This window comes from Sorangium sp. So ce1335 (assembly GCF_051521615.1).
Lineage (GTDB): Bacteria > Myxococcota_A > Polyangia > Polyangiales > Polyangiaceae > Sorangium.
Genome location: NZ_CP150363.1, coordinates 9,246,373 through 9,361,128, shown reverse-complemented (window position 1 = coordinate 9,361,128; position 114,756 = coordinate 9,246,373). Strand labels below are relative to the sequence as shown.

The 114,756-nt window shown below is 72.6% G+C and carries 91 protein-coding genes and 1 pseudogene (2 of these 92 cut by a window edge); 49 read left to right on the top strand and 43 right to left on the bottom strand.

Annotation, left to right across the window (positions count from 1 at the left end; genetic code table 11):
* Positions 1–788, bottom strand: partial view of an ABC transporter substrate-binding protein gene (locus WMF24_RS34745; RefSeq protein ID WP_437731744.1) — the 5' portion only. Its footprint begins 643 nt before the window's first position; only the first 788 of its 1,431 coding nucleotides appear in the window; it begins with the start codon at positions 786–788; its stop codon lies off the left edge, out of view.
* A complete protein-coding gene (locus WMF24_RS34740; RefSeq protein WP_437731743.1) occupies positions 788–1,120 on the bottom strand; it encodes a hypothetical protein in 333 nt (110 codons plus the stop codon). The genes WMF24_RS34745 and WMF24_RS34740 overlap by 1 nt, the downstream gene beginning before the upstream one ends.
* 115 nt (positions 1,121–1,235) lie before the next feature.
* Here WMF24_RS34740 and WMF24_RS34735 point away from each other — a divergent pair, with 115 nt between their 5' ends.
* From WMF24_RS34735 to WMF24_RS34700, 8 genes are all read left to right on the top strand, one after another.
* Entirely contained in the window at positions 1,236–1,562 is a 327-nt protein-coding gene (locus WMF24_RS34735; RefSeq protein WP_437731742.1) for a hypothetical protein, read from the top strand.
* A 367-nt stretch (positions 1,563–1,929) separates the two neighbouring features.
* Positions 1,930–3,273, top strand: a complete 1,344-nt coding sequence (locus WMF24_RS34730; protein WP_437731741.1) for a cellulose binding domain-containing protein — start codon at positions 1,930–1,932, stop codon at positions 3,271–3,273.
* A 169-nt stretch (positions 3,274–3,442) separates the two neighbouring features.
* Positions 3,443–3,775 carry a hypothetical protein gene (locus tag WMF24_RS34725; protein ID WP_437731740.1) on the top strand — a complete coding sequence of 111 codons (333 nt, stop codon included), beginning with the start codon at positions 3,443–3,445 and terminating at the stop codon, positions 3,773–3,775.
* 117 nt (positions 3,776–3,892) lie between these two features.
* Entirely contained in the window at positions 3,893–5,296 is a 1,404-nt protein-coding gene (locus WMF24_RS34720) for a serpin family protein (protein ID WP_437731739.1), read from the top strand.
* A 773-nt stretch (positions 5,297–6,069) separates the two neighbouring features.
* Positions 6,070–7,968 carry a carbohydrate binding domain-containing protein gene (locus tag WMF24_RS34715; protein ID WP_437731738.1) on the top strand — a complete coding sequence of 633 codons (1,899 nt, stop codon included), beginning with the start codon at positions 6,070–6,072 and terminating at the stop codon, positions 7,966–7,968.
* A 246-nt stretch (positions 7,969–8,214) separates the two neighbouring features.
* Complete coding sequence (locus WMF24_RS34710; RefSeq protein ID WP_437731737.1) at positions 8,215–9,168, top strand: LysR family transcriptional regulator; 954 nt, start codon at positions 8,215–8,217, stop codon at positions 9,166–9,168.
* A 14-nt stretch (positions 9,169–9,182) separates the two neighbouring features.
* Positions 9,183–9,812 (top strand): class I SAM-dependent methyltransferase, encoded by a 630-nt coding sequence (locus WMF24_RS34705; protein ID WP_437731736.1) that lies wholly within the window; start codon positions 9,183–9,185, stop codon positions 9,810–9,812.
* 506 nt (positions 9,813–10,318) lie between these two features.
* A complete protein-coding gene (locus tag WMF24_RS34700; protein WP_437731735.1) occupies positions 10,319–11,008 on the top strand; it encodes a hypothetical protein in 690 nt (229 codons plus the stop codon).
* 53 nt (positions 11,009–11,061) lie between these two features.
* Here WMF24_RS34700 and WMF24_RS34695 read toward each other — a convergent pair.
* Positions 11,062–11,319 (bottom strand): annotated as a pseudogene (locus tag WMF24_RS34695) (helix-turn-helix transcriptional regulator); the annotation flags it as partial.
* 74 nt (positions 11,320–11,393) lie between these two features.
* Here WMF24_RS34695 and WMF24_RS34690 point away from each other — a divergent pair.
* The gene (locus WMF24_RS34690; RefSeq protein ID WP_437731734.1) at positions 11,394–11,849 is read left to right on the top strand and encodes a GFA family protein; all 456 of its coding nucleotides are present in this window, start codon (positions 11,394–11,396) and stop codon (positions 11,847–11,849) included.
* Between the two features lie 34 nt (positions 11,850–11,883).
* Here the strand turns inward: WMF24_RS34690 and WMF24_RS34685 are convergent, their stop codons facing one another.
* Together WMF24_RS34685 and WMF24_RS34680 are read right to left on the bottom strand one after the other, a co-directional pair.
* A complete protein-coding gene (locus tag WMF24_RS34685; protein WP_437731733.1) occupies positions 11,884–13,068 on the bottom strand; it encodes a serine hydrolase domain-containing protein in 1,185 nt (394 codons plus the stop codon).
* A 556-nt stretch (positions 13,069–13,624) separates the two neighbouring features.
* Positions 13,625–14,605, bottom strand: coding sequence for a sugar ABC transporter substrate-binding protein (locus WMF24_RS34680; RefSeq protein ID WP_437731732.1), 981 nt, complete (start codon positions 14,603–14,605; stop codon positions 13,625–13,627).
* Between the two features lie 958 nt (positions 14,606–15,563).
* Here WMF24_RS34680 and WMF24_RS34675 point away from each other — a divergent pair.
* The gene (locus tag WMF24_RS34675) at positions 15,564–16,844 is read left to right on the top strand and encodes an RICIN domain-containing protein (protein ID WP_437731731.1); all 1,281 of its coding nucleotides are present in this window, start codon (positions 15,564–15,566) and stop codon (positions 16,842–16,844) included.
* A 149-nt stretch (positions 16,845–16,993) separates the two neighbouring features.
* Here WMF24_RS34675 and WMF24_RS34670 read toward each other — a convergent pair whose 3' ends face one another.
* On the bottom strand, positions 16,994–17,512 hold the full coding sequence (locus WMF24_RS34670; protein ID WP_437731730.1) for a peptidylprolyl isomerase: 519 nt from the start codon (positions 17,510–17,512) through the stop codon (positions 16,994–16,996).
* 199 nt (positions 17,513–17,711) lie between these two features.
* Here WMF24_RS34670 and trxA point away from each other — a divergent pair, with 199 nt between their 5' ends.
* Positions 17,712–18,029 (top strand): thioredoxin, encoded by a 318-nt coding sequence (trxA, locus tag WMF24_RS34665; RefSeq protein WP_437731729.1) that lies wholly within the window; start codon positions 17,712–17,714, stop codon positions 18,027–18,029.
* Between the two features lie 221 nt (positions 18,030–18,250).
* Here the strand turns inward: trxA and WMF24_RS34660 are convergent, their stop codons facing one another.
* From WMF24_RS34660 to WMF24_RS34650, 3 genes are all read right to left on the bottom strand, one after another.
* Positions 18,251–19,330, bottom strand: a complete 1,080-nt coding sequence (locus tag WMF24_RS34660) for an NAD-dependent epimerase/dehydratase family protein (RefSeq protein WP_437731728.1) — start codon at positions 19,328–19,330, stop codon at positions 18,251–18,253.
* 13 nt (positions 19,331–19,343) lie between these two features.
* Positions 19,344–20,573, bottom strand: a complete 1,230-nt coding sequence (locus WMF24_RS34655) for a methyltransferase domain-containing protein (protein WP_437731727.1) — start codon at positions 20,571–20,573, stop codon at positions 19,344–19,346.
* Between the two features lie 81 nt (positions 20,574–20,654).
* Complete coding sequence (locus WMF24_RS34650; protein ID WP_437731726.1) at positions 20,655–21,362, bottom strand: hypothetical protein; 708 nt, start codon at positions 21,360–21,362, stop codon at positions 20,655–20,657.
* 315 nt (positions 21,363–21,677) lie between these two features.
* Between WMF24_RS34650 and WMF24_RS34645 the strand changes: the two genes are divergently transcribed.
* From WMF24_RS34645 to WMF24_RS34625, 5 genes are all read left to right on the top strand, one after another.
* Positions 21,678–22,565, top strand: a complete 888-nt coding sequence (locus WMF24_RS34645; protein WP_437731725.1) for a PfkB family carbohydrate kinase — start codon at positions 21,678–21,680, stop codon at positions 22,563–22,565.
* Between the two features lie 156 nt (positions 22,566–22,721).
* Complete coding sequence (locus tag WMF24_RS34640; protein ID WP_437731724.1) at positions 22,722–23,612, top strand: putative glycoside hydrolase; 891 nt, start codon at positions 22,722–22,724, stop codon at positions 23,610–23,612.
* A 730-nt stretch (positions 23,613–24,342) separates the two neighbouring features.
* Positions 24,343–25,950 (top strand): cellulose binding domain-containing protein, encoded by a 1,608-nt coding sequence (locus WMF24_RS34635; protein WP_437731723.1) that lies wholly within the window; start codon positions 24,343–24,345, stop codon positions 25,948–25,950.
* A 350-nt stretch (positions 25,951–26,300) separates the two neighbouring features.
* Complete coding sequence (locus tag WMF24_RS34630; protein WP_437738886.1) at positions 26,301–27,221, top strand: transposase; 921 nt, start codon at positions 26,301–26,303, stop codon at positions 27,219–27,221.
* A gap of 649 nt (positions 27,222–27,870) precedes the next feature.
* Entirely contained in the window at positions 27,871–30,699 is a 2,829-nt protein-coding gene (locus tag WMF24_RS34625) for a serine/threonine-protein kinase (RefSeq protein ID WP_437731722.1), read from the top strand.
* 4 nt (positions 30,700–30,703) lie between these two features.
* Here WMF24_RS34625 and WMF24_RS34620 read toward each other — a convergent pair whose 3' ends face one another.
* The gene (locus tag WMF24_RS34620) at positions 30,704–32,377 is read right to left on the bottom strand and encodes a sigma 54-interacting transcriptional regulator (RefSeq protein ID WP_437731721.1); all 1,674 of its coding nucleotides are present in this window, start codon (positions 32,375–32,377) and stop codon (positions 30,704–30,706) included.
* Positions 32,378–32,674: 297 nt separating this feature from the next.
* On the opposite strand from WMF24_RS34620, the gene WMF24_RS34615 reads away from it, so the two are divergent.
* Positions 32,675–33,970, top strand: a complete 1,296-nt coding sequence (locus WMF24_RS34615; RefSeq protein WP_437731720.1) for a serine hydrolase domain-containing protein — start codon at positions 32,675–32,677, stop codon at positions 33,968–33,970.
* Between the two features lie 31 nt (positions 33,971–34,001).
* Here WMF24_RS34615 and WMF24_RS34610 read toward each other — a convergent pair whose 3' ends face one another.
* Positions 34,002–34,949, bottom strand: a complete 948-nt coding sequence (locus tag WMF24_RS34610) for a hypothetical protein (RefSeq protein WP_437731719.1) — start codon at positions 34,947–34,949, stop codon at positions 34,002–34,004.
* A 253-nt stretch (positions 34,950–35,202) separates the two neighbouring features.
* On the opposite strand from WMF24_RS34610, the gene WMF24_RS34605 reads away from it, so the two are divergent.
* The 4 genes from WMF24_RS34605 (at position 35,203) to WMF24_RS34590 (ending at position 39,685) form a co-directional block, all read left to right on the top strand.
* Entirely contained in the window at positions 35,203–36,450 is a 1,248-nt protein-coding gene (locus WMF24_RS34605; RefSeq protein WP_437731718.1) for a hypothetical protein, read from the top strand.
* Between the two features lie 217 nt (positions 36,451–36,667).
* A complete protein-coding gene (locus tag WMF24_RS34600) occupies positions 36,668–37,276 on the top strand; it encodes a hypothetical protein (RefSeq protein ID WP_437731717.1) in 609 nt (202 codons plus the stop codon).
* A 52-nt stretch (positions 37,277–37,328) separates the two neighbouring features.
* On the top strand, positions 37,329–38,336 hold the full coding sequence (locus WMF24_RS34595) for a cupin-like domain-containing protein (protein ID WP_437731716.1): 1,008 nt from the start codon (positions 37,329–37,331) through the stop codon (positions 38,334–38,336).
* 323 nt (positions 38,337–38,659) lie between these two features.
* Positions 38,660–39,685: a hypothetical protein gene (locus tag WMF24_RS34590; protein WP_437731715.1), complete on the top strand. Its 1,026-nt coding sequence runs from the start codon at positions 38,660–38,662 to the stop codon at positions 39,683–39,685.
* Here WMF24_RS34590 and WMF24_RS34585 read toward each other — a convergent pair.
* The gene (locus WMF24_RS34585) at positions 39,682–40,608 is read right to left on the bottom strand and encodes a LysR family transcriptional regulator (protein WP_437731714.1); all 927 of its coding nucleotides are present in this window, start codon (positions 40,606–40,608) and stop codon (positions 39,682–39,684) included. The two genes, WMF24_RS34590 and WMF24_RS34585, sit on opposite strands and share 4 nt — an antisense overlap.
* 62 nt (positions 40,609–40,670) lie before the next feature.
* Between WMF24_RS34585 and WMF24_RS34580 the strand changes: the two genes are divergently transcribed.
* From WMF24_RS34580 to WMF24_RS34570, 3 genes are read left to right on the top strand one after another with little or no spacing between them, the layout of a single operon-like run.
* Positions 40,671–41,375, top strand: a complete 705-nt coding sequence (locus WMF24_RS34580; RefSeq protein ID WP_437731713.1) for a (2Fe-2S)-binding protein — start codon at positions 40,671–40,673, stop codon at positions 41,373–41,375.
* A gap of 3 nt (positions 41,376–41,378) precedes the next feature.
* The gene (locus tag WMF24_RS34575) at positions 41,379–42,383 is read left to right on the top strand and encodes an FAD binding domain-containing protein (RefSeq protein ID WP_437731712.1); all 1,005 of its coding nucleotides are present in this window, start codon (positions 41,379–41,381) and stop codon (positions 42,381–42,383) included.
* Positions 42,380–44,572 carry a xanthine dehydrogenase family protein molybdopterin-binding subunit gene (locus WMF24_RS34570; protein ID WP_437731711.1) on the top strand — a complete coding sequence of 731 codons (2,193 nt, stop codon included), beginning with the start codon at positions 42,380–42,382 and terminating at the stop codon, positions 44,570–44,572. Before WMF24_RS34575 ends, WMF24_RS34570 begins: the two co-directional genes overlap by 4 nt.
* A gap of 253 nt (positions 44,573–44,825) precedes the next feature.
* Here the strand turns inward: WMF24_RS34570 and WMF24_RS34565 are convergent, their stop codons facing one another.
* Both WMF24_RS34565 and WMF24_RS34560 read right to left on the bottom strand, forming a co-directional pair.
* Entirely contained in the window at positions 44,826–46,307 is a 1,482-nt protein-coding gene (locus WMF24_RS34565) for a hypothetical protein (RefSeq protein WP_437731710.1), read from the bottom strand.
* A 346-nt stretch (positions 46,308–46,653) separates the two neighbouring features.
* Entirely contained in the window at positions 46,654–47,388 is a 735-nt protein-coding gene (locus WMF24_RS34560; RefSeq protein ID WP_437731709.1) for an iron-containing redox enzyme family protein, read from the bottom strand.
* A gap of 145 nt (positions 47,389–47,533) precedes the next feature.
* On the opposite strand from WMF24_RS34560, the gene WMF24_RS34555 reads away from it, so the two are divergent.
* Positions 47,534–48,118, top strand: a complete 585-nt coding sequence (locus tag WMF24_RS34555; RefSeq protein WP_437731708.1) for a hypothetical protein — start codon at positions 47,534–47,536, stop codon at positions 48,116–48,118.
* Between the two features lie 166 nt (positions 48,119–48,284).
* On the opposite strand, the gene WMF24_RS34550 is transcribed toward WMF24_RS34555, so the two are convergent.
* A complete protein-coding gene (locus WMF24_RS34550; protein ID WP_437731707.1) occupies positions 48,285–48,584 on the bottom strand; it encodes a DNA-binding protein in 300 nt (99 codons plus the stop codon).
* 537 nt (positions 48,585–49,121) lie between these two features.
* Between WMF24_RS34550 and WMF24_RS34545 the strand changes: the two genes are divergently transcribed.
* The 3 genes from WMF24_RS34545 to WMF24_RS34535 all read left to right on the top strand — a co-directional run bounded on the left by WMF24_RS34545 (position 49,122) and on the right by WMF24_RS34535 (position 53,126).
* Positions 49,122–49,985, top strand: coding sequence for a tyrosine-type recombinase/integrase (locus WMF24_RS34545; RefSeq protein ID WP_437731706.1), 864 nt, complete (start codon positions 49,122–49,124; stop codon positions 49,983–49,985).
* A 6-nt stretch (positions 49,986–49,991) separates the two neighbouring features.
* Positions 49,992–51,266 (top strand): IS91 family transposase, encoded by a 1,275-nt coding sequence (locus WMF24_RS34540; protein ID WP_437729911.1) that lies wholly within the window; start codon positions 49,992–49,994, stop codon positions 51,264–51,266.
* 441 nt (positions 51,267–51,707) lie between these two features.
* Positions 51,708–53,126, top strand: coding sequence for a family 43 glycosylhydrolase (locus tag WMF24_RS34535; protein WP_437731705.1), 1,419 nt, complete (start codon positions 51,708–51,710; stop codon positions 53,124–53,126).
* Between the two features lie 82 nt (positions 53,127–53,208).
* Here WMF24_RS34535 and WMF24_RS34530 read toward each other — a convergent pair whose 3' ends face one another.
* Entirely contained in the window at positions 53,209–54,039 is an 831-nt protein-coding gene (locus tag WMF24_RS34530; RefSeq protein ID WP_437731704.1) for a helix-turn-helix domain-containing protein, read from the bottom strand.
* A 200-nt stretch (positions 54,040–54,239) separates the two neighbouring features.
* Between WMF24_RS34530 and WMF24_RS34525 the strand changes: the two genes are divergently transcribed.
* From WMF24_RS34525 to WMF24_RS34515, 3 genes are all read left to right on the top strand, one after another.
* Complete coding sequence (locus tag WMF24_RS34525) at positions 54,240–55,220, top strand: mechanosensitive ion channel family protein (RefSeq protein ID WP_437731703.1); 981 nt, start codon at positions 54,240–54,242, stop codon at positions 55,218–55,220.
* 142 nt (positions 55,221–55,362) lie between these two features.
* Positions 55,363–55,836 carry an SH3 domain-containing protein gene (locus WMF24_RS34520; protein WP_437738885.1) on the top strand — a complete coding sequence of 158 codons (474 nt, stop codon included), beginning with the start codon at positions 55,363–55,365 and terminating at the stop codon, positions 55,834–55,836.
* Between the two features lie 103 nt (positions 55,837–55,939).
* Positions 55,940–56,575 (top strand): glutathione S-transferase N-terminal domain-containing protein, encoded by a 636-nt coding sequence (locus WMF24_RS34515; protein WP_437731702.1) that lies wholly within the window; start codon positions 55,940–55,942, stop codon positions 56,573–56,575.
* A 109-nt stretch (positions 56,576–56,684) separates the two neighbouring features.
* Here the strand turns inward: WMF24_RS34515 and WMF24_RS34510 are convergent, their stop codons facing one another.
* Positions 56,685–57,386 carry a TetR/AcrR family transcriptional regulator gene (locus WMF24_RS34510; protein ID WP_437731701.1) on the bottom strand — a complete coding sequence of 234 codons (702 nt, stop codon included), beginning with the start codon at positions 57,384–57,386 and terminating at the stop codon, positions 56,685–56,687.
* Positions 57,387–57,463: 77 nt separating this feature from the next.
* Here WMF24_RS34510 and WMF24_RS34505 point away from each other — a divergent pair, with 77 nt between their 5' ends.
* From WMF24_RS34505 to WMF24_RS34495, 3 genes are all read left to right on the top strand, one after another.
* Entirely contained in the window at positions 57,464–58,561 is a 1,098-nt protein-coding gene (locus tag WMF24_RS34505; RefSeq protein WP_437731700.1) for a Gfo/Idh/MocA family protein, read from the top strand.
* A 115-nt stretch (positions 58,562–58,676) separates the two neighbouring features.
* Positions 58,677–59,069, top strand: coding sequence for a GFA family protein (locus tag WMF24_RS34500; protein ID WP_437731699.1), 393 nt, complete (start codon positions 58,677–58,679; stop codon positions 59,067–59,069).
* Positions 59,070–59,145: 76 nt separating this feature from the next.
* Positions 59,146–60,198 carry an MBL fold metallo-hydrolase gene (locus tag WMF24_RS34495; protein ID WP_437731698.1) on the top strand — a complete coding sequence of 351 codons (1,053 nt, stop codon included), beginning with the start codon at positions 59,146–59,148 and terminating at the stop codon, positions 60,196–60,198.
* A 59-nt stretch (positions 60,199–60,257) separates the two neighbouring features.
* On the opposite strand, the gene WMF24_RS34490 is transcribed toward WMF24_RS34495, so the two are convergent.
* From WMF24_RS34490 to WMF24_RS34470, 5 genes are all read right to left on the bottom strand, one after another.
* Positions 60,258–60,830, bottom strand: a complete 573-nt coding sequence (locus WMF24_RS34490) for an AAA family ATPase (RefSeq protein WP_437731697.1) — start codon at positions 60,828–60,830, stop codon at positions 60,258–60,260.
* Between the two features lie 123 nt (positions 60,831–60,953).
* Complete coding sequence (locus WMF24_RS34485) at positions 60,954–61,076, bottom strand: hypothetical protein (protein WP_437731696.1); 123 nt, start codon at positions 61,074–61,076, stop codon at positions 60,954–60,956.
* An 11-nt stretch (positions 61,077–61,087) separates the two neighbouring features.
* Positions 61,088–61,228: a hypothetical protein gene (locus WMF24_RS34480; RefSeq protein ID WP_437731695.1), complete on the bottom strand. Its 141-nt coding sequence runs from the start codon at positions 61,226–61,228 to the stop codon at positions 61,088–61,090.
* 248 nt (positions 61,229–61,476) lie between these two features.
* Positions 61,477–62,031 carry a hypothetical protein gene (locus WMF24_RS34475; RefSeq protein WP_437731694.1) on the bottom strand — a complete coding sequence of 185 codons (555 nt, stop codon included), beginning with the start codon at positions 62,029–62,031 and terminating at the stop codon, positions 61,477–61,479.
* Between the two features lie 587 nt (positions 62,032–62,618).
* Complete coding sequence (locus WMF24_RS34470) at positions 62,619–63,302, bottom strand: hypothetical protein (protein WP_437731693.1); 684 nt, start codon at positions 63,300–63,302, stop codon at positions 62,619–62,621.
* 697 nt (positions 63,303–63,999) lie between these two features.
* Between WMF24_RS34470 and WMF24_RS34465 the strand changes: the two genes are divergently transcribed.
* Together WMF24_RS34465 and WMF24_RS34460 are read left to right on the top strand one after the other, a co-directional pair.
* Positions 64,000–76,143, top strand: a complete 12,144-nt coding sequence (locus WMF24_RS34465) for a tetratricopeptide repeat protein (RefSeq protein WP_437731692.1) — start codon at positions 64,000–64,002, stop codon at positions 76,141–76,143.
* Between the two features lie 352 nt (positions 76,144–76,495).
* On the top strand, positions 76,496–76,840 hold the full coding sequence (locus WMF24_RS34460) for an HU family DNA-binding protein (protein WP_437731691.1): 345 nt from the start codon (positions 76,496–76,498) through the stop codon (positions 76,838–76,840).
* 438 nt (positions 76,841–77,278) lie between these two features.
* On the opposite strand, the gene WMF24_RS34455 is transcribed toward WMF24_RS34460, so the two are convergent.
* Together WMF24_RS34455 and WMF24_RS34450 are read right to left on the bottom strand one after the other, a co-directional pair.
* Complete coding sequence (locus tag WMF24_RS34455) at positions 77,279–77,896, bottom strand: hypothetical protein (protein WP_437731690.1); 618 nt, start codon at positions 77,894–77,896, stop codon at positions 77,279–77,281.
* A gap of 233 nt (positions 77,897–78,129) precedes the next feature.
* Positions 78,130–78,339 carry a hypothetical protein gene (locus WMF24_RS34450; protein WP_437731689.1) on the bottom strand — a complete coding sequence of 70 codons (210 nt, stop codon included), beginning with the start codon at positions 78,337–78,339 and terminating at the stop codon, positions 78,130–78,132.
* A gap of 391 nt (positions 78,340–78,730) precedes the next feature.
* Between WMF24_RS34450 and WMF24_RS34445 the strand changes: the two genes are divergently transcribed.
* Positions 78,731–79,528, top strand: a complete 798-nt coding sequence (locus tag WMF24_RS34445; protein ID WP_437731688.1) for a hypothetical protein — start codon at positions 78,731–78,733, stop codon at positions 79,526–79,528.
* Positions 79,529–79,631: 103 nt separating this feature from the next.
* On the opposite strand, the gene glyA is transcribed toward WMF24_RS34445, so the two are convergent.
* Both glyA and WMF24_RS34435 read right to left on the bottom strand, forming a co-directional pair.
* Positions 79,632–80,903: a serine hydroxymethyltransferase gene (gene glyA / locus WMF24_RS34440; protein ID WP_437731687.1), complete on the bottom strand. Its 1,272-nt coding sequence runs from the start codon at positions 80,901–80,903 to the stop codon at positions 79,632–79,634.
* Positions 80,900–82,222, bottom strand: a complete 1,323-nt coding sequence (locus WMF24_RS34435; protein WP_437731686.1) for a dihydrolipoamide acetyltransferase family protein — start codon at positions 82,220–82,222, stop codon at positions 80,900–80,902. The genes glyA and WMF24_RS34435 overlap by 4 nt, the downstream gene beginning before the upstream one ends.
* 411 nt (positions 82,223–82,633) lie before the next feature.
* Here WMF24_RS34435 and WMF24_RS34430 point away from each other — a divergent pair, with 411 nt between their 5' ends.
* Entirely contained in the window at positions 82,634–84,451 is a 1,818-nt protein-coding gene (locus tag WMF24_RS34430; protein WP_437731685.1) for a glycosyltransferase family 39 protein, read from the top strand.
* A 57-nt stretch (positions 84,452–84,508) separates the two neighbouring features.
* Here WMF24_RS34430 and WMF24_RS34425 read toward each other — a convergent pair whose 3' ends face one another.
* Complete coding sequence (locus WMF24_RS34425; RefSeq protein WP_437731684.1) at positions 84,509–86,173, bottom strand: hypothetical protein; 1,665 nt, start codon at positions 86,171–86,173, stop codon at positions 84,509–84,511.
* Positions 86,174–86,588: 415 nt separating this feature from the next.
* On the opposite strand from WMF24_RS34425, the gene WMF24_RS34420 reads away from it, so the two are divergent.
* Complete coding sequence (locus WMF24_RS34420; RefSeq protein ID WP_437731683.1) at positions 86,589–87,635, top strand: glycosyltransferase family 4 protein; 1,047 nt, start codon at positions 86,589–86,591, stop codon at positions 87,633–87,635.
* 19 nt (positions 87,636–87,654) lie between these two features.
* Here WMF24_RS34420 and WMF24_RS34415 read toward each other — a convergent pair whose 3' ends face one another.
* Positions 87,655–88,137 (bottom strand): ABA4-like family protein, encoded by a 483-nt coding sequence (locus tag WMF24_RS34415; protein WP_437731682.1) that lies wholly within the window; start codon positions 88,135–88,137, stop codon positions 87,655–87,657.
* A gap of 170 nt (positions 88,138–88,307) precedes the next feature.
* Here WMF24_RS34415 and WMF24_RS34410 point away from each other — a divergent pair, with 170 nt between their 5' ends.
* Entirely contained in the window at positions 88,308–89,111 is an 804-nt protein-coding gene (locus WMF24_RS34410; protein WP_437731681.1) for a class I SAM-dependent methyltransferase, read from the top strand.
* An 8-nt stretch (positions 89,112–89,119) separates the two neighbouring features.
* On the opposite strand, the gene WMF24_RS34405 is transcribed toward WMF24_RS34410, so the two are convergent.
* From WMF24_RS34405 to WMF24_RS34395, 3 genes are all read right to left on the bottom strand, one after another.
* Complete coding sequence (locus WMF24_RS34405) at positions 89,120–89,440, bottom strand: hypothetical protein (RefSeq protein WP_437731680.1); 321 nt, start codon at positions 89,438–89,440, stop codon at positions 89,120–89,122.
* 262 nt (positions 89,441–89,702) lie between these two features.
* Positions 89,703–90,323, bottom strand: coding sequence for a TonB family protein (locus WMF24_RS34400; protein ID WP_437731679.1), 621 nt, complete (start codon positions 90,321–90,323; stop codon positions 89,703–89,705).
* Positions 90,324–90,383: 60 nt separating this feature from the next.
* On the bottom strand, positions 90,384–92,816 hold the full coding sequence (locus tag WMF24_RS34395) for a glycosyltransferase family 39 protein (RefSeq protein ID WP_437731678.1): 2,433 nt from the start codon (positions 92,814–92,816) through the stop codon (positions 90,384–90,386).
* 292 nt (positions 92,817–93,108) lie between these two features.
* On the opposite strand from WMF24_RS34395, the gene WMF24_RS34390 reads away from it, so the two are divergent.
* The 5 genes from WMF24_RS34390 to WMF24_RS34370 all read left to right on the top strand — a co-directional run bounded on the left by WMF24_RS34390 (position 93,109) and on the right by WMF24_RS34370 (position 99,420).
* On the top strand, positions 93,109–93,912 hold the full coding sequence (locus WMF24_RS34390; protein WP_437731677.1) for a Uma2 family endonuclease: 804 nt from the start codon (positions 93,109–93,111) through the stop codon (positions 93,910–93,912).
* Positions 93,913–94,481: 569 nt separating this feature from the next.
* Positions 94,482–96,314: a hypothetical protein gene (locus WMF24_RS34385; RefSeq protein ID WP_437731676.1), complete on the top strand. Its 1,833-nt coding sequence runs from the start codon at positions 94,482–94,484 to the stop codon at positions 96,312–96,314.
* Positions 96,315–96,352: 38 nt separating this feature from the next.
* A complete protein-coding gene (locus tag WMF24_RS34380) occupies positions 96,353–97,186 on the top strand; it encodes an HmuY family protein (RefSeq protein WP_437731675.1) in 834 nt (277 codons plus the stop codon).
* Entirely contained in the window at positions 97,183–98,916 is a 1,734-nt protein-coding gene (locus WMF24_RS34375; RefSeq protein WP_437731674.1) for an MXAN_6640 family putative metalloprotease, read from the top strand. The genes WMF24_RS34380 and WMF24_RS34375 overlap by 4 nt, the downstream gene beginning before the upstream one ends.
* Positions 98,917–98,994: 78 nt before the next feature.
* The gene (locus tag WMF24_RS34370; protein WP_437731673.1) at positions 98,995–99,420 is read left to right on the top strand and encodes an STAS/SEC14 domain-containing protein; all 426 of its coding nucleotides are present in this window, start codon (positions 98,995–98,997) and stop codon (positions 99,418–99,420) included.
* Positions 99,421–99,422: 2 nt separating this feature from the next.
* On the opposite strand, the gene WMF24_RS34365 is transcribed toward WMF24_RS34370, so the two are convergent.
* Positions 99,423–101,045, bottom strand: coding sequence for a S8 family peptidase (locus WMF24_RS34365; RefSeq protein WP_437731672.1), 1,623 nt, complete (start codon positions 101,043–101,045; stop codon positions 99,423–99,425).
* 126 nt (positions 101,046–101,171) lie between these two features.
* On the opposite strand from WMF24_RS34365, the gene WMF24_RS34360 reads away from it, so the two are divergent.
* A complete protein-coding gene (locus WMF24_RS34360) occupies positions 101,172–101,477 on the top strand; it encodes a hypothetical protein (protein ID WP_437731671.1) in 306 nt (101 codons plus the stop codon).
* An 81-nt stretch (positions 101,478–101,558) separates the two neighbouring features.
* On the opposite strand, the gene WMF24_RS34355 is transcribed toward WMF24_RS34360, so the two are convergent.
* Together WMF24_RS34355 and WMF24_RS34350 are read right to left on the bottom strand one after the other, a co-directional pair.
* The gene (locus WMF24_RS34355; protein ID WP_437731670.1) at positions 101,559–102,203 is read right to left on the bottom strand and encodes a hypothetical protein; all 645 of its coding nucleotides are present in this window, start codon (positions 102,201–102,203) and stop codon (positions 101,559–101,561) included.
* A gap of 462 nt (positions 102,204–102,665) precedes the next feature.
* Positions 102,666–103,145: a hemerythrin domain-containing protein gene (locus WMF24_RS34350; protein WP_437731669.1), complete on the bottom strand. Its 480-nt coding sequence runs from the start codon at positions 103,143–103,145 to the stop codon at positions 102,666–102,668.
* Between the two features lie 232 nt (positions 103,146–103,377).
* On the opposite strand from WMF24_RS34350, the gene WMF24_RS34345 reads away from it, so the two are divergent.
* Entirely contained in the window at positions 103,378–104,016 is a 639-nt protein-coding gene (locus WMF24_RS34345; RefSeq protein WP_437731668.1) for an FMN-binding negative transcriptional regulator, read from the top strand.
* Between the two features lie 57 nt (positions 104,017–104,073).
* On the opposite strand, the gene WMF24_RS34340 is transcribed toward WMF24_RS34345, so the two are convergent.
* From WMF24_RS34340 to WMF24_RS34315, 6 genes are all read right to left on the bottom strand, one after another.
* Positions 104,074–104,787, bottom strand: coding sequence for a pirin family protein (locus tag WMF24_RS34340; RefSeq protein WP_437731667.1), 714 nt, complete (start codon positions 104,785–104,787; stop codon positions 104,074–104,076).
* A 97-nt stretch (positions 104,788–104,884) separates the two neighbouring features.
* Positions 104,885–105,841 (bottom strand): GNAT family N-acetyltransferase, encoded by a 957-nt coding sequence (locus WMF24_RS34335; RefSeq protein ID WP_437731666.1) that lies wholly within the window; start codon positions 105,839–105,841, stop codon positions 104,885–104,887.
* Positions 105,842–105,925: 84 nt separating this feature from the next.
* Complete coding sequence (locus tag WMF24_RS34330) at positions 105,926–107,101, bottom strand: hypothetical protein (RefSeq protein ID WP_437731665.1); 1,176 nt, start codon at positions 107,099–107,101, stop codon at positions 105,926–105,928.
* On the bottom strand, positions 107,098–107,328 hold the full coding sequence (locus WMF24_RS34325; protein WP_437731664.1) for an acyl carrier protein: 231 nt from the start codon (positions 107,326–107,328) through the stop codon (positions 107,098–107,100). The genes WMF24_RS34330 and WMF24_RS34325 overlap by 4 nt, the downstream gene beginning before the upstream one ends.
* A gap of 14 nt (positions 107,329–107,342) precedes the next feature.
* The gene (locus WMF24_RS34320) at positions 107,343–108,143 is read right to left on the bottom strand and encodes an acyltransferase (protein ID WP_437731663.1); all 801 of its coding nucleotides are present in this window, start codon (positions 108,141–108,143) and stop codon (positions 107,343–107,345) included.
* A gap of 312 nt (positions 108,144–108,455) precedes the next feature.
* Positions 108,456–109,502: a lysylphosphatidylglycerol synthase domain-containing protein gene (locus tag WMF24_RS34315; RefSeq protein WP_437731662.1), complete on the bottom strand. Its 1,047-nt coding sequence runs from the start codon at positions 109,500–109,502 to the stop codon at positions 108,456–108,458.
* An 89-nt stretch (positions 109,503–109,591) separates the two neighbouring features.
* On the opposite strand from WMF24_RS34315, the gene gor reads away from it, so the two are divergent.
* Both gor and WMF24_RS34305 read left to right on the top strand, forming a co-directional pair.
* A complete protein-coding gene (gor, locus tag WMF24_RS34310; RefSeq protein ID WP_437731661.1) occupies positions 109,592–111,016 on the top strand; it encodes a glutathione-disulfide reductase in 1,425 nt (474 codons plus the stop codon).
* Positions 111,017–111,078: 62 nt separating this feature from the next.
* Positions 111,079–111,669, top strand: coding sequence for a DUF420 domain-containing protein (locus tag WMF24_RS34305; RefSeq protein ID WP_437731660.1), 591 nt, complete (start codon positions 111,079–111,081; stop codon positions 111,667–111,669).
* Positions 111,670–111,720: 51 nt separating this feature from the next.
* Here the strand turns inward: WMF24_RS34305 and WMF24_RS34300 are convergent, their stop codons facing one another.
* From WMF24_RS34300 to msrP, 3 genes are all read right to left on the bottom strand, one after another.
* The gene (locus WMF24_RS34300; RefSeq protein WP_437731659.1) at positions 111,721–113,226 is read right to left on the bottom strand and encodes a hypothetical protein; all 1,506 of its coding nucleotides are present in this window, start codon (positions 113,224–113,226) and stop codon (positions 111,721–111,723) included.
* Positions 113,227–113,325: 99 nt separating this feature from the next.
* Positions 113,326–114,027, bottom strand: a complete 702-nt coding sequence (locus WMF24_RS34295; RefSeq protein WP_437731658.1) for a protein-methionine-sulfoxide reductase heme-binding subunit MsrQ — start codon at positions 114,025–114,027, stop codon at positions 113,326–113,328.
* Between the two features lie 49 nt (positions 114,028–114,076).
* A protein-coding gene (gene msrP / locus WMF24_RS34290) for a protein-methionine-sulfoxide reductase catalytic subunit MsrP (protein WP_437731657.1) crosses the window boundary here: on the bottom strand, positions 114,077–114,756 show its 3' portion. The gene runs 370 nt beyond the window's last position; 680 of the gene's 1,050 nt are visible here — the last part of the coding sequence; its start codon lies off the right edge, out of view; it ends in the stop codon at positions 114,077–114,079.

Genomic DNA, 114,756 nt, shown 5'->3' with positions numbered 1-114,756 from the left:
GCGACGATCTTGTCCCTCGTGCCGGGCGCGTCGAGGAGCAGCGCGCCGTCCGGGCTCACGATGCGGGCGCCGTACGCCTCGAGGAACTGCTCGAAGGTGTTGAACGAGTCGACGTCCATGGGCGAGACCGACAGCCCGAGCCCGTAGACGCCCTCTCTCCCCTGCGCCCGGAGGCGGTCCTGGGCCGCCTTCCAGAACTGCCAGTACTCGCTCCAGCCGGTCGGGATGGGCTGGTCGCCGAGCCCGGCGATCGCCAGCTGATCGCGCCAGTAGTGGATGTAGCTCAGCTGCTGGCCGAACGGCACGGCGTAACAGCCGCGCTGCTTCGTCACCTTGTTCTTCAGGTACGACGCCTCGATCGCCGTGGGGATGAACTCGTGCTTCCTCGGCTCGATGAGGTCGGACACGTCCGCGAGCTGGTTTCGCCAGGCCAGGATCGGGATGATCCGCATATCGCCGACGGTGCTGTGGAAGAGATCCGGCGGCTTCCCCTCGTCGAGCGCCCTCAGCAGCTCGGCGTCCATCTCGTTCACGGGCATGAACCGCACGTCGGCCTCGCGGTTCTCCGCGCGCTTCCAGCGATCGAGGATGGTGAGGATGGCCTCGTTCTCCTCGGGGAGGAAGCCTTGCGCCCACCAGACCCGCAATGTGCGGCTGTCGTCGCCGGTCGCCGCCGAGGGGGGCGCGGGCGCGGGCTCGCGCGTGCACGCCGCGCCGTGAGCGGCGAGCCCGAGGCCCAGCGCGCCCGCCGTGGCGAGGAACAGCCGTCTGCGTAGCCCGGCGTGCATCAGCCGCTCACGACCGGGGCGCGGGCCGCGTGGGGGCGAGTCGGCCTGTCGTGGAGCGCGGCGGAGAGCGCACCGCCCCGGCGCGCTCCGACGGCGCGCGACGCGCGCGCCCGCAGAAGGTACGGGCGACCGAGCGCCCCCTCGGCGCCGTGCTTGTCTCCGTTCCGTCCCCGCACTGCGATGTTTGGACCGTACCAGAGGCGAGCGACCCGCAGCAAGGCCAGCGTGCGGTGGGTGTCCATCTTGGCGGTGACGGTCACGGTGCCGAGGAGCCGGCCGTGCTCGCTGCCGCCGCGGGCGAGGAGGACGAGCCCCGTTCTCGGAGCGCGCATCACGCGCCGGGGAGCGCCGCCATTCGTCCGTGAGCCAACGCACCGCTGCGCCCACCCAGAGGAGGCGTGGTCCTTCAGAGCGGCGGCGAGGGGGTCGAGCCGAAAGGCGCCGGGGATGCCGCTCGCTCGATCGCTGGACTTACCGAATCCACCGATTGACGATGTTTTCGTACAGCTCCTGTTGACCGCTCTTGAGCTTGACCTCACCATCAGCGTTGCCGATCTCGGCCAGGTGTGTCGGAACACCCCGTCGGGTGACCCTATGATGGCCATGATGTCAGCGCTGCTTCGCCTGCCGCGCCTCGATCTCGGCCAGCGTGCTCGCCCCCGGCGCGCCCACCTGGCGGTGTGGGCCGCGTTCGTCGTCTTCACGATCGTCTTCGCGGGCGACGACCCGGCGGCGCGGCGGGACGAGAGGGGCCGAGTCGGCGTCCCGGCCTGACCGGAGGCGCCGGGAGGCACGCGGCCCCTCGGGCGCGCCGCCGCGGCACGTTCCGGGTCGCTCATGGCGAGATGAATCGATTGCATGGAGTTTATGATGCCGATTCATTGGAATCACGCCCTCCGGTGAGCCATGAATGCGCAGCCTGCGAGCCGCTCGCGGTCCCACCCTTTCGGCTTGCTGCGCTGCACTTCCTCGCGCTGCGATCCGGCTTGATTTGCCTACGCGTTGCGATCCGGCTTGGTTTGCCTGCGCGCCGAGGCGCTGATGGTGCTGAGAGTCTGAAACGAACAACCCGGGTTCGGTTGACCTGCTCACTGCGCGTGAGCTCACCCAAACGTGTGTGTCGACCGAAGTAGGAGCGACGATGCAACGAGTCACGGATTCGATGATGTCGGCCTTTTCTTCTTCATTGTACCTCGCGGCACCACTGGTTCTCCTCGCGTGCGGCGCGGACGCATCCGGCGAGGCGGGCGTCGTCTCGGAGGCGCATGCGCTCGCAGGCGGCGGGCATTGCGCAGCCGGTTTGCTGCAGAATCCGGAGACGCAGCAGTGCGCGCCGATCGCCGATCGCCGCGCCGAAGCGCAGCGTGCCGCCGCGCGCAGGCCGGAGCGGCTGCCGCCGAATCTCAAGGCGCTGCGCGGCACGGCGGGCGGCGCGCCGAGCGCGGCGCGCTCGCAGGCGAGCGTCCCCGACCACGTGCCGGGCGGGCTCGGCGCGGGCGTGAGTTACAAGAGCGGCGCGCTGCCCGTGACCGAATCATCGACGCTCTACACACACATGATCGTGTATCCGGAGGGTCTCGGCTTCGACGTACCGGCGGACTTGTTCACGACGGCCACGAATCGCACGGAAAAAACCGTCGAGGTCGTCGGCTGGTACCGCGAGGCCAGCGTGCATCACATCGGCATTTTCGACTGGTCGTGCTCGGCGACCGATCCGTGCGCGGGCGGTCAGACCGTGCCCTCCTGGATCTGGACGCGACCATTCAGCGACAACACCTGCCAGCTCACGCAAATGGCGGACGGCGCCGGCGTGGACCACGAGACGCTGTACTACGCCAACTCCACCGTCTCCACCGCGAGCGGCTGGGAGAACCGCGTTTTGTTCTGGAATTATTGCACGAGTCAGTGGGATCTCGAGTACGTGCACGCGTTCACGGGTCCGCAACAAGACTGCAGTGTGACCGGCTGCGGCTGGTGGGGCCCGATCGTCGAAAACTTTTCTCCGCTCGAGGATCAGCCGTTCCCGCAGCTCGGCTTCATCGACACGAGCCTCGTTCATGACGGCGTGACGAGCCTTTTGCCGCCGAGCGAGACGGACTTCAACGGCCCGCCTTCGACCTGGAACCTGTGTTTCATCGAGCCGAACACGTCCTGGTCGACGAGCCAGATCCCGTGCGGCGCGAGCACGACGCCGTGGACCGCGACGCTCACCGTGACCAGCAATTGGAACACGGGCTATTGCGCGGACGTCGCGGTTCACAACGGCGGCGCGACTGCGATCTCCACTTGGTCCGTGTCGCTCGCGATGAATCAATCCGCGCTGACGAGCAGCCACAGCGCGAACTTTCAGGCGGCTTCCGCCGGTCAGTATCAGATCACTCCGCTGAGTTGGAATGCGAACCTCGCGCCCGGAGCCACGACCTCGTTCGGCTTCTGCGCGAACAAGACCGGCACAAACTACACGCCAACCGTCACCACGCCCTGAGCGCCGTGAAGCATCTCCGCTCCGCGCAGCGGAATGCTCGACGATCACTCGTCCCGGCACGGACCGGCGCAGCCTCCTACGGCGAGTTTGCCGGCCCGGAGCCGGGACGCGAGATCCGCACGACCCGTTCTGGAACGAATGGCCGCGCGCCTCCGTGCCCATCCGGGCGATGAACGGCCTGCTCGACCCGCAGACGCCCATCGGCCTGGCGGAGCTCGCGGCCGACAGGCTGACCGCGGCCCACCCGACGTTCGTGGCGGTGCCCTGGAGCCCGCACGTGGTCACGTTCGAGTCCCCCGTGAAGACGGCCGACGCGGCGCCCTGCGGCACGCAGCTGATGGCCAAGTTCATCGCGGATCCCGAGGCTCCTGTGGATACGACGTGCCTCGACAACGAAGAGAAGCGAGCGCCGGCAGGCGATCGCGCGCGCCGGCCTCTTCAGCTCCTCGGAGGGAGTCGGCATCCTCGCCGCTGCGACTCAGTGTGGCACAGCTTGGTCTGATTCATCAGCTTCACATGGCACATCCGGGGTGCGATGACGTGATTTTCGCGCGGAGGCGCTGTGGCACGCAGGTTGCTCAGCCCTGGCCTCATGCGAACGACAACTTGCTTGATGGTCATGCTCATGTCAGCTCTGGTGGGGTGCAGCTCGGGCCCGGGCGGGGGCACAGGCGGAGGCGGATCGGGCCAGGGCGGGGGCACAGGCGGGGGCGGCTCGGACCAGGGCGGGGGCGGCTCGGGCCAGGGCGGGGGCGGCTCGGGCCAGGGCGGGGGCGGCTCGACCGAGGCGCCGGTCGAGTGCTTCGAGGTGAAGCCCGGCTGCGTTCTGCCCTCGGACGCGACGCGAATCGAGGATCCGGACGTCTCGGCGGACGATCAGGCGTCGCTCTCGCGCAACAACGCGAGCTTCGCGCTCGACCTCGGCCGCGCGCTCCATAGCTCGACGGAGAACGTCATCTACTCGCCATTCAGCATCTCGACGGCGCTCGCGATGACCTACGCGGGCGCGCGGACAGCGACGGAGCAGGCGATGGCAGCGACGATGCGCTTCGAGCTCCCCCAGGAGCGGTTGCATCCGGCGTTCAACCACGTGGACCGCCATCTCAACAGGTTCACCGAGGGCCAGAGCCCGTCCGAGGGAGGCGGCTTCCGGCTCCACACGGCCAACTCGATCTGGTCGCAGATCGGCCTCCCGATCGAGAGGTCGTTCTTGAATGTGCTCAGCGAGAACTATGGAGCGCACGTGCGGCTCGCCGATTTCGCCGCCGCCCCGAAGGAGGCTGAGGGACTCATCAACGCGTGGGTGAGCGACAGGACGGAGGGCAAGATCCCGACGCTCCTCGATGGCAACGTGACGGCGGAGACGGTGGCCGTGCTCGTCAACGCCATCTACTTCGACGCCGCGTGGAGCACGCGGTTCTCGAAGGACGCGACGAAGCCGGGGACGTTCCGGCGCGGCGACGGCACGAGCGTCACCGCCCAGATGATGAGCGGCAGGCAGCAGGCGAGCTACGGCGCCGGCGACGGCTGGGAAGCGGTGCAGATGATGTATGGGGGTGCCCCCGTGTCGATGTTCCTCGTGCTGCCCGACGAGGGGACCGCGGACGCGTTCGAGGAGTCGCTCGACGGCGCGGCGCTCGAGGCGATCATCGCTTCGACGGAGGAGCGGCCGGTCGACATCACGATGCCGAAGTTCTCGTTCGGCTCGTCCTTCTCTCTCAAGGAAGCGCTCAGGGGGCTCGGCATGGAGGTCGCGTTCGGCCCAGGCGCCGATTTCTCCGGGCTCCTCGCGGGCGGAGAGATCTGGATTCACGACGTCGTCCACAAGGCGGTCATCGACGTGGACGAGGACGGGACCGAGGCCGCGGGGTCGACCGGGGTCATCGTCAATTCCACGGGCTCGGGTACCTTCCCCGATCCTGCGGCGATCGTCCTGGACCGCCCGTTCTTCTTCTTCGTCCGCGACGTGCCGACGGGGGCGCTCCTCTTCGCGGGACGCGTCAACGACCCGACCGCGCCCTGAGGACCGGCGCGCCCTGGCGGACCCGAGCGCGCCGCACGCCGCCGCGGCGGCCGACTGGGAGGCGCGCGAGCGCTCCTCCGGGGCCGGCAGCGCTCCCGCAGGCTGCTTCGCTCAGGTGGCCCCTTCGATGCATAGATAAATGCCGCCCCGCGGCACCGAGGTGGTCGACGAGGCCGGGCTCGCGGCGCTGCGCGCCTGGCTCCGCCGCCTCCTCCGCCGCCAGAGGTCCGGCGGGGATACCCGAGCCGGACGCTCCGCGGCCGCCGCGAGCGCCGGCCGCGGAGCTCCCAGCGGAAATCCCGTGCGATTTCGATACGTTGTGACCTGTCCTGCCGCGATCGGCGAAGCCGGCGCCATCCGAGCCCGGCCTGCGGCGCCCGCGTCCGTCGTTCACCCGCCGAGCAGCGCAAGCGGCGATCGGCCGACGCGTCGCCGCTCCCACGGCATGCGAGCTCGCCTCGATCGGCGCACGCCTCCGTGCATCGCGCCGCGCCGGCCGTGAACGCGAGTTGACAGATGTCCAATCGAGGCGCTCGCAGCGCCCCCCGAAGAGCGTGTCGCGCGCTCGGCACGAACGGGCCTCTCTTCACAGGTGGACGCCAGATCCAGTCGATCAGTTTTCATTCACCGGAGCTTGACGGTCGCGCTCGCATCGAACACTGTTCCGCCTGCATCGAAGCTGGCGCTGCCCGGATGGCACGCCGCCGGCCGCTTGCAGGATCACGCTTGTTTACTTGCATCCCCGTCGGTGCGACGCGGCGATTGACGATGTCGTGACGGAGAGGATCGACTCAGCCTGGAGTCGCGGTGCACGCTGCTCGTGCGCCCTGAGCCGGCGCTCTCCTCATTTCAAAGAAGAAGGTTGGTTCATGACGTTGGTTTCCAGGAAGATGAAGCTCAGAAGTCTGGCTGGCGCGCTCGCTGGTTGTGTCGGTCTCGTCGCCGCGCAGGCGTCGGCGGGCGTGGTCGTCGGCAAGCCGACCCCGCACGGCAACACGGCGTACCCCGAAGCCGGGACGACGATGGCACGGAAAGGGACCTTCACGCTGGTGGGCGCGCTTCAGGAGCACGTGAAGATCAGCGGGGAGGCAGAGCCCACGTTCCCCAGCACGATGCAGGGCGCCGTCTACTTGATGAACGGGACGAGCACCACGCCCGAGCGCGTTTACCAGTTCCCGGGGGTCGACCAGCACGACCTCCAGGCCGGGAGCCAGCTCGCCATCTCGAACAACGTCCTTGCGTTCGCGACGCGAGGCCCGAACTCCTCCTCTCCGCTGGCGAACTCGGTGTTCATCGCCCGGAAGATCAACGGCTCATGGGCGCAGTGCCCCCTGGTCAACGGTCAGCGGAACTGCCACGACGCGGTGCGCGAGAATGGCCAGAACATCAGCCGCGCGCTCACCCGCATCCCGCTCACCTACCCCGCGAACATCAGCTTCAAAGACATCGCGCTCGCCCTGTCCGACGACTACCTCGTGATCGGCTACAGGCGACACAGCGTGGTCGAGATCTACCGCTACGACACCTCGAACGACGAGTGGATCCCCGAGCATTCGCTCGACGAGCCGGACGAGCGCTTCACCGGCGCTGCGGTCGCGATCGACGGCGACCTGGTCGCGGTCGGATCGCCGTGGTCCGATGGTGGCCAGGCCGGGGTCGAGCTCGGCTCGGTCCGCATCTTCCGCAGGAATGCCAGCACCACCACCTGGAGCTCCGTGGCCGGCGCGTACGGCCACTTCTCGACCGGCGCCTTCGGCCGAAGCCTCGCCATGGCCTCCGGGAACCTGGCCGTCACGTCCGGCGCGACATTCCTCGTCAACAACGTCATGCCGCAGCAGCACATCTCGTTTTACCGGGTGGCGGCCGACGGAACGCTCTCTGCGCATCAATCGTTGCAAACCGCCTACCCTCACGTTCATCTGGCGCTCGACGGCGACACGCTGGCCAGCACGGTCAGCAGTGGAGCCGAGGGCCTTTCGATCTACAAGCGCGACGCCGCGTCGGGGCAGTGGGCATACGAAACCGGTCTGATTCGCGACTTCTACAAGAGCGTCAACAGCCCCTACGATGGGTACGGCGGCATCGATCCCATCGGCCTCGTAGGTGATGACCTGGTGCTCGGCTGGCGCGCCTTCTCGAACCTGCTGGGCGGCGTGATCCACGAGAAGGTCAGCCTGATCGACAATTGCCGAGATCCTCTGAACCTCGTGACGAACTGCTCCTTCGACAATGTGACCAACACCGCGCTCACGGGGAGCCAGAGCAGCAGCGGCTGGCAGCTCCTCAACTGGAACGGTGGCTCGACGTGGGCGGATTTCACCGGCCGCCAGATGCGCATCAACGTGCAGCAGCCCGGCTCCGACATGTGGCACATCCAGGCTCGCACCACGGTCAACTTGCCGCAGGCGGGGCGCTACCTGCTGACGTTCCGCGCCAAGGCGGACGACGTGCGCACGTTCGTGGTGAACCTGGGGCGCAACGGCAACAGCGACAACAACTGGACGAGCTACGGTCGCGTGACCGCGGCGGCGGGCCCCGAATGGGTCACCTACTCGTTCGAGCTCCCGAACGTCCCGCAGGATTCCGCGGCGCTCCTCGACTTCAACGTCGGCAACGCGGGGACCGCGGCCGTCACCGTGGATAGCGTGAAGCTCGTCCGTCTGACGCAGTGATCTTGGGCCGCCACGGCCAGCGCGCCGGCATGTCCCGCTGCATGTCGCGGTAGCTGGCCTGGCGGGCGCCCCGCTCGGCCACACCGGAGCCGCCCTCGGCGGCGACGCAGGCGCAAGGCGTGAGAATCGCTGCTGTTTCCGGCGATCGTTCGCCATCGGCCGGTCTCTCTGGCGGGGCTCTTCGGTCACGGCGGCTCGTGTCTGCACCTGTCGCGCGCACCCGCGAGGGGTATGCTGGCGGGCATCGTGGACTGGGATGACGTGCGCCATTTTCTCGCCCTCGCCCGGACGGGCTCCGTTCGCGCGGCGGGCTCGATGCTCGGCGTGAGCCACTCGACCGTGGCGCGGCGGGTCGAGGCCCTCGAGACGCGGCTCGGCGTGAAGCTGTTCGACCGGCACCGCGATGGGTACCTGCTGACGGACGCGGGCGACGAGATGGTCTCGGGGGCGGAGCGCGTCGAGCGGGAGATGGCCGCGCTGGAGCGCGGCCTCGCCGGGCAAGACGCGCGGCTCGAGGGGCCCGTGCGGGTGACCTGCACCGACCCCTTCATCGCGAGGATCCTCCTCCGCGCCCTGGCCGGCCTCTGCGAGCAGCATCCCGGCATCGAGCTCGAGCTGGATGCCGATGCCAAGAACCTGGATCTGTCGAAGCGCGAGGCCGACATCGCGGTGCGCGCGCTCCTCCCGAGCGCGTCCCCGCCGGAGCACCTGATCGGGCGGCGGCTCGTCCCCATCACCCTCTGCAACTACGTCGCGACCGCGCACGCTGCCCAGCTCGACCCCGAGCGCGGCGCGCGCCCCGCGCGCTGGATCGGATTCAACCTGCGCAAGACCGTCGAGGAGCTCGTCGCGTCGTCGAGCTATCCCGAGGTTCCGATCTGGGGCACGTTCGAGTCGATGGCGATCATGATGGAGGCCGCACACGCGGGCCTCGGCCTCGTGATGCTACCGACGTACGCCGGCGATCCGGAGCCAGGGCTCCAGCGCCTCGCGAAGCCGGACCTGCGCTACGTCGCCGACTTCTGGCTCCTCAGCCACCGCGACCTCCGGGACAACGCGCGCCTGCGGGCCGCGCGCGAGCGCATCACCGCGGCGATGGCAGAGCGCGCAGCGCTGTTCCGCGGCGAGGCCGAGGGGTGGCGCGAAACTGCGCCCGTGCGTCACGAACTTGCACCGGGCGCAGACGCGCCGCGTGCATAGAATCGTCGACCACGATGAGCACCGACGCCAAGTTCTGGGACGGCATCGCCGAGAAGTACGCCGCCAAGCCGGTGGGGAACGTCACGGCCTTCGAGCGGAAGAAGGCCATCACCCGCGAGCACCTGCGCCCGGGCTCGACAGTCCTCGAGATCGGCTGCGGCACCGGCTCGCTCGCCCTGGAGATGTCGCCGTTCGCTGGCCACATCCACGCGATGGACATCTCGTCCGAGATGATCCGCATCGCCAACCAGAAGAAGCAGGTCCAAGGCGTGACCAACGTCACCTTTCGCCAGGGCACGCTCGACGGACGTGCTCCGTATGAGCCCGAGCACTTCGACAGCGCCTGGGCTTACTCCATTCTCCACCTCGTCCCCGATCGGAGGCGCACCCTCGAGACAATCTTCGATCTCCTCAAGCCCGGCGGCTCGTTCATCTCGTCCAACGTCTGCCTCGGCAGCACCTGGGTACCTTACGGCGCGATCATCACGGTGCTGCGCTGGTTCGGGAAGGCGCCGGTCGTCCATGTCTACGATCGCGAGACGATCCTCCGCGAGATGCGCGAGGTAGGGTTCGTCGAGATCGAGGAGAGGGAGGTTGGTGCTGGAGGGATGGTTGCGTTCGTCGTGGCGAAGAAGCCGGGGTAGCGCGGCGCGCGGCCTGTGCGGCCACATGACCGGAAAGCCGGCGTTTTCGCCACACGTAGACGCTTGCATCTCGAGAGCGAGCACGACGTCGAGGAGGACGACGAGCCCGAGGCCGCGCTCTGTGCCTCCGCCGTCTCGGGACGAGAGCCGCCCGCCGGTCCGCAATGGCTCCGCGGGCTCTCGCCGTCTTCTCCGAGCGCGCTCGCGTACGACAAGCCGCTGTGCGCTGCGCTCGATGGCTTCACCTTGCACGCAGCGACGCGCGCCGGTGCGCACCATGCCGCGGCGAGGGAGGCGCTGCTGCGTTGCGGACGGACACGTGTGCCCACGGCACGCCGATGCGCCCCCTGGCGCGCGCGGCGCCGCCCGGGCCACGCTCTTTCGACCCAGGACCGAGCCATCACGACGCTCGCGGCCCCATCCTGTCGGTTTGCTGCGCTGCATTTCCTCGCGCTGCGCTCCGGCTTGACTTGCCTGCGCGCTCCGGCTTGATTTGCCTACGCGCCATGGCGGAGATGAACGGCACACGATGGTTGTTCGCAGGGTTGCTTGGGATGATGTTGGCTTTGCCCGCATGCTCCGATGACACGCAGGAAGGTTCGGGCGGCAGCAGCGGGGAGGGAGGCGGCAGCAGCAGCGGGGAGGGAGGCGGCAGCAGCGGGGAGGGAGGCGGCAGCAGCGGGGAGGGAGGCGGCGGGACGGGGGGATTCACGTTCACCGGGCTGATCACCGGAGAGACGGTCCCGGAGGACGCCAAGGTGGTCGTCATCTGGCCGGTGAGCTCAAGCAGCCCCGACTACGCCGTCAGCTTCGGCAAGGGGAGCGTCTCCGGCGCGACGTTCACCGTCGGCCTCGGGTCGGCGCCGCCGCGCGTGGCGATCAACCGGAGCGGCGTCGGCGTCGGCATCGTCGCGCTCCTTCCGCCGGGCAGCCAGCTGCCCGAGGGCAAGCTCGACCCCGAAACGGTCGATATAACGCTGCTCGGGGTGAGCCCGCGACACGCGGTCATCTGGCGCGACGCCTCCGGCGAGGGCCTCGGCTGGTCCGACAGCTTCCCGGACGGGTTCGCGTGCGGCAAGTGCGTTGACTCGCCGCCAGGCGAGGGGTTCGACTTCTACGAGCCGGTCGACTGCTCTCAGGTCGAAGTCCAGACCACCACGGACGCGGATTCGCTCGATGGCTGCAACTGGACCTGACGTGGCGGCTTGCTCACGGCGCGCGCTTCGCCGCCGGCAGATGCCATCTCTTCAGGAGGCGTCTCGCCCGCATTCCCGGCGCCGAGCTGGTATCCATCGCGGATGCCGGTGGCCGCGTGGACGGGGTACCCGAGGCTCCGGAGCCGGTCCACGTCGCGCCGGACGCTGCGCTCGGTGATCTCGAGCTCGCGGGCCAGCTCCGCGCCCGTCCAGAGGCGCCGGGATTGCAGCAGCGACGGCAGCTTCAGCAGCCGCGCGGAGGTCTGGACAACGTACCACCTCTCTCCTTGCGGACCGAATCTGTCCGCAATCCGGTGTAGCTTCCTCTCATCCCTCGGGCGGGGCGTCCCAAGGCGTCCCGCCCCCATCCCTGGAGCTACCGCCCATGAGCAATGCGGCTTCCGAGCACGCCACGACGACCCCCGGCCCCCGGACCTACAAGGGCAGCTGCGCTTGCCGCGCCGTCCGCTTCGAGGCCGACTTCGACCCGAGCGCCGGGACGGCGCAGTGCAACTGCACGATCTGCGCGAAGACGAGGTGGTGGGGCATCATCGTGAAGCCGAGCGCCTTCCGTCTGCTCGCCGGCGAGGAGGTCCTCGGCGACCACTCGCGATCGGAGGCCGGCCATGCCCGGTTCTGCAAGACCTGCGGCGTCCGCGTGTTCGGGCACGGCCACCTCCCGATGCTCGGCGGCGATTACTGCTCCGTGAACCTGAACTGCCTCGACGACGCGGACCTCACCGGTGTCCCGGTGGTGTACGTCGACGGGCTCCACAACACGTGGGAGCGGATCGGCGGCACGACGTACGTGGATCCGTTCTCCGCCGCAAAGGGGGCTTGAGGAATCAACGGACACCTATCTTGACACCCGCCGCTCAATCGGCGCACATGAGCTGATCGATGATCTTGAAGGTGTCGACGATCGTGGCGTAACTGGCGTCGACGTCGTTGGTCGACGTCGACAGCGACATCACGACGACGCGCGAGCCGTCGTCGCTCACGGCGTTCCGGGTCGCGTAGCCGAGCGTGTCGCCGGGGTGGCTCCAGTATCCTCCGCCGCAGCTGGTCGGGATCCACGCGATCCCGAGGCCATAACCGATGCCAGGCGCGATCGGGTCGAGGGCCGGCGCCGGGATCGTGTCGTGGAGCTCCGCCATCTGCTCCGGCTCGAGCAGCGAGCCTTCGCTCAGCGCCCGCCAGAACTTCGCGAGGTCCGCGGTGGTCGTGACGAGGGAGCCGGCGGCGCCGGCCATGCTCTGGTGCGCAATCGTGACGTCGGTGAGCGGCCGGCCGACCTCGAACTGCTGGTATGCCACGGCGTGCGGGGCAGGCAGATCCGTCTCGTCGCCCGGCTCGAACGTGCGGTCGAGGCCGAGCGGATCGAGGATGCGCGCCTCGACCTCCTCGCGCCAGTGATTTCCGGTGGCACGCTCGATGATCATCCCGGCGAGCAGGTAGTTCGTGTTGCAGTAGGCCCACTCCATCCCCGGATCGAAATACGGCTTTTGTTCCATGGCGAGGGCCACGAGAGCCTCCGGTGCCATGACGTCGAGCCGATGCTGCATGTACTCGTCGGCGGAGTTCAGCGCGGCCACCGCACCGGTGTAGTTGTAGAGGCCGCTCGTGTGCTGGAGCAGCTGGCGGATCGTGATCCGCGAGCCGTCATTGCCGTTGCCCGACACGACGCCGGGGAGCCACGTCTCGACCGTGTCGTCCAGCGACAGCGCTCCTTCCCCGGCGAGCTGCAGCACCACGACGGCGACGAACGTCTTGGTGTTGCTGCCCATGCGGAAGTAGCTGTCAAAGTCGACGGGCTGGTCGTCGCCGAGCTGCGCCACGCCGCTGCGGGCGAGGATCCGTCGGTCGCCGTCGAGCATCTCCGCGTGCACGGCGACGATCCCGCTGGCTCGAAGCTTGTCCACCCCTTCCTGGAGCAGCTCGTCGTAGGTCGTGTCGCGCTCCTCGAGGGTCGTGTCGCTCTCCTCGGGCGTGCTGCTCGGGCAACCCAGGATGAGCGACGTCATGCAGAAGAGCGGAATCGAGAACCTGTTGAGTGTCATGTCCGTGTGTTCCCTCTCGACCTGGTTCCGTTCAATGGGTCTCGCGATTTCGTCGACGTCGCACCATCGCGCTGATTGGCGGCCCGCGTCGTGCCGCTGCGGGTGCCTGTGGCGGCCTGCGATGCGAGCCGGTCCATCTGCCGGGGGCTCCCGCGTCACACCGGGCGCCCTGGAGGCGTCGCCCCGGCGCTCCGAGCAGCTCGCGTGCCGATGGCAGATGCGCGCAGCCCCGCATCGCCCGGATGCGCGGGCGCGACACCACCCCGCGCAGCCACGGAGGAGGCCGACGAGGAGCCGCTCGCCGCCCGGATCCGGGCAGCTCACGGGACTTGATGCCGGCACCGGGCGCGATCCTTCAGGTAATTTCGTCAGGGCGTCCGCGGCCCGCTCGTCTCGCCGCCTGGTAGCGTCTCTCGGCCACGTCTCGGGTGCGCCGAGGCGCAACCCTCCGGGAGCTGGGGAGAGCGTGACGACGGATCGCCCCCCCTGGATCCCCCCGTGTCAGAGAAGTTGTCGCCTCATGACCCGAGGCTCGCGTCGCTGGACGGCCCCGCCGCTACTGGCTCGCGCCGATCTTGTGGAGGAACGCGTAATATTCGTCGACCTTGTCTCCCGGGACCACGTCGACGCCGGTGTTCACCCGGCTCGAGTCGTCCATCATCAGGGGGGAGAGGATCTGCTTGGTCGCGTCGAGGCCGATGATCTTGATGCCGTAGATGATATAGGGAGCGAGGTAGCCCTCGTAATACTGCCGCTGGGTGTGGGTGGCCTTGATGCGCCCCTGCCGCATGTACTCGACGGTCGCCGGGTCGAAGTCGAACGCGACGATGGGGAGCTCCGGCTTGCCCACGAGCTCCGCGAGCATCGCGCACCTGTACGAGATGTCGAACAGGCCGGCCATGCCCACGACGGGCGGATCCGCCCGCTCGAACAGGAACTTCATCCAGTCGATATCGACCTGGTCCTCGCTGTCGAAGAAAGCTTGAGCCACCACGACGTTGTAACCGGCGCCCTCGAGCACCTCCTGGGCCCCCTGCGTCCGCTCGATCCCGTCAACCCACCCCCCGATGCCGTGGCCGTGGATCATCACCGTGCCTGGCGGCGGGGGCAGATGCGCGAGCAGGGTCTCCGCCGCCGTGGCACCGGCAGCCCGGTTGAGGGTCCCGACGTACAGCGCGCGCTTGTCGGTCGCCACGTCGGTGTCGAGCGTGACCACGTGGACCCCCTCCGCGACGGCCTCCGCGATGGCCTCCTGCTGGGCTTCGCCGAAGGGCGCGACGCCGATCCCTTCGGCGCCGATCGCCACCATCTCCCTGATCTGCTCGGCCTGGATGACCTGCCCTTCATTGTCGTTGTTCCCGGCGGGCCCGAACACGTTCCCCGTGACCCCGAGCTCACTCATCGCCCGATTCGCCCCCGTGGCGATCGGCGCAAAGAAGCCGGAGATGTTCTTCAGCAGGATCGCGATGTGCATCGGCTCGATCGGGTTCTTGTTCATCTCGGCGACCAGGTTGTCGATCGTCGCCTCGAGCTGCATCGGAGTGAACTCGTTCGCCGGAGTCGGCGCTCGTATGAGGAACGCAACCTTCTCGCCTTCGTCGGCGCGGTCGCTCGCTCCGCACGCCGCTGTCATCAGTGTGAGCCCGATGACCGCCATCCGACATCGCCCCATCATCTCCATGAGACCCCTCCTCGCCCGTAGCGCGGTCGGTTGCGGCCGACGGTGTACGCCTGATCGTCAGGGATACGCCGCCGACGAGCGAGCTGTCAAGAGACGTGACAGCGATTCACCCTGTATGAAAAGAAACGGCGACTTCCGTGATACCGACGCGACGCAGGACACAATCGCCATGCGCGCTCGCAGCCCACGATGGATCCCGCTCGGCGGGAGAAGGTATCAAGTGAACGTCGGTGCGCCGGAATGGACCGGCATGGCGACGGGTACGCGATAGACCCACCGCGCCTCTCATCGCATTCCACCACGCCACGGCGGCCACGCTCCGGCCTCGCTCGGCGGATCGGCAGGCTCAGCGCTGCGAGGGTGCCCGTGACGCCGCTCTCCGTCAGCCAGAGGTCCGGTCGGGAGCCTAACCCGGCCCAGCGGTCGAGCTCCGGGCCTGGGCAGCTCGCCGCGACCGAGCCGTCGCCTCGGGCGGCCGTGGTCGCCTCGCTCGCCGGCACCCTGAGCCGCGCTGCCCTCGGTGCGCCTCCCGCGCACCACGTCACCGCCTTGCGGACATGTCCTCGGCAGCAACCCCACAATCAGGAGATTCGCATCGAAGATCCCATGTGCGTCGCCTCACTCGTCATCCAGATCGGGTGGGCGCGGACACGCTCGTGCCATGCCGGAGCAGATGAGCCGGCGCGTCACCTCGATGATCGACCTGGGTCGTTCACGCGAGGGGCGAGGGCGGCCGATGACCTCGGTAGGTCGCCCTCGGCCTCAGCCAGGTGACGCGAGTGGCGGCTCGAGCGTCAGCGCGAACTGCACGAACGTGAGCTGGGGCGTCGACCTCAATGACAATACCGGATTTTCCTGGAGCGTGGCCGGCGGCGCCGGCGGCGCTGCGGACCTCTATGTGAAGATCGCGGTGCTGTCGCAGACCAGGGCGATGAGCCTCTGGTTGAACGGCAGCCAGATCTCCGTCATCAGCTCCACCGCCACGGAGAGCCCGCGACCGAGCGGGAAGGAGCTCGGCCCGTTCCCGGTGACGCTGCAGGCCGGCAACAACACGGTGGAGCTGCGGGATACACAGGGCACTGCGGAGTTCGACGTGCACGGCGTGCGCGTCGAACCGACGAGCGCCGGCGATGATGAGCTTGAAATCGGGCTCTCGAGCGATCCCATCACGTCGTTGTCGGGCTCGGGTAATGATAATTATTTGCCGGAGGCCATCCACCTTCAGCAAGACGTGCAGGACTTCGTGCCCCGAGGCCAGTACGACACGGTGCAGGTGTTCTTCTCGCCCGGTGACAGCAAGCCGGGGGGCTGGGGGTGGGGCCCGGGGAGCAGCTACGCATCGAACTACACCCTTTGGACGACGGTGAACGGGAAGAACACGGTCGCCTCGCAATGGCTGTCCGCCGTCGACAGCGAGCCTGTGGAGGTGTTCATCCATGAGCCCATGCACGGCCTCGATGGGTTCTACGAAGAGCTGGGGATCCCGCTCCCCGAAGGGCTGCTGGATGGGGGATCTGCGCCGAATCGTTACACCAACCCCGGCATCCCCGGCCGTTCGTGGCTGCACTGGTACCGCGACTACTGGCTGGGGACCGTCATCGCCTCCGATGACACCTACCGCGGCTTCGGTCCGCGCGCGTTCGCCGAGATGACGCCGAGAGATTACGCGTTGAACTCCGCGGTGGACGAGTACAAGATCGTGCAGAACACCAGCGATAAATGTTTCCTCCCGCAAGGTGGTGCCACGATGCCGGCCAACGACACGCCGCTGGTGCTGTCAAGCAGCTGCAGCACGCTCGCCTCTTCTTTCAGGGTTCTGCCCAGCGGCTTGCTCAAGCATGTTCCGAGCGGGCTTTGTGTTCACCCGAATCAAGGGACCGCCTACAACAACGTTGGCCTGATCCTCAACAACTACTGCGGTCCCGAAGCACGCCTCGCTTTCGACGTGACGTCCGGTGGGAGCCTGCAAAACAGCGAGACCGGCCGCTGCGTTCACCCGCAAGGCGGATCGGCCACCCCGGCCGAAGGAACCAGCCTGATCTTTCACGACGGTTGTGATGAAGCGCGCCTGCGCTTCGATCTCGTGTTGCAGTAGAAGGGTCGCGCGCCGCCAGGACTGCGGCCGCGGTCGGGGAGCCCGGGCGCGGCGAGCGGTCGGTTGCGGCGGCGTCTCCGGCGCGCCGCCGGAGCGCTCCGGGGCGCTCCGGGCGTCAGCTTCGAGCTGGGGCCGCGCGGCCGCGCGGCTCAGGCGTCCTGCACGACGACGCGGTTCATGCGGATCGGGGTGACGGGCCGATCGCTTCCGTCGGTGGGCGCCTTCTCGATCTTGTGAACGACGTCCATGCCCTCGATCACGCGGCCGAACACGGGGTGCTTCGACGGGCCGGGCGTGAAAAAGTCGAGGTAGGCGTTGTGGACCGTGTTGATGAAGAACTGGCACGAGCCGCTGTTCGGGGCGCCCGTGTTGGCCATGGAGAGCGTGCCGGGCTCGTTCGAGAGCCTGGCGTTCGCCGGGTGCTCGTCCTTGATGCAGCCGTCGGGCCCGTCGCCCGTGCCCGCCAGCCGGCTCTTCGGATCGCGGCTGTGCGGACAGCCGAACTGGAGCATGAAGCCGTCGATGACGCGGTGGAAGTGCAGCCCGTCGTAAAACCCGCTCTTCGCGAGCTTCAGGAAGTTTCCGGCGGTGACGGGCATCTTGTCGAGGTAGAGCTCGATCTTGATGTTGCCCAGGGAGGTCTCGAGGAGCGCGGTCGGGTTGGCCATGGGCGAGCAGGGTAGGTGAAGGCGCAGGCTGGCGGCAAGGGCCGGCGAGGCGCCTCGTGCGGGGCCGCCCTGGGCGACGCGCGCCGCGCGCGGTGGCGCGCCCCTCGAGGACCCGCTCGTGGAGCGGCCTCTGCCGGCGGCGCGCCCCCCCTGCCGCGGCCCGTGGCGGCCGCGCCGGGGCGCGTGCTAGAAGGACCCCATGGCAAACCTCCCTTCACTCGATGATTCGACGTTCGATGAGGCGATCAAGAGCTCCGGCGAGCCGGTGCTCGTGGACTTCGGCGCCACCTGGTGCGGGCCGTGCAGGCAGCTCGCCCCCATCGTCGAGGGCATCGCGAAGGATTATGCGGGCAAGCTCAAGGTGTTCACGGTGGACATCGACGCCGCGCCGAAGTCCGCGCAGCGATTCACCATCAGGAGCGTCCCCACGTTGATCCTCTTCAAGGGCGGCGAGAAGGTAGGTCAGGTCATCGGCCTCGTGCCGCGCGACAAGATCATCAAGCAGCTCGGCCTGTGAGCGAGCGCCTCTGATCGCTCCGGGCCGCGGCGCCCGGGCGTCGCGGTCGACCGCGCGCGCCTGGGCGTCGTGCTCGACCGCGCGCGCCTGGGCGTCGTGCTCGACCGCGCGCGCCTGGGCGTCGCGGTCGACCGCGCGCGCCCGGGCGTCGCGGTCGACCGCGCGCGCCGCCGCCGCGGGCAGGTCCGCCGCCGCGAGCAGGTCCGCCCGCCGGGGCGGCCTCAGCGCGCGCCGCTGGCCGGCTCGGCCTTCCGCAGGAGCCGGTACCAGGCGAGCATGCGCGGGAGCCCCTCCGCGAGGGGCACCGTGGGCGCGTACCCGAGCTCCCTGCGCGCCTTGGTGATGTCCGGGCAACGGCGGTTCGGGTCGCCGACCGGGTACCCCTCGGGGTAGCCCGCGAGCGCGATGTCGAGCGGCTCGCCGACGGCCTGCTCGACCTTCGTCGCCAGGTCGCGCATCGAGATCTCCTCGGCGTCGGAGCCGATGTTGTAGACCTCGCCCGGGTGGCCGAGCAGCAGCACGCGCAGGAAGCCGTTCACCCCGTCCGTCGCGTAGCAGAACGTGCGCGTCTGCGTCCCACCGCGGTGGATCTCGATGGGCCTCCTGTCGAGCGCGGCGTTCAGGAAGCTCGGGAGGACGCGGGAGTCGTCGCGCCGCATCCCCGGACCGTAGACGTTGAACGGGCGGACGACCTTCACCGGGACGCCGTACTGGCGGTGATAGACCATCGCGAGCGTCTCGCCGAGGCGCTTCGACTCGTCGTAGCAGGCGCGGAGCCCCGTGGGCGAGACGCGACCCGGGTAGTCCTCCGGCGTCGGGATGAACTCGGGGTGTGGATCTCCGTAGATCTCGCTCGAGCTGAAATAGAGCACCGCCTCGGGCCGCGTGCGGCGCGCGAGGTCGAGGACGTTCCGGATGCCGTCGACCGCCACGGTGATCGTCTCGAGCGGGTACCTCGCGTAGTAGACCGGAGACGCGATCCCGGCGCCGTGAAGGATGAAGTCGGGCTCGACGCCGCGCGGGTAGGGCGTCGTCACGTCGTGCGTATCGAAGACGAGGTTCGGGTCGTCGAGATCGAAGAAGCCGCTGTCCTTGGTTCCGGTGATGAGGTTGTCGAGCGCCACGATGGTCGCCGGCCGCGCGAACCTGCTCCGGTTGAGCTCCTGGAGGACGCCGACGATGTAGCCGCCGAGGAAGCCGGCCGCGCCGGTGACGAGCACCGTCTTCCCCTCGAGCCGGCCCGCGGCGTCGCCCAGCAGGCCCGCAAGACTCCGCAGCTCGTCCTCGATGAGGCGCTCCATGCCGCTCGCCCTCCTAGCCGATGATGGTCGGCGCCGGAACCGGGACGATGAACTTACCGCCGCTCTCCGCGAACGCGCGCTGGCCCTCCATCACGGGCTGCGCGAAGTTCCAGGCCAGGATGAGCAGATGGTCCGGCCGCCGCCGCTCGATCTCCCGGGCGGACACGACCGGGATGTGCATGCCCGGCGTGTAGAGGCCCTGCTTGAGCGGGTTGTCGTCGACGATATAGTCGAGCGTTGCGGGGCCGATACCGAAGTGGTTGAGGAGCGTGTTGCCCTTGGCGGGGGCGCCGTACCCGGCGACGCGCTTGCCCGCCGCGCGCAGCGAGGAGAGGAGCTCGACGAGCGCGCGCCTGTTCTCCTCGACCGCGCCGGCGAACCGCCGGAACGTCGCCATGTCGTCGAGCCCCGCCGCCCGCTCGCGCGCGACGCGCTCCGCGACGCTCGGCGCCGCGGCGCGGGCGCCTGCGTGGGCGACGAACAGGCGCAGCGACCCGCCGTGGACCGGCTCGTGCCCGACGTCGACGAGCGCGAGCCCGAACCGCTCGAAGAACGGGGCGAGGGGCGCGACGGAGAGATAGGACAGGTGCTCGTGGTAGACGGTATCGAAGAGCCGCTGCTCGAGGAAGTCGACGAGATACGGCGCCTCGACGACGAAGAGGCCGTCTTCCCGGAGGAGCGCCTTCACGCCGCGCGCGACGTCGTCGAGATCGTCGATGTGCGCGAAGACGTTGTTGGCCGTGATGAGCTTCGCCTTCCCGTGCTCCTCCGCGAAGCGCCGCGCGAACGCCTCGGTGAAATACCCGACGACGGTCGGCGCCCCCTGCGCCGTCGCCCGCCCGGCGATCGCGACGGCCGGGTCCACGCCGTAGGCCTCGGCGCCGAGCGCCCGCAGCGGCCTCACCAGGACGCCGTCGTTGCTGCCGATGTCGAGCGCGACAGCGCCGGCGAGCCCGAGCCGCTCATCCATCGCCCGGGCGTACCGCTCGAAGTGGCGCACGAACGAGGGAGAGGTCGAGGAGACATAGACGTACTCGCGAAACAGGAGATCGGGATCCACGGCGTGCCGGAGCTGGACGAACCCGCAGTCGGCGCAGCGCGCGACCGAGAGCGGGAAGCGGCGCTCGGACGCGAAGTCCTCCTCGCGGAGGAACGCGTTCGCCGGCGGCTGCTCCCCGAGATCGAGGAACGTCTCCAGGCGCGGGCCCTCGCAGAGGCGGCAGCGGCGCTTCTCCGTCAGCATGAGCCCTTGCCGCTACCACGGCCGGCCTTGCGGCAGAAGCGCCCGCCTCCGACCGGTGTTCCGGCGGAGGCGGCCGATTCGTCATATGTCTTTACGAAGGGGCGCGCGGCGGTAACGGTTCATCGTGATCGCCCGCGCCTCGCCCGGCCGCGCGAGGTTCCGGTAGGCGAAGCACTTGGCGATCTCGCTCTCGACGAGCTCGGGCAGCGTGCTTGTGAGCGTCCCCTGCGAGTGCGTGTGCCGCCCGTCGCGGGCGAGGGCGGCCACGGCATACGGCGCGATCTGGAGGCCCGCCGCATCGCCGCCGGCGGTGACGAAGCCGAGGTACGCGCGGAGGACGTGGAAGTGATGGGCGACGACCGTCAGGTGAGCCACGCCGTGCTCGCGACACCACCGGATCACCGGGGGGGCCTCGGTCGCCGAGTTGAGCGCTGGCTTGCTGTCGTCGCCCTGGTACTGCGCTCCCCCGACGAGGACGATGGAGCCGCCCGGGACCCCGAGATCGTCGCGGAGCTTCCGGTGCCAGGACGCTCCGCCGGCGAAGCCCGAGGCGGGCCCGTCGGCGCAGATCACGATCTTCGGCGCGCGCGCGAGCTCCTCCCAGAGCGCGACCGCGCCGCGGAGCAGGCTGTCCTCGGTCTCGGGGACGTGGGCCATGACGTAGAGCGCGTCGCACGCGCGCGGCGTCTCCATCGCCTCGGTGAGCACGTGGGCGGCGAGCAGGAGCATCTGCGCGAGGTGCTCCTTCGGCTCGTTCATCAGGGCCTCGTGGATCGCGTCAGCGGCCACGCGCGGCCTCCTGCCGGCGGCCCGGGCGACGGACGCGGCAGCGCCGCGCCTCGCCGACGTCGTGTCCGGCCAGCGCGCGCCACCGGGGGGCCGCCTCGCGCTCGCGCTCGCTCCTGCCGGCGGTCGCCATGCGTGCATCCTACCCGGGCGCCGTGCGCAGCGCACCTGCCGCCGGCCCGGGGCGCTGGAGGGGGATCCAGCCGGAAGGCGCGGCCCCGCGGAGCGGCTGTCGCGGCCGAGCGGGCTGCCTCGGGGCGGTGTTTCGATCGAGGATCGCGGGGGTGCTACGATCGCTCGCCTGGGGGATTCGAGGCGATGGGTGACCCGGATATCCTGCTCATCGGGCATGTCACCCGGGATCTGCTGAGCGCCGATCCGCGGAGCGACTACCGCCTGGGCGGCGCGGTCAGCTTCGGGGCCGTCACGGCGGCGCGGCTCGGCCGCGCGCCGACGGTGGTCACGCGCGCCGCGCCGTCGACCGATCTGTCGGCGCTGCCGGCGGAGGCGGAGGTGCTTGTGCTGCCGTCGCCGGTCACAACGGCGTTCGCGAACGTCTACACCGAGCAGGGGCGGGTCCAGTACTGCCATGCGCAGGCGCCGCCGATCGCGTCGAGCGATATCGAGGGCCGCCTGCGCCGGCCGCGGGCGGTGCTGCTCGGTCCCGTCGTCGGCGAGATCGGCCCTGACGTGGCGGGCCTGTTCGACGACGCGACGCTCGTCGTCGCCGCGCCGCAGGGGTGGATGCGGCGGTGGGACGGCGCGGGGCGCGTGTACAGCAAGCGGTGGGACGACACGGGCGGGATCCTCCCTTGCCTGGACGCCGTCGTGCTGTCGCAGGAGGACATCGAGCACGACCCGAGCCGCCTCGATCCGTTCTTCGAGCACGTGCCGCTGGTGATCGTCACCGAGTCCTGCGATGGGAGCACGCTGTACCGGTGTCGAGGGCGCGGGGCGATCGCGAAGACAAGGATCCCTCCTCGTCCGGCCGAGGAGGTGGATCCGACGGGCGCGGGCGACGTGTTCGCGACGGCGTTCATGATCCGGCTCCAGGAGACCGGCGATCCGGTCCAGTCGGCGCGCTTCGCCAACGTGGCGGCCTCGTTCGGGGTCGAGCTGGCGGGTATGGGCGGGATTCCAGGCCGCGCGACGATCCTGGCGTACATGCAGGAGCACCCGTTCGAGGCGGCGCCGGAGGAGCCGTGATGCGCGGGAGGGACGTGGCTCCGGCGAAGCGGTAAGCGGGGAGAGGGGAGGAGAGCGCGAGGGCGGTGTGCGTCGGCGGGGACCAGCGTGGTGCTCCGGTGCGCGCGGTTCCGGGTGGCCGGTGATGTGCTCTTCCGTCGTCGGAGGGGGAACTGCATGACCACGGTCACCAAGGCGGTTTACGTGAACTTCACGGCGGCGAGGGACGCGGACCGGATGAATCGACTCGCGGCGCTGGTCCAGCGGACGGAGCTGAATTCCCTGGTCATCGATGTGCGATCGAACGGAGGAGCGCTCCTCCACGAGCGCGACGAGGCGACAAGGGCCCAGCTCGGGGTCCTCCGCGAAGCGGGCATTTACCTCATCGCCAGGGTCGTGGCGTTCAAGGGCGGGCCAGGGGGGTGGTACGATCCCGGGTCGGAGGCGCGTTGGCGGGAGATCGCGGAGATCTCGCTGCGGGCGCTCGACGCCGGGTTCGACGAGGTGAACTACGATTACGTGCGCTACGGGGCGGCGCGGGAGCCGCGGTCGCGGACGCCCGTCCGGGAGCGGGCGCCGACGATCCGCGCGTTCTTCGAGTTCCTTCGCGCGGAGGTCGGCGACGCGGCGTCGCGTCCGATCTCGGCAGACATTTTCGGGATCGCGCTCCTCGGGCCTCAGGCTGTCGTGGGGCAGCGGATCGAGGACGCGGCGGAGCTGTTCGACTACGTGATGCCGATGCCGTACCCGTCGCACTGGGAGCCCGGCAGCTTCGGGCTCGCGAACCCGGCGCATCACCCGTACGAGACCCTCCATGCGTCGCTGTCGGCGGGCTGGGGCAGGGTGGCTGAGCTGCCGGGACGGAGGGCGCTGCTGCGGAGCTGGATCCAGGCGTTCGATCTGGACAGCTCGCGTCCGATGAGGCGGTACAAGTACACGCCGTGGCATGTCCGGGAGCAGATCCGCGCGATCGAGGACGCGGGGTGCGCCGGATACGCCGCGTGGAACCCCCGCAGCCACTACGAGGAGGGCGCGTTCGCGGCCGCGTGGGCGGTCCGACCCGGATGACCCGACCCAGGTTGACCCGACCCTGACCCGGATGACCCGACCCAGGTTGAAGGCCCCGGGGCAGACCGACCCAGGTTGCCCCGACCCAGGTTGAAGGCCCCGGGGCAGACCGACCCAGGTTGACCCGACCCAGGTTGAAGGCCCCGGGGCAGACCGACCCAGGTTGACCCGACCCAGGTTGAAGGCCCCGGGGCAGACCGACCCAGGTTGACCCGACCCAGGTTGAAGGCCCGGGCTGTCCAGACCCGGGTTGGGGACCCTGTAGGTAGGACCCCTGACCGACCCAGGTTGAGGACCCCTGCGCATGATCGACCGCTCCGACGGGCGACGAACCTCTGAAGGATCGGCGCCTGTGTCGACATCCAGGGGAGCGGCCGGGGCGCGACGCCGACGAATCGCCCACCGACGCCCCCTGTGCTTGAACGCGTCGACCTCGGCCAGCCCGCGCGCGTGCGAAGCTGCAATGGAAAACTCCACCTGGATGATGCTTTGCGGTTCCTCTCGACCTGGTCGCGCGCGAGGATGGCGGAGGGCCGTGGCACCGCTTCTTTCCAGGAACAGAGGACCTCGTCATGAGGAGGCGCACTTGATGGAACCGCGATCGAGATCTCCGCGCGTCGACCAGCACCAGCAGCGATCGAGAGCGCGCAGGCGAGTTGCGCCTCGCGACGGGGCGGCCAGCCTCTGGCGAGCTGGCTGCTGCTGCTCCGCGTGGCTGAGCCTCGCCATCGTGCTCTCCACGGCGTGCCATCCGGGCGAGAGCTTCGCCGGCACGGCCGATTTCAGCATCCATTATATCAACTACAATGCAGCCGAGCCGAACGACACCATCATCGAGGCCGGCATTCGCGTGCGTAACAACACGAGCGCATCGGTCCCGCTGAGCAGCATCGTCGTGCGGTACTGGTTCACGAAGAACGGCGCAACCTCGGTGACCCCGGCGTGCTGGTGGTGGAACCCGTCCTGCAACCCCATCGTGCTGAGGACCGGGACCGTCGCCGTGCACGGCGCCGACCAGTACGTGGAGATCGGCTTCACCAGCGCGGCCGGGAGCCTGGCCCCCGGGGCCATGACCCAGGCGATCGATCTGGGGATCCAGCTCGGCGCCAACGTCAACGAGGCCGACGACTACTCGTACGGCAACCAGACGTCCTTCGTCGACTGGAGCCGTATCACCGTGCACGACGCCGGCTCCGCGCCCCTGAGCGGCGTGCGCGGCGGGACGCCGCCGAGCGGAAGCGTGTCGGTGTCGCGGCCAGCAGCGCCGACGTCCCTCGCAGCGACGGCGGCGGGCCCGAGCGCGATCTCCCTGAGCTGGTCGGCGAGCGCGGGTGCGACGAGCTACAACGTTTACCGATCGACCACGCCGGGCTTCACCCCCGGGGCAGGAAATCGGATCGCCTCCAGCGTGCCCGGGACGAGCTACAACAGCACCGGCCTCTCGGCGTCCACGACGTACTACTACAAGGTGACGGCCTTGAACGCGGCCGGCGAGTCGGCTGCGTCGAGCCAGGCGAGCGCGACGACGCTCGCCGGGGGCGCCATGACCGCGGAGCTCTTCGACGACTTCAGCTACACGGGGACCGGCGACAGCAGCTTCCTCGCCCGGTGGTCGCTGCGGAGCTGGTCGGGCGGACCCGGCGTGGACGGCGCGCAATGGCTGCCGGCCAACGTCTCACTGGTCAACGATCCCATGGACCCCTCGAACAAGCTGATGCGGCTCAAGGCGACCACGAACGGCGATCCTGCCGGCACCTCGCATGCCGAGGTCATGTCGACCTCCAGCAAGTTCCGTCTGGGCACCTACGCCGCCCGGATGAAGTTCTACGACACGCCGCAGGCAGGCACGCGCCTCTTCGCAGACAAGCCGATCGAGACCTTCTTCACGATCACCGATTACCGGGACAACGATCCGGATTACTCGGAGCAAGACTTCGAGTACATGCCCAACGGCGGCTGGGGGCAGGAAGACAAGAGCACGATGTGGCTGACGTCGTGGGAGACGACGACCGACAACACGTCGACGCTCGTGTCGGGGAGCCACGACGGCTGGCACACGCTCGTCCTTCAGATCACCAGCAGGACGATCAGCTACTACATCGACGGGGTGCTGAGGGCGACGCACGCGGCCAGGTTCGTCCCGGAAGAGGGCCAGTTCCTGAGCTTCCAGGTCTGGTTCACAGAGCTCGAAGGAAGCCAGGTCGGCTCGCGGACGTACCATGAGGAGGCCGACTGGGTCTACTTCGCCAAGGACACGATTCTGTCGCCCGCCGAGGTTGACGCGAAGATCGCCGCCCTCCGCGCCTCGTCCGTCACACGCAAAGATACAGTGCCGTGACCCCCGCGGGCTGTGCGACGACCGGGCGCGACCGACCCGGGTTGAGGTTGCGGCGGGGGCGGCGGGGGTGAGGTTGCGGCGACCGACCCGGGTTGAAGTTGCGGGGCGGGGGGCGACCGACCCGGGTTGGGGGCGACCGACCCGGGTTGAGGTTGCGGGCGGGGACGCGACCCGGGGGGACCCGACCCAGGTTGAGGTTGTTGTGGTGGGTGTGGTGGAAAGGTGATGGGAGGGGAGTTGCCCAGCTGGGGTGGCGGACAAGGCTGGCGGCCGCCATCCATGCAGCTGGACAAGTCCTTGAAATGATTCGCTCCGATCTCCGGCACGACCTTTGTAGATGTCCGCCGGCCATGAGCCAGCCCCGCGAGATCGTCCCCGGCGCCACCTACCTCATCACCCGTCGTGTCCTGCGCCGGCATCTCCTCTTTCGCCCGGATGCAGCGATCACGCAGCTCGTGGTCTACGCCCTCGCCGTCTCGAGCCGCCGTTACGGCATCGAGGTCCACGCGCTTTGCGCGATGTCCACGCATCTGCACCTCGTCGTGACCGACGCGAGCGGCGTCTTGCCGCGATTCCTGCAATTCTTTCATCGTATCGTCGCGCTCGGCACCAAGGTGCTCCGTCAGTGGGAAGGACCGGTATGGGACCACGAGGCCACAAGCGTGGTGCGCCTGCTGACGCGCGCGGCGGTGGTGGAGAAAATTGCTTACGTCCTCGCGAACCCTGTGGCCGCTGGGCTGGTCCGGCATGCAGGTGAGTGGCCGGGGGCCAAGGCGGAGGTGAGCGAGATTGGCCGTGGCGTGCTACGCGCGGCGCGTCCTACGGCGTACCTCAACCCCAAAAATCCACAGTGGCCCGAGGAAGTGACGCTCCTGCTCGCGCTGCCGCCAGTCATCGAGCCGGACAGCGCAGATGCCTTCCGCGGTGAGGTCGCGGCCGAGATCGAGCGACAGGAAGCGCAGGCCGACGCGGAGGTGCGGCGGCGAGGGCTCCGTTTTCTGGGCGCCGCGCAGGTCGGCCGGATCTCTCCTTATGGCCGGGCCACGAGCTCCGAGAAGCTGGGCAGTCGCAATCCGACGTTCGCGGTTGGCCGCCAGCAGGGCGACGCGTGGCGAACCGCCGGTGCGGCGGTGCGGGCTTTTCGCGCATCGTATCGCGCGGCACTGGAACGCTGGCGCGCCGGCGTCCGCAGCGTCGTATTCCCGGCGGGGACTTGGTGGATGCGCGCGTTCCACGGTGTCAGCGTGACAGACGTCGTGCTCCTGGTGTAGACGCCGCGGCAACGCGCGACGCAGAGTGGCGTGGAGGATTGTGCGACGCGTGCGACATATCATCGTGGGAAAGGTCCGTCTTGATGCGGAGCCGGGGGGCGGCTTGTTCGAAGGGGGCCCTACGCGAACACATGCGCTGAGTCATGCCGTGCTGAGGTCGTGCGGAAGGTTGCTGTAGGCTCTACTCGATCGAAGGGGACTATACCGTGTCAGTAGACGACTCCATCCGGGAGCAGCAGCCCAGGTCGAGATAATCCTTGGTGGGTCGAGCGAGTGTGGAACGATGTGAGTCGGACCACCCGTCCGGGAGCTCACATGGAAGCGCAACCCGGGTCGGGCTCGTCTGGTTTGTGTCATTGGTCAACCTGGGCCGGAGCGCCCACCGGTGTTGAACAAGGTGAGTCAGGTCACCCGCCTCGATTGCAACCTGGGTCAGAACACTGGAGCACTCTGGTCGCGTCCTGGTCACGCCCTGATCGCCGTTGGTCAACCTGAGTCGGGTCCGCCCGGGGGGGGGGGCAACCTGGGTCGGGTCATCCCCAACCTGGGTCGGGCCATCCGGTCATCCCCAACCTGGGTCGGGCCATCCCCCGTCCTCCACGCCGTCCGACCGTTGAAGACGGCTCGACGCCGGTGCATTCTCCGCCCCATGCGCCCGGGTGAGGTCATCGACCGCCGCTTCGAGATCGAGCGCGTCGCGGCCTCCGGCGGCATGGGCACGGTCTACCGCGCCGTCGACCGCACCACCGGCACACCCGTGGCGCTGAAGCTCCTCGGCCAGACCGACCGGGCCGCCGCACACCGCTTCGAGCACGAGGCCCGCATCCTCGCCGAGCTCGATCACCCCCGGATCGTCCGCCACGTGGCGCACGGCGTCACCCCCGACGGGGTGCCCTACCTCGCCATGGAGTGGCTCGACGGGGAGAGCCTCGCCCAGCGCCTCGCCCGGCAGCGGCTCGACCTGGACGAGAGCCTCGCCCTTCTCCGCGCCACCGCCGAGGCGCTCGGGGCAGCGCACGCCCGCGGCATCGTCCACCGCGACGTCAAGCCGGGCAACCTCCTGCTCGTCGGCGGCGACGTCGCCGGCCTCAAGGTGCTCGACTTCGGCATCGCCCGCATGAAGCGCACCATCGGCGCCCTGACCCGGACGGGCTCCGTCATGGGCACCCCGGGCTACATGGCCCCGGAGCAGGCCACGGGCGACCGGGACGGCCTCGACGCGCGCGCCGACATCTTCTCGCTCGGCGCCGTGCTCTTCGAATGCCTCACCGGCAGGCCCGCATTCCAGGGCCAGCACGTCATGGCCCTCCTCGCGAAGCTCCTCATGGAGGACCCGCCCCGCGTCCGCCACCTCCGGCCCGACCTGCCCAAGGAGCTCGACGACTTCGTCGCCCGCATGCTCGCCAAGGACCCCGCGAAGCGCCCGCGCGACGGCTCGGCCGTCGTCGAGGCGCTCGACGCCCTCGAGCGCGACCCGAGCAGCGGCCTCGCCGTCACCCCCGTCCTCTACGAGGCGATCACCACGGGCGAGCTCCGGCTGCTCTCGATGGTCGCCGCGCGCGAGCCGCGCCAGGGCCCCGCGAGCAGCGCCGAGAGCACCCTCGTCTCCGCGCTCCCCCGCGAGCTCACGACGAAGCTCCACACCCGGACGCAGTCGTTCGGCGCGCGCGTGGACACGCTCGCCGACGGCACCCTCCTGCTCTCGATCGCCGGCGTCGGCGACGCCGTCGAGCAGGCCGCGCGCGCGGCGCGCTGCGCCCTGGAGCTCGGCGAGCTCCTGCCCGGCGCCTCTGTCGTGCTCGCCACCGGCCGCGCCGAGCAGACCGGCAGCCTCCCGGTCGGCCCCGTCATGGACCGCGCCGCCGCGCTGCTCGCCCTCGCGGAGCGCGAGCCGTGCCCGGAGCGGGAGCCGGCGCCGGTTCGCATCGACGACGTGACCCGCGCGCTGCTCGACGCCCGCTTCGAGATCGAGCCCGCGCGGTCCGGCACCTTCCTCCTGCTCCAGGAGCGCGAGGTCGGCCGCACGGCGCGGACGCTCCTCGGCAAGCCGAGCCCCTACGTCGGCCGCGACCGGGAGCTCCGCAACCTGCGCGAGCTCCTCGAGGACAGCTTCGGCGGGCCCGAGCCCCGCGCCGTCCTGATCACCGGCCCGCCCGGGATCGGCAAGTCCCGCCTCCGCTACGAGCTCATCGAGGTCCTGCGCGAGCGGCACCCCGACCTCACCCTCGCCGTCGGCCGCGGCGACTCGCTCAGCGCGGGCTCGCCGTTCTCGCTCCTCGGCTCCGCCCTCCGCGGCGCCGCCGGCATCACCGGGGGCGAGCCCGCCGCCGCGCAGCGGGAGCGGCTCCTCTCGCTCGTCGCGCGCGCCCCGGCGCTCGACGCGGCCGACCGCACCCGGATCGCCGCCTTCCTCGGCGAGATCGTCGGCACGCCCTTCCCGAGCGAGGCCGACCCGAGGTTCCACGCCGCGCGGCAGGCCCCGGCCCTCATGGCCGACCAGATCCCGCTCGCCTACCTGGACTTCATGGAGGCGGCGTGCTCGGCCGGCCCCTACCTGCTCGTGCTCGAGGACATCCAGTGGGGCGACGCCGCGTCGCTCAAGCTCATCGCGCGGGCCCTCCGGGAGCTGCGCGACCGGCCGTTCGCGGTGCTCTACCTGGCGCGCGTCGAGGTGCGGAAGGTCTTCCCCGTCCTCTGGGAGGGCAGCGAGATCCACGAGATGACGCTCGGCGCGCTCCCCCGCCGCGCCGCCGAGGAGCTCGTGCGTCAGATGCTCGGCGACTGCCTCCCGCCCTCGGAGGTCTCGCGCCTCGTCGAGCGCGCGAGCGGCAACGCCTTCTACCTCGAAGAGCTCATCCGGGCGGTCGCGGAGGGGCGCGCGGACAGGCTGCCGGAGACGGTCCTCGGCATGGTCGAGGCGCGGCTCGAGGCGATCCCCGCCGAGGCGCGGCGGCTGCTCCGGGCGGCGAGCGTCTTCGGCGAGACGTTCTGGAAGAAGGGGGCGCTCGCCCTGCTCGGCGACGCGGAGGGCTCGACGCTCGCGGTCGACTGGCTGCCCTGGATGCTCCAGCGCGAGCTCCTCGAGCGGCGCGAGCAGAGCCGCTTCTCGGACCAGGAGGAGTACGCCTTCCGGCACGCGCTCATCCGCGACGGCTCCTACGCGATGCTCACCGATCACGATCGCGCGCTCGGCCACCGGCTCGCGGCCGAGTGGCTCCTGCAGGCGGGGGAGCACGACGCCAAGGTGCTCGCCGAGCACTTCGAGCGGGGCGGCGAGCCGCAGCTCGCCGTCGAGTTCTACCTGCGCGCGGCCGAGCAGGCGCTCGCCGGGAGCGACGCCGCCGCCGCGACCGCGCTGGCGCAGCGCGGGCTCGCCCTCGGCGGGGGGCGGGACGTCGAGGCGGCGCTCCACGGCATCGTGGACGGGGTGTCCGACACGCTGCGCGCCGCGGGCGCTCCCTGGTCGCCCGGCCCCTGAGCGATCACGACGTGCGCTTCCGCGGCCGCGGGATGCCGTACTCATCGATGCGGTTGATCAGCGTGCGGAGCGAGATGCCGAGGAGCTTGGCCGCGCGCGTCTGGTTGCCCGCGGACTGCTCGAGGGCCTCGACGACGCGCTGCCGCTCGAGCGCTTTCATCTCCAGCCGGAGCCTCGTCATCGCGTCGGCGCCCGGCTGCGGCGTGGGGGCCTCGGCGGCGAGCGCGGCGTCCACGTTGGCCGGCGGCGGCGCGGAGCCACCCAGCGTCGCGGAGCCGCCCAACGTCGGTGCGGCGCTGCCCGCGCTGCCCAACGTTACGGAGCCGCCCAACGTCGGTGCGGAGCCGCCCAACGTTGCGGAGCCGCCCAACGTCGGTGCGGAGCCGCCCAACGTCGGTGCGGAGCCGCCCAACGTCGGTGCGGCGCTGCCCAACGTCGGTGCGGCGCCGCCCAACGTCGGTGCGGCGCCGCTCAACGTCGGTGCGGCGCCGCTCAACGTCGGTGCGGCGCCGCTCATCAGGTGCGGCGGCAGATCGCCAGGCAGGATCGCATCCCCCGCGCACAGGATCGCCGCGCGCTCGATCACGTTGCGCAGCTCGCGCACATTTCCCGGCCAGCTGTACACCTCCAAGGCCGCGAGCGCCTCCAGGGAGATGCGGGGCACGCTGCGTTGGTCGAGCTGCCGGCACGCCTCCTCGAGGAACCTTGCGGCGAGCGGGGCGATCTCGGAAACCCGCTCACGGAGCGGCGGGACCACGAGCGAGATGCCGTTCAGGCGGAAATAGAGGTCCTGGCGGAAGTTGCCGCGCGCGATCTCAGCGTGCAGATCGCGGTTCGTCGCCGCCACGAAGCGGAGATCGATGCGGCGGGACGTGCGGCCTCCGAGGCGCAGCACCTTTCGGTCCTCGAGCACCCGGAGCAGCTTCACCTGGAAGGCGAGCGGCAGCTCGCCGATCTCGTCCAGGAAGAGTGTTCCACCGTCGGCGGACTCGATGAGGCCCGGGCGCGCCTGGTTGGCCCCGGTGAAGGCGCTCCTCTCGTGCCCGAAGAGCTCCCCCTCGAGGAGCGACGGCGGCAGCGAGGCGCAGTGCAGCTCGACGTAGGGCCCACCGGCGCGGGGGGAGCGCGCGTGGAGGGTCCGTGCGAGCACCTCCTTGCCGACCCCTGTCTCGCCGAGGATCAGCACGCTGATGGCGCTCCGCGCGGCGCGGGCGGCCTGCTCGTAGAGCGCCACCATGGCCGGGGCCCGGACCACGACGTCCTCGGGCGCATGCCCGCGGTCGGCCTCCTCGGCCGACCCCGCCGGCGCGCGTCCGACGACGACGGTGGTCGCACCCAGGTTGAACCGCTCGCCCACGACAACCTCGGCGCTCTCCCGCGAGAGCCGCCGCAGCCGGTGGGTCCGCGCCGTCATGGCGGGGAGCTGCTGCTCGCCGACGAAGGTGCCGTTGGCGCTCCCCAGGTCCTCGATCCGGAGCGGCGGCCCCACGTGGAGCGCGGCGTGCCGGCGTGACACCGACCGATCGTCGATGCGTACGTCGCACCCCTCATCGCGGCCGAGGACCACGGAGCCGCGGGCCGGCAAGGGCGCGAAGGCGATGGTGCTGCCCGCCACGATCGCGAGCCGCAGCGTCGTGCAGGAGCCCCGCGCACCGCCGCCCGGAAAGCCTTCGTCCACGGGACCATGATACGCGGCGCCGTGCGCCGGCCTGCACGATTCATGCAGAGCCGTGCAACTCGTGCAGGCGGTTGCACGACCGGCGCATCGTCCGCCGGCAGCGCGGGACGCAGGCGCCGCGTCGGACCGGGCCTGCCGCCCGGCACACAACCTCGGCACACGTCCTGCTCATCCACCGCGATGACCGCGCGCGAGCAGCGCCGCCCGCGATCGGCAGCGCGCGACGCGCGCCGTCGGCCTCGCGGCCCCGGTGGCGCAGCTCGCCCCTCTCACCCCCCGTACGTAGCAGGAGTGGTCATGTGCACTGAGCATGGAACTTTGAACCGCAGGCGTCTTCTCCAGGGGTTCGGCCGTGCGGCGGCCGTGGCTGCGTTCGCGCCGACCGCACTCTCAACCCGGGTTGCCGAGGCGCACGGGGAGCTGGCTTACAACGAGCTCGTCCCCGGCTCGCCCGAGAGCGTCGGCCTGTGCTCGGACCGCGTCGAGGACGTCTTCGCGCGCCTCTCGCGCCGCGTGACCGACGGCCTCATCCCGGGCGCGGTCGCCCTGATCGCGCGGCGGGGCAGGATCGTCGGCCACCGGGCGTTCGGCACCCGGGTTCGCGGTCAGGACGAGCCGGTCACGCTCGACACGCTGTTCGACCTGCTCTCGATCACCAAGGTCCTCGCGACCGCAACGTCGGCGATGATCCTCGTGCAGGACGGCGTCCTCCGGCTGAACGACCGCGTCGCCGACTTCGTGCCGGGGTTCGCCCGGAACGGCAAGCGCGCGGTCAAGGTCCGCGACATGCTCCGCTACACGTCCGGCCTGCCGCTCGACAGCCAGTTCCTCGACGATCCGGACGCCGAGCGCGTCTGGCAGCGGATGGCCGAGGCGCCGCTCGAGTACGTGCCCGGCACGCAGGTGCTCTACAGCGACCTCACCTACCGCCTGCTCGGCCGGGTGGTCGAAGCGGCCTCGGGCACGGACCTCGACACGTTCGCCAAGGAGCGCATCTGGGGCCCGCTCGGCATGCGCGACACGACCTTCAACCCGTCGCCCGCGCTGATCCCGCGCACCGCCGCCACGGGCTTCTCCGAGCTCCGCGGCCGCGTCGTGCGCGGCGAGGTCCAGGACGACCAGGACCACGCCCTCGGCGGCATCGTCGGCTGTGACGGCGTCTTCTCGACGGCGCGGGACCTCGCGGTCTTCTGCCAGATGATGCTGAACGGCGGCCGGTACGGCGGCGTCCGCATCCTGAGCCGCCAGGCCGCCGCCGCGATGGTGGCCAACCAGACGCCCGAGGTCCGCGCGGCGGACACCGACGTGTCCCCGCTGGCGAACCTCCTGCTGACCCCGAAGGGCTATGGCTGGGAGCTCGCGACCCGCCGCTTCTCGAACGGCGGGATGCGCCTCGGCAGGACGGCTTACGGCAAGGCCGGCGGCGCGGGGACGTTCCTGTGGATCGACCCCCGCCGCGAGCTGTTCGGGGTGCTCTTGACCAACCACGGTCTGCCGACCCCGTTCGACGAGCTCGGCTGGAACCGGATGCTCGACGCGGTCGGCAGCGCGGAGTTCTTCGACGGGATCGCCAACGCGATCATGGACGACTGACCTGCGCGGACCGGACGGCCTGGCGCGGCCGTCACGTGCCGCAGCCCATGCGCTCGGTTCCGAGCGCGATGTCGTCGTACCACATCGTCTTCTCTGCGCCGTGGTACTTCTCGAACCCGAACTTGAAGAGCTTGTACTCGTACGGACCCCAGTCCGTGACGTGCAGCGAATCGACCTCGGTGCCGTCCACGAACACGCGCACCTCGCGGCCAGGACCGTTGTAGTAGAACTCGAGGCAGTACCAGGTGTCCGCGGCGAGCTTCACGCCGCCGGAGCACATGTACATGCCGCCGTTCGAGAGCTTCTCGGCGTCGTCGCTCTTGCGGTTCAGCTCGAGCTGACACTGATGCTCGCCGATGCGGATGTGCTCACCATTGTTCGGATCCCCGTCGGCCGTCGTCGCCGCGATATAGGTGTTGTGGCCCATCTGGCTGGCGGAGCTGCCCTTGAGGTAGATCCTGCCCCAGAACGTGCTCGGCACGGGGACGCCGAGCATCTGGCTGAAGCCCGTGCCCGACACCTTGACCGAGCGCGAGCCGCTGTGGCCCGTGCTGTCCAGCGTGACGTAGTCGGCCATGCTGGGGCGCAGGTACTCGGGGAAGAACTGGACCTCCGACGGCAGCGCGCCGTCCTCGAAGTCCGAGCAGAAAATATCGCACGTACCGGAACCCGTGCTGCCGGTCGACGTGCTGGTGGTGCTGTCGCCGCCCCCCGTGCCCGTGACGCTGCTGCTGGCGCCGGTGGTGGCCGAGGTCGTCACGCCGGTGGTGGCGCTCCCCGTTGTCGCGCCGCTGCCGGCGACGCTGCTGCTGGTGGTGAGTCCGGTGCCGACGGAGGTGCTCCCGGGGCCCGCGGCGTCGCCGCCGGAGCCGCCGGAGCCGCCGGCGCCGCCCCCGGAGTCAGAGACGTCGACGCACGCGACCAGGGATGCGAGCGCGAGCCAAGCGAGCAGGCCAAAGGAACGAGCCGTGAACGACATGCTGGAGTTCTCCTCAAGGAAGGGCGCAGAATGGCCCAAGCGATGCGCGCGACTCTATCAGTGAACCCCTCGCATGTCAGGCCCAACCGGCGGAGTGCGCCGCGCCAGCGTCGTTGCGGGGGCGACCGAGAGGCGTCGATGCTGAACGCTGCGCAGCCGCCACACGCCCTCTCGGGCGGGCGCTGCGTCGCAGCGCGCTCGCCCGCGCGCCCCGGCGATCGGTCGCCGCCGGGCGGATGAGGCCACGCTGCGCATGCCCCCCGCGTCTCCGCCCTCCTTCGAGCTGACGAGCCCGCGCGTCGCGCGGCGCCACGAGGGACTGGGCCGCGTGCTCGGGAGCCTTGCGCTGCTCGCGGTCGTGGGGCCTCTCCTCGTCGGCCTCCTCGCCCTCGTCCTCGCCGAGGCGCTGCGCGTGCCGGCCTTTCGCGAGATCGCGAGCTCCGCCATGATCGCGCTCTATCGCGGCGTGCTCGTCGCCGCTGTCCTCGCCCTGGCGAGCGCCGTCCTCACCTCGACGCCCGTCTCCCGGAGAGGCCCGGCGCGCGTGGCCGCCGGCGGGGCCGGTCTGCGCCTCACCCTCGGCGCCGCGGAGCGCTTCATCCCGCGCGCCTCGATCCGCTCCGGCCTCGTCCTGCCCGAGCCGCGCACCCGGGTCGAGCTTCTCCTGCGCCACGGGCAGGTGCTCGAGGTCCAGGTCGCGCGCGAGGTGGAGGGCGCGCGCCTGCTCGCGGCCCTCGGGATCGGCCCGGCGGAGCGGCGCGTCGCGATCCCGCTCGGCGGCGCCAACCGCGAGCTCGTGGCCGGCTGCGCGGCCCTGCCGCTCTCGATCTGCTTCTGGTTCAGCATCGTGGCGGCGTTCCTCGACTCGCTCTTCAGCAACACCGCGCGGGTCGCGGCGCTGCTCGTGCTTCCTCTGCTGTCCACCTGGTTCATCCGCCGCGCCGCTCGCCCGACGCAGGTGATCGTGGGCAGCGACGGCGTGCGCGTCGAGCGGCCCTTCTCGAGCGCCTGGCTCCCCTACAAGGAGCTCGCCGCGATCGACACCTACGGCGACCGGCTCGTGCTCTCTCGCCCCGGCGGCTATCACCCGCTCGTGGTCCAGGCCGGGCCGGACCTGATCGAGGCGATCGCACGGCGCATCCGCGAGGCGCACCGGCAGGTCGCCGGCGGCGACGTGTCGCGCGGCGTCGAGGCGCTGGAGCGGCGCGGCCGCGACCTCGCGGCCTGGCGCGAGGAGCTCCGCAAGCTGCACGCCGCCGGCGACTACCGCGCCGCCGCCCTCACCCCGGAGGACGTGCTCCACACCCTGGACGATGCTGGCGCCCCGCGGGACCGCCGGCTTGGCGCGGCCCTGTTCCTGCGCTTCGCCGGCTACCCCGAGGCGCAGGAGCGCATCCGCGTCGCCGCCGGGGCCACGGCCGACGACACGCTCCGCGCGGCGCTCGAGCAGGCCGCGGAGGAAGAGCTCGACGACGCCTCGCTCGCGCGCGCCCTGCGGTGAGGGTGAGCCACTCTGGGCCAGTCCTGACGATCGTTCCCGGTCACGGCGACAGGCAGCGAGATCTCCAGGGGTTCTCGACGGGGTAGAGAAGTGGCATATGCCGTGCAGCACGCCCGCGGTGGAGGTGTTCATGTCGCGTCTCTTTCTTCCGGACGATGCAGCGTTGTTATCGCCGCTTCCCACGCCCCCGCCTCGCACGGCGGCCCTGGTGCGGGGGGTGTCCCGGGCTGCCGCCGCGGCCGCCGCGGTCTTCGTGGTTGCGTGCAACGCCCCGGGCACCGAGCAGGACGGGAACCAGGGTGATTCGCTGAGCACCGGGACGCAGACGGCAGAGGGCTGTGGTGGCGGGACGGTGATCCCGCCGATGCATCCGCCGGTCGACGACGAGGGCGAGATCATCCCGCCGATGCCGCCGCCCCCGGACGGCGCGGAGCTCGATCCCATCCCGCCGATGCCGCCGCCGATGCCTCCGCCGTGCGGCGAAGAGGGCGAGATCATCCCGCCGATGCCGCCGCCACCGGACGGCGAGGAGGGCGAGATCATCCCGCCGATGCCGCCGCCGCCTCCGGACGGCGAGGAGGGCGATCCCATCCCGCCGATGCCGCCGCCGCCCCCGGACGGCGAGGAGGGCGAGATCATCCCGCCGATGCCGCCGCCGATGCCTCCGCCGTGCGGCGAGGAGGGCGGGATCATCCCGCCGATGCCGCCGCCACCGGACGGCGAGGAGGGCGAGATCATCCCGCCGATGCCGCCGCCGCCTCCGGACGGCGAGGAGGGCGATCCCATCCCGCCGATGCCGCCGCCGATGCCCCCGCCGTGCGAGTGAGGTCCTCGCGCGCCGCGCCGGTGCGTCCGGTAACCTGAGCTGGAGGTCGACGATGGGCGAACAGGATCGCGAGCTGGACGTTGCGCCAGAATGGTGGCGCTGGGCCACGGAGAACCTGCTGCGCGGCGTGCCCGAGCGCCTGGTCTCGGAGCAGCTCCAGGCAGCGGGCGTGAGCGGCGCACAGGCGAAGGAGCTCCTGTCGGCGATCGCCGGTTCGCCCATCTTCCTCGCCGCTCGGCCCTTCGCCCGCGCGGCGCGGCAGCACGAGATGCTGGTGCGCCTGAAGCAGCGGATGGCGTCGACGGCACTCGACCCGACAGGGATCCCGCGGCGCTCCGGCGTGTCCGCCGCGGAGTTTCGCGACGTCTATGTCGCCGGGAACATGCCCGTCATCCTGACCGACGTGGTGACCCGCTGGCCCGCGTTCGGCCGGTGGACGCCGGCGTACCTGTCCGAGACCTTCGGCGACGTCGTCGTCGACGTCACGACAGGACGCCTGAGCGACCCCGACTACGACATGCACGCCGCGCGACACACGGAGAGCACGCTGCTGCGCGACTTCGTCGCGCGCATCGAGGCCGCGCGGGCCGAGACGAACGACTTCTACATGGTCGCCAACAACCGTGTCCTCGAGCGGACGAGGCTCGGCGCCCTGCTGAACGACGTCGTGCTCCCGGACGGCTACTGCGCCGCGCAGCGGCTCCTGGGCAGCTCGGCGCTGTGGCTCGGCCCGGCGGGGACCGTCACGCCGCTGCACTACGACACATCCAACATCCTCTTCGGTCAGGTCCACGGCAGGAAGCGATACCGCATGATCGCGCCGTTCGAGACGTCGCTGTTCGAGGGGGCGCGCGCCATGTACGCGGATCGCGACCCGGAGCAGGGCTCGATGGATCCGGTGCTCGTGAAGGACGTCGTGCTCGAGCCGGGCGACGCGCTCTTCATCCCGGTCGGCTGGTGGCACCATGTCCGCGCGCTCGACGTGAGCATCAGCCTGGGGATCAACAGCTTCCCGTTCCACAACAACTTCGACTGGTACCGGCCGAGCAACGTCGCGTAGCGCCCGAGGCCCGGCGCCGCGCGACCGGACGACGGGGGAGCGCGGCGCGCGGCCCCCCCGCGCGCGATCGCCTCCGCCGTCTCGATGCGCTGCGCGCGGCGCGCCGCCTCCGGCGGCCGTGCGCCGGAGACCTCGCTCCTCGGCCGATCCGTGGGGCGCGCCGCGTCCCGGCGCGCCCTCCGCCTTGACGCCGGGGCGCGCGGGTACATATTACCAAAGGTAACTTACTGATGGTAGCTTACGAAGGTGGGCTCGCCAGCGGTGAGCTTGCGCCAACCACGTCCCGGGCGCCTGCGCGACCCGGCGGGAGGAGTCCATTCATCATGGCAACACGAGCGATGTCACCCGTTCTCTTGATCGGCGGTTCCGGCCAGGTCGGCGCGCGCGCGGCGAGGGCGCTCCGGCGCCTGCACCCCGATCTCCCGCTCGCGATCGCCGGGCGCGACGCGCGCAAGGCGGCCGCTGTCGCCGCGGAGGTCGGCGGTCCGACGACGTCGACGACCGCCGACGTGGGCCGGGACGACCTGGGCCTCGATCGAGGCGCGTCGTTCAGCGCCATCGTCGCGCTCGTCAAGGACGAGGCGTCGAACGCGGTGAAGCGCGCGCTGGCGGACGGCGTGCCGCACCTCGCCTTCTCCGATTTCGTCTCGGAGATCGGCCCCGTCGTCGCCCACCACGTCGCTCGTCCGACGCGCGCGCCCATCCTCCTGCTGGGCCACGTCCTCGGCGGCACGGCGACGCTGGCGGCGCTGCACCTCGCGCAGGATCTCCGGAGCGTCGACGCGATCGCGATCGGCTGCGTGATCGACGCCGACGACCGCGGCGGCCCAGCGTCTCAGGCCGATTTCGAGCGAAACGAGCAGATCGGGCAGGCTGCGCTCTTCCTCCAGGACGGGAGGTGGACCTGGGCGCGCGGCGACGCGGCGGCGCGGCGCTTCGCCGACGCCGAGGGCGTCGAGCGCCTGGGCCACGCCTTGCCGCTGCTCGATGTGGTCAGCCTCGCGGCGGCGACCGACGCGCGCTCGATCCGCGTCGACCTCGCCGCGCGCGACGCGGCGCCGCGCCGCGCAGGGCACGTGACGGAGCTCGTCGTCGAGGTGTCGGGGAGGGGCCATGACGGAGCGGGCGCGCGGCTGCGTTACGACATCGTCGATGAGGACAGCTATTCGGGGCTCAGCGCGTACGGCGCCGCGATCGCGACCGAGCGCCTGCTGGGGCTCGCGGGCGGTCCCCCTGTCGGCCCCGGCCTCTACAACCCGGAGAGCCTGCTCGACCCCGCGCGCGCCGTCGCGCGGCTCGAGGAGCTCGGCCCGCGCGTCCGCCGCACGCGCGGCGTCGCCTCGGGCTAGGCGCGACGCGGCTTCGGCATCGCGGTCCGCGCGATGTCGATGATCTTGCCGCGCGCGAACCGGCACGCCGCGTCGTCGTCGGCGCTCGACGGCCACAGGAGCTCCGTCGGCGCTCCCTCGATCTCGAACGGCAGCGGGCGCGTGACGAGGTGCTTCCGGGTCTCGCGGAGGTGCGCGGCGACGATGGCGGGGACGGTGGCGACAAGGCCGCTGCCGTCGAGCAACGCGCCGAGGCTCGCGAACGACGAGACAGAGCAGCGGACCTTGCGCGAGCGCTGCACGACGTCCTCGACGATGCCGCGCAGGTCGCCGTTGTAGCTGACGATCACGTGATCGAGCGCGAAGTACTCGTCCGCTGTCGGCGTGCGCCGCAGGCGCGTGTGGCGCGGGTCGAACAGGCACACGAAGCCGCCACAGAACAGCGGCTGGCGGCGCACCGTCGCGGGGAGCTCGTCGGCGACGGTGACGGCGGCGTCGAGGCCGCTCGCGAGCGCCGACGCGATCGTACGGAACTGCACCGGCACGGCGACGACGCTCATCCGCGGCGCCTCGCGCGCGAGGACGCGGAGCAGCGCGGGCAGCAGCCAGAGCTCGGCGACGTCGGAGACGCCGAGGCGCAGCGTGCGGTCGCTCGTCGCCGGGCTCCACTGCGGCTCGCTGAGCGCGGCCTCGACGATCGCCTGGAGGTGAGGCACGAGCGACGCGTGCAGCCGCTTGCCCCGGCCGGTGAGCTCGAGCCCGCGCCCGCGCCGCACGAACAGCGGGGCGCCGAGGGTGGCGGTCAACCTGCGGAGCGCCGCGCTGACCGCCGGCTGCGTCAGGTAAAGCCGGCTCGCCGCCGCGGTGACGCTGCCCGTGTCCGCGACCACCGCGAACACGCGCAGCAGGTTGAGGTCGAGGTCCCTCCCATAACCGGTGTTCATATGCCGTATCCATCCTATTCGCTGGTTCGTCCAGGTGCACGGGGGCATGGTGACGACACGCCATGCACGACAAGAGACGTCGATCATTGCCTGTCGTCGGAGCGCGAGCGAGGCAGGAGGCCGCCCGCGAGCCGGGCCTCGGCGCCGGGCCGACATCGGCCTCCGTCCTCCTCACGCGACGTCGTTTCACCGCGGGCTCCATCGCCGTGGCGACGGCCGCGGCCAGCGGGCTGTCGCTCCACGGGGTCGCCTGCGGTCCCCCCGGCGCTCCCTCGACGAACGCGCCGGACGCGGATACGACCCTCCGGCTCATCGTCAACGGCGCGCGCGTCGAGCTCGGCATCGACCTGCGCTCGTCGCTCCTGGACGTGCTCCGCGAGCAGCTGCAATTGACCGGCGCCAAGAAGGGGTGCGATCACGGCCAGTGCGGAGCGTGCACCGTACACCTCGACGGACGTCGCGTCGCCTCCTGCCTCACCTTCGCCGTGCAAGCCGACGGCCGGGAGATCACGACGATCGAGGGGCTGTCGCCGAAGGACGGGCCGCTGCACCCGATGCAGCAGGCCTTCATCGATCAGGACGCCCTGCAGTGCGGATACTGCACCCCCGGCCAGATCATGGCCGCGGTGGCCTGTGTCCGCGAGGGCAACGCCGGGTCCGCGGACCAGGTACGCGAGTACATGAGCGGCAACCTGTGCCGGTGCGGCGCCTATCCCGGCATCGTCGCCGCGATCCTCCAGGCCGCGCCGGAGATCGAGGGGACCTGAGCCATGCGAAGCTTCACGTACCTGCGCCCCTCGACGCCCGCTGAAGCCGTCGCGGCCATCGCCGAGGGCGGGCCCGAGGCCCGGTTCCTGGCGGGGGGGACCACGCTCCACGATCTCATGAAGCTGGGCGTGGAGGCCCCGCGCACGATCATCGACATCACCCGCCTCGAGGCGCTCGAGCGCTTCGACACCTCCGGTCCGGACGAGCTTGTCTTCGGGGCGCTGGCCCGGATGAGCGACGTGGCCGCCGATCGCCGGCTGCGAGAGGACTACCCAGCGCTGTCCGAGGCGCTGTGGAAGGCCGCCTCGCAGCAGCTCCGCAACATGGCGCGGGTGGGCGCAAACCTGCTGCAGCGGACCCGCTGCGCCTATTTCCGCGGCGGAGAGGCGTTTCCGTGCAACAAACGGCGGCCCGGCAGCGGGTGCGCGGCGCTCGACGGAATCGATCGCGGCAACGCGCTCCTCGGCGCGAGCGACGCGTGCGCCGCTGTGTATCCGGGGGACTGGGGCGTGGCCCTGGCGGCGTTCGACGCGGTGGTGGACACGCTGAGCCCGCGAGGCGAGCGCTCGATTCCAGTCCTGGATCTGCACAGGGAGCCGGGCGCCACGCCGGACGTCGAGACGACGCTGGCCGCCGACGAGCTGATCGTGCGCATTCGCGTGCCGAGGTCCGAGGTGGGCCGGGCGTCGACGTACCACAAGATACGCGACCGCGAATCGTACGCGTTCGCGCTCGCGTCGGCGGCCGTCGCCGTCCGGCTCGACGCCGGCGTCGTCGCCGAGGCGCGGGTCGCCCTGGGCGGCGTCGCGACCCGGCCCTGGCGGTCGACGGAGGCCGAAGAGGTGCTGATCGGTCAGCCGCTCACCGAGGAGGTCGCGCAGCGCGCTGGCCAGGCCGCGCTCGCGGCCGCGAGGCCGGGCCTCCACAACGCGTTCAAGGTCGATCTGGGGGCGCGGACGGTCACGGACGCCCTGATGATCGCGCGAGAGAGGGCAGAGCAGCCATGAGCAATCCGGATCTCCCCAGGGTCGACGCGCGCGAGAAGGTCCGCGGCGAGGCCCGGTATGCCGCCGACAATGTCCTTCCCGGGCTCGCGCACGCCATGCTCGCGGTGGCGACGGTAGGCCGCGGCCGCGTCGTGAGCATCGATACGGGCGCGGCCCGCGCCGTCCGCGGCGTGCGGCTGATCCTGACCCACGCAGACACGGCGGGCCTGCAGTCCCCCGGGTACCTGATGGGCGGCGGCTACGGCGTCCAGAGCCTGCAGCCCTTGCTGGGCACCGCGATCGCCTACCGCGGCCAGCCGATCGCGCTCTTGGTGGCCGACTCGCTCGAAGCGGCGAGGGAGGGCGCGGCGCTCGTCCGCGCCACGTACGAAGAGGAGGCCTTCAGCGTGACGCTGGACGCGCCCGGCGCGGAGATCCTCGCGCAGGCGGACTCTCCGTTGCCGAAGCCGGCCTTCGCGGATCGGGTCGTCGGCGACGCGGACGGCGCCCTGTCGACGGCCGCGGCGCGCGTCGACGTGACGTTCCTGGGCCCTCCCCAGCACCAGAACCCGATGGAGCTGCTCGCCACGGTGGCCGAGTGGTCCGGGGGGATGCTCACCGTCCGCGAGTCGACGCAGAACGCCGAGGCGGTCAGGCACGGGCTCTCCAAGGTGCTCGGGGTGCCTCCGGACAGGATCCGGGTGCTCTCGCCCACGGCGGGCGGCGGCTTCGGTCAGAAGAACGCTTTGCAGGCACACACCGCGCTCGTCGCGCTGGCGGCGCGCGAGCTCGGCCGGCCGGTCAAGCTGCTGATCCCGAGAGCGCAGGTCTTCAACAATGCCAGCTTCCGCCCCGCCAGCCGCCATACGGTGCGTCTCGGGGCCGACGCGTCGGGGATCCTGACGGCCGCCGTGCACGAGGTCGATCACCAGACCTCGCGCCACGACCTCTTCCCGCTGGTCTACACGGATCTGACCGCGCGCCTCTACGGCGTCCCGAACTTCCGCGGCCGCGAGCGCCTGGTCCGCAATGACATCCAGACCCCGGGCTTCGCGCGCGCGCCCTTCGAGCACATCGCCGCGTGCGCCTTCGAGACCGCCGTCGACGAGCTGGCGTATGCGCTCGGGCGCGACCCTGTCGCGTTTCGCATCGCCAACGATGCGCCGGCGGACCCGCTGACCGGCCTGCCTTTCTCGTCCCGGCACCTCGTGGCGTGCCTGGAGCGGGGCGCCGAGCGGTTCGGCTGGGCGAGGAGGACGCACGAGCCGGGCTCGATGCGCCTCCCCGACGGCACGCTGGTCGGCTGGGGCGTCGCGATCGGGGCGTACAAGGCGTCGACAGCGCCCGCCGTCGCGATGCTGCGCGTGACCGACGCGGGCGAGATCTTCGTGAGCGTCGGCGGACACGAGATGGGCCAGGGCATCCGCACCGCCATCGCGGCCACGGTCGCGGCGGAGCTCGGCGTCCCGGCCGACGCGGTGAACATCCTTGTCGGGAATACCGGCGTCGTGCCCCAGCACCTCACCGCGGGCTCCTGGGGGGCGGCCACCGCCCTGCCCGCGGTGCGCCAGGCGGCCCTGAACATGGTGCAGGAGCTCGAGCGGCTCGCGGGCGGCGGGCCGGCTGGCCGCACGCTCCAGCAGATCCTGCGCGACGCTGGCAGAGCGCACGTCGACGTCGAGGCGCGTCACCGCGCGCCCGGCCAGCCCGAGGCGATCTTCGACCGTGTCGCCCAGGGGCTCCCCTCGGCCGTCGGCCCGGCCTACCCCGAGTTCACCTCGATGAGCTATTGCGCCCAGTTCGTCGAGGTGCACGTCGAGCCGCGCACCCGGCGGATCCGCGTGCCGCGCGTCGTGAGCGTCGTGGACTGTGGCCGGGTCGTCAGCCCCCGCACGGCGCGCAGCCAGGTCATCGGCGGCGTGGTCTGGGGAATCAGCGCGGCCCTGCGGGAGGTGAGCGAGGTGGACCCCCGATACGGCGGCTTCCTGAACGCCGACCTCGCGGAGTACGTGATCGCCGTGAACGCGGACGTCGGATCGATCGAAGCGGAGCTCATCGACGAGCCGGATCCGGTCCTCAACAGCCTGGGCGTCAAGGGCCTTGGCGAGGTGGTCATGGTCGGTGTGGCGCCCGCGATCGTCAATGCCATCCACCACGCGACAGGTCGCCGCGTCCGCCATTTGCCGGTCCGCGTCGAGGACGTGCTGTGATGCGAGGAGGGAGCCTGTGAACGAAGCGCGAGACGCCGGAAGAGATCGCGCTCGCCATCCTCGCGGAGGCGCGAGCGTGCCTGTCGGGGCGCGAGGGGGGCAGTCTACGCGATCGCCCGGGGGGGTCGATTCACCAGCCCACCGAGGCCGCCGGCGAGCGGCTGGCGGCGGGGGGCCGTTGGATGACGCCGGGCGGGCCAGCGCGGCGCGCTGCCGGGGGAGCTGCGCACGGCAGAGCCGCCGTCCGCGTCGGCTAGTCGCAGGTGTTGTCGCGCGAGCTCACGAGCGTCAGGTTGCGGAAGGTGCTGTTCGTGGCGCAGGGGCTCTCGTTGACCGCGGTGTTCGTGATCGTGAGGTTCTGGAGGGTGATGTCCGAGGAGTTCTCGAACTCGGCGCGCGCGGCGAGCCGGATGTCGCCGCCGCCGGTGACGGTCCCGGACTCGGCGGCGATGTTCACGTTGTGGCAGTTCTCGAGCAAGATGGAGTTGCTGCCCGTGTCGGCGATGTCGATGCGGTCGATGGTGACGCCGCCGCTCTCGGACACGCAGAAGATCCCGCGCCCGCCGCCGCGGGCGATGACCTGGCCGACGCGGATGTTGGTGGGGTAGCTGCTGCCGATGCGCCCCGCGCGGTTGGCGAGGCGGAAGGCGGCGTAGCCGGTGCCCGCGCCCGCGTTCACGGCGTCGACCGTGCCGACCTCGGCGTTGATCGTGTCGTTCAGGAGCAGGCCGCACTCGCCCGTGTCGCGTGCGACGACGGCGCCGATGCGGAGGCCGTCGACGCCGTAGGTCTCGACGGCGTGGGAGCTCGTCCCCTCGGCGTCGACGTGGTCGATCTCGATGTTCTTCACCTTGTTGGCGCGGTCCGAGCGCCCGTGGTTGTCGATGCGGACGCCGAGGCCGCTCGACACGCGCAGCTCGACGCGGCCGAGGCGGAGGTTCTCGACGTCGCGGAAGAACATGGCGTAGAGCGGGGTGCCGCTGATCGTGACGTTCGGTATCTCGATGTCGGTCCGGCCGCGCGCGTAGATGGGCGCCATGTCGCCGGCGCCGCTGCCGGTGACGTCGATCGAGCCGCAGACGTTGAGCACGGTGTAGCTGGGCACGCTCAGCCGCGAGCCCGCGGACATGGTCCCCGAGCCCTGGACAAGGACGCTCTCCTTGGTGGTGCGGCCGGAACGCAGGCTGTCGAGCGCCGCCTGCACAGCGGCGCGCATGTCGCCGCCGCTGTAAACGCTGCGGTCGCCGTTCTGCGCGACCCAGGTCGAGCCGGATCGGGTCACCACGGCGTCGTAGCCGCTCGTGTCCCCGTCGCAGGGGTACGCCGCATCGCCGCCGCCCGCGCCCGCGCCCGACCCGCCGGTGCCCGTCGCCGCGGTCGCGGAGCCGCCGGTGCCGGTCGCGCCTGATCCAGCGCCTCCGCTGCCCGCGCCGCCCGCGCCGCCGGAGCCGCTCCCCGCCTCACTGGAGCCGCCTCCCTGCCCGCCGGAGCCACCCGACGCGGCGCCGCCCCCGGACGCCCCGCCGCCCGCGCCCCCGCCGCCCACGCCGGAGCCGCTCACGGCCAGGTCTCCGCTGCCCACGCCGGAGCCGCTGCCCGAGGGCGCGCCCCCCGCGGCCGAGCTGCCGCCGGTGCCCGCCGGGTCGTCGGTGGTCTCCGGGCCGCAGCCTGCCCCCATGAGCAGCCCGACGAGCGTGGCAGACATCGCAGAGAGCGCGCGCATTCGAGTCTTCATCTTCAGCTCCGAACGGTGAGAGGGATTGGCCGTCGCCTGATCGACGCCCGCACGCGCGCGCCGGGGCCCGATGCCAGAGTCCCGCGGCGGGCAGCGCGGAGCGGCCGATGGGCGGCGGTCGTCAGGAGGGTGTCGATGTGGGGGCAGATCCAATCACGGTTCTCGATGAGCGACGATGGGTTCGCTCACGACCGTACGATTGCAGTGTCACGCGTGGTCACGGCGGGGACGCTGCGCGCGTCCCTGCGCCCGTGATGCCGTCTCGCGCCGGCGCGCCCGTGATGCCGTCGCGCGCCGGCGCGCCCGTGAGCCCCCGCGCCCGTGAGCCCGCCTCGCGGCGGCGCGCTCACCCCTTCTGGAGCCCCATCGCGCGCGCCACGCCGTCCCGGTACTCCATCCACGCCGCGTGGGCCGCGGTCACGGCCGACGCGACGGCGTCGGCCATCGGGCCCTCGTCGGGGACGTGGCCCAGCACCATCTCCCACGCGTCCCGCCGGTGCCCGCCCTCGACGGCTCGGTGCGCCCTCACGAGGCGCATCTGCTCCGGCGGACATCCGTAGTGACGCACCATCGGGTGCGCGCGCAGCGCCTCCTCGATGGGGGGCATCTCTCGCCGCCCCTCGAGCTCCGCGCGCTCGTGCACGCTGCCCTCCACGAAGATCGTGAGCACCGCCGCGCCCACGACCCACGGCGGCGCCGCGCTCACGCGGTCGAGCAGCGCCCGGTAGGCGCGGGCCTCGGGCTCGAGCGGGAGCGACTCGTCCTCGATGGCCGCGCGCGGGATGCCGAGGCCGTCGATCATCTCGAGGAAGAGCTCGGGATGGGACACGCCGAGCGAGAGCTTGCCCGTCTGCTCCTCGAAGAGGTTCTCCGCGAGGGCGCTGCGCACGGCGGCCGGCGGCGACTGGCCGAGCACGCGCGCGAGCAGCACCGGGAAGTCGCGCACGTAGACGCGGTACTCGTGCCGGAGGTGGACGGCGAGCTGGTCGCGCGTGAGCCCGGGGCCGGTGAGGTGCGTCCAGGCCCAGTGGTTCTTGCGGTCCATGATCGCGAGCAGGCGCTCCTGAAGACGGCTCGTCATGCGGCATCTCCTCGGCAAGGGGGGACCTAGGTTCTACCGCACGGGCGACGTCTGCCCAGGGCCGCCGTCGCGCTGGCGGCGTTTGCCGGTAAGATCGCGGCGTCATGCGCCCGCGAGCCGCCACGGCTCGAAAAGGAGGCTCTCCGTGCACCGTCGACATGCGCTGTGGATCCTGATGCTCTGCCTGACCCCTCTGCTCGCCGCGTGCGGGCATCCCTGGAAGACCTCTCGTCAAGCGGTGCCGAACCCGTTCTACGGCGCGGGGCGCTTCGGGGTCGTGCCGGTGACGTTCCATGCGCTCGAGGTCGGCGACGTCACCGAGGCCGACTGGATGGCAGAGAAGGACAACGAGCAGCGCCTGAGCTGGCAGGAGGACAAGGCGGCGATCAACGAGCAGTTCACGGAGGCGCTCGTCGCGCAGGCAGCGTCGGACGATGTCATCGTCGTCAAGGCGGCGAGCGCGGCCGACGCGCCGTTCTTCATCCGTTGCAACGTGACGTTCTACGAGCCCGGCATCTTCACGGGGGTCTTCAACATGGACACGGTGCTCAAGGCGACGGTGCAGATCACCGACCCGGCCGGGAGGGTGCTCGACGAGGTCTTGTTCGAGACCATGTCGCCTGCTTCGCTGTACAATCCATCGAGCGGAGGGCGCGCGCGGGACGCGGCGAGCCAGCTCGGGAGGCTGACGGCGATGTACGTCCTCCATCGCGCCCGGGGCGAGGACTGAGAGCCCTCGACGCTTCCGACCTGCCCATGCCGCGCCATGCTTCCTGCGGCCGCGAGCGCGGCGTGATGGCGCACCGGCATGGGCGGGATGTCAGCGAGCACCATCGGCTCGTTCGCGTGCTCTCCGGACAGGGCACATGTGTGATGCCGCGCTTGGCCGACGAGGGCTACTCGCCTCTGGCGAGAGTTTTTCCGTCTGCTTGGAGGACGGCTTTGATGAGCCCGATCGCCTTGGGGCCCATGCCGTGGAGCGCCATGAGCTGGGCTTCTGTGAATCGAGTGACCTGGTCCAGGCGAGAGACACCCACCGAAGCGAGCGCCCGCTGCGCCGGCTTGCCGATGCCCTTCGGAAAGGAGGATTGTGGTTGCTCCTTCGTTCTGCTGGGCATGCGACTCACTCCATGTCGAGCGCCGTCCGGAAGCTGGTGCTCCCCGGCGAGCAGCAGCGTCGCGAGTACGTACAGCATGGCAGGAAAGTGACCGCGGTACAATACCGCAAGAATCCGGCAGGGCGGGGCGACCCGACCCAGGTTGGGGCGACGGGGCGACCGACCCAGGTTGGGGCGACCGACCCAGGTTGGGTTGGGGGGGCGACCGACCCAGGTTGGGGCGACCGACCCAGGTTGGACCAAGCCGCTTCGCGGCAGCTCCAGCCACCATGAGACCTTGGGAGCCATGGACCTGGCGGCGGCGCTCGGGCCCCCGAGCGAGCGCGATGCGGACGAGGTGCAGGAGTTCGGCGTGAGGCTCAAGAAGATGCTGCGGGCTCTGCTTCGTTGAGCATTCCGGATACCGAGCCGCGATTTCCTTCCGCGGCTCGGGTCCTTGTCGTCGTTGCAGTTGTCGCGGCAGTGATTGCTGCCGCAGCGCGGCTTTTGCCGGTATTCCCTGCGAAAATAAACGCCCGGCGCAGCGCAGGACTGCCCGCCTGCCGCCTCATTCCCTGCCCACCCTGCCGGTCGCGACGCCCCTGCCCGGGCGCCGCGTTCACCAGGAGGGCAGCGATGGGACAGCTCCGCGATCGAATGGCCGAAGACCTGAAGCTGCGGCGATACAAGTCGTCGACATGCGACAATTACCTCCGCTGCGCACGGGCCTTCGTAGCCTACCACCGCAAGCCGCCGCAGCAGCTGGGTCTCGACGAGGTGCGCGCGTTTTTGCTCTACCTCGCCGAGCAGCGGAAGATCGCGGAGGCGACGCAGCACCAGTACGTGGCGGCGATCAAGTTTCTCTACGCCACCACGCTCGGGCGTCCGGAGGTCGCTGTCGCGATCCCGTGGCCGAAGGTACCCCAGAAGCTGCCGCCGGTCCTCAGCGGCACCGAGGTCGAGGCGCTGCTCAACGCGATCGGCTCGGTCAAGCAGCGCACGATCGTGCTGACGGCGTACGGCGCCGGTCTGCGCATCGATGAGGTCTGCTCGCTGCGGGTCGAGGACATCGACAGCAAGCGCCACCTCATCCACGTCCGCAATGGCAAGCACGGGCGTGATCGGTACGTGATGCTCAGCGCCCCCGTGCTGACCGCGCTGCGCATCTACTGGCGGGCGGAAAGACCCGCTGGACCGGAGCTGTTCCCGGGTCGCCAGCAGGGCTCGGTCATCTCGCACGAGGCGGTGCGCAGCGCGCTGCGCGAGGCGGCGAGGCGCTGCAAGCTGCACAAGCGCGTCACCCCGCACGTGCTGCGGCACAGCTTCGCTACCCACCTGCTCGAGCTCGGCACCGATATCCGCGTCATCCAGGCGCTGCTCGGCCACCGCTCCATCCGCACCACCGTCCGCTACGTCCGCGTCAGCCAGGCTCACATCGGTCGCACCCGCAGCCCGGCCGAAGTGCTCGGCACTCAGGAGGCCAAGAAGAAGCTCGGCTGAGCTCGCGTGCACCCGCATCGCCCGGCGCCGCGGCCCGCGGCCGCGGGTAGGCCTCGGCTCGAGGTCGCGGATATCGTCCGCGCCCACGGCGAGGCCTACCTGCGCGCGCACGCCGTCTCCGCCGCCCAGCGCAAGGTCCTGCGCGACATCGCTGCGTGCAGGACCGCGGTGCTCGGCGGCCATGTCGACGTGTGCACGAGCTGCGGCCACGAGCAGCCCTCGTACAACTCCTGCCGCAACCGCCACTGTCCCAAGTGCCAGAGCCTCAGCCAGGCCCGGTGGATCGCCGAGCGGCAGCAACGCATCCTGCCGACGCATTACTTCCACGTCGTCTTCACGCTCCCGGCCGAGCTGCGCCCGCTGGCGCTCGTCAACCAGCAGACGGTCTTCGATCTGCTCTTCCAGTGCGGCTCGCAGACCCTGCTCGCGCTCGGCCGCGATCCCAAGCGGCTCGGCGCCGACCTCGGTGTCACCGCCGTGCTGCACACCTGGAGCCGCGATCTCAGCTTCCATCCGCACCTGCACTGCATCGTCACCGGCGGCGGGCTTTCGCTCGACGGCTCGCGCTGGATCGAGGGGCGGCGCGGCTACCTCTTCCCTGTGCAGGTCCTCGGCAAGCTCTTCCGCGGCAAGTTGCTCGCCGCGCTTCGGCAGGCCTATGACCAAGGAGAGCTCGACCTGACCGGCGGGGCCGCCGCGCTGGCCAACCCCGCGGCCTTCGCTGCGCTGCTCGACGCGCTCTACCGCAAGCCCTGGGTGGTCTACGCCAAGCCGCCCTTTGCTGGGCCCGAGCAGGTCTTTGCCTACCTCGGTCGCTATACCCACCGTGTCGGGCTGTCCAATCACCGACTGCGGTCGATGGATGAGCGCGGCGTGTGCTTCCGGACCCGCGGAGACAAGACCGTGACGCTCTCCGCCGAGGAGTTTCTGCGTCGCTTCCTGCTGCACGTGCTGCCTCATCGCTTCGTGAAGATCCGACACTTCGGCTTGATGGCAGCGTGTCACGCCACCACCACGCTCGAGGTGGCACGCACGACGATCCTGGCGGCGCGAGACGCAGCGCAGCGCGCTGTCGGGGGAGAGGAGCGCCGGGAAGGCAGCTCTCACGAGCACGAGCCCTCTCCGCGCCACGTCGTCAAGGTCGACTGGTGCACGCTGCTCGCCGCGCTCACGGGGATCGACCTGTCCCTCTGTCCTCGCTGCGGTCAGGCTGCGATGGCTCGCCGTCCGCTGCCGTCGTGCGTCGTCGCCTCTTCCGCTGCTCCTCCGGACACGTCATGAGCATCGATGGCCTGGGCAGGAGCAACGACACCACCTCCGTTGCGCGGCGGTCAGGCATCGATCCGCCTTCTGCGCCGTCCATGGCGGCGGCGTGCGTGCTCCTGGGCCTCCGTCGGCGCCGCGCTCTGCCTCGGCACGTCTGCGCCCGACGTCGTGGCAGCGGGATGCCCCCCGCGTGCGAGCCCCGCCGAGCCCGCCCTCTGCTGCCTTCTCGGGCAGGATCCCCATAGGCCTCGCGACCGCTCCGCCCGGCCGCGAACCGGCCCGGTCCAACCCGACGTTTGCGGGACTGCGCCGGGACCTCGCCGCCGCCGCTGCTCAGGCGCAGTCCCGCAAACGCCTATTCGTTGGGACATGCTTGTAGTTATGGCGTATATTTACATCGTTGCTGTCCGACCCACCTCCTGACCCCGAGCGTGAACGTCGCGGGAGATCCGTCCCATGAATGCCGAAGCCACCGCCCTGCGCCTGCGGACGCCGCCCGGCGCGCCGTTCACGTTCGAGGTGTCCGTCGACCGCCGAACACCGCGCAGCTTCCATCTGAGCGAGCCGGGGCAGGACGCGCTGCGTCATGAGCTCGCCCGGGCGGAGCAGACGGACTACCTCGACCTCTTCGAGGCACTGGCGCGCACCTTCGGGACCCGCACGCCGCTGGCCCGCACCCCACCGCCGCCGCGACGCCGTGGGCTCCCGCTGCGACCCCTGCTGACCGAGGCCGTCGCGCCCGAGATCCTCTACGGCTACGGCGACCCGTGCGTGGTGCGGGTGGGCGAGCGCGCGTGGCGCTTGCTGGTGACCTCGAACGACGCGCCGAACGCCTTCCCCATCCTGGCCTCGAACGACCTGGCGACCTGGCGGCTGACCGGTTTCGTATTCCCGGAGGGGCGTGCCCCGGCCTGGGCGCTGACCGGCTCCAACCGGGCGGATTTCTGGGCCCCCGAGATGCACCGGGTCGGCGAAGCATACTGGCTCTGCTTCACGGCCCGCATGCAGGACCGCTCGCTGGCCATCGGCCTCGCCAGGGGCGCGAGCCCGGATGGTCCCTTCGAGGCCGATGAAGCGCCGATCGTGACGGGGGACGTGATCGACCCCCACCTCCTCGTGGACGCCCACGGCGCGCCCTGGCTTGTCTGGAAGAAGGATGACAACGGCGTGTGGCCCGGCCGGCTGGCCGCCTTGCTCCACCGGGAGCCGGCCTGGGTGCGCGAGCTGTTCGCTGCTCGCGAAGACCAGCGCACCGCGGTCCTGGCGCTGACGCTGTGGCCGTGGGTGGAGACCCTCGAGCCCATGGAGCAGTTCTTCGTCCTGCAGCCGCTGATCGAGGCGGCGACGGCGGAGTTCACGCACTTCGCGGAGCGACTGGAGAGATTGCGGGCGCGGGCGCGCGGCGCGGAGGCGGAGGAGATCGCCACGATATCGCGGGCGCTCAGGACCCGCATCCTCGCCCAGCGGCTGTCGGCGGACGGACGCAGGCTGGAGGGGGAGCCCGCCATCCTCCTCGAGAACGACCAGCCCTGGGAGGCGCACCTCATCGAGGGCGTCTGGATCACCCAGGAGGGCGGGCGCTATCACCTGCTCTACGCCGGCAACGATTTCTCGACCGCGCAGTACGGCATTGGCGCGGCCGTGGCAGACGCCCCCACGGGCCCGTACCGCAAGTCGTCGGAGGTCTTCCTGGCCTCCAGCGAGGAATGGTGGGGGCCAGGGCACCCGTCCGTCGCCGTCGGCGCCGACGGACGCCACCACGTCTTCCTGCACGCTTTCCGCCCGGGGGTGGCGGGATACAAGGCCTTCCGCGCGCTGCTCTCCGCGCCGATCCGCTTCGAGGGCGGCGTCGTCTCGCTGGACAGGTCGGTCTAGCCGGCGCGACCCCGACCCCGCGCCCCGACCAGGTTGGTGCGACCCGACCGGTCGTGCGGCCGCGAGCGCCGCCGCCCGCCTGTCAGGCGGTGCGCCGGTGCCGGGCGCGCCAGGCGGCGGGGGGGACGCCGTGGTGGCGCCGGAACAGCCGCACGAAGTGACTCGGATCGGCGTAGCCGACGCGCTCGGCGATCACCTCGACGTATTCGTCGGTCGCGAGCAGCCGGCGTCGCGCCTCGGCCAGACGCCCCTCCACGATCCACGCGCCGACCGTGCGCCCGGTGGCCTGCTTGACCGCGGTGGTCACGTGGGCAGGCGACCGCCGCACCGCCGCCGCGACCTCCTTCAGCGAGAGAGGCCCGAGGCACCGGGCCTCGATCACCGCCAGCGCCTCGGCCACGAGCGACGGCGGCTGCGGCGCCGTCGCCTGGACACCGCCGCTCGCGCGCACGACCTCCGCGAGCACCAGCGCGAGCAGGCTCTCGGCGACCACCGGCAACGCGCCCGCGGCCTGCTGCTCGCGCTCGAGCTCCCGGAGCAGCTCGAGCACGTACGCCTGCCGCGCCGCCGGCAGCTCGATCACCGGAGAGGCCCCGCCGCGGACGCGATCGAACGGCGCGAGCAGCTCGCCGTAGCGCGCCGGGTCGAGGCACGTCCGGCAGAAGCCGAGCCCCACCACCTCGCGCCGGCTCGCGGACAGCACGCGGTGCGCGTCGCCGGCAGGGATGAGGTGGAGGTGCCCGGCCCGCAGCTCGAACTCGCCGCGGTGCTCGACCCGCACGCGACCCCCGATGTACAGCGCCAGGGCGACGTACGTGTGGACCGCCGGGGTCCGCATCGGCCTGACGACGTCGCCGGAGCACGCAGGCCGCATGACCCGGATCGGCGTGGGTCCGAGATCGTCGTGGCGCACCCGCGGAGCGTACCACGCGCGCGGGACAATCCGGCTCCTCTGCGACATCGTGTCGCACCAGCGCGCGCGGGCTCGCGCGGCCGCGCCGCCGCGGTTGCCCCGCAGGCGGCGCGGCCGCGCGAGCCCGCGGCGGGTCTCTCTGCCCCCGAGCCCGCTGGCACATGGGTTGCCGACGCCGCGCGCAGGAGGTGCCCGCGCCCATGCCGCAGATCGACTCATGGCTCGACGTCACGTTCTGGCGGGAGGTTCTCCGGCACACCGTCGCGTGGGCGATCCACGCCTTGCCGGCCATGCTGCTGGTCCTGCTCCTCGCGCTCGTGATGCTCAAGGCGCTCCACTTCCTCTGCAGGCGCGTGGAGCTGTCGTTGATGAGGCGGGGCCGCACCGGCGACGTGAGGACGGTGCGCGAGATCGAGAAACGCTCCGAGACGTTGCTGGGCGTCTTCCGGACGACCGGGAAGGTGGTCATCTGGATCATGGTGGCCATGCTCGCCCTCGTTCAGCTCGGGGTCGACATCGCGCCGCTCATCGCGGTCGCCGGCATCGCCGGTCTGGCCGTCGGCTTCGGGGCGCAGGAGCTCGTGCGCGACGTGATCTCCGGCTTCTTTCTGCTGCTCGAGAACCACATCCGGGTCGGCGACGTGGTGATCGTCAACGGCACCGGCGGTCTCGTGGAGCACGTCGGCCTCCGGACGGTCACGCTGCGCGATGAATCCGGCGTGGTCCACGTCTTCCAGAACGGGAAGATCAACGCGCTCGCGAACGCGACGAAGGAGTGGTCTGCCATGGTGTTCGACGTGGGGGTCGCGACCCACGAGGATATCGACCTCGCGATGAGGGTGATGCGCGAGGCCGCGCGTGAGCTCCACGAGGACAGGCGCTACAAGGCGAGCATCCTCGAGCCGCTGGAGATCCTCGGTGTGGAGTCGTTCGACGACCGCGCGGTGGTCGTCCGCGCGCGCATCAAGACCCAGCCCGCCGAACAATGGCAGATAGGCCGGGAGTACCGCCGGCGCCTGAAGAAGGCGTTCGACGCGCACGGCATCGAGATGCCGCTCCCTCACCGGACGAGCCACTGGGCCCACGACAGCGCGCCGTCCAGGGCCGGCGCCCGCGCGGCGAACGGAGCCTCCGATGGATCGAGCGGCGCGCGGTTCGGGGAGACCGGCGCGCACGCCTGATCCCCTTGACGAGCAACGGGAATGGTCTCGCGCGTGCGCCCTGGCCGAGGTTCGATAGCGGGCTCCTCTGGAGCCCTCCAGCGTCGAACGGGCCAGCAGGGGCGCGGGCGAGCGACAACAACGTGAGGAGGCAGCCGTGAACATGCGGCCGATAGTGCCAGTCATCTCCGCCGTGGTAGCGTTCTCGAGCGTGGCTCGGGCCGAGATACTCAGCGTCAAGGTCCCGGTGGCGAACTTCCGGGCGGGCCCGTCCACGAGCGAGCCCGTCGAGTTCACCGCGACCCGGTACTACCCGGTCAAGGTCCTGGAGCGCGAGGGCGGGTGGTGCAAGATCAAGGATTTCGAGGGCGATCTGGCGTGGGTGGCCGACCGCCTCCTGACCAGGGTCAGCACGATCGTGATCAAGGTTCCACGGGGCAACGTCCGCGCGGCGCCGACGACCTCCGCCGAGGTGGCCTTCCAGACGGAGCGCGGGGAGGTGTTCAAGGTCCTCGACCGGAAGGGGCGCTGGCTCCGGGTCGTCAACGAGGGAGGCGACAAGGGCTGGGTACGCGAGGATCTGGCCTGGGGCATGAAGAAGACGAAGAAGACCGGCGACGCGAGCGGCTCGTCCTGAGCGCCTGCGCGCGAGCCCAGGGCGTCCAGCGACCGATCACCACAGGGCCCGGATGCCAGCCCGTTCCTGGCTCCCCGGCCGACGCGTGTGGTAGTCATCTCCTGTGACCCAGCCCACGCACACAACGCTCGTCGGTCGCTCCAGCTCCCATTTCACCCGCGTCGTCCGCATCTTCGCCGCGGAGCTCGGCGTCGCGTACGCCTTCCAGGTCGTGCCCGACCTGCGCTCCGTGAGCGCCGCCGACTATGCCGGCAACCCCGCGCTGCGCCTGCCCATCCTGCGGACGGGGACGACCACGTGGTTCGGCGCGCTCAACATCTGCCGCGAGCTCGCACGACGGGCGCCCGAGCCGCGGCGCGTGGTCTGGCCCGAGCTGCTCACCGACGCGCTGACCGCGAACGCGCAGGAGCTCGCCCTGCAAGCCATGGCCACCGAGGTCACGCTGATCATGAGCCAGCTCGCCGGGACGCCCAGGGATGACGCGCAGCTCATCAAGCTGGAGAAGAGCTTGCTCAACATGGTTTCCTGGCTCGACGACAACCTCCACGCAGCCCTCGCGGCCCTGCCCCAGGACCGCGACCTCAGCTACCTGGAGGTCTGTACGTTCTGCCTCGTCACGCACCTCGAGTTCCGCAACGTGCTCGCCACGAGCGGCTACCGCGCCCTGACCGCCTTCTGTGACGACTTCGGCCAGCGCGCCTCGGCGCTGGCGACCGCCTATCGCTACGACGCGCCGTGACCCCGCCGCACACGCCCGCTCCTCTGCGGGCGCGCGCTCACCGCGAGAGGTGCGCGCGGAGGAGCTCGACCTGAGCATCGCCCGGTCGATCGACGGCGCTCTCGGCTCGCTACGACGATCTCGACGTCCGCGTCGCCCCTGAGCTCCCCGGCCCCGCGGCCTTCCGCGCCGCCCGCGCTCCCCTCGACGGGCCAGGCGCCCCGCTCGACGGCGCGCGCGTCCGGAGCCCCTCGATGAACACCGTGACGAGGCGCCGCGCGCGCCCGGGCTCCGAGGGCGTCTGCTGCGCGGCGAGCGTGATGCCCGTCACCAGACACACGATGTCGTCCAGGTCGACGTCACGCCGTACCTCGCCTGCTGCCTGCGCCATCGACAGCAGGCGGGTGGCCGCCTCCGACGCCGCGGTGCACCCCGGCGTTCCGCTCTGGAACACGACGCCGAGCGAGGTCGCCAGACCGCGGTAGGTGCTCGCGTGCTCGACGAACGCCTCGAGGAACTCCGCCATGGCGTCGCCCGGCGACGCCGACGCCGCGAGCGATCGCGTCGTCCGCGCCAGCGCGTAAAGCTGCTCCTCGACGGTCGCGACGAGCAGCGCCTCGCGGGTAGGAAAATGTCGGTAGAGCGTCCCGATCCCGACCTTGGCGCGCCGGGCGACGTCCTCCATCGACGCATCGGCGCCGCGCTCCGAGAACACCTCGTCCGCGGCGGCCAGGAGCCGCTCGCGGTTGCGCCGCGCGTCCGCGCGCAGCGGGCGCGGCGCCTCGTTCGGGGGCACGGGCGGGGCCTTCGGGGTCGATCGCGCGGAGGACATTGCAAACCGGAGGATCCCTCCGTATCTTAACCGGAGCAACCCTCCGGTTAACCCGGAGGGCTCATCCAGGAGAGGTCATGAGCGGAATGACAGAACCGAAGAAGATCCGTGTCGGCGTCATCGGGGCCAGCCCGGACAGGGGCTGGGCGGCGGCGACGCACCTGCCCGCGCTCGCGTCGCTCGACGCGTTCGAGCTGACGGCGGTGAGCACCACGAGGCAGGCGAGCGCGGACGAGTCCGCGCGCCGCTTCGGGGCGCGCCACGCGTTCGACCGCGCCGAGCCGCTGATCGAGCACCCCGACGTGGATCTCGTCGTCGTCTCCGTCCGCGCGCCCGAGCACGCGCGGCACGTCCGCGCCGCCGTCGCCGCCAGGAAGGACGTGTTCTGCGAGTGGCCGCTCGGCGTCTCGCTCGCCGAGGCCACCGAGCTCGCCGGAGCCGCCGAGTCGGCCGGCGTTCGCACCGTCATCGGGCTCCAGCGGCGCCTCGCGCCGAGCGTGCGCCACCTGCGCGAGCTCGTCGCCGGCGGATACCTGGGCAAGCTGCGCTCGACGACGATGCACGTCGCGCTGCCGATGGCCGGCGCGCGGCGCTCGCGCTCGGACGCGTACGCGGCCGACGTGAGGAGCGGCGCCAACGTGCTCACGATCTTCGCCGCGCACTTCCTCGACACGGTGCTCTCCGCGGTCGGCGAGATCGAGAGCCTGTCCAGCGTCGTCGCCCGCCAGCTCGACGAGACGACGCTGATCGAGACCGGCGAGGTCCTGCCGGTGACCGCGCCGGATCAGACGCTCATCAGCGGGACGCTCGCGAACGGCGCGGTCCTGTCGGCCCACTTCGAGACCGGAAAGCGCAATGGACCCATCATGAGCTGCACCTTCACGGGCACCGAGGGCGATCTCGTCCTGTCCCACGATCTCAGCCTCTCGGGCGCCCGCGGCGATGGACAGCCGCTGGAGCCGATCCCGACGCCCGAACACCTGGCCTGGACCCGGAGGGCGGGTCTGTCCGACGACGCGCACCAGATAGCGCACGTCTATGCGGCCCACGCGAAGGACGTCGCGGAGGGCACCTCGGTCGCGCCGACGTTCCGCGACGCGTTGAAGCTGCACCGCCTCGTCGACACGATCGCCGAGGCCTCCGCGTCGGGGCGGCGCCTGCCCTGGAAGGGCTGAGCGCGCGGCGACATTTCGCGCCCGAAGCGCTAAGCTCGCCGAGCCGCGAGGAGCAGCGCTCGCAGGAGCCGGAGCGGCGCTTCCTGGAGCGGCGCATGAGTGAGGTGGAAGACCGATGCTGACGGGGAGTTGTTATTGCGGCGCCGTGCGCTTCGAGGTCGACGACGCGTTCGGCTACGCTTTCTATTGCCATTGCTCGAGGTGCCGGCGGCGCACCGGCGCTGCCTGCGCGGCCATCGGCGGGATCGAGATCGAGAGGGTCCGCGTCGCGGACAGCGAGCAGCTCTTGAGGGTCGGCGAGTGCGAGGACGGGTACCGCTGCCTCTGCAAGCAGTGCTTCTCGCCCCTGTACGATGTGGTCCGCGGGCACAAGTTCGCCCACGTGCAGCTCGGCGCGCTCGACGGCGCACCGACGAGGCGACCCGACCATCACATCTTCGCCGGATCGAAGGCGGCCTGGCATCCGATCACGGACGCGTTACCCCGGTTCGATGAATTTCCGCCGTAGCGCGGCGCTCGCCATGACCGCACCAACCCCTTGACGTGTGGCGCGGACTGTAAGAATTCGTTCAGTCACAAACAGCATGCGCAAGACGAACATCGCATCCCTGGCGCTCCTCGGGTTTCTGACGGCCTGCGGCGCCCCTCCTCCGCCCCAGCCGCCGCCGGCGCCTCCCACGGCCTCGCCGAGCGCGGCGCCCGCGGCGAGCGCGGCGCCCGCCGCGAGCGCTCCCCCTGCGGCGAGCGCGTCCGCCTCCCCGCCGCCCGCCGCTGACGACGAGTTCGCCAAGGTCGAGATCAGGGTGGAAAAGGTCGCGGGCGCGGTCTACATGCTCGAGGGCTCCGGCGGGAACATCGCCGTCTCCATCGGCGACGACGGCATCGTCATCGTCGACGATCAGTTCGCCCCTCTCGCGCCCAAGATCAGGGCGGCGCTCAAGGGCATCACCGATCGCCCGGTGCGGTTCGTCCTGAACACGCACTGGCACTTCGACCACACCGGCGGTAACGCGATCTTCGGCGCCAGCGCCCCGGTGGTCGCGCACGAGAACGTGCGGAAGCGCCTCGCCAGCGGCGGCCCGAAGCAGACGGTCGGCGACAGGACGATCGAGGCGGTCCCGCCGGCGCCGAAGGAGGCGCTCCCGGTCCTCACGTTCCAGGACAAGGTCACCATCCACCTGAACGGAGAAGAGATCCGCGCCCTGCACATCCCGAGCGGGCACACCGACGGAGACACCGTCGTTCACTTCACGAAGTCGAACGTCGTCCACATGGGCGACGACTTCGTCACGTATGGCTTCCCGTTCGTCGATCTCGTGAGCGGCGGCAGCGTGAAGGGGCTCATCGCGGCGCTCGACAGGATGGTGAAGGAGCTGCCGGCCGACGTGAAGGTGATCCCCGGGCACGGCAAGGTCTCGGGGATCGAGGACATGAAGAAGCTCTCCGATACGCTCAAGGACTGCGTGAAGCTCGTCGAGGCCGAGGTGAAGAAGAAGCGAACCTTGAAGCAGATCCAGGAGGCCAAGGTGCTCGCGAAGTACGATGAGCTCGGCAAGGGGTTCATCTCGGCCGATGCCTTCATCGAGGTCATCTTCAAGGAGCTGACCCACCAGCAAAACGTCTTCGTGCCGCACTGACGGACCGGCGCCGCCTGCCCGGGATGCAGGCCACGCTCGGGGCCGGCCGCGTCGGGAGCCTAGCCCCCGGTGGGCATGATCTTCACGTCACGCCCTTCGCGCTCCACCTCATCGAGCGGCTGCCACATGTCGCTCGCCAGCTCGAAGATGTGCGGTGGCACCACCATCGAGAAGGTGTCCCCCTTCTGATCGTTGCGCCGCTGCACGCGCTCGCGGCGCACATCGCGCGGCGCGTCCAGCACGTGAATGGTCAGACCATGCCCGCCGGCGTCGACTCGCTCGTAGAACCTCTCCCGTTCGTCCCGGCGAATCAGGCCGATTTCCAGCACGACGTTGGTCCCCACCTCGAGCAGCCTCTCGGTCAACGTCCAGATCTGATCGATGCACCGTCCGGTGCGCTCGATGTACCAGTCCAGGACGCCCGTATCCGGGCGGTCCGGTCTGAAGAGCGTCGCCATCCACTCGTCCAGGTTCAACCGCACGGCGCGCTGCTCTCGAGCGAGCCGCAGCGCGAACGTCGATTTGCCGGAGCCCACCGGGCCCACGATGAGGTGAATGTGCGCCGTGCCGCGCGGCGCGGCGTGTTGCTCGGCAAGCGTTGCGCGTGTCGAAGACATCCTCTCTTCGGTCATCGTCCTCTCCGTCATCGTTCTCTCTGTCAGCGGTCTCTCCTCGTGCGGTGAGCTCGCCGCGAGGGGCTCAGAAACGAGGACGCCAGCCGGAGGGCTGGCGCTTCATGAAGCATACCCGGGCGTTCAGGCGGCAGAGGCCTCGATCACGCTCAGCATGGCGGGCGTCTTGATCACGCGCTCCAGGCGCAGGTCGGCCGCAGCGAACATGCGGCGGAACGCCTCCTCCGTTCGCTCGCGTCCCGGCATCGAGGCCATCATCAACACGTCGAGGAGCTTTCCCGGGTGCGGCTCGTTGCCGGGCCCAGCTCGGCGACCGCGTTCAGCGCGGCGGAGTAGAGGTATGCCCAGCTCAGGTGGATGATGTGTTCATGCGGTGAAGCGGTCGAGGTGAGGCTCATACGTCAACCAGTACGGGACCTCCGTGCAGCTCGTCAAGCCGCGGTGCGCGGGGTCGCCGCGCGAGCAACGCGGAGAGTGCCCGGGCGCGTGTTGCGCGGAGTTTTCGCGCGTTGCGCGCGCCGCGGTGAGGGCTTTTCTCCGCGCGCTCAGGCCATCGTCGACCGCATGCGCGGCGCGTCGGCGCGCGCGGCGCCTCGCCGGCCGTCGTCCGGTCCGGACTGCCAGCGAGGCGCGTGATGCAAGGACTTCAGGGCTGAGCGGTGCCCTGACCTCCACCGCCGTCGTCGCCGTCGTCGTCGGTGGCGGCGAGATCGGGGCACTTCTGCGTGATGAGCTCGCACTCGGGGACAGGCGTCTCGAGCGTGCTCACCGGCGAGGCGCACGTGAGCGCGCGGAGCCGCGCGACGTGCGCCAGCAGGCAGCTCTCGTACTCGGCCACGGTCGCGGTGCAGCCGGCGCGCGCGTCGGCGGGCGGCAGACAGCTCGGCGGCGGCGCCGGCGCGGCGTCGTCCGGCTGCGCCTGCGGCTGATCGGCCTCGGTCATGCACTTCTCCTTCACCGCGTCGCACACCTGCCCGACGGTGGACCACAGGATGCCGGCGAACTCACAGGAATCTTCCTTGGAGAGCGAGAGGCTCGGCGCGAGCACCTGACACGCGGACGCGACGTCCGCGTCCGTCAGGTCCTTGAGCTGCTTGCTGCTCAGAGCGGCAGATATCGGGGCGGCCGCCAGGTCCTTGCCGCCCCAGAGGACGAGCGACAGGAACACCGAGAGCGCCCCGAATCGAGTCAGTCGGTTCATTCGTTCTCTCCCTTGTGCAGGCGGCCGTCGCCGGCCGCCGGGGGGCTCGGAGCAACCCACGTACCGGTGGCCTCGTTGTGCACGATGGGACCGCGCGCGCGGTGACCACGCGGCGCGCGAGGGAGCGAGAGGGCATCGGTCTTCCAACCTTCCTGCCTTCCTGCGCGAACGCGCGGGCGAGATCCCATGAGATCCACCCTGCCCGCCTGCCCCTCCGGCACGTGTGCGCGCGCGCTGGCCAGCGCGGGCAGGATGGGCACAGGGCTGTTCGCGGCGGGAGCGCCTCGGGCTCACCGCGGACGGCGCTCTGGTGATCCGATGAACAGAAGAGGAACCACAAGGGCGCCGGGACGCCAGGAAGGCCAGGAAGGGAATCTTTCGTCCTGGTTTCCTGGCGTCCTCGGCGTCTCGGCGGTTTTCTTTCTCCGGGCCGCTTTGCCAGGCGCGGCCGAACATCCATGGACATCACGGCGCGATGCGGTCGGTACCGCCGGGACGAGCAGGTCGGCGTCGGGGTGGGCAACGATGCGCGGGGCGCAGGGGGACGGGGGCGCGCGCGAGCGTCGGCCGGCCGGGGGAGGTGGCCGTCAGAAGAGGTCCCGCTCCCCGCCAGGATAGACGAAGGAGCTGCGGGGCGCGTGCCACGAGGCGGTCGTCACCACCTGCATCGGGCTCCCGGGCCGCAGCGCGTACACCGGGTGGTCCTTCGCGAGGAACTCGACGGACAGGAGCTCGTACGGGTCGGCCATGTCGGCGATATAAGGGTAGTTACCCGCGGTGATCCGGTCGCCGACCTTCGTCACGTAGGTGAGGTGTCCGCGCGCGACCGCGCCGATCTTGTTGCCGACGCGCGCCGTCGTCCGGATGATGGGCACGCCGCCCACCGACGTCGTCGCCACGAGCTCCCTGCCGTGCAGCTCGAGCGTCGTCTCCCCGGGCGACGCCGGCACGCCGCGCTCGGCCACGTACCGCCGCACCGTGTCGGAAGAGTTGAAGTAATGCGTGAAGAAGCGCGCGGGGCTCCCGCCGTCCGGCGTCGTGTGATCCGCGAGATCCAGCCCCAGGTAGGTGAGCGAATACGCGCCGAAGCCGGAAGTCTGCTCCGGCCTGTCGACCACGTACTGGTTCATGTAAATGGCCCTGTTCGCGGCGGGCCTCAGCTTCTTCGGCAGGAGCGCGGCGGCGGCCTCTGGGTCGGCGGGTACCCAGCTCGAGTAGAGCATCCGGCTATCGACGACCATCTGCGGCGCGGCGAGCTTCGACTCGGACATGGCGGTGTCTTTCTCCCCCCCGGGAAGGACGAGCACTATCACAGCTCGCCCCCGGAAGACCCGCCGCTGTCCGGGCGACAACACCGGAGTTAGCAGGTCAGCAGGTGAGGGGCTGTCGTCGAATCTGCTGCCCGCTCCGCGCGACGCCGGTCGTCGGCTGGGCCGGCGTCCGCGGTGATCCCGCCCGGCGCCATCGACCCCGGTCACGCGCTGGCCGAGGTTCACGCCGCCGGGCTCCAGGCCGAGCACGAGCCCGGACGGGAGCTCGTACAGCTCCCGGTGCCTCGAAGGCACCTCCGCTGCGTGGAACCAACCCTGTTCAATCCACCCGGCGCACACGGCTGCCGCGACGCTGTAAACGCGCCTGCTGCGAGCGAACCCAGCCGTCAGCGAGCCGTCCCTCGCGCGCTCGCTGCGCGCGGCGCGGCCACGCTGCGCGCGACCCGGACAGCCGCGCAGGCCGCCTTTGTCGCATCTCCTCCTCCACGCCGCCACGCCGCGCCGGGCCCGCGCCGCACCACCGCCGCTCGCGGGTGATCCACGGCCGCCAGGCCCGCGCCAGCCCCGATCCCCGAGCCCATTTGGGAAACGCTCCTGTTACCTTGGGCGACGCCCCGCAGGCACTGCGGCGCAGGTTCGAGGGCAGCGCCGGCACGCCGGCCTCTCGCCCCATCGCCAGCCGAGGTCCGGATCCAACATGCAGCAGGACACGAAGAGCGCGCGCGTCTCCTATCGTATCGAGAGCCTCGAAGCCGCGCTCGAGCAGGGGATCGACAACGAGGCGGCCGCGCTCGACGTGCTCGTGGCCGCCGCGGCGAAGGGAAACCCGCACCCCGAGCTGTGGGCGAAGCTCCATGAGGCCGCCGCGCGCCACGACCGCTTTTCCGAGCTCGCGTTCGCGTACGAGCGCTTCGCCAGCGAGCGGCGGTTCGGGATGCTCCCGCAGGCCGCCCAGGCCGAGGTCCTCGTGCACGCCGCCGAGTTCCTCGCCGACTCCTTCGGCGACCCCGGCGGCGCGCGCCCCTACCTCGAGCGCGCCCTCTCCGTCCTGCCGTCGCACCAGGAGGCCTTCGTCCGGCTCGAGCGCATCCTCAAGGAAGCGAACGAGCCGCCCAGGCTCGCCGACCTCTACGCCCTCGCCGCGAACCACCGCCCCGACCGCGCCGAGCAGCTCGCCCTGCTCCGCCGCGCCTTCGAGCTCGTCGAGGCGAGCGGCAAGGAAGAGGAGCGCGCGATCAAGCTGCTCCAGCAGATCCTCAGGATCGACCCCGGCGACGCCTCGGCGCGCTGGGCGCTCGAGTCCCGCTTCACCCGCGCCGGGCGGCTCCAGGACGTCGCGCGCCTGCTCGAGCAGGCGCTGACCACCGATCCGCCGCCGGCCGACGCGCTCGAGATCCGCGCGCGGCTCGTCGGCCTGTACAGCGGCCCGCTCAAGGAGATCGAGCGCGCGCTGCCCCACGTCGAGGAGGTGCTCGCGCAGAACCCGGCCCACGAGGGCGCCGCCCGCGCCGCCGAGGCCCTGCTCGCGCGCAAGACCGCGCTCGTGCGCGCCGCGGCGGCGCTCGAGGCGGCCCACGCGCGGCGCGGGAGGATCCAGGAGGCGGCGCGCATGATGTCCCTCCAGATCGACAACCTGCGCGGGCCGCGCCGCGTCGAGGTGCAGAAGCGGCTCGCCGAGCTGCTCTTCCAGAGGATCGGCGACCTCGCGGCGGCGTTCTCGCTGTCCGAGCAGATCCTCGCGGTCGACCCGTCCGACGAGGCCGTGCGCGAGCGCTTCGTCGCGCTCGCGTCGGCGCTCGACCGCCGCGCCGACGCGGCGCGCGTGCTCGTGCGCGCGTCCTCCGGCGCCAAGGACAAGCCGCTCCGGGCGCGCATCGCCGCCGAGCTCGGCGAGCTGTACGAGGGCCTCGGCGACGGGCGCAAGGCGCGCGGGGCGTTCCAGCAGGCGCTCGACGGCGAGCCCGACGCCGTGGCCGTGCGGCGCGCGGCGCGCGGGCTCGCGAAGCTCTGCGAGCGCGAGCGCGACGCGCGCGGGCTCGCGGGCGCTCTCGAGCGGCTCGTCGAGGCCGAGCCCGAGGCCGAGGCGCGCGAGGCCGCGGCGGAGCGGCTCGCGCGCCTCTACGAGGAGGAGCTCGGCGACATCCAGGGCGCGATCGCGGCCTACCGCAAGCTCGCCGAGGCGGGCTCCTCGCGCGAGCCGCGCGCGCTCGCCGCGCTCGAGCGGCTGTACGACGCCACCGGCGGGCACGAGGGCCTCGCGTGGGTCCTCGAGCGGCGCGCCGAGGCGGAGCCGGACCGCCGCGCGGCGCGGGTGCTCGCCTTCCGCGCGGCCGAGCTGCGCACCCGGCTCCCCGACCTGCCGGGCGCCGTCGCCGCGTGGCGGCGCTTCCTCGCGGCGTTCGGGCCGTCGCGCGAGGCGCACGCGCGGCTCGTCCCGCTGCTCGAGCAGGAGCGGCGCTGGGCCGAGCTCGAGGCGCTGCTCGAGGCCGAGGCCGAGCTCGCGGCCGGCCAGGAGCGCGCCTCGGTGCTCGCCCGGATCGGCGCGATCCGCATGGCGCGGCTCGACGATCCGGCGGGCGCGATCGCGGCGTACCGCGAGGCGCTCGCGCTCGATCCCACCGACAGGGCGAGCCGGCTCGCCGTCGAGAAGATGCTGGGGCAGCCCCCGGGCAGCGGCGCCGGCGCGAGCGGCGTGGAGTCGTCGCGGCAGAGCGCGCACCTCCACCTGACCGACGACCTGCGGATCGCGGCCTGCGCGGTGCTGGAGCCGATCGCGCGCGCGGAGGGCGCGGCGCCGCTGCTCGTGCGCGTGCTCGAGACGCGGGCGGAGATCGCGCCCGCCGCGTGGGCCGAGGGCGCGCCCGCGGCGCTCTCAGCCGACGTCCGGGGCAGGCTCGCGGCGCTCGAGGAGGCGGTGGGCATCGCCGAGCGCGAGCTCAGGGACCCGCGGCGGGCGCTCGATCTGGCGGCGCGCGGGCTGTCGCTCGCGACGGCGTCCGCGCCCGAGCGGATCTCCCGGTGGGTCGCCGAGGTCGAGCGGCTGACCGAGCACGGCAGCGAGTCGGCGCGGCGCGCGCCGGCGCTCGCCGGGGCGCTCGGCGACCGCGCTGTGGACAGCGCGCCGCTGTCGCACCTCGCGCGGCGGGCGGGCGAGGCGCTGCTCGCGAGCGGCGACGTGACGCAGGCGCTCGCCCTCTATAGGCGGGCGCTCGCCTTCGAGCCGTCGTCGCCCGAGCTCATCGCGCGCGTGGACGCGCTGCTGCGCGAGCAGGGCAGCCCCGAGGAGCGGCTCGCGCTCTACCGCGAGGCGCTCGCGCAGCCGTGCCCGCCGGCGCGGCGGCGCGAGCTGCTGCACGCGATCGGCACGATCCAGCGGCGCGACCTCGGCGATCTCGCCGGGGCGGCGGCGACGTACCGCGCGGCGATCGAGGACGATCCGGGCGACGGCGCGGCGTACGAGGCGCTGCTCGAGGCGTACGCGGCGGGCGGCGCGTGGGACGCGCTCTACGGCGCGCTCGCCGAGCGGCTCCCGAGCGTCCCGGCGGACGAGCGCGCGGCGCACGAGCTGCGCATGGGCGAGGCGGCGGCGAAGGGCGGGGACGTCGCGGGCGCGATCGGGCACTACCGCGCGATCCTCTCGGGCGGCGCGGCGCTCTCCGACGCGGCGCTCTCCGCGATGGAGGCGCTCGCGACCTCCGCGGGCGAGGCGGCGCTGCTGCGCGACGTGCTCGAGCGGCGCGTCGCCGCCGCGGGCGACCCGCAGGACGAGGCGCTCTGGCTGGAGCGGCGCGGCGATCTCGCGGCGTTCGGGATCGGCGGCGCGGCAGACGCGGGCGCCCCGGCGGCGCGCCCCGCCCCGGCGCAGGGCGACCTCGACGCCGCCGTGGCGGCCTGGCAGCGGGCCGCCGCGCTCGCCGAGGGGCCGCTCGCGGATCCGGAGCGGGCGCAGAAGCTCTACGAGCGCGTGCTCTCCGTGTCGCCGGAGCACCGCGACGCCGCCGGCCGCCTCGCGTCGCTCTACCGCGGGCAGGGGGCGTGGGAGCGGCTCGCCGCCGTCTGCGAGGTCCTGCTCGACACAGCGCCGAACGACGACGAGGCGCTCGCCGCGCTCGCGGCCCTCGAGGACGCGGCGATCCGGGCGCGCGCGACGTCGCGCTTCGTCGACGCCGCGCTCGAGCTGCGCGACCGCGTCGGGGCTGAGGGGGAGGGGAGCGCCGGCAAGGCGGCGGCGCGCGCCCGCGCGATCGACGCCGCGCTCGCGCGCGTGCTCGCCGCCGATCCCGACCGGCAGGACGACGCCGCGGCCGTCTACCGGCGCCTGCTCGCGCCGCCCGCGGCCGGCGACGCCGCGCCGGCCGCGCTCGATCCGGCCGCGCTGGAGGCGTTCCGCGCCTTCCTCGCGCAGAGCCCGGACACGCTGGCGCGCCGCGTGGACCGGCGCTGGCTCTTCACGCTCCTCGCGGAGCGCGCCCACGAGGGCGAGCGCCTCCGGGCGCTCGCCGCGTGGGCCGCGTGGGAGGAGGAGATCGGCGAGCGCGCCGCGGCCGCGGCGCTCTACGCGCGGCTCGTCGAGGCGGACCCGGAGAACGACGACGCGCTCGCGGCGCGGGGGCGCCTGCTCGAAGGCCTCGGCGACCACGAGGGCGCCGCCGAGGCGCTCGCGATGCGCCGCGACCGCAGCGAGGGCAGCGCGCGCGTCGCGCTCGACGTCGAGCTCGCGAGGCTTTTGCTCGACCGGCTGGACCGCCCGGCCGACGCGCTCGACGCGATCGCGCCGGCGATCGAGGCCGGCACGATCGAGCCCGCGGTCCTCGAGGTGGCCGAGCGCGCGCTCCGGCGCCCCGAGACGCAGGCGCGCGCCGCGCTGCTCCTCGAGCGGGCGTGCGACGCGCTCGACGACCCCGCGGCGCGCGCCGCGCTGCTCGAGACGCTGCTCGCGAGCTCGCCCGCGCCGCGCCCGCCGGCGGGCGCCGCGCCGGGCGGCGCCCTGGACGCCGAGCGGCTCGCGGCCGAGCAGGCCGCCGCCGTCCGCCGCGGCTGGTTCGAGCGCCTCCTCGAGCTCCACGACCAGGACGTCGAGCGCGGCCTCGAGGTCGCGCTGCGCGCGGTCTCCGAGCTGCCGGGCGAGCTCGCCCTCTGGGACCGGCTCGAGGACCTCGGGCGCCGGGCGAACCAGCCCGAGCGCGTCGCGGCCGCGTACGCCGCGGCGCTTGATGGCGCGGGGGCGGGCGCGGCGCTGCCGCCCGACGTCATCGAGGAGATCGGCCGGCGCGGCGTCGAGCACCACGAGGAGTGGTTCGACGCGCCCGAGGCCGCCCTCGCGCTGCTCCGGCGGCTCGTGGAGCTCGTGCCGGGCTCGCTCTGGGGCTTCGAGCGGCTCAAGCTCGCCTACAACGCGGCCGAGCGCTGGGAGGACCTCTTCGCGCTCTACGACGCGATGCTCGAGCGCACGCCGGCGGCCGACGAGCGCATCTTCCTCCTCGAGGACGCCGCGGCGGTCGCGCGCGATCTCGCCGGCGACGGCGAGCGCACGATGCGCTACCTCGAGCAGCTCCTGCCGCTCCAGGACGACGCGCGCACCCGCGCCGCGCTCGAGCGGCTCTACGAGCGGCACGGCAGGCACCGCCCGCTCATCGATCTCCTCTCGGCCGAGCTGCCGAGGCTCTCCGGCGACGTCGCGGAGCGGCTGCGCGAGCGGATCGCGCTGCTCTGGATCGAGGGCGCCGGCGACGCCGCCTCGGCGCTCCCCGTCGTCGAGCAGATCCTCGACGCGCACCCCGGGTCCGGCGCCGCCTTCCCGCTGCTCGAGCGGATCCTCGCGGCGATCCCGCCCGAGCAGGCGCCCGCCGGCGAGGCCGGCGCGCTGCCCGCGCGCGCGGCGCGGCAGCGCTCGGCCGTCCTGCTCGCGCGGCGCTACCGCGAGGAGGGGCGGCCGGAGGACCTCGTGCGCGTGCTCGAGATCCAGCTCGAGGGCGCCGACGTCGACGACCGCCCGGCGCTGCTGCGCGAGATCGTGCGGCTCCGGCGCGACGCCCTCGGCGACGAGCCGGGCGCGTTCGCGCGGCTCGCCGAGCTCGTCGAGGTCCGGCCGACCGAGGCCGGAGCGCGCGCCGAGCTCGCCGAGCTCGCCGAGCGCCTCGGCCGGCACGACCGCCTGGCCGAGGTCCTCGCCGCGGCCGAGCCGCGCGCCGGCGACCCGCAGCAGGCGCTCGCGCTCCTCCGCGACGCCGCGCTGATACGCCGCGACCGGCTGCGGGACGCCGACGGGGCGATCGCGCTCTTCCGACGGCTCTCCTCGCTCGCCGAGCGACACGGCGACGCCGCGGCCGCGCGGGACGCCGCGCGCGCGCTGGATCGGCTCTTCGCCGAGAACGACCGCGTCGCCGAGCGGTGCGACGTGCTCGACACGCTCGCCGCGATCGAGGACGACCCGGCGGCGCGGCGCGAGGCCCTGGGCGAGCTCGCGCGGCTCGCGTCGGCGCGGCTCCGCGACGAGGCGCGGGCGATCGCCGCGTACTCGGCGCGCCTCGCCGACGACCGGCAGGACCTCCAGGCGCTCGACGGGCTCGCGGCGCTCCTCGAGGAGGGCGGCCGCTACCGGGAGCTCACGGCCGTGCTGGAGCGCCGCGCGGCCGTGCGCGGCGGCGAGGGCGCCCGGCGCGACCTCGCGCGCGTCGCGCGGATCTTCGAGCGCGAGCTCGGCGACGTCGAGCAGGCGATCGCCACCTGGCGCCGCGTCCGCGAGGAGCTCTCGCCCGACCCCGAGAGCGGCGACGCGCTGGCCGCGCTCTACACGCGCACCGAGCGCTGGGACGACCTCGTCGCGCTGCTCGAGGCCGAGGCGACCGCGGCCGGCGCGCTCCCTGGCGCGGCCGGGGCGGCGCGCAGCGCGGAGCTCTTCCGGCGGCTCGGCGACGCGCACCGCGATCGCACGCGCGCGTGGGAGCGCGCCGTCCAGGGCTACCGCCGCGCGCACGAGGCCGAGCGGGCCGCGCGCGCCGACGGCGGCGAGGACGCCGCGCGCGCCGACGGCGGCGGCGAGCGCGGGGAGGGGACCGCGCGCGGGTCGTCCACGGCGCGCGCCGGCCTCGAGGAGCTGCTCCGCCGCGTCGATCCGTCGTCGCCCGAGCACCGCGGCGCGCTCGTCGCCGCCGTCGGCGCGCTGCTCGAGATCTGCGCCGCCGCGGACGACTGGCGCGGCCAGGTCGCGCTGCTCGAGCCCCGGCTCGCCGCGGCCGAGACGGACGCCGAGCGGGTCGCCATCCTGAAGGCCTCCGCCGCGCTCGTCGAGGAGCGCGGCGGCGACCGGGAGGGCGCCTTCGAGCTCGCCTTCCGCGCGTTCCTGCTCTCGCCGGGCGCCGAGCCGCCCGAGGGCCTCCTGCGGCTCACCGACCTCGCGGCCCGCTGGCACACGATCGCCGACGCGCTCCTCGAGCTCGAGCGCCGCGGCGACGTCCCCGCCGCCACGCTCCGCGACCTCACCTTCCGCGTCGGCCGCTGGCACCGCGACGCGCGCGCCGACCAGGACGCGGCCGAGCGCGCCTTCGAGCAGGCGCTCCGCCACGACCCGACGAACGGCGCGATCCTGCTCGATCTCGCGGAGCTCTTGCGGCACCGGCGCGGCCCCGCGCTCGTCCCGACCCTGCTCCGGCTCGCGGCGGCGACCGGGCACGACCTCGCCCTCTACCGCGAGGCCGTCGAGACGGCGCGCGACGTCGCCGGCGACGCGGCGCGGGCCCGCGAGATCGCCGCGGAGCTCCTCGAGATCGCCGTGCGCCGCCTCGGCGACGAGGACGCGCAGGCCCAGGGCCCCGGCGCGTGGCCCCCGGCGCGCGCCGCGCTGTGGGCCATCGACGCGCTCGTCACCATGCTCGCGGACGCGGGCGACAGGCCGCAGATCGTCGCGCTCTGCCGCCGCGGCGCCGCGCTCCCGCTCGCGTCGACCGAGCGACGCCGGCTCCTGCGCGTCGCGGCCGAGGCGGCCGAGCCCGAGGAGGCGATCGCCCTCTACGGCGGGCTCTTCGACGAGGACCCTGCGGACGAGCCTGTCGGCGAGCGCCTCGCGGCGCTCCTCCGGGCGGCCTCGCGGCGCGACGAGCTCGTGCGGCTGCGCGCGCGGCAGATCGAGGTCTCCGCCGACGTCGAGCGCCGCGTCGCGCTCCGGTACGACGCCGCCGAGCTCCTCGCCGAGACGCCGCGCTCCGCCGAGGCGCTCGCGCTGCTCCGCCAGAACCTCGCCGAGAGCCCGGGCCACGCAGCGTCCGTCGACCGGCTCGCCGCGCTGCTCGAGGCGGGCGGCCTGCACCGCGAGCTCATGCTGCTGCGCGAGGAGCAGGCGACGGCGCGCGAGGCGGCCGGCGGCGGCCCGGCGTCCGCCGAGCTCTGGCTCGAGGCGGCGTCCCTCGCCGAGCACGAGCTCAACGAGCCCGAGCGCGCGATCGCGAGCTACCGCCGCGCCGCGGCGGTCGGCTCGGCCGAGGCGCTCGACGCCCTCGCCCGGCTCCTCTCGCGCCGCGGCGAGCACGCGGCGGCCGCCGAGGCGCTCGAGCGGCTCTGCGCCGGCGCGCCGGCGGACGAGCTGCACCAGGCCGCGCTCCGCCTCGCCGACGCGTACCTCGCCGCCGGCGAGGCCGACCGCGCCCGCGCCGCGCTCGAGCGGGCGCTGCCCCGCGCCGCGCAGCCCGCGCCGCTCCGCGAGCGGCTCGCGTACCTCTACCGCGCCTCGGGCGCGTGGGGCGCGCTGGCCGAGCTCATCGCGGGCGACGCCGCGCGCGCCCGCGGCGAAGGAGGCGACGCGCAGGCCCGGCTCGCGCTCCTCCGCGAGGCCGCGGACCTCTACCTCACCCGCGGCGGCGCGCCCGCCGCCGCGATCCCGCTCTTCGACGAGGCGATCCTCCTCGCCCCGGACGACCTCTCGCTGCGCCTCTCGCGCAGCCGCGCCCTCACCGCCGCGGGGAGGACCGAGGACGCGACCGCGGCCCTGCGCGGGATCATCGCCGACTTCGGCGGCCGCCGCCCCAAGGAGCGCGCGCTCGTCCACGACGAGCTCGCCCGCGTCGCGCTCGCCGCGGGCGACCGCGCCCGCGCGATGGCGGAGTTCGACAACGCGCTGCGCATCGATCCCGCGCACACGGGCGCGCTCGACGGCCTCGCCGGCCTCGCCCTCGAGGACGGCCAGCTCGAGCGCGCGCACCGCGCTTACCGCGCGCTGCTGCTCGTCGCGCGCCGGCCGCGGGACGAGGGCGAGGGGCTCACCGGCACGCGGCGCAGCTCCCTGCCGCCGGCGCGCTCGAGCCTGGCGAGCCGCCCTGTGGCGACGTCGTTCAGCCGGGCCGAGGTCCTGCTCGCGCTCGGCGAGATCGCGCGGCGCCAGGGCGCGCCCGATCGCGAGGCCGAGTACGTCGAGTCCGCGTTCGAGGCGGCGCGCGAGAGCGAGGCCGAGCACGACAAGCTGCTCGCCGCGCTGCGCGCCCGCGGGCGCCACGACCTGCTCGCCCGCGCCCTCGAGGCGCGGCTCGGCGGCCCCGCCCTGGAGCCCGCCGAGGACGCCGCCGCCGCGCTCGGCGAGCTCGCGTCGCTCTACGAGGGCCCGCTCGACCGCCCCGAGCCCGCGCTGACGGCCCGCCTGCGCGCTCTCGACCTCACCCCCGCCGCGGCGGCCGCCCACGACGCCGCCCTCGAGCTCGCGCGCCGGCTCGACCAGGTGCCCCGGTATCTGGAGCTCGTCGAGCGGCTCGTCGCCCGCGCGGCCGGCGAGCCGTACGAGGTCGCGCTGCTGCTCCGCTTCGGCCGCGCCCTCGAGCTCCCGCCGGGCGACCTGGAGCGCGCCGCGGCCGTCTACCGCCGCGCCGAGGCGCGGATCGCGGCCGGCGTGCCCGCTGCTGGCCGCGCGCGCGAGGCGGAGATCGACGTCGAGCAGCTCTGGCGCTCGCTGGAGGCCATCCACGAGCGCCTCGGCGACCGCCTGGCGCAGGCCGACGTCCTCCGCAAGCGCATCGCCCACGCCGACGCCGCGCGCCCCGACGCCTCGCCGGAGGCCCGCCCGGATCGCGCCGATCCGCGCTACCGCCTCGCGTCGCTGCTCGCCGCCGACGCCGCGGAGGTCGATCAGGCGATCACGCTCCTCGAGGAGGCGCTCGATCTCCACGCCGACGCCGACCGCGCCGAGGCGATCCTGCGGCACGCGCTCCGCACCGATCCGAGGAACCCGCGCGCCATCCGCCTCTTCGAGCGGCTCGCCCGGCAGAGCGGGCGCCCGCGCGCGCTCGTCGACGCGCTCCTGCTCCTCGCGGAGGTCGAGGGCCCCGGGGTCCTCGAGGAGGCGGTGCGCACCGCCCGCGCGCTCGGCGATCGCGGCCAGGCCGAGACGATCCTGCAGCGCATCGTCGGCGCGGGCGGGCCGCCCACGTCCGACCCGCCCGGCGCCGCGTGGGCGCTCGTCGCGCTCGCCGAGCTCCGCGAGGAGGCCGGCGATCTCGCGGCCGCCGCGTGGCTGTCCGAGCGCGCCGCGCGCGTCTCTGCGCCCGAGGAGGAGCGCGCGCTGCTCCTGCACGCCGCGGCGCTCGCCGCCGGCCCGCTCGACGACCTCCCCCGCGCCGCGCGCCTGTACGAGGAGCTCCGCGGCCGCGAGCCCGCCGAGCGCGAGATCTGGATGCCGCTCGCCGGCGTCTACCGCCGGAGCGGCGACGCCGCGCGGCTCTCCGCGCTGCTCGAGGAGACGGTCCCCCTCGTCGACGACCTCTCCGAGCGCTGCGCGCTGCGCCTCGAGCGCGCGCGCCTGCTCGCGCGCGAGTCGCCGGACCAGGCGGCGCTCCTGCTCCGCGACATCCTCGACGAGGATCCGAGCCAGGTCGAGGCGGCCATCTTGCTCGCCACGATGCTCGAGGAGGCGGGCCGCACCGAGGAGCTCGGCGAGCTCTTCGCGCTCCAGCTCGACGCCGCGAAGGACCGCGCCGACCTCGCCTCCATCGCCTCGATCTCGATGCGCCTCGGCGCCCTCCTCGAGCAGCGCGGCGACGACCGCGGCGCGCGCGACGTCTACCTCGGGGCCGCGGACTGGGACAGCGGAAACCGCGACGTCCTGCGCGCGCTCGTGCGCCTCGGCCGCAAGCGCGACGGCACCGACGACCTCGTCGACGCCCTCGAGAAGCTCCTGCGCACCGAGCAGGGCGGCGAGGCGGCGCAGATCGCCCTGGAGCTCTCCGGGCTCCACGCCGCGCGCGGCGACGACGCCGCCGCCGAGGCCGCCCTCAAGGCCGGCTACGCCGTCTGCCCCGCGAGCGACAGGCTCCGCGAGGAGCTCGCCTCGCGCTACGCGGCCCGCGAGGCGTGGCACGCGCTCGCCGACCTGCACGTGCTCACCGCGCAGGTCGCCGGCACCGACGAGGCCCGCGTCGAGTCGCTCTGCCGCGCCGCCGAGCTCCTGCGCGATCGCGCGGGCGACGCCGCGGCCGCGGCCGAGCTCCTCGAGCGCGCGCTCCGCATCGCCCCCGGCGACCGCGACGTCCTGCTCGCGCTGATCGACGCGTGCGGCGCGGTGGGCGAGCACGCCCGCGCGGCCCGCGCGCTCACGGCGACCCTCGAGGCGAGCCCGGACGACCCGTGGCTCTACCGCGCGCGCGCCGAGGTGTACGGCGCGCTCGGCCAGGGCGACCGCGCGCTCGCCGACCTCGAGCGCGCCTACGCCCTCGGCGGCGCCGAGTACGCGCGCGAGCTCGTCGCCGGCCTCGAGCGGGCGCTCGAGCGAGCAGCCGCGCGCCCCGCCGAGGCCGAGCCCGCGCCCTCGGAGCCCGCGCCGGAGGGCGCCGCGTCGCCCCGCGCGCGCCGGCTGCGCCTCGCCGAGATCCTCGCGCGCTCGGGCGATCTCGAGCGCGCGCGCGCGCACCTCGGCGATCTGCTCCACGTCGACTCCAAGGATCGCGCGGCGCTCAAGGCGCTCGCCGGCCTCGAGGAGTCTGCCGAGCGGTGGGACGCCGCGAGCGCCGTCTACCGCAGGCTCATCGCGCTCGAGGAGGGCGACGCCCTCGTCGCCACGGCGCTCCGCCTGGCCGGCGCCTGCTCGCGCGCCGGCCACCTGGCCGACGCCCGCGGCGGCCTCGAGCGCGCGCTCCGCGCCGCGCCGGGCAACGCCGCGATCCGCGAGCGCCTGCGCGCGCTCTACGCCGAGATCGGCGCGAGCCGCGAGCTCGCCGCGATCACGCTCGAGGACGCCGCGGCCGCGCCCGACGTGGCGGGTCGCTTCGCGCTCCTCGTGGCTGCCGGCCGCCTGCTCCTCGAGGTCGGCGACGCCGCACAGGCGGTCTCGGCGCTCCGCGAGGCGCGCTCGCTGCGCCCGCAGGATCACGAGGTCGGCGTCCTGCTCATCGACGCCTTGACGGCCGCGGGCAACCCCAGGGAGGCGCGCGCGCTCACTGCGGAGCTCATTGCCGCCAACAAGGGGCGTCGCTCGCGGCTCCTCGGCGCCGTCTACCACCGCCTGGCGCGGATCGAGGACGCCGAGGGGAATCCGCGCGAGTCGCTCGCGGCGCTCACCAGGGCGCTCGAGAACGACCCTCAGAACGGCGAGCTCGCCATGGCGCTCGGCGAGAGCGCGCTCGGGCTCGGCGAGCAGGACATTGCCGCGCGCGCTTACCGTGCGGTCACCCTGATGAAGATTGCCCCTGAGCCCGGCGAGGCCGGCACCACGCTGGCCGCGCGCGCGCTCGCCTATTACCACCTCGGGGCGATGGCGCTCGCCGCCGGCGACCGCCGGAGAGCGCGCTTGATGCTCGACAAGTCCGTCTCCGAGGACGCTTCGCTCGAGGCGGCCCGGGCGCTCCTCGACGAGCTGCGCGCCGGCTAAACCCCCCTCCGGCGCATCTCCTCAGGTATGCCCCGGTCGCGGCGGCGCCCCTCGCGCCCGCCCCAGGCGGCGCCGCAGCCGTGGAACCGCGCGATTCCAGCCGCCTTTTTCATGTGTCCTCGACGCCTCTCTGCCCCACCAACGCGCCGCTCCGTCGCCCTTCCAGGCGGCTCGTTCCCCCTCTGGCGCACCGCTCCGGCGCGGCCTTTCAGGCGTCCGCGCGATGCCCGCTCTCAGAAATCGCGATTTCTCCCCGCATTTTTGTCTTTTTTTGTCCTGAGTCGTGTGTAAGGTTCGCTAAGGCTGCGCGCGGCGAGGTGTCGCGCGCGAGCTCATGTCCCAGGAGAGTGCCATGGCGACCAGCAACAAGAAGACGGCCGGTGGCGGCGCGAAGAAGACGTTGAGCAAGAGCGGCCTGATCCAGGCCATCACCGAAGCTGCCGGTGATGAGCTGAGCCGCAAGCAGGTGAAGAACGTTCTCGAGTCCCTGATCTCGATCGGTCATCGTGAGCTGAAGAAGTCGGGCGTGTTCACGCTCCCCGGCTTTGCGAAGTTCCGGGTGGTCAAGCGCCCTGCGACGAAGGCGCGCCAGGGGATCAACCCGTTTACCAAGCAGCCGATGACCTTCGCTGCGAAGCCGGCGAGCAAGTCCGTCCGCGCCCGGCCGATCAAGGCCATCAAGGACGCGCTCCTGTAGGTCCACGGATCTCCCCGCGGAGCGCAGGGCGGCCACGGCGACGTGGCCGTTCTCGCTCCATGCCCCCGCGTCGGCGCCGCGGTACGCCCCTTTGGCGCCCCCGGCCGCCTCGACTGACACCCTCGCAAGCCTCGACGCCGGCCCCCTGCGACGGGGCCGTAGGCCCCCCGGAGACGGCCCGTCTGCGATGGGCAGGTGTCCCCTTACAACGGGGCGGTAGGCCCCCCGGAGAGGGCCCCCGTCTGCGATGGGCAGGTGTCCCCTTGCAACGGGGCGGTAGGCCCCCCGGAGAGGGCCCGTCTGCGATGGGCAGGTGTCCCCTTGCAACGGGGCGGTAGGCCCCCCGGAGAGGGCCCGTCTGCGATGGGCAGGTGTCCCCCTGCAACGGGGCCGGTCAGCTCGGAACCACCTTCCCCTGCCGCCGCCCCCGGAGCCGCCTCACTTCTTGCGGCTGTAGGCCTGCGCCGCCACCGGCCCCGACCCGGTGCGCGCCTTCACGACGAGCTTGGCCGTCGCCGGCAGCGGAAAGGGCCATTGGTAGCAGTTCTGCTTGGCCCCGATCGTCGCCGTCGGCCCCGTATCCGAGTCGACCGCGAGCACCGGTTTCAGGTTGAACGCCGCGAGCCCCGGCTGCCCACCCGCGTTGAGGTCGAGCTCGAGCTGCAGATCGACCTCGGTGACCGTCGGCAGCGCCTGCGCCAGGAACGTGTAGCACTGACCGGGCTGGAGCATGAAGGTCTGCCCCGAGGCCGACTGCCCCTCGGGCACCACGTTGCACACAGGCGCCCCTTCCGGCTGCATCCTCGGCGCCTCACCCGACGCGCGGCCCTGGAACATGGTCGTCATCGCGAGCGACTGGACTCCATCGCAGGGCGTCGCCGTCGGCACCGCCGGCGTGGGCATGCCGGCGTCCGGGGGCGGGACGGACGCTGTCGGCTGCGGAGGCGGCAGCGCTCCCGCGTCCGGGGGGTCGTCTGCGAACTCCGACTCCTTGCTGCCGCCGCCGCAGCTCAGCGCCGCTGCCGACAGGGCTGCCGCCGAGAGAGCCAAGAGCACTGCTGAACCCAACGACCTACCCGTCACCCTCATCTGCGGCCTCCTCGCGCACAGCCCTGCCGCACGCCGCGGCTCCTCGCTCGGAAAGCTGTGCCCGCGGGCGCTCATACACCCGACGGAGGCCGAGGGCTATGTGCGAGACGCCCGCGCCGGCGGCCCACCGCGCCCGGCCAGGCGTCCGGCGCCGGCCGTCAGGCGCTGTCGCCGCCGCGCCTTACGCCCTCGCGCCGCGCCTAGCCGCCGATCTCGCCCACGAGCTCGCGCAGGACGCACATGCGCGCGACGAGCAGCGCCTCGGGCCGGATCGCCCGGTCGAGGTATGCGGCCGAGTTCGCCTCCGTCAGCGACTCGCGCAGCATCCCCTGGTCGAGGAAGGCGACCGCGCGCCCGAGGTGCAGCCGCGCCCTGTCGGCCGCGAGCCCCATGCCTGCGCTCGCCAGCATCTCCCGTTCCAGGAACCACCGCGCAAACTCTCCGGGACGATCGAACTTCGCACGGGAGCCGTGGTCGGTCATGCCGTAGGCTACCTCACTTTTTCCCCCCGGCCAGCCGAGCCTGCCCGGCGAAATCCGGGAAATCGTGGCGGGAGCAGCATCTATCCGCCGGGCGGATGCGATGAAAGCGGGGGCGTGACCCGTCCAAAGCGACATCCGGCGGACGGCCCTTGGCGCTGGCCCCTCTGGCTCGGTTCATCGGGCTTCGGGGGCGTCGCTCCTGGGAGCTTCCGCGCGCGTGCCCCGTTGCGTCGCGAGCCCGTCAGTGAGATTGAACGCGGCGTTCCGCCGGAAATTGGAGGAGGTTCTTTTGGTCCGTACGATTGGCGTCCTGTCAGCCATGGTCCTCACCGCAGCCCTCGCTGCTGGTTGTCAACAGCGAGAGGCTTCCCCGCCGCCGAACTACGCGAACCAGCCCCCGCCCGGCTACGCTCCGCCTCCCGGCGGCTACTACCAGCAGCCCGGGTACCAGCAGGGCTATCCGCCGCCCGGGTACCAGCAGCCGCAGCAGTACCCGCCGCCCGGGTCCCAGCAGCCGCAGCAGCCGGGGTACCAGCCCGCGCCGCAGCAGCCTGCGCCGACGCCGCAGCAGCCCGCGCCGCAGCAGCCCGGCGCCACGCCCTCGGCGCAGCCCGGCGGCTTCCCGTGGCCGTTCCCGATCCCCGGCCAGACGACGACCGGCGGCCAGCAGCCCGCCCCGAGCGGCACCGGCACCGGCACGAGCTCCGGCAGCGCGTCGCCGATCGACCCGAACTTCGCGTCGGCCGCGACCATCCCGCTCAACAACCTCGCCGCGACCGAGGCGCCGGGCATGACGAAGGAGGGGGGCCCGATCGCGGGTCAGTTCAGCGCCGGGCAGACGCTGGAGCAGCAGATCCAGCTCATGCCCGGCAAGTGCTACACGATCCTCGGCGTCGGCGCCGGGATCACCGAGCTCGACATCAGCCTCGTCGCGCTGACGCCGATCCCGATGGGCTCGTCGGAGCTGGCGCGGGACAACCTGACCGGCGCGAACGCCGCGCTCGGCGGCCGGGGCAACTGCTTCCGCTGGTCGCTGCCCGTGGGCATCAACGCCAAGTACATCGTCAAGGCCACCGCCGGCTCGGGTGTCGCCGCCGCGCAGCTCTACGTGAAGTGACGCCGTGAAAGCGGCGAGGACGCCGGGAGATCCCTCTCCGCGGCGTCCTCGTCCTCTTCCACGTGTTCCACGTGGGCGCGCGCGCCCACGTGGCCTGTGAGACCTACAGCCGGATGCCAGGCGCCGGGAAGCCGCGGCAGAGATCGGCGACCTCGGCGGCGATGCGCGCGATGCGCGCCTCGTCGTTGATGTTCTGCGCCACCTCGTCCATCCACGCCGCGAGGCGCTCCATCTCGGCGACGCCCATGCCGCGCGACGTCACGGCCGGCGTGCCGATGCGGAGTCCCGACGGATCGAACGGCTTGCGCGGATCGAACGGGATCGAGTTGTAGTTCGCCACGATGCCCGCGCGATCGAGCGCCTGCGCGTACGGCTTGCCGGCGATCCCCTTCGGGGTCATGTCGATGTTCAGCAGGTGGTTGTCGGTCCCGCCGGTGATGAGCCGGAAGCCGCGCGACTCCAGCGCGCGCCCGAGCGCCTGCGCGTTCTCGACGATCTGCTTCGCGTAGGCCCGGAAGCCGTCCTCCGACGCCTCCTTCGCCGCGACGGCGATGGCCGCCGTCGTGTGGTTGTGCGGCCCGCCCTGGAGGCCGGGGAACACCGCCTTGTCGATCGCGCTCGCGTGCTCCTTCTTGCAGAGGATCATCGCGCCGCGCGGGCCCCGGAACGTCTTGTGCGTCGTCGACGTCACCACGTCGGCGATGCCCACCGGCGACGGGTGCACCCCGCCGGCCACGAGCCCCGCGATGTGCGCGATGTCCGCCGCCAGGATCGCCCCCACCTCGTCGGCGATCGCGCGGAACGCCGCGAAGTCGATGATGCGCGGGTACGCCGTCGTCCCGCACCAGATGAGCTTCGGCCGGTGGGCGCGCGCCAGGTCGCGGACCTGGTCCATGTCGATGCGGTGATCGCTCTCGCGCACGCCGTAGGGGACGCTCTTGAAGTACTTGCCGGTGATGCTCACCGACCAGCCGTGGGTCAGGTGCCCGCCCGCGGGCAGCCCGAGGCCCATGATCGTTTCGCCCGCCTGCGCGAAGGCGAGGTAGACGGCCAGGTTGGCCGGGCTGCCCGAGTAGGGCTGCACGTTCACGTGCTCGGCCCCGAACAGCTTCGCCACGCGCGTGCGCGCGAGCTCCTCGACGACGTCGACCTGCTGCTGGCCCTCGTAATACCGCTTGTGCGGGTACCCCTCGGAGTACTTGTTCGTCAGCACCGAGCCGGTCGCCTCGAGCACCGCCCGAGACACGTAGTTCTCGCTGGCGATGAGCCGGAGCGTGTCGGCCTCCCGCCGCTCCTCCAGCCGGATCAGCTCGGCGATCTCCGGATCGACCTCGCTCAGCGCTCTCAGGCCCTGCACGTCGCTCTTCGCGTTCATACTTCGAACTCCCCGCGTGAGAGGATGTCGGTGACGCGCCAGAGGAACGAGTTCGCCAACACCCCGTCGATGATGCGGTGGTCGTAGGACAGCGCGAGGAACATGACCGGGTGGATCGCGATCGAGTCCTCCTTGTCCTTCGTGACGACCACGACGCGCTTCTTGATCTCACCCATCCTGAGGATGCCGACGTTCGGCTGTGAGATGATCGCGCCGCCGAACAGGTTGCCCTTGAGGCCGGGGTTCGAGACCGTGAAGGTCGTGTTCGCGAGGTCGTCGGCCGTGATCTTGCCCGACTTCGCGCGCCCCGCCAGCTCGTCGATGCTCCGCGCGACGCCGCGCAGCGAGAGCTCGTCCGCCTGCTTGATGCTCGGGACGATGAGCCCGCCGGGCGTGTCGACCGCCACGCCGAGGTTCACGTCGCGCAGCACCACGTACGAGTTCTCGAGGACCCGCGCGTTGAGCTCCGGGTGCTCGCGCAGCGCGCGGACGGCCGCGGCGCAGACGAAGGACAGGAACGTCAGCGACACACCCGCCTTCTTGAACGCGTCCTTGTGCGCGTCGCGCAGCTTCGACGTCTCGTGCAGGTCGACCTCGGCGACCGTCACCACGTGCGGCGAGGTCACCTTGGAATAGACCATGTGGTCCGCGGTGATGCGGCGGCGCCGGCTGAAGGGCACCACCTTGTCGCCGGGCTTCGGGGTGTAGGGCGGCACCTTGTACGCGCCGAACCCGACGCCGGGCACCGGCGGCACGAACCCGCCGCTCGCCTGGATGAGCTGCGACAGCTCCGCCGCCTGGCTCGACGCGCCCGCGGGCTGGGGCGCCGCGGCCGGCTGCGCCGCCGGCTCGGCCTGCGGGCCGTGCGCCGCGCGCAGCACGTCGTCGTGGGTGATCCGGCCGCGATCGCCGGTCCCCTGCACGTTGCGCAGGTCGACGCCCGCCTCGAGCGCCAGCTTCTTCGTCGACGGGCTCGACAGCGGCCGGGCGTTTTCCTCGTGCCCGTTGCTGCCCGGCGCCGGCGCCGCGGCGCGCGCTTCGGCCGGCGCGGCGCCCTGGGCCGTCGGCTGGGACTCGCCCTGCGCCGTCTCGTCGATCTGACAGAGCAGACCCTCCTTGGCGACCACGGTCCCCTCGGCCACCGCGATCCGCGAGATACGACCGGCGGTCGGCGCCGGGATCTCCGTGTCTGCCTTGTCGGTCGCAACCTCGAGCAGCGGCTGCTCGCGCTTGACGAAATCGCCCTCGCGCACGAGCCACCTCGAGACGGTCCCCTCGAGCACGCTCTCGCCGAGCTGTGGCATGCGAACATCGACCATCGCTTCTCGCTCCTCCAACGCGCGCCGCCGGGAACGCCCGTTTCTCGGGGCGAGGCGGCACGGTCGTATACGCCGCCCGCCCTTCGAGGGCAACGATACATGTTCGTCCGGTGCGCATTCCATCGCACCAATCGTCCTGGTGTTGCGGCGTCGCGGCGTCGCGGCGCGGTCGCGCCATCACGTCGGCGCCGCGGCGTCCCGGCGCGCCGCCGCTCGACCTGGCGCGCCGAGCCGCGGCTCGACCGGGCGCCCGCCCGCGGCTCGTACCCGCGGCACCCTCCCCGCCGCCCTCTGCCGGTCCGCCGAGGGAGCCGCCCCGGCGGCGGCGCGCCGACGCCGCCGGGACGCCGCGCGCAGGAGGACCGGAATCGTACGTAGACGCTGGCGCGCCCGAGCCGGTAAAAGACCCCGGTGCGTGACGCCGCGCCGGATACGACCGCGGTCCCTTGCCCCCGGGCCCCCTCGAGCGAGGCCGCGAGCGAGCGCCTCGCCGCCGCGCCGGCCCGCGCCGCGGGCGCGCGGGCCGGCGCGGCGATCGCGATCGGCGCCATCGCGTTCCTGCTGCTGCAGATCCTGACCTACGGCCACGGCCGCGATCAGGGCATCTACGCGATGGTCGCGCGCGCGGTGCTCGAGGGCGGCATGCCCTACCGCGACGCGTTCGACTTCAAGCCGCCGGGCATCTTCCTCCTCTACGCGCTCGCGCGCGCGCTCTTCGGCCCGGCGCAGTGGGGCATCCGCGTCCTCGAGGTCCTCGGCCTCGCCGGCATGTGCCTCGCGATGGCGCCGCTCGCCGGGCGCATGTTCGGCGAGCGGCGCATCGGGGTCGTCGCCGCGGCGCTCGCCGTGCTCGTGCACGCGCAGCTCGACTTCTGGCACACGGCGCAGCCCGAGTCGTTCGGCGGCATGCTCACCGTCTTCGCCCTGCTCGTGGCCACGCCGCGCGGGCGCGCGGATGTGCCGCGCGGCGCATCCGCGCGCCCGCGCGGCGCCGCGCTCGTCGTGTCGGGCGCGCTCTTCGGCGCCGCCGGCCTCCTCAAGCCGCCGCTCGCCGGCGGCGGCGTCGTCCTCGCCGCCGCGCTGGCCGCGCCCGCCCTCGCGGAGCTCGCGCGGCGCGGCGCGGCGCTCGTCGAGCGAGCGTGGCGAGCGCGGCGCGGCGCGGCGGCCGGCGCGGTGGATGGCGTGGCGACGGCGCCCGAGGGCGGGCCGGCGCGCGCGTCGGCCACGGCGTCCGCGCTCGCGTGGGCGGCGCTCCGGCCCGCCCTGCTCGTCGCGCTGGGGGGCGTGCTGCCCGTGCTCGCCTGCGTCGCGTGGTTCGCCGCGGAGGGGGCGCTCGGCGACCTGTGGGAGGTCCTCTTCGTCTTCACGCCGCACTACACGGCGCTCGGGTGGCGCGACGCGGGCGTGCTCGACATGGCGTGGCATGGCGTCAGCGCGTGGCTCGTCGGGTACTCCGGCCCGCTCGCGCTCGGCCTGGCCTGCCTGCTCGCGCTCCACCCCGAGCGCCGCGAGCGGGCGGACGTGGCGCTGCTCGCGGGCGTGATCGCGATGCACCTCGTCGGCGTGGTGATGCAGGCGAAGTTCTTCCCTTACCACTACGGCGCGACGTGGCCGCTCACGGCGATGCTCGCCGCGCTCGGCCTCTGGAAGGCGTGGCAGCGCTGCGTCCGGCGCGGCGCGATGGCGGCCGCCGCGCTCGTGGCGGCGCTCGTCGCGAGCGGCTTCGCCCGCTCGGCGACGAAGGACGTGGCCGACGACTACCTCGATCGCTGCGCCGAGCGCGTCGCGTTGCTCGCCGCTGGCGCGACGGATCTCGATCGCCTCGACCGCCTCGCGTCGGTCGCCGACGTCAACGCCGCGGCGAACCGCGCGGTCGCCGCGTGGCTGCGCGACCGCGTCGCCCCGGGGCGGCCCGTGTTCGTGTGGGGCTTCGAGCCGGTGATCTACGATCTCGCCGATCGCCCGCCGGCGACGCGCTACCTCTACAACGTCCCGCAGCGCGCGGCGTGGGCCCGGCAGGAGGCGCGCGACGCGCTGATGCGCGATCTCGCCGCGAGCCCTCCGGCCGCCATCGTCGTCGAGCGCCGCGACGTCTTCCCCTCGGTGACCGGCGACGGGCTCGACTCGCGCGACACGCTGGACGGGTTCCCCGCGCTCGCGGGGCTCATCGACGAGCGCTACGAGCTCGCCGTGGTCATCGAGGATTTCGGGATCTACCTCGAGCGCTGACCGGCGGGCCCGGGCGCCAGCGCGGCCCGCCGGCCGCGCTGGCGCCCGGCGCCGCGCTCACGGGCAGGAGGCGTCGTTGTACGCGCCCGGGGTGGGCGCCGCCGCGTGGAAGTGGCGGCCGTCGCGGCTGCCATCGGCGCAGCGCTGGATCGATTGCGTCGTCGACAGGGCGCTCGTCGCGCCCTCGTCGGCCTGGACGCGCGCGGGCGCCTCGGGATCGCTGGAGATCAGCGCGTCCAGGAGCTCTGCGTCGGGCGCGTCGTTCGTGCCGTGGACCAGCGCGTCGAGGAGGCGCGTGGCGGTGATCGGCGTCCCCGAGGGGAAGGCCGCGGGCCGCGCCTGGTACAGGGCGACCGCAGCGGGGCCGTCGTCCAGGTTGTTCGTGGCGGAGGTCGCGTCGAGGAGCACGGTCGGCGCAGGGGTCACGGCGGGGTTGCCGACGAGCAGGAGGCCCTGGAGGCTCGTCCTCCCGTCGAGCTCCACCGCCCTGTACGACGCGCCGCCGCGATAGAGCACGAGCGTGTAGCCGGCGAGGCTCACGCGGCCCACGCCCGCGCTGATCTCGATGAACTCGCGGTCGTCGTCCTCCGGCGTCGCCGGCGTGTCGGCGTCGAGCTCGTTGACCTGCAGCCGGATCACCGCCACCTGGAACGTCGTCCTCAGCGCGCCCGGCCGGATCACCGCGATGTCCTCCCGCCCGACCGGCGTCGCGTTCGACAGCGCGGGGATCGTGATCTGCGTGTCGGAGTCGACCGTGAACGGTTGCCGCACGAAGCCCACGGTCACGGCCGTCGCTCCGGTGAACCCCGTGCCGGTGAGCACGAGCGCGCCTCCGACGGCGATGACCGGGTAGTCGACCGAGGTCACCCTGGCCGCGGGCCCGCAGGCCGGGCAGGTGCCGCCGCAGTCGATGCCGCCCTCGTTGCCGTTCTGGACGCCGTCCTCGCACGAGGGCGCCTGACAGGTGTGATCGACGCAGACCTCGGTCGGGCAGTCCGAGTTGACAAGGCACTGCACGCAGACCCCGGCGGGGTTGCACAGCCCGCCGTCGGCCAGGGAGCACCAGGAGCCGGCCGCGACCGGCTCGTGGACGGGGGCGCCGTCGCGGCACGAATCGATCGTGCACTCGCTTCGATCGTTGGGCACGTCGTCGTCGTCGTTGATCCTCACGACGGCGCCGGAGCCGTCGCAGACGCGCTCGACGCAGTCGCCGGCCATCTGCATCTCCGCGGGCGTCCCCGCGGCAACGGGCCGGGTGGCGCATCCTCCGTCGGCGCACACCGCGATCGCGCACTCGCTCGCGGGTGCGGCGCAATCCGCGTCCTCGGTACAGCGTTCGCCGCCGTCGCCGCCCGCGCCGCCGTCGCCGCCGCCCGCGCCGCCGTCGCCGCCCGCGCCGCCGTCGCCGCCGCCCGCGCCGCCGTCACCGCCGCCCGCGCCGCCGTCGCCGCCGCCCGCGCCGCCGTCGCCGCCGCCCGCGCCGCCGTCACCGCCGCCCGCGCCGCCGTCGCCGCCGCCCGCGCCGCCGTCGCCGCCGTCGCCGCCGCCCGCGCCGCCGTCGCCGCCCGCGCCGCCGTCACCGCCGCCCGCGCCGCCGTCGCCGCCGCCCGCGCCGCCGTCGCCGCCGCCCGCGCCGCCGTCGCCGCCGTCCCCGCCCTGTCCTCCAGCGCCCCCCTGTCCGCCGCCGCCCGTGTTCTCACCGATCAGGCTGCGATCGGGCATCGTGATCACCTGGCACCCCGAGGCGGCCAGAAGCGCAATGCTCAGCGCGAGCGCGGAGCTGTATCGATTCGATCTCGAAGTCATGAACCACCTGTGTGCAGATTGGCCTGGCGCTCGGGCCCTCGACGCTTCCTGCGCCGTCCCGCGCGCAGGGAGGAGCGGCCGGGCATCCTAGACGCGCTGGGCGCATCACGAAAGCGCCGCACCGCCGCGCCGGATCCGCGCCCCGTCGGCGCCTGCTCTGCCGCGGTCGCGGCGCGCCGCCGCCCGCGCGCGCCTCCTCGGCGGGGCGGGCGCGCGGGCGGGGCGCGCCCTGCTGGCATGCTCGTTGATGCGTCGATCGCGGGCGTGCGCTCCGCCGCGGCGGGGTCGAGGACAGGCCCGCTCGCGGCGCTGCGACCCAGGAGCGACAACCATGCGGATCGGGATAATCTCCACCCCGTTCATCCGGGTGCCGCCCTCCGGCTACGGGGGGACCGAGCTGTTCTGTTATGAGCTCGCCGAGGGGCTTTCGGCGCTCGGACACGAGGTGACGCTCTTCGCGACGGGCGACTCCGCGGTCAGCTGCCGCCGCCGGGCGCTCTACGCAGACGCGCTGTGGCCCCCGCTGCCGGAGGACGAGGTCAACCACGTCGCCTGGGCGCTGTCGGAGATCGCGCGGGAGGGCGGGTTCGACGTCGTCCACCTGAACAGCCCGGTCGCCGTCGCGTTCACCCCCTTCGTCCGCGTGCCCGCCGTGCATACGCTGCACCACAAGCGCTGCGAGGAGAGCTCGCGCATCTACGCGCGACACCCGGAGATCGCCTATGTCGCCATCAGCGAGCGGCAGCGTTCGCTGGAGATCCCGCTCCCGCGCTCGATCGTCATCCACCATGGCGTCACGCCGGCGCGCTATCCGCCGAGCCTCGTCGACGACGGCTACCTCGCGCACATCGGCCGTTACGCCGAGGAGAAGGGGACGCACCTCGCCCTCGACATCGCGCGCGACGCGGGCATGCAGATCCTGCTCGCCGGCCGCGCGCACCCCATGGATCACGCCTACCATCTCCGGGAGGTGCTCCCGCGGCTCCGCAGGCCCGGGGCCTCGGACGTCGGGGAGGTGGACCACGACCGCAAGGTCGCGCTCCTGCGCAGGGCGCGCGCCCTCCTTTGCCCGCTCCGGTGGGAGGAGCCGTTCGGCCTCATCGCCATCGAGGCCATGCTCTGCGGCACCCCCGTGCTCGGCTTTCGCCGCGGCTCCTTCCCCGAGATCATCGACGAGGGCGTCACGGGGTTCCTCGCCGAGCCGGGCGACGCCGCGCGCCTCGCCGCGCTCGCGACGACGCTCGAGCGCTTCGACCGCGCCGCCTGCGCGCGCCGCGCGCGCGAGCGCTTCAGCAGCACGAGGATGGTCTCGAGGTACGAGGCGCTCTACCGCGCCGTGCTCGACCCGGGCTGCGCCCAGCGCCCCCGGGCGGCGTGAGCCCGCGGCCGGGCGGGCTTCACGGAGACCGGGGCAGCGGCCCTTCGCCTGGACGCGCGGGCGTCGCCGCCGGGGCCGCCTCGTCGACGTCGAACCGGCGCCGCAGCGCCGCCCGGAGCGCGAGGTACGCGAGGAACCCGACGGGCCCGAAGAACAGCGTCAGGGCCAGGCAGGGCACGACCGCCCAGTGCGGTATCCCGAGCCGCGCCGCGTCGCGCGCCTCCCAGGAGCCCGTGAACAGGTCGAACACGAGGTAGTGGATCCAGCCGACGAGCAGCACGTCCCGGCGCGCGAAGAGCTGCGCGACCCCGTGCAGCGAGCCGAACCCGCCCTCTCCCTTGCCGAAGGTCGGGATGATCGCGACCAGGTACACGAGCGCCAGCGCCGCCGCGGTGCCCAGCGTCGCGCGCTGCGTCCACCTCCAGCGTGGCGCGAAGGCGAGCAGCAGCCATCCGGGGACGACCGCCGCGTTGCAGATGGAGAACAGCGCTTCCAGATCCATGAGCTCCGGGCAGGGTAGGTGAGCGCCTCTCTAGCGGTCCAGGAAAGGGGAGCACGGCCGATCGCGCCCGGTCGCGCGGCGCCGGGCGCGGCGCGGGGCGCGCATGTCGCCGTCCTCGCGCCGGCCGCCGCGGTGGCCGGCGGCGTGAGCCGTCGTGGTAAAGAGCGGCCATGAACGAGCTGCTCCTGGCCCTGCTCCGGCACCCGCCGCTCGGGCGCGCGGCGCGGGCCGCGTCGGACTGGGTGGATCTCCAGCTCGCCCACGTCGTCGGCTCGCTCGCGCGCCTCGCCCCGCGGGCGCGCGGGCGGCTGCTCGACGTCGGCTGCGGGGACAAGCCGTACGAGCACCTCTTCCGCCCGCACGTGCTCGAGTACCTCGGCGTGGAGCACGAGGCCACGTTCGGCGCCACCGCCGCGCGCTCGCGCGGCAAGGCGGACATGCTCTATGACGGCGAGCGCCTTCCGTTCCCCGACGCCAGCTTCGACACCGTGCTGAGCGTGCAGGTCCTCGAGCACACCCCCCGCCCGGAGGCGCTCGTCGTCGAGATGGCGCGCGTGCTCCGCCCGGGCGGCCTGCTCATCCTGAGCGCGCCGTTCTCGTTCCGGCTGCACGAGGAGCCGCACGATTACTTCCGTTTCAGCCCTCACGGCCTCCGCGCGCTCTGCGGCCGCGCCGGCCTCTCGGTCGAGGAGATCCACCCGCACGGCAGCCTCTGGAGCCTGCTCGGCCACAAGGTGAACAGCTACCTCGCCCTGCGGGTCGCGCAGATCGGCGGCGTCGCGCAGTCGATGGGCAAGCTGGGCCACGAGGCCTCCGCCGAGGGCAAGGCGCGCGTCTGGACGCTGCCGCTCGTCGCGCCGGCGATGATCGCGGTGGCCGCCGGCGCGCGCGCGCTCGATCGCGCGCTGCCCGACCCCACCGAGGCGCTCGGCTTCACCCTGGCCGCGCGGCGCTCGCCACCCGCGAGCGGGTGAGGTGGGAGCTACTGGCCCAGCTGGCCCGGCTCGAGCTCCCTGGCGATGCGCTGCACGCTCTGCATCAGCGTCTTGATCTGGTCGCCGACGACGGGCCCCGCGTCCTCGACGAGCCCCTCGATCTGCCTGAGCACGGGCGGCAGCCCCTCCGCGGTGGCCTCGTGGATGCGCTCCCCTCCGAGCTTCGCCTCGATGCGCGCGAGCTCGTCTTTCAGCTCGCCGAGCGCCTGGGACACATGCTCTCGGTTCTGCACGTGCTCGTGCCGCGAGAGCTCATAGGCGATCGCGATGGCGCTCCGAACATCCCGCTGAACTTCCGTCCTCTCCATGCTTCTTCACCCGTGCCGTTGTCGGCGATGGTCTCAGCAGCGTCTCACGCAGGGGTCGTGATAGCAGCTTCCGTGCCCTCGCCGGCGCAGCGCCTTCTCCGGCCGAGCCAGTGAATGGCGCCTATCGGCCGCGCGAGGTCAGCGCGCCACGCCGGACGATCCGCCTCAGTTGTCGCAGATCGCCACGCGCTCGCGGAGCGGCAGGTCGGCTGTCGGCGGGGAGCTGAGGGCCCGGAGGAGCGGGGTCCGTGCAGGGGGCCCTTCAGGGCACCAGCTCGACGCCGCTGAACTCGATGGGAAAGGTGATGACGGTCGTCACGCCGCCCTGCGGCCTGGGGAACTGCATCTGCTCGAACGCATCGGCGACGCAGCGGTCGACCTGCTGGTTCTTCGTCGTCGACTTCAGGACATCGGCCTTGTTGACCTTCCCGCTCGGCCCGATGGTCGCCTTGACGGTCACCTTTCCCACGAACTTCGGCGAGCTCTTGATGCCGATCTTGTAGCACTCGTCGAACAGCTCTCCGTGCTTCTCCACGGCGTCGCGGACCTGCGCGTCCGAGATGCTGCCCCCGAGCGTGCCGGTCGCGACGGCGGTGCCGGGTGTCACCGTCCCGCCCCCGGCCGCCGCGCCCGGCCTCGCCGCGGCGGGCGGGGCCGGCGCGGGGACCTGCGATCCCGGCGGGGGCGCCTCGCCGGCGGCCGGCGTGGCCCCCGTCGCCGGCGGGGCTGCCGCGGCCGGGGCTGCCGTGTCCGCTGCGGCCGGGGCGGCCGTGCCCGCGGGCTCCGACGGCGCGGGCTGCGCCGGCGCCTGGGCGGACGGCGTCGGGGCGCAGCCCGCCGCGAGCGCGAGGACCAGAACCAGACAAGTTCGGCGAGAGCTCATGCCCGAAGGTAAAGCCGGAATGCGGCCCCTTGTCCACGAGGATGGCGGCGCGCCGCCCGCTCAGCGAAGCCGCAGCACCTCGACCTCGGACGCGCCGTTGCTGTCCACGAGCCTTGGCGCGCGGCCCCGCTCACGGGCCCTCATCGACGCCCAGAACACCTCGGTCCCCGGCCGCTTCCGGATCGGCACCGGATCGGCGTAGAGGAAGCCCGCCCTCCAGCGCTGCGGCGAGATCGCCGTCGGGAGGCCGACCTCGCGGGTGACCGGGTCGGCCATGGTCGTGGACAGCGGGGCGCGCTCGACGACCCGGGAGCGCACCGCGAGCGTCACGTCGTCCGCCGTGGGCCCGCCCGCGCGCACGAAGATCGTGAGCAGCGGCCGGGCGCCCTCGTGGAACGTCGTCCCGAGCAGCTCCGTCCCGTCGTCGAACCGCGCCCCGAGCGGCCCGAGCGCGGCGCTGATCTCCGCGAGGAGCGCCGCCGCGCGCGCGCCGTCGCCCGCGGCCAGGGCGATGTTGTGCGCGATCCGCTTCTGCTCCAGCGTCTCGGGCGCCTCGGTCGGCGGCTCCGCCGGCTGTCCGAAGTGCGCGCGCAGCTCCCAGGTGAGGAACGGATCGGGCACGATGTCGCGCTCGGGCTCGGTGCCCGAGACGAGGTACCACGCGAGCAGCCCCGGCTCCCGCTCGCGAAACGAGAACGCCTCGATCCCGCGGGCGCGCGCGTCCGCGGGGGGGCCCGCGTCGCCGGGGGCGCGCGCGTCGCCGGGGGCGCGCGCGTCAGCCGGGGGGCGCGCGTCGCCGGGGGCGCGCGCGTCAGCCGGGGGGCGCGCGTCGCCGGGGGCGCGCGCGTCAGCCGGGGGGCGCGCGTCGCCGGGGGCGCGCGCGCCGGCCGCGCCGAGCGTCCAGAACGGGCCCACCGCCGTGATGTCGAACCGCCGCGCCAGGCTCGCCTGGTCGCGGTCGAGCATGAACCGCGTGTCCACGAGGTAGGCGCCGCGCGGCGGCTCCTGCCGCGGCGCGGGCCGGTTCGGCCGGACGACGCGCCCGCCGAGCGCCCAGACCTGGGCCCAGGTGGCCTTCATGCCCTCGTGCATCTCGACGATCGCGTCCGCGGGCAGCCTCGGCGCGAGCCAGCGCAGGAACGCGGTCTTCGCCCCGTCGGAGTGGATGAGGTGCCCCCGTTCGTTGAAGCGCCCGCCCGTCTCGCGCGCGTAGCGCAGCGCCGGGATCCCGTCGCGCAGGACGACGGCGAGCGGCGCGAGCCACAGCGCGAGCGCCGCGAGCGCCGGCCACGCGGGCGCCTCCGGCGCGGGCGGCAGCGCGCTCGGGGCGACGGGCTGCGCGGCGGCGGCGCGCTCGAGCAGCGACGCGCCGGTGGCGACGAGGGCGGCGGCGGCGAGGGCGAAGTACGCGCCGAAGTAGTGGGGCCAGAAGATGTGGATATCGGCGCCCTGGCGGAAGACGACGTACTGCACCGTCGCCGTCGCGAGGTAGAGGAGCGGCAGCGCGTCGTGCTCGCGCCGGAGCAGGGCGAGCCGCGCGGCGCACACGATCGCGCCGAGCTTTCCGGCGGCGATGGCGACCGGCGTGAACGAGAGCTCGATCCAGTACCGCCGGCTCGCGAGCACCTCGCCGAGCGGCTCGGCGTTGCCCGAGGAGCGGAACCCGTAGCTCGCCAGGAGGTCGCCGAGCTTGCCGGCGTGGTGGAACAGGGCGAGGTAGAGCGCGGCGGTCATCGCGGCGAGGAAGGCGGTGAGCACCCACCATTGCGCGTAGCGCCGCTCGTGGACCGGGCCGAAGACGCGCTTCGGGAGCAGGTACGCCCGCGTCGCCCCGAACACGAGCAGCCCGCCCGTGAGCACGAACGCCGGCCAGTCGGCGTGCATCCCGAGCGTGAGGCCGAGGGCGCTCACCGCGAGGTAGCGGCGCCGGGACGTCTGCGTCATCCGGACGTACCCCCAGAGCCCGAGCAGCGTCCAGGCCATGACCGGGACCTCGAGCGCGTTGAGGTTCGCGAACGACAGCGTGATCGGCAGGACGACGAACGCCGCCGCCGCTGCCGCGCCTGCGGCGGGGCGGTAGACGCTCCGGCCGATGGCGTGGAGCAGGGGCGGCGTCGCGGCGCTGAGCAGGACGGCGGGCAGGCGGCAGACGACGTCGTGCCGCCCGAGGACGTTCATGAGCCCGGCGGTCGTCCAGAAGATCCCCCACGGGTGGTGGCAGTAGTACATCTCCGGCGGCGGCCGGCTCGCTGTGTACTCCCAGACGGGCCCGGCGATCTTCCAGCGGAGCATGTTCTCCGCGATGATCCCGACGCCGGCCGACGACGCGTAGTGGCCGGCGAGGATGGGCCCGAACATCTCCCACGCCGCCGCGAGCGCGAACCACGCTGTCGCGATCGCGGTGACGGCGAGCGCCGCGCGGCTCTCGAGCCGGGACGCGCAGGGGAGGCCGCGCAGGTCGGTCGGGCGGGGGGCTGGGCGGGGCGGCAGCAAGGCGCGGGCAGCTTATGTCGACGGCGCCTCCCGGCGAGGCGAGAAGTTCCCGGAGGGCGCGCGTCGCGCCTCAGGGCCCGCCGGCGCGCGTCGCGCTTCGGGGCCCGCCGGCGCGCGTCGCGCTTCGGGGCCCGCCGGCGCGCGTCGCGCTTCGGGGCCCGCCCGGCGCGGAGCGACCTCCGGCGGCCGGCAGCAGCGCTTCGGCCCACGTCGCGCGCCGCGCGCCGCCCGCGGCCCGCCGCTCGGCGCGGGTGCGGGTCGCTGGTCGAGGGCGGCTCGGGTAGGATAGGGCATGTCGATCGAGGCGCACAGGCAGGAGCATCGTCGGGCGCAGCGCGACGGCAGGGAGCACGACCCGACGCACTATCCTGTGGAGAAGAAGATGGGGGAGGACTCGCTTCAGACGTGGATCGTGGAGCTCCTCCGTCCGCTGATAGAGCGCTGGTACGGCGAGCTGGGTCGACCGAGGTTCGTCGGAGCGGACCAGTTCATCTACTACCAGCAGTTCGACCCGTCGAAGGTGGTGGCCCCGGACGTGTACGTGCTGCCCGGCGTGGCGCCCGGGCGTCGCGTGCGCAGCTGGAAGGTGTGGGAGACGGGGATCGCGCCGAGCTTCGCGCTCGAGGTGGTCTCGTCGGAAGACCCGTACAAGGATTACGTGGACGCGCCCGAGCGCTACCGGGAGCTCGGGGTGAAGGAGCTCGTGATCTTCGACCCGGACTGGGAGAGGGGCCGCGACCGGGTGCGGTGGCAGCGCTACCGGAAGCTGAAGACGCGCGGGTTCGTGCGGGTCGAGACGACGAACGTGGACCGTATCCAGGCGCGGGTGCTGGGCTGCTGGTTGCGGGTGATCGGCACCGGCGAGGAGGCGCGGCTGCGGCTTGCGACGGGTCCCGAGGGCGAGGCGCTGTTTCCGACCGCCGCGGAGGCGGAGCGCGCGGCGAAGGAGGCTGAACGGGCGGCGAAGGAGGCGGAGCGGGCGGCGAAGGAGGCGGAGCGCGCGGCGAAGGAGGCGGCGCTGGAGCGCATCGCGGCGCTCGAGGCGCAGATCGCGAGCGCCGCGGGGGGCGGCGGCAAGGGATACGGACCACCGTGATCCTCGCCTGAAGCGGGATTGCCTGGCAGTGGACCCGCAGGCGCCGCCGCCGGGAGGCGCCTCCGACTCGGTTCAGGATCGACGCGCCCCCCGGCCGGGGAGGCGCCGGCAGGTCGGGACCTCTCGGCGCGGGCTCCGGAGGCCGCCCGGTCGATCGCAGACCGACCGAGCCCCCCTTGGAAGGCGGCGCCGGCAGGTCGGGACCTCTCGGCGCGGGCGCCGGAGGCCGCCCGGTCGATCGCAGACCGACCGAGCCCCCCTTGGAAGGCGGCGCCGGCAGGTCGGGACCTCTCGGCGCGGGCTCCGGAGGCCGCCGGGTCGATCGCAGACCGACCGAGCCCCCCTCCGGAGGCGGCGCCGGCAGGTCGGGACCTCTCGGCGCGGGCTCCGGAGGCCGCCGGGTCGATCGCAGACCGACCGAGCCCCCCTCCGGAGGCGGCGCCGGCAGGTCGGGACCTCTTGGCGCGGGCTCCGGAGGCTGCCGGGTCGGTTCCCGCTCGGCCGAACCCGCTTCTCAGGGCAGAGCCCGCAGGTCCATCCCCGCCGCGAGATGGTAGCTTCCCGCCACCTTGGGTACCCCGTCCCCCCCGGCGGAGCCTCCGTCGGCGCCCGGCCCCACGCCCCTCGCGCCGCGCCCCGGCCCGCTCCGCCGCGCCGCGGCCGTCTCGCGCCGCGCGGCGGTCCTGAGCCCGCTCCGCCGCGCCGCGGCCGCCCTGAGCCCGCTCCGCCGCGCCGCGGCCGCCGCGCGCCGCGCGCCGCTCAGCGCCGCGCTCGCGCTCGTCGTCATCGCCGTCTCGGTCCACGTGATCGCCGTCCCGCTCGCGGTCGTCCGCTATCCGCCGATGACCGACCTCCCGTTCCACGCGGCCCAGACGGCGGCGCTCAGGCACTACCTCGACCCGGCGTGGCACTTCCGCGAGCAGTTCACGCTCCAGCCGCTCGCGGTGCCGTACATGTCCATGTACGCGCTCGGCGCCCTGCTCATGCTCGTCCTGCCCCCCGTGGCCGCCGTGAAGGTCGCGGCGGGGGCGATGCTCGCGCTCCTGCCTGCCGGCCTCGCCGTCCTCTTCCACGGCCTCAAGCGCAGCCCCCTGCTCGGCGTCCTCGGCCTCGTCCTCGTCTGGTGCAACCTCACGCACTGGGGCTTCCTCAACCACATGGGCGCGCTCGGCCTCTTCGCGATGGTCGTCGGCCTGACCCTCCTGCTCGTCGATCGCCCCTCGCGCGGCCGTCAGATCGCGCTCGCGCTCGCGCTCGTCGCGCTGTTCTTCACCCACGTCTTCCGCTTCCCGTTCGCGCTCGCCGCCGTCGTCGGCGCCGCGATCGTCGTGTTCCCCGCCACGCGGCGGCTCCGCCCCATCGCGCTCCCGCTCGCGCCCGCGCTCGCGCTCTTCGCCGTGTGGCTCGCGGTCCGCACCGACACCCTGCACGCCGCCCCGTTCGCGCCCGCGCTGCACTGGGAGCGGCTCGGCGAGATCCCCGCGCTCCTGTTCACGAGCTTCACCGATCCCGCCGAGGCGGCGGCCGCCCGGCGGGCGGCGCGCCTCGTGCTCGCCGCGCTGCTCGTGTGCGCCGCCGGCGCCGCCGCGCAGCTCGCCGGCGCCTCGCCGGACGCCGCGCAGCCCGCCGGGGCCTCGCCGGACGCCGCGCAGCCCGCCGGCGCCTCGCCAGGCCCCGCGCAGCCCGCCGGGGCCTCTCCCGCGCCCGCCGCCGCCGCGCGCGACCGCGCCTTCGCGCGCCTCGCGGCCCTCGTCCCGGTCGCCTGCGCGGCCGTGTTCCTGGGCCTGTTCCTGACCCTGCCGCTCCAGATCGGCCTCTGGTGGTACGTCTACCCGCGCGAGATCGTCGCGGCCCTGTTCCTCGCCCTCGGCGCCTTCCCGGACCTGCCGCGATCGCCCTGGCTCAAGGCGCCCGCCGTGCTCGCGCTCTCGGCCGCGGCGCTCTCCCTCGGCGCCGTGGTCCAGGACAACTACCGCCGCTTCGACGAGAGCACCGGCGACTTCGACGCCATCATCGCCCGCATCCCGCCCGCGCCGAAGCTGCTCTACCTCGTCTTCGATCACGGCGGCTCGACCCGGTCGACGACCCCGTTCATCCACCTGCCCGCGTGGGTGCAGGCCACGCGCGGCGGCTGGCTCAGCTTCCACTTCGCCGTCTGGGACGCCTCGCCCGTCGCCTACCGCCCGCGCTCGGAGCCGGGCGCCGTCGTCCCGCCGCCAACGCCCCTCCGGTGGGAGTGGACGCCGGAGAAGTTCGACGTGCGCCGCCACGGCGCCTTCTTCGACTGGTTCCTCGTCCGCCGGCGCGCGGGGGCCGATCGCCTCTTCGCGAAGGACCCGAGCATCGTCCCCGTCGATCGCGTCGGCGACTGGTGGCTCTACCGGCGGAGCAGCGCGCCGTAGCGCGCGCCGCTGACCGGGCTTCTGTTACCATGCCGCCCATGCGCCGCTCCTCTCCCACCTCCGCGCCCGCGCTCCTCGCCGCCGGCTTCGCCCTCCTCGCGCTGTGCGCGTGCGGCTCCGACGACCCGCCCGATTCGTCCGGCGCAGGTGGCGCGGGCGGCTCTCCGAGCGCGGAGGGCGGCGGCGGCGCCGCCCCGGACCAGGGGACAGCGTGCTCGGAGCCGACGCCGGTGCCGTGCGAGGACGAGGTCTTCCAGCAGATGAGCCTCCAGTCGACGGTCGCGTCCGGGGAGATCCGCAGCGAGCCGGACGGCGACGGGTTCCGCTCCTTCGTCGACGCCACGGCCGGCGGCGCCTTCTCCGCCGATCCGGACGCCTACGTCTATGCCCGGTTCACGGACGGGGGCCTCGAGAAGGTCGAGATCTCCGACGAGGACGCGCTCGGATCCATGGGCTGGGACATCGCGTTCCGGCGCTACGTCGTGCGCATCAACAGCGGCCACTCCGGGCCTTCGTGCGTGACGGCGGCGCGGCTCCCCGGCACGCCGGACTACGACGCGCTCACCGAGGTCCCCGCCGACCCGAGGCTCCGCCGCGACGAGTACTTCACCGACAGCTGCGACCTCATCCCCGACGGCTCCGGCATGGGTGCCCCCGCGACGGCGCTCTCCAGCTACTGGACGTACCCCGGCTGCGTGCAGATGACCGGCCTCGTCTACGTCGTCGCGCTCGCCGACGGCCGGAGGCTCAAGCTGACCGTCACGCACTTCTACAACGAGGAGGTCCAGGCGCAGTGCCAGGAGACCGGGACCGTCCCGATGGGGGACAACGGCTCCGCCAACCTCCAGATCCGGTGGGCCTTCCTCCCGTGACGCGGAGCCCCGGCGCCGCGGCCCCGCGCGCGCCCGCGCTCGCCGCGGCCCCGCGCGCGCCCGCGCTGGCCGCGGCCCCGCGCGCGCCCGCGCTCGCCGCCCTGCTCGCGCTCGCCGTCCTGCTCGCGCTCGCGGCCTGCGGCGCCGGTGAGCCGGCCGCGGGGCCGCTCGACGGGCCCGCCGCGGCGCCGCTCGACAGGCCCGACACGCGCGGCACCCAGCTCCAGTTCCGGTTCGATCCGGACGACGTCGTCGAGACCTTCGCGTCGACCTCGGGGAGCTTCCTTGTCCACTTCGCGCGCGAGGGGCGCAACGCGGTCCCCGAAGCGGACGCCGACGCGACGGGGGTCCCCGACTTCGTCGAGGAGGTCGCCGCCGTCTACGACGAGGTGATCGTCCACTACCGCGACGTCCTCGGCTTCCGGCCGCCGGCCAGCGACGAGGGCCTGCCCGACAACGGCGGCGACGGCCGCTTCGACGTCTACCTCGTCGACTTCGCCGGCGTCGGCGACGGGGTGTTCAGCGCCGACACGTGCGGCGAAGGCGGCGGCGAGGACCGCTGCGCCGGCTTCATGACCCAGGAGAACGACTACGCGGGCTACGACTACCCGTCGACGCGGACCGCGAACCGGATCCTCGGCAGCCACGAGCTCTTCCACGCCGTGCAGGCGGCCTACGACAACGATCAGGACACGGTGCTCAGGGAAGGGACCGCGGTCTGGGCGACCGAGTCGTTCGACCCCGCGCTCCGCGACTTCGAGGGCTTCGTCGACGGCTACCTCTCGAACACCGATCGATCGCTCGACGTGCCGCTCGGAGGCCCCGTCGACCCGTTCAGCTACGGCGGCGCGCTCTTCTTCCAGTTCCTCGAGGAGCGCCACGGCGAGGGCACGGTCCGCTCGCTCTGGGAGCGCGTCGAGGACGGCGCGTTCGACGAGGCGGATCCTGTGTGGTTCGAGCAGCTCGATCCGCTGCTCTCGTCGCGGGCAGAGACGACGTTCGCCGAGGCGTTCGTGGAGTTCGCCACCTGGAACCTGCTCACGGGCGCCGCCGCCGATCCCGCGCGCTCCTACGCCGGCGGGGCCGGCTACCGCGGGCTCGTGCCGCAGCGGGTCAGCGCGCCGTACAGCGACAGGCTCCGCGTGTTCCACGCGTCGGCGCAGTACTTCAGCGTCCCGCCCGGCGGGCGCGCGCGCATGACGGCCGCGCTCGCGGCGCCCGCCGGCGACCCGGTCCAGCGCGACGGCCTCGCCCTGCTGCTCGCCGCGCGGCGCGGCGGCGCGTACGGCGACGTCGTGCGCGCCGACGACCCCGCCGCGGGCGCTGCGCCGATCGACACCGAGGGCGCCGACGGCCTCGCCGTCATCGTGGTGAACCCCCTGCAGGACGGCGAGTCGCGCAAGCCGACGCTGTGCATCGGCACGGCCGATGAGGTCGCCGCGTGCCGCGCCGCCGTGGAGGGCGGGGCCGGCGGCGATGGAGGTGGCGGTGGTGGCATGGGCGGCGCCGCCGGTGAAGGTGGCGGCGAGGCGCCGCCCGGCGGCGCAGAGGGCGGCGCCGACGACGGGTGCGGCTGCCGCATCGGATCGCCCGTCGACGCGGCCGGAGCCGCCGCCGCGCCCGGGAGCTTCGCGCTCGGGGCCGCGCTGCTCGGGCTCGCGGCGCGCCGGCGCGGCGAACGGGCGCGCCCGGACGGATCGTCGCGCCGTCATCGCGGCAGAGCTCGATGAGGCGGCCGGGACCGCCCGCGGCGCTGCCGTCGTGAAACGCCCGTCCAGCGCGCCGCGCGAGGCGCTACGATGCGCCGCATGAGCGACCCCGGCCGTGCGGACGCGAGCCCCTGGCTCCGTGAAGATCCTGACGGATTCCTGTACACCGAGCTGGAGGGCGACCTCACGGAGGAGGCAGCGCGCGCGGTCGCCGCTGCGTGCCGGCGCGTCAACGACAGCGGCCGCGAGGTCCTCATGCTCTGCGACGGACGTCACACCGGCACCGTCGCGGCGTCCTCGCGAAAGGCGCTGGTGGACGGGCTGCGCACCGTTCGCTTCCGCGCCATCGCGATCTTCGGCGCGAGCTTCCCGGTGCGCGTCATCTCGACGCTCGCCATGAAGAGCGTCCAGATCCTCAACCGGAAGGCCTACCCGCTGGAGTTCTTCGAGACGAAGGCCGAGGCGCGCGCGTGGCTCCTCGCGCAGCGCGACGCGATGCGCGCCGGGCCGAGGCCTGTCGCGTGACGTCACCCGCCGCGGCGCGCCCGGCCCGCCCCGCGGCTGCCCGCCCGGCGGCTGCCCGCCCCGCGGCGGCGCGCAGCAGCGGCAAGGCCGAGCAGCGCCGCGGCCACGGCGCCGCGGCGCTCGCCTGACGGCGCGCCGGCCGCCGCGCACGCGCAGCCGCCCTGCTCGGCCGCGTCGTCGGCGGGCTCGCCCTCCCCCCCGAGCGGCGGCGGCGGGGGCGGCTCGTCGCCGAGCACCTCCCGGAGCGCCGCGACAGGGTCGATGATCCCGTACCCGAAGATGGGGTCGTGCCCGTCCTCGCCGGGCACGGCGTACGGCGCCGGCCGCGCCGTGCGGATCATCAGGTCGTAGAGCTCGCCCGCGGTCAGCTCGGGCGCCGCGCTCACGAGCAGGCCCGCGACGCCGGCCGCCACCGGGCACGCCGACGAGGTGCCCCCGAACAGCGTCGTGTAATCGGTCGGGTCGTCGCCCTCGCGCCCGGCGATGTCGGTCGTGAGCGTCCCCGCGGGCGCGACGAGGTCCACGGCGCGCCCGCGGTTCGTGAACGACGTCTCTTCCTCCAGGTGGTTGACGGCGCCCACGGTGAGCACGCCGCGCACGGCCTGGAGCTCGTCGTCGCCGATCTCCCGGTCGTCGTTGCCCGCGGCGAAGAGGACGAGCGCCCCTTTGCCGTCGCGGCCGGCCTCGAAGAGGCGGTTGATCGCGTCCTCGACGACCCTGGGGACGGGCATCGGCTCGGCGTATCCCCAGCTGTTCGACACGATGGAGGCGTTCACCTCGAGGGCGAACTCGAAGGCGTCGACCGACGCGGAGATGGGCCGCGGCTCCTCGTCGAGCAGCCGCACGCACCGCACCCTGCAGTCGGGGCAGCCGCCCGCGATGCCGACGCCGTTGTCGGTGTCGGCGGCGACGAGGCCCGCGCACGCCGTCCCGTGGTTCGCGCCGTCCTCGCCCGGCGTGTAGGTGGGGTCGTCGTCGTCGTCGATGACGTCGCGGCCCGGATCCATCTTCGCCGCGAGGTCCGGGTGATCGAGATCGCAGCCTGTGTCGACGACGACGATGGAGGTGGACGCGTCTCCCCGCGTTCGCCCCCAGGCCTCTTCCATCCGGAGGTCGTCGAAGTACCACTGTCCGGGCAGGCGCGGGTCGTCCGGCGTGAACGGCGCCCCTCGCGCCGCGAGGCGCACGTGGAGGTCCGGGATCGCCTCGCGCAGGAACGCCGGCCGCCCGGCGCCCTGGAGGCGCTCGGCGAGAGCGAGGCCGTCGCCGCCGCCCGCATCCCGGGCGAGCCAGAGCCCGATGGAGGGCATCAGCGGCCTCACGAGCTCCACGCCCGCCGCGGCGAGCGCGCCCTCGGCGCCCAGCTCGACCTCCACGATCGCCGTCGCGCCGACGCTCGCGTGGACGGTCCGCCCGCCGGGGTAGTGGAGCCGCACCGGCGCGAGCGCGGCGCCGGATCGATCCAGCGCGGCCGGCCCGAGCCGCTCGACAGCGACGCGCCGCCCGCCGTCGAGGAACGACGGCATCCGGGCCGCGGGCGGGCTGGCGAGGGCGTCGCCGGTCGCGGTGGCCGCGAGGAGGAGGAGCGTCGCCGAGGAGAGCGGGGCGAAGGGATTGCGTCGCATCGCCCTCCTGGATCTACAGGACCGCGCTGCGTCCCACCAGCGCCGCACCGGCGTTGTGTTCGGGCGAGAAGGATACAAACCGCAAGGGCGCAAGGAGCGCAAGGAGGAGAAAGGGAGCAGAAGAGTATGAAGTTGCTCTTTCTCCCCCTCACTCCCTCTGGAACACCGACCACGTTGAGCGAGCGAGAAGTGAACCGCCAAGGCGCCAAGGACGCCAAGGAGAAGACAATGTCTTGGCGTTCTTGGCGTTCTTGGCGGTTCGAAGTTCTGCTCGTTTCAGGCGGGTTCAACCCGTTTGTTGCTTTAGCGCATCGAGCCGCTTGGAAGTCCGGGGAACAACGCAAAGACGCAAAGACGCAAAGACGCAAAAATCTTTTTCTTTGCGCCTTTGCGCCTTGCGTTGAATTCTCGCTCTTCCTTCGCCTTTTCTGAAGAGATGAAGAGATGCGGGGGAGCGCGCTTGTCGTGGAGGGAGGGCCCCTGGCCCGGCGGGCGGGGCGAGACGGGCGCGGGTCAGGCCTTCTGGGCGCCGCGGATCACCATCGACTGGAGCATGTCCATCAACCTGGAGAGGTCCTCCCGGGCCGATCCTTCGGGGAGCCCGGCGAGGCGCGTCGCGACGCGCTCGAGGAACTGCTGCCTCGCCCGCTCGAACCCCGCGGCCTGCTGGTCGTGCAGCGCGCAGGTGACGAGCTCCTGATCGAGCTGCCGCCAGAAGAACTTGCCCTCGACGGTCGCGGCGCAGATCCTGCCCGTGAAGCCGACCGCGGTGCGCGCGCCCGCGTCGACGAGCCTGTCGAACAGCGGGCCGCTCGCGGTCTCGCCGCAGCAGAAATAGAGCACGCGACCGCGCGCCCAGAGCTCGATCTCCTGCGCCGGGCTGTCGTGCGAGATCAGGATCCCGTCGGGCGACTCGTCGTCGACAACGCAGCTCGTCTTGCCGTGGGACGACACGACGATCGCGCGGAACGGGTTGCCTCCGCTCTCCGCGCGCGCGATCTGGCGGAGGATCCGCCTCCGCTCCGCGCTGGCGCGCCCGAACGGCACGATGGAGAAGTACTCTCCCATGCGGCCGTAGAGCTGCGTGCGGCCAGCGGCGAACCAGGCGCTGTCCGGGTCGAAGGATGTGTCAATCGAGAGTACAGGTCGAGCCGTCATTCTATCTCCTTCGAAGAGCCCCCTGGGCGCCGTCCAGCGCTCGCCCCCACCGGCGAGCGCCGCCGCGCGGTCGCGCCAGTCACGCCGGTTGCGCCGGTTGCGCCGACCAGCCAGCGCCTGACATCAGATCAACTCCACCAGCATCTTCACCCCGTCCTCGGCGCCCTATGCCGCCTCGGACTCCAGCCGCATGAACCGCGACAGGGTACGATAACAACTGTAAGGGAATTCCCCCAACAAAAATCGTAGAGGACCTGACGGTGTTCTCGCTTGCAAGGAGCTCACGGCGTCCTCGTTGTCCTCGTCGTGTTCATGTGTTCCGGCGTGGGTGTGGCGTGAGCTCTGGCACGCGCGCATTGCGTCGTGGTGTCATTTCGAACAATCGCTGGAGGTGCCCGTGCTCTCGAGCTCACGAGGGCGCGGGAGCGGCGACCGCGCCGCGGTGCGGCCGCCGCGCGCGGGTCAGGGGAGGGGCGCCGCGGCGTCGGTCTGGCCCAGGACGAGCTTGCGGGGCTCGCTGCGCCGCAGCTCGGTCATCCTCGCCTGCATCTCCTGTCCGAGCTCCTCGCGCTCGGCGTCGTCGAGGAGCTTCTTTACCTTGGGGAAGAGGTTCTCTTCCTCCTCCTTGTGGTGGTGCTCGAGCTGCTCGGCCAGCACGTGGAGCTTGGGCCCGAACTTGTCGTCCGCTGTCTCCAGGGCCAGGAGGTCGGCCAGCACGCGCTTGAGCGACAGGTGCTCCTCCAGCGACTCGAGGAGGATGTCCTCGGTGCGACGGGCCCGGACCGCCGGGTAAAACTGCTGCTCCTCGATCGTCATGTGGGTGACGAGGAGGTCCGCGGCCGTCGAGAACTGCTCAGGGGTGACGGAAGAGGCCTTCTTCAGGCCGTTGAACTGCTGCTCCAGCTCGCGGTGATGGCGTTCGAGAAGTTCGATGGCGTCCATGATTTCTCTATGCGGCGACCCTCGCCCATGAGCAAGCTGGGCGCCCGAAGGAATCTCCGCCATCCGGCGCTCGTCCATCCGCGCGCCGCGCGCCGCGCGCCGCCTGCTCCCCCGCGGCCGCGCCCTGTCCAGCCCGCTGGAGGGCGGCGCTGACGCTCGCGGGCCCCGCGGCGCGCGGCGGCTCGCGCGCGGCCGGATGACCCGTGCGGCGGGGCCAGTGTAAGCTCCCTGCATGTACTCGCCCAGGGCGTTCGTGGAGACTGACCTCGATCGGCAGCTCGATCTCATCGAGGCCCATGGCTTCGGCTGCCTCATGGTCCAGGACGGGCAAGGTGGCATCGAGATCGCACACCTGCCTTTCGTGCTCGATCGCGGCGTGGGGCCCCACGGGCGCCTCCGCGCCCACGTCGCGCGCGCGAACCCCATCTGGCGGCTAGCGACCGACGGAAGGCCGGTCGTCGCCGTGTTCTCCGGGCCGCACGGGTACGTCTCGGCGCGATGGTACGAGGAGCCGACACGGCAGGTGCCGACGTGGAACTACGCCGTTGTTCACGCGCACGGACGCGCCTCTGGCCCGATGGATCGCGACGACCTGAGCGCGCTGCTCGACGATCTCGCCGCCATCCACGAGCGCGGCGCGGCCGAGCCCTGGAGCACGCGCGCGCTCGATCGCGAGCTCCACGAGAGCCTGCTCCAGGGGATCGTGGGGTTCGCGATAGCGATAGAGCGCCTCGAGGGCAAGTTCAAGCTGAGCCAGAACCGCTCGCCCGCCGACCAGGCGCGCGTCGCGCGCGCGCTCGCCGAGCGCGGGCGGCCCGACGACCTCGAGATGCTGCGATGGATGAAGCCGCCGAGCGGCCAGGGGCGATGAGCCGACAGGGCGGCTGGCCCGCCCCTCAGGCAGGGCTCCACGCACGCTCACGCAAGCTCACGCCAGATCGAACAACAGCACCTCGCCCCGATCCTTCCCGACGAGGTGCAGCGCCCCTCCCGCCCTGATGGCCGCCGCGTCCCCCGCCTCGAGCAGCGTCCCGTTCAGCTCGACGCTGCCGCGCGCGACGTGGACCCAGGCGCTCCGGCCGGACGGCAGCGCATAACGCGCCTCCTCTCCCTGCCCGAGCAGCCCCGCGAACACGCTCACGTCCTGGTGCACCGTCACCGAGCCCTCGCGCCCGTCCTGCGAGGCGACGAGCCGCAGCTTGCCCCGGCGCTCCTCCTCGGAGAACGCCTTCTGCTCGTAGCTCGGCTCATGCCCGCGCCGGTCCGGCAGGATCCAGATCTGCAGCAGGTGGGTCGTCGCCGTCTTCGAGGCGTTGAACTCGCTGTGGAACACGCCCGTGCCCGCGGACATGCGCTGGACCTCGCCGGGGCGGATGATCGACCCGTTCCCCATGCTGTCCTTGTGCTCGAGCTCCCCCTCCAGGACATACGTGACGATCTCCATGTCCTGGTGCGGGTGCGTCCCGAACCCGCGGGCCGGAGCGACGTAGTCGTCGTTGATCACCCGCAGCGCCCGGAAGCCCATGTGGTCCGGGTCGTGGTAATCGGCGAACGAGAACGTGTGGTACGACTGGAGCCAGCCACGGTCGGCGTAGCCGCGCTCGCTGGATCGGCGGATCTGCATCGAAGGGGTGTTGCTCATGGGACCAGCATGGGCCCGCCGAACCATCTTGTGAATCGGCATTCGCCTCATGGGTTCCATCTGCGCGGTAGATGGTTCTCGTCGCTGCGCCGCCGGTTCAGACGACCTCGAGGTTGGTCACCTCGGCGTCCATCCAGGGCCCGCCCTCGGGGTGGACGACGAACGCGTCGAACGTCGCGGCCGTGGGCCGCGCGCCGGCCGGCCTGAGCTCGTCCGCGGGGACGATCGCCAGGTTGGGCGCGCTCACGACGGGCAGGGTCGCCTCCCCGGCGAACGCCTCCGACGCCGCGCGAAGCACCGCCGCGACCCGCCCGGAGGTCGGCTCCGGCAGGTAGAGCGCGTCCACCGTCGCCGCCCGATCGATCCCCTGGGCCGTCGCGATCTCCGACAGGAACACCGCCGCGGCGCCGACGGCCCGGCCCGCCTCCTCGACGCGCAGCAGCCGCCGGGGCCGGGGATCGCGGAGGCTGTGCTCGAGCTGCGCCGCGTCGGGCGCCGACCACAGCACGCGCTCGTCGCCGCACGCCGCGATCGCCGCGAGCACGTCCTCCACCGCCGCCGGCACGGCGACCGCCTGCGGCGGCACGGCGCTCGCGCGGGGGACGAAGCCGTGGTTGCGGCACGCGGCGAGCGCCTTCCGCTGGAACCCGACCCTGTCGACCGCCGCGAGGAGCACGCGCCGCGCGGCCGCGGACTGCGCCTCCACGAACACCGCGATCGGCAGGCCGGCGGCGCGGAGCCCGCCGAGGAGCTCCGCGTACAGCCGGCTCGCCAGCCCCTGGCCCCGGAACCGCGGGCGCACGCTCACGAACGACAGGACGTATCCATCCGACGCGACGCCGCGGAACCGGAAGCGGCGCGGCGCGACGCCGATGAAGCCGGCCGGCTCGCCGCCGTCGCGCGCGAGCACGGCCCGCGGCGACGGGCCGGGGAAGGTGAACTGCCACCGCAGGTAGTCGGCCGTGTAATGGAGGGCCGGCGGCGGCCACGCGTCGCGAAGGACGAGGCTCGCCTCCTCCGCCGCGGCGACCGGGTCGACGTGCTCGATCTGCATGGCCGCGAGCGTCGCAGAACCGCCCGGGAAACGGAACCGACGGGATCGCGAGGAACGCGCGGGGATCCGCGAAAGCGCGCGGAGCTACAGGCCCGCCATCTCGGGGGCGCGCCGCACCACGTCGGGCCAGCGGGACGGGTCGCTGCCGTGCTGGGCGAGGAACGCGTAGACCCACCGCTCCAGGCCGAACGCGATGCACACGCTGTGCATCGGGCCCGCGCCCTCGATGGTGCAGCTGAACGCGCGGCCGAAGAAGTCGGTGTGGTAGTTCAGCGAGCCGGCCGCCACCCGCTCGCCCTCCGGCAGCATCAGCGAGATCTCGTATTTCGTCTCGCTGCTGATCTGGAAGTACGTCTTCGCGGCCGCGTCCGGCGCGATGAAGAACGGATCGCTCGCCGTCCGGATCTCGCCCGCGAGCCGGTGCTCGTCGAGGTAGCGCGCCACGAGCTCGTTCCCCTGCTCGCGCAGCCCGAGGACGTCCTCCCGCGAGCCGAGGAAGACGATCTCCCGCATCGTGAACTCCCACAGCCGCCGGAGGTCGACCATCTTGCTCGACTCGTAGCGGAAGCAGCGGCCCGCGAGCGCGTAGCGCGCGCCCGCCGCCGGCAGCACGCGGTCGCGGTTCGCGGCGTACACGTGGTAACAGACCGCCGGCGAGAGGCAGACCTCGGGGTGCGCCATGTCGCCGAGCGCCCGCTCGTCGAGCGTCTCCCGGTCCTGGTGCCGCGCGCGGAAATCCTCGATGCGCGGCATGTCCTCCGGCAGGTGGCACGTGAAGGTGACGATGTGGGGGAAGGATCGGAAGTAGTCGCACTTCGCCAGCGTCGCCGCCGGGATCAGCGTCGGCACGAGGATCGGGCTCGGCGAGAACGGCGCGCCGAGCGCCTCGAGCGAGCGATCGAAGTAGCGGTAGAGCCGCAGCGGGACGCCCTCGAGGGCGACCTGGCCCTGCCCCATCTGCGTGATCCCGCCGGGGAGCGCGCCGCCGCGGAACTCCACCCGGTCGCACGCCGGGCTGCGGTAGACGAGCTTGCGCGTGAGCTGCCGCAGGCTGCGCTGCATCGTGCGCGCGAGGCCCTCGGCCGCGCGCGCGAGGTCGGCCGCGCCCTGCTCGGGGGCCTCGAACTCGAGCGCGGCGCCCTCGCGGACGAAGCGGATGTTCGAGATCTCCTTCGACAGAAAGGCGATCTGCTTCGGGATCTCCTCCTGCGCCATCTCGGTCGCAGGGGTCGCGAGCTCGACGGTGACGGTCTTCCTCACGGGGCGAGCTCCTGGATCAGCGCGCTCAGCGCGCGCGGCGTGCGCGCGACGCTGAACCTGTCGTCGGGCAGGGTCACGTTGAACTTGTCCTCCAGCTCGGTGAGGAGCTGGAGCGCGCGAATCGAGGAGAACCCCGCGTCGTAGATGTCGTCATCGGGCTTGATGACCGCGGGCAGGCTGCCGACCGTGACGATGACCTCGATAACCTTCTCCACCTCGATCGCCATCAAGAGCTCCTGGGTCAAGATGCGCTGTCGGCCAGCGCGCGCGCCCCGCCGGCGTCGTTGCTCTTCCCGTCGGCGCGGTCCACGGCGGGCTGGACGACGAGCGGCGGCGGCGGCTCGGTCCGCAGTGATGCCACCCGGCGCGCCGGATTTCCAGCCACGACCGTGTACGGCGGGACATCGGCCATCACGATCGAGCCCGCCGAGACGACGCTGCCCTCGCCGACCGTCACCCCCGGGAAGATCATCGACCGGGCGCCGAGCCAGACGTTGTCCTCGATGACGACGGGCCGCACCTCGCTGTCCGCCGGAGGCAGGCCGCGCTTGCGGTCCTCCGGATCGCTCGGGTGGCCGCTCGAGTCGAGGATGTAGACGCTCCCCGCGATCCGGCAGTGATTGCCGATGGTGACCGACTTGCCGACGATGATCCTGCAATCGTGCCCGATCCCGGTGCCATCGCCGATCCGCAAGGTCGGGCGGTCGGAGAACCGGGCGGCGAACACGATGTTGATCTTGCCGTCGAGCACCACATTGTCGCCGAGGATCAGGTCGCCCTTGCCCTGGATGTAGTGAATGAAGTTCCCCGCCCGGACACCCTTGCCGTAGCTGGCGCAGTGCGACTTGAGGTGCGGCTCGCAGACGAGGACGCGAGCGCCGAACCAGTACGCCTCGCGCGCCGCCTCGAACGCGATCCGCATCGGGACCACGATCGGCCGCGGCGCAGGGAGGGTGAAGCTGTGGACCTGGCGTCGCACATGGCGCACGGCGCGTGCGACGGTGTGGTCTGACGTGGCGAGGAATCGAACCAGGTTCTTCATGGAGGGTCGCTCTGCGCAGCCTGGCCGGAGCAGCGGTGTTCAGCGGGGCCCGGCAAGAATGACGGAAGGAACGTCAGGGAGCCTGAGACTATACCTCGGAGCCAGGCCGCGTCGATCGTTCTCCAGCTGTCGTGTCGGCGCTGCCCCGCGCTTTATTACAATCCAGTTACAGGCGGCGCGGCATTCATGTGCGCTCTCACGCTTCCACGCTCCCACACTCCCACGCTCCCACGCTCCCACGCTCCAGGCTCCCACGCTCCAGGTGAAAGCAAATACCGTGACAGGACGTGGCGCGGGCCACGCGGCGCTGCTTCAGGCCGGCTCTCGTCGCTCGCCCGTGGTGGGGGCGGCGCCCGCGGGGGCAGCGGCGGTGGGGTTCTTCGCCTCCATATGGGGCAAAACGCCCCGGAGCAGGGCCAGGCCGAGCGCGGCCTCCACGAGGGTGAGCGCCACCGCCCAGGTGGTCGTCGTGGCGGCGATGGCGGCAAGGCGCTCCTCGCGCGTGACGCCGGCCGCGAAGCCCTCGAACATCGCGGCGGCGAGCACGTCGCGCGTGCCGAAGCCCTGCGGGGTGAGGGGCAGCGTCACCGCCACCATGAGGATCGGGATGTACGTCAGGGCAGCCCCGAGGGGGATGCGCACGCCGAAGAACCAGAAGGGCAGCCAGGTGCCGAGGAAAAGGACGACGAGGTGCGGCAGGCGCGCGGCGAGGGCGACGAGGTGGCCGCGCACCCCGGCCTCGAAGAGCGGGGCGAGGAGCTTCGTGCGGGCGAGGCGGGCAGGGCGCAGCGCGAGGACCGCGAGGTAGAGGACGCCGGCCCCGAGGAGCAGGGCGGAGCCGGCGAGCGGCCCGCCGTTCGCCGGCACGGCGATCGCGCCGAGGAGCAGCAGGCAGCCGAGCCACGAGGCGTAGACGACGAGCGTCGCGCCGGCGACGCGCGCGAGCGGCACGCCGTGCGCGCGCGCGAGGAAGACGGTGATGAACGCCTGGCCGACGTGGTGGTTGAGCAGCGACGGGAGGTAGGAGGCGCCGCGGAGGACGAAGAAATCGCGGAAGGCGACGGGGGCGATCAGGCGGCGGTAGACGAGGACGGTCGCGAGCGTGTCGGCGGCGAGGAGCGCGACGATGAAGAGGGCGGCGAGCGCGCCGAAGAGCGGGGCGTCGACGCGCGCGAGGGCGGCGCGGAAGGCGCCGAGGTCGAGGCGGTCGAGGACGAAGGCGACGAGCCCGATCGCCAGCGCGAACGGCAGGGCGCGGCGCGCGCGCTCCCGGAGGCGCGGCGCGGGGCGCTCGGGCAGATCGCCGCCCTGCGGCGGCGCCGCGGCGGCGAAGGGGCCGGTGTGGGTCGAGGAGCGCAACGGCGCGACCGTAGCAGAATCGCGCCGGTAGGGCCGGTTCGTCGCGCGCCGCCCGGCGACCGCGCCCCGCATGGGGCATAGTCGCGACCATGTCCAAGTACGACTACGATCTGTTCGTCATCGGCGCCGGCTCCGGCGGCGTGCGCGCAGCCCGCATGTCCGCTTCCTACGGCGCGAAGGTCGCCGTCGCGGAGTCGCGCCACCTCGGCGGCACCTGCGTCAACCTGGGGTGCATCCCGAAGAAGCTCCTCGTCTACGCCTCGCACTACGCCGAGGACTTCGAGGACGCCGCCGGCTACGGCTGGACCGTGCCCGGCCACGGCGCAGGGGGGGACGGACAGGGCGGCCCGTCGTTCGACTGGTCCACGTTCCTCCGCAACAAGAACAAGGAGATCGAGCGCCTGAACGGCGTCTACGAGCGGCTGCTGAAGAACTCGGGCGCCGACATCCGCTGGGGGCAGGCCAGGGTCGTCGACCCGCACACCGTCGAGATCGACGGCGCCGCCGTCACCGCCGAGCGGATCCTCGTCGCGACCGGCAGCACCCCGTGGATCCCCGACGTCCCGGGGCGCGAGCTCGCCATCACCTCGGACGACGCGTTCCACTTCAAGACCATGCCGCGGCGCGCGGTCATCGTGGGCGGCGGCTACATCGCGGTCGAGCTCGCCGGCATCTTCCACGGGCTCGGGGCCAAGGTGTCGCTCGTCCACCGCGGCGTGCACCTCCTGCGCGGCTTCGACGACGACATCCGCGCGTTCCTCGCCGCCGAGATCCAGAAGAAGGGCCTCGACCTCCGCCTCGGCGCCAGCGTGGAGAGCATCGCGCGGCGCGGCGACGGGCTGTGCGCGACGCTCGCCGACGGCACCGACCTCGAGGCCGACTGCGTGCTGTACGCGACGGGGCGCCTGCCGAAGACGAGGGGGCTCGGCCTCGAGGAGGTCGGGGTGGTGCTCGACGAGGACGGCGCCGTCGTCGTGGACGACGCGTTCCAGAGCTCGATCCCGTCGATCTACGCGATCGGCGACGTGATCGCGCGCGTGCAGCTCACGCCCGTCGCCATCGCCGAGGCGATGGCGCTCGCGAAGCGGCTCTTCCGCGGCGAGACGGCGCGCGTGGACTACGCCGGCATCCCGACCGCCGTCTTCAGCCAGCCGAACGTGGGCACGGTCGGCCTCTCGGAGTCGCAGGCGCGCGAGCAGCACGACGTCGCCGTCTACCTCTCGATCTTCCGCGCGCTGAAGCACACCCTCTCCGGGCGCGAGGAGAAGACGATGATGAAGCTCGTCGTCGACCGGGCGACCGACCGCGTGCTCGGCGTCCACATGGTCGGGCCGGACGCGGGCGAGATCATCCAGGGGTTCGCCGTCGCGCTGAAGTGCGGCGCGACCAAGGCGCAGTTCGACGCCACGATCGGCATCCACCCGACCGCGGCCGAGGAGTTCGTCACGATGCGCGAGCCGCTGCGGAACGCGGACCGAAGCCCGCCCATGGGCATCGCGCCGAGCTCCGCGTAGCCCCCGCGCGGCGGCAGCGCCCGCTCGCCCGCCAGCGTTCGCGCCGAGCGCGCTCCTCTGGTATGGACCGCGCGATGTCGACCCACGCCTCGAGCCCCTTGAAGCCCGTCGGCCTGCTCACCCGCACGAGCGACCGGTCGTTCTACGTCTTCAACGCCGTGCTCTCCGCGGCCGCGCTGGCGTTCCTCGCCTACATCCTGATCATCCGGCGGGGCGCGGGCGGCGCCGACCTCCGCTTCATGCCCCCGCTGAACGCCGCCCTGAACGCGACGGCCGCCACGCTGCTCGTCGCGGGCTGGATCGCGATCAAGCGCCGCGCGATGGTCGTTCACAAGTACCTGATGGTGTCGGCGTTCGTCGCGTCGTCGCTGTTCCTCGTCGGCTACCTCGCCTACCACTTCGTGCACGGCGACACGAAGTACCAGGGCACCGGGCCGCTCCGCGCCGTCTACTTCGCCGTCCTCATCTCGCACATCGTGCTCTCGGCGGGGATCGTGCCGCTCGCGCTGACGTCGTTCTACTTCGCCTACAAGGCGAACTTCGCGAAGCACGCACGGGTCGCCCGGGTGACGCTGCCCCTCTGGCTCTACGTGTCCGTGACCGGCGTGCTCATCTACTTCATGCTGCGCGGCAGCCCGCCAGCGGTGCCGTGAGCGCGCGCCCCGCGCCGCCGCCCGCCGTCGTCGCTCTCGCTGTCCCCTCCCTCAGAAGTCCTTGATGCTCCCGCGCCGCCCCTGGAGCCCGCCGAGGAGATAGCGGTGGGCGGCCAGCGCCGCGGCCGCGAGCTCCTCGTGCTCGTAGACCTCCTCCATCAGCGGGATCGGGTGCTGGTAGAGCGTGTCGCTCGCCACGATCCGGGGCCACGGCAGGCGATCGGGGTCGGCGCCCTCCACGCCGGCCGCCTTCATGACCGCGAGGAACTCGTGGGCGATGAGGCCCTGGCCGATGACGCTCGGGTGGACGCCGTCGAGGCTGACGATGCCGCCGGCCACGCGGCGCCCGGCGCGGTCGACGTGGTAGTAGCGGGTGTCCATCGGCGGCGCGACGCCGTCCTTGAAATAGGCCGGGAACGCGTACGTCGGCTCGCCGCCGCTGCGCCGGTACGCGAGCCTGTCCAGGCTGCCGGAGATGTCGACGAGGTGATACCGCCGGGCGCGGTGGCGGGCGTTCTTCTCCTCGAGCAGCGCCGCGATCTGCGCGTTGCAGGCGTCCACCGTCGCGTCGATGAGCCGCGCGTCCCTCTCGGTGAGGTGCGGCGCGCCGGCCTCGACGAGGCGGGTGCCCTGCGCGAGCGGCGGGTACGTGTAGTAGGGGAAGTAGCGCGGCGAGCCAGGGAGCGGATCGCCGACGCCGGCGGCGAGGGGCGCGATCGTCACGTGGGGCACGTTGGCCACGAACACGCGCCAGCCCGGGTGCTCGTTGCGCCGCATGGTCGTGTCGACGCGGTCGAGCAGCTCGCCGTACTCGGCGACGAAGTCGTCGGGCATCCAGAGGTTCCACTGCGCGCGGGTGCGCTCGTCGAAGCCGAGCGAGACGGGACGCCGGTCGGGCCTGTCCTCGGTCGCCGCGACGCTGAGGAGGATCGCCGCGCCGACCGCGTTGTTCGGGCCGAGCCAGAGGAGGAGGCTCTCGACACCCTCGCCGCGCGCGTGGTGCGCGAGCCAGTCGAGCTGGCTGAACCGGTCGAGGCGCTCGTCCAGCGACGGGTTGAGGACGCGGAGCGCGGTCCTGTAGAACGACGCGTTCGGGACATGGAGGAAGCCGTCGCCGGCGCCGGGCGCCGCGGCGATCCGCTGCTTGCAGAGCGCCGGCGTCACGAGCCACGCGTCGGCCACGTCGAAGCCGTACACCGAGACGTTGTGGAACCAGGGGACGCTCCCCCCGCGGTACGGGCCGGCCCCCTCGCCCCGCTCGTAGTACTCCTCGGACGCGTCGAGCACCCGGTTCACCTCGGTGAGGAGCGCGGTCCACTCCAGCCCGTCGATCCTCGACCCGAAGGCGAGGTAGAGGCGGCGGAGCACGACCTCGAGATCGAGGAGGAGCCCGTGGGCCGGGTAGTCGGGCACGCGGTACGCCGGGCTCGAGAGCGCGTCGCCGACGTCGACGCCGAGCGCGCGCGCGATCCACGTCGCGTAGGCGAGGTGGGTGCGCGCCGCGCCGAGCGACATGACGCCTTGAGAGATGCTGTCCCCGATGGTGAAGAGCTTCATGCTGCGGTCCTCACGCGTCCAAGGTCAGCGCGCGATCGTATCCGAACGCGCGGCGCCGGGCGGCGGGTTCGTCGCCGCGGCGACGGCGGGGCGCAGGGCTCAGCGCGACGGCGTGCGTCTGTGCAGGACGGCGCTGGCGACGCGCACGGCGAAGAGCAGCGCGAGCAGCGCCGCGTAGATCATCGGCTCCGTCGCGTCCTTCTTCACGCGGAGGAAGAAGTGAACGACCCCGAGGACGGCGGCGACGTACGCGAGGCGGTGCAGGCGCTTCCAGCGCGCGGCGCCGAGGCGCTTCAGCATGCGCGCGGTCGACGTCGCCGCGAGCGGGACCAGCAGGAGGAGCGCGACGAAGCCGGCGAGGATGAAGGGCCGCTCCGTGATGTCCTCGACGATCGCGGGGACGTCGAGCCCCTGGTCGAGGACCGCGTACGTGAGGAAGTGGGCGCACGCGTAGAAGAAGGCGAGCAGCCCGAGCGCCTTGCGGATGCGGAGCGGGAACGTCCATCCCGAGACGAGCTTGAGCGGCGTCGCCGCCAGCGAGGCGACGAGCAGCACGAGCGCGAGGAGGCCGAGCTGGTTCAGCGCCTCGGCGATCGCGTTGGGGCCGAGCGCGCCCGTGGCGGCGCGCAGGACGAGCACGGCGAGCGGGATCAGCCCGCCCGTGACGATCGCGGGCGGGAGCCACGCTTGCTTCCGGACCACCGGCGCGCCGGCGCGCGGCGGCGACGGCACCCGCGTCGCCCCCGCCGCCGCTGGATGTTCCGGCCCTCCGGACGGCTTCGTCGGACTCGCCTCGTTCATCGGGCTCACCGGGCTCACGGGGTCTCCGGCCGCTCTGGCGAGCTCATCTTCAGAAGTTCTCCCGCAGGTCCATGCCGCTGTAAAGGCCGGCGACCTCCTCCGCATAGCCGTTGAACGGCAGCGTGGGGCGGCGCCTCAGCTCACCGATCCTCCGCTCGGTCGCCTGGCTCCAGCGCGGGTGAGCCACCGCGGGGTTCACGTTCGCATAGAACCCGTACTCGTCCGGCGCGGCCTGGCTCCAGGCCGTCTTCGGCTGCCGCTCGGTGAGCTTGATGCTCACGATCGATTTGCACCCCTTGAAGCCGTATTTCCAGGGCACCACCAGGCGAATGGGCGCGCCGTTCTGTCCGAGCAGCGGCTTGCCGTAGATCCCGACGGCCAGCATCGTGAGCGGGTGCATCGCCTCGTCGATCCGCAGCCCCTCGACATAGGGCCAGTCGAGGACGTCGCGGCGCTGGCCGGGGAGCTGCGCCGGGTCGTGGAGCGTGGTGAACTGGACGTACCGCGCGCGGGAGGTCGGCTCGAGGCGCCTGAGCAGCGCGGCGAGCGGGAACCCGAGCCACGGGATCACCATCGACCACGCCTCGACGCAGCGCATGCGATAGACGCGCTCCTCCAGGGAAAACCACCGGAGGAGGGTGTCGAGATCGATGACCTCGGGCTTCTTGATCTCCCCCTCGCACGCGACGGCCCACGGGCGGAGCCTGAGCCGGTCGGCGTTCTCGGCCG

Bases quoted from the DNA above. Each gene is read 5' to 3' on its own strand.
- WMF24_RS34740 (WP_437731743.1), bottom strand. From the start codon at position 1,120: ATGCGCGCTCCGAGAACGGGGCTCGTCCTCCTCGCCCGCGGCGGCAGC.
- WMF24_RS34735 (WP_437731742.1), top strand. From the start codon at position 1,236: ATGCCGCTCGCTCGATCGCTGGACTTACCGAATCCACCGATTGACGAT.
- WMF24_RS34730 (WP_437731741.1), top strand. From the start codon at position 1,930: ATGCAACGAGTCACGGATTCGATGATGTCGGCCTTTTCTTCTTCATTG.
- WMF24_RS34725 (WP_437731740.1), top strand. From the start codon at position 3,443: ATGAACGGCCTGCTCGACCCGCAGACGCCCATCGGCCTGGCGGAGCTC.
- WMF24_RS34720 (WP_437731739.1), top strand. From the start codon at position 3,893: ATGCTCATGTCAGCTCTGGTGGGGTGCAGCTCGGGCCCGGGCGGGGGC.
- WMF24_RS34705 (WP_437731736.1), top strand. From the start codon at position 9,183: ATGAGCACCGACGCCAAGTTCTGGGACGGCATCGCCGAGAAGTACGCC.
- WMF24_RS34700 (WP_437731735.1), top strand. From the start codon at position 10,319: ATGGCGGAGATGAACGGCACACGATGGTTGTTCGCAGGGTTGCTTGGG.
- WMF24_RS34690 (WP_437731734.1), top strand. From the start codon at position 11,394: ATGAGCAATGCGGCTTCCGAGCACGCCACGACGACCCCCGGCCCCCGG.
- WMF24_RS34685 (WP_437731733.1), bottom strand. From the start codon at position 13,068: ATGACACTCAACAGGTTCTCGATTCCGCTCTTCTGCATGACGTCGCTC.
- WMF24_RS34680 (WP_437731732.1), bottom strand. From the start codon at position 14,605: ATGCAGCTCGAGGCGACGATCGACAACCTGGTCGCCGAGATGAACAAG.
- WMF24_RS34670 (WP_437731730.1), bottom strand. From the start codon at position 17,512: ATGGCCAACCCGACCGCGCTCCTCGAGACCTCCCTGGGCAACATCAAG.
- trxA (WP_437731729.1), top strand. From the start codon at position 17,712: ATGGCAAACCTCCCTTCACTCGATGATTCGACGTTCGATGAGGCGATC.
- WMF24_RS34660 (WP_437731728.1), bottom strand. From the start codon at position 19,330: ATGGAGCGCCTCATCGAGGACGAGCTGCGGAGTCTTGCGGGCCTGCTG.
- WMF24_RS34655 (WP_437731727.1), bottom strand. From the start codon at position 20,573: ATGCTGACGGAGAAGCGCCGCTGCCGCCTCTGCGAGGGCCCGCGCCTG.
- WMF24_RS34645 (WP_437731725.1), top strand. From the start codon at position 21,678: ATGGGTGACCCGGATATCCTGCTCATCGGGCATGTCACCCGGGATCTG.
- WMF24_RS34640 (WP_437731724.1), top strand. From the start codon at position 22,722: ATGACCACGGTCACCAAGGCGGTTTACGTGAACTTCACGGCGGCGAGG.
- WMF24_RS34630 (WP_437738886.1), top strand. From the start codon at position 26,301: ATGAGCCAGCCCCGCGAGATCGTCCCCGGCGCCACCTACCTCATCACC.
- WMF24_RS34625 (WP_437731722.1), top strand. From the start codon at position 27,871: ATGCGCCCGGGTGAGGTCATCGACCGCCGCTTCGAGATCGAGCGCGTC.
- WMF24_RS34615 (WP_437731720.1), top strand. From the start codon at position 32,675: ATGTGCACTGAGCATGGAACTTTGAACCGCAGGCGTCTTCTCCAGGGG.
- WMF24_RS34610 (WP_437731719.1), bottom strand. From the start codon at position 34,949: ATGTCGTTCACGGCTCGTTCCTTTGGCCTGCTCGCTTGGCTCGCGCTC.
- WMF24_RS34605 (WP_437731718.1), top strand. From the start codon at position 35,203: ATGCCCCCCGCGTCTCCGCCCTCCTTCGAGCTGACGAGCCCGCGCGTC.
- WMF24_RS34595 (WP_437731716.1), top strand. From the start codon at position 37,329: ATGGGCGAACAGGATCGCGAGCTGGACGTTGCGCCAGAATGGTGGCGC.
- WMF24_RS34590 (WP_437731715.1), top strand. From the start codon at position 38,660: ATGGCAACACGAGCGATGTCACCCGTTCTCTTGATCGGCGGTTCCGGC.
- WMF24_RS34585 (WP_437731714.1), bottom strand. From the start codon at position 40,608: ATGAACACCGGTTATGGGAGGGACCTCGACCTCAACCTGCTGCGCGTG.
- WMF24_RS34580 (WP_437731713.1), top strand. From the start codon at position 40,671: ATGCACGACAAGAGACGTCGATCATTGCCTGTCGTCGGAGCGCGAGCG.
- WMF24_RS34575 (WP_437731712.1), top strand. From the start codon at position 41,379: ATGCGAAGCTTCACGTACCTGCGCCCCTCGACGCCCGCTGAAGCCGTC.
- WMF24_RS34570 (WP_437731711.1), top strand. From the start codon at position 42,380: ATGAGCAATCCGGATCTCCCCAGGGTCGACGCGCGCGAGAAGGTCCGC.
- WMF24_RS34565 (WP_437731710.1), bottom strand. From the start codon at position 46,307: ATGAAGACTCGAATGCGCGCGCTCTCTGCGATGTCTGCCACGCTCGTC.
- WMF24_RS34560 (WP_437731709.1), bottom strand. From the start codon at position 47,388: ATGACGAGCCGTCTTCAGGAGCGCCTGCTCGCGATCATGGACCGCAAG.
- WMF24_RS34550 (WP_437731707.1), bottom strand. From the start codon at position 48,584: ATGCTGTACGTACTCGCGACGCTGCTGCTCGCCGGGGAGCACCAGCTT.
- WMF24_RS34545 (WP_437731706.1), top strand. From the start codon at position 49,122: ATGGGACAGCTCCGCGATCGAATGGCCGAAGACCTGAAGCTGCGGCGA.
- WMF24_RS34535 (WP_437731705.1), top strand. From the start codon at position 51,708: ATGAATGCCGAAGCCACCGCCCTGCGCCTGCGGACGCCGCCCGGCGCG.
- WMF24_RS34525 (WP_437731703.1), top strand. From the start codon at position 54,240: ATGCCGCAGATCGACTCATGGCTCGACGTCACGTTCTGGCGGGAGGTT.
- WMF24_RS34520 (WP_437738885.1), top strand. From the start codon at position 55,363: ATGCGGCCGATAGTGCCAGTCATCTCCGCCGTGGTAGCGTTCTCGAGC.
- WMF24_RS34510 (WP_437731701.1), bottom strand. From the start codon at position 57,386: ATGTCCTCCGCGCGATCGACCCCGAAGGCCCCGCCCGTGCCCCCGAAC.
- WMF24_RS34505 (WP_437731700.1), top strand. From the start codon at position 57,464: ATGAGCGGAATGACAGAACCGAAGAAGATCCGTGTCGGCGTCATCGGG.
- WMF24_RS34500 (WP_437731699.1), top strand. From the start codon at position 58,677: ATGCTGACGGGGAGTTGTTATTGCGGCGCCGTGCGCTTCGAGGTCGAC.
- WMF24_RS34495 (WP_437731698.1), top strand. From the start codon at position 59,146: ATGCGCAAGACGAACATCGCATCCCTGGCGCTCCTCGGGTTTCTGACG.
- WMF24_RS34490 (WP_437731697.1), bottom strand. From the start codon at position 60,830: ATGACCGAAGAGAGGATGTCTTCGACACGCGCAACGCTTGCCGAGCAA.
- WMF24_RS34485 (WP_437731696.1), bottom strand. From the start codon at position 61,076: ATGCCGGGACGCGAGCGAACGGAGGAGGCGTTCCGCCGCATGTTCGCT.
- WMF24_RS34480 (WP_437731695.1), bottom strand. From the start codon at position 61,228: ATGAGCCTCACCTCGACCGCTTCACCGCATGAACACATCATCCACCTG.
- WMF24_RS34475 (WP_437731694.1), bottom strand. From the start codon at position 62,031: ATGAACCGACTGACTCGATTCGGGGCGCTCTCGGTGTTCCTGTCGCTC.
- WMF24_RS34470 (WP_437731693.1), bottom strand. From the start codon at position 63,302: ATGTCCGAGTCGAAGCTCGCCGCGCCGCAGATGGTCGTCGATAGCCGG.
- WMF24_RS34465 (WP_437731692.1), top strand. From the start codon at position 64,000: ATGCAGCAGGACACGAAGAGCGCGCGCGTCTCCTATCGTATCGAGAGC.
- WMF24_RS34460 (WP_437731691.1), top strand. From the start codon at position 76,496: ATGGCGACCAGCAACAAGAAGACGGCCGGTGGCGGCGCGAAGAAGACG.
- WMF24_RS34450 (WP_437731689.1), bottom strand. From the start codon at position 78,339: ATGCTGGCGAGCGCAGGCATGGGGCTCGCGGCCGACAGGGCGCGGCTG.
- WMF24_RS34445 (WP_437731688.1), top strand. From the start codon at position 78,731: ATGGTCCTCACCGCAGCCCTCGCTGCTGGTTGTCAACAGCGAGAGGCT.
- glyA (WP_437731687.1), bottom strand. From the start codon at position 80,903: ATGAACGCGAAGAGCGACGTGCAGGGCCTGAGAGCGCTGAGCGAGGTC.
- WMF24_RS34435 (WP_437731686.1), bottom strand. From the start codon at position 82,222: ATGGTCGATGTTCGCATGCCACAGCTCGGCGAGAGCGTGCTCGAGGGG.
- WMF24_RS34425 (WP_437731684.1), bottom strand. From the start codon at position 86,173: ATGCCCGATCGCAGCCTGATCGGTGAGAACACGGGCGGCGGCGGACAG.
- WMF24_RS34420 (WP_437731683.1), top strand. From the start codon at position 86,589: ATGCGGATCGGGATAATCTCCACCCCGTTCATCCGGGTGCCGCCCTCC.
- WMF24_RS34415 (WP_437731682.1), bottom strand. From the start codon at position 88,137: ATGGATCTGGAAGCGCTGTTCTCCATCTGCAACGCGGCGGTCGTCCCC.
- WMF24_RS34410 (WP_437731681.1), top strand. From the start codon at position 88,308: ATGAACGAGCTGCTCCTGGCCCTGCTCCGGCACCCGCCGCTCGGGCGC.
- WMF24_RS34405 (WP_437731680.1), bottom strand. From the start codon at position 89,440: ATGGAGAGGACGGAAGTTCAGCGGGATGTTCGGAGCGCCATCGCGATC.
- WMF24_RS34400 (WP_437731679.1), bottom strand. From the start codon at position 90,323: ATGAGCTCTCGCCGAACTTGTCTGGTTCTGGTCCTCGCGCTCGCGGCG.
- WMF24_RS34390 (WP_437731677.1), top strand. From the start codon at position 93,109: ATGTCGATCGAGGCGCACAGGCAGGAGCATCGTCGGGCGCAGCGCGAC.
- WMF24_RS34380 (WP_437731675.1), top strand. From the start codon at position 96,353: ATGCGCCGCTCCTCTCCCACCTCCGCGCCCGCGCTCCTCGCCGCCGGC.
- WMF24_RS34370 (WP_437731673.1), top strand. From the start codon at position 98,995: ATGAGCGACCCCGGCCGTGCGGACGCGAGCCCCTGGCTCCGTGAAGAT.
- WMF24_RS34365 (WP_437731672.1), bottom strand. From the start codon at position 101,045: ATGCGACGCAATCCCTTCGCCCCGCTCTCCTCGGCGACGCTCCTCCTC.
- WMF24_RS34360 (WP_437731671.1), top strand. From the start codon at position 101,172: ATGAAGTTGCTCTTTCTCCCCCTCACTCCCTCTGGAACACCGACCACG.
- WMF24_RS34355 (WP_437731670.1), bottom strand. From the start codon at position 102,203: ATGACGGCTCGACCTGTACTCTCGATTGACACATCCTTCGACCCGGAC.
- WMF24_RS34350 (WP_437731669.1), bottom strand. From the start codon at position 103,145: ATGGACGCCATCGAACTTCTCGAACGCCATCACCGCGAGCTGGAGCAG.
- WMF24_RS34345 (WP_437731668.1), top strand. From the start codon at position 103,378: ATGTACTCGCCCAGGGCGTTCGTGGAGACTGACCTCGATCGGCAGCTC.
- WMF24_RS34340 (WP_437731667.1), bottom strand. From the start codon at position 104,787: ATGAGCAACACCCCTTCGATGCAGATCCGCCGATCCAGCGAGCGCGGC.
- WMF24_RS34335 (WP_437731666.1), bottom strand. From the start codon at position 105,841: ATGCAGATCGAGCACGTCGACCCGGTCGCCGCGGCGGAGGAGGCGAGC.
- WMF24_RS34325 (WP_437731664.1), bottom strand. From the start codon at position 107,328: ATGGCGATCGAGGTGGAGAAGGTTATCGAGGTCATCGTCACGGTCGGC.
- WMF24_RS34320 (WP_437731663.1), bottom strand. From the start codon at position 108,143: ATGAAGAACCTGGTTCGATTCCTCGCCACGTCAGACCACACCGTCGCA.
- gor (WP_437731661.1), top strand. From the start codon at position 109,592: ATGTCCAAGTACGACTACGATCTGTTCGTCATCGGCGCCGGCTCCGGC.
- WMF24_RS34305 (WP_437731660.1), top strand. From the start codon at position 111,079: ATGGACCGCGCGATGTCGACCCACGCCTCGAGCCCCTTGAAGCCCGTC.
- WMF24_RS34300 (WP_437731659.1), bottom strand. From the start codon at position 113,226: ATGAAGCTCTTCACCATCGGGGACAGCATCTCTCAAGGCGTCATGTCG.
- WMF24_RS34295 (WP_437731658.1), bottom strand. From the start codon at position 114,027: ATGAACGAGGCGAGTCCGACGAAGCCGTCCGGAGGGCCGGAACATCCA.